We start from the raw sequence: 114,376 nt of genomic DNA, 5'->3' as shown, positions 1-114,376 counted from the left end.
CCTTAAAGTTCTCCGTAAACTGATTCACCGGCCTTACGGTATTCTGCTGGTGACGGGCCCGACCGGTTCCGGTAAGTCCACAACACTTTACGCCTCCCTTCAGGAAATCAACGATCGCAGCCGCAACATCCTGACCGTTGAGGACCCGATTGAATACAACTTGCCCGGCATTGGGCAGACCCAGGTTAATCCCAAAGTGGATATGACCTTTGCCCGCGGCCTGAGGGCGATTCTGCGTCAGGATCCGGATGTCGTCATGATTGGTGAAATCCGGGACCTCGAAACAGCCGAAATCGCGGTTCAGGCCAGTTTGACCGGTCACCTGGTACTCTCCACCCTGCATACCAATACGGCCGTTGGTGCCATTACCCGTCTGATGGACATGGGAATCGAGCCCTTCCTTATTTCCTCCAGTATGGTGGGCATTGTTGCCCAGCGGCTGGTCAGGGTTTTGTGTAAGGAGTGTCGTGAACCCTATACCCCGACGGAAGAGCATTGTGAATTCTTGCAGCAGGATTTCTCCAGCCCGCCAACCATATACCGTGCCCGCGGGTGTGAGCATTGCAATCACCTCGGTTACCGGGGCCGGATAGGTATTTATGAAGTGGTGGAAATAAACCAGGAGATCAGTGCACTGATTCATAAACGGGCAGGTGAGCTGGATCTGGAACGCGAAGCGCGGCTGCGCGGGCCCAGCATTCACGCTGACGGGGTACAGAAAATTCTGGACGGTGTGACCACCGTGGAAGAGGTTCTTCGCGTTACCTACCGGAGTCAGTAAATCATGGCGGCCTATGAGTACAAGGCGCTGGATGCCCGAGGCAAACAGAAGCACGGAGTGATGGAGGCAGATGCGCCTCGTGCTGTGCGTCAGCAGCTTCGTGAGAAAGGTTTGACTCCGCTGGCGGTAGAGCCCGCTGTAGAGCAACGGCCCCGTGCCAACCCTCTCAGTAGCCGCGGTTCTCTGGCAGCCGCCGATCTGGCGCTGGTGACCCGGCAACTGGCCACTTTGATTCAGTCCGGTATTCCGGTTGAGCAGGCGCTATCGGCTGCGGCACAGCAGAACGCCAAACCCCGCATTCGCAGTATGATGATCGCCATTCGCGCAAAGGTCATGGAAGGCTACAGCCTGGCAGACAGCCTTGGCGAGTTCCCGAAAGCCTTCCCGCGCCTTTACCGGTCAACGGTTTCGGCCGGTGAACACGCAGGGCACCTGGACCTGGTTCTGAATCGGCTCGCAGACTATACCGAGGGGCGCCAGGAGGCACGACAGAAGATTCAGCTCGCAGCCATTTATCCGATCGTCCTCAGTGTTGTTGCCATCGCAATTGTTGTGTTTCTCCTGACCTATGTGGTTCCGGACATTATTGAAGTATTCCTGAAGCAGGGGCAGGAATTGCCGGCACTGACCAGCGCCATGTTGGCGGTTTCGGATTTTCTGGCCAATTACGGTGTGTACCTCGCAATCCTGCTGTTTCTCGGGGTTGTGGCGTTTAGATATGCACTGACCAAGTCCGGGTTTCGCATGCGCTTTCACAAGCGGCTACTGCATCTGCCGCTGTTCTCCGGGATGGTTCGGGGTGTGAACACTGCGCGTTACGCCAGCACCCTCAGCATTCTGACAACCAGTGGTGTGCCACTGGTGGAAGCCATGCGCATCGCAGGGGAAGTGTTATCCAACGATTTTCTTCGCCGTGAACTCCGTGATGCGGCGCGGAAAGTCAGCGAGGGTGGCTCCCTGCACCGGTCGCTGGATCAGACCGGATATTTTCCGCCAATGATGTTGCATATGATCGCCAGCGGCGAAGCCAGTGGTGAACTCGACAGCATGCTGGAGCGCACGGCACGGATGCAGGAAAACACCCTGCAATCGAAGATAGCGGCGATTGTTGGGCTATTCGAGCCAATGATGCTCCTGGTCATGGGGGTCGTGGTATTGATTATTGTTATGGCCATCATGCTGCCCATACTGAATATGAGCAATCTGGTGGGCTAGGAGCAACGGATTTTCAGGGACCGGTTTATTAAACGTAAGGATGCCAAGCCAATGACGAGTGAGACGATGAGAATTCAACAAATCAACAAACGGAATACCAGCCGCGGTTTTACCCTGATTGAGATCATGGTGGTTATGGTAATCCTCGGCCTTCTGGTGGCTATTGTTGCCCCGAACATCATGGGGCGAAGTGATCAGGCCAAGGTGACGATTGCCGAAACCCAGCTCAAGAACATCCAGAGTGCCCTTGATCTCTATCGTCTGGATAACAGCCACTACCCGTCGACCCAGCAGGGCCTTGAGGCGCTGGTTTCAAAGCCCAGCGGCAGCCCGGAACCAAAAAACTGGAACCCGGACGGCTACCTCAAGAGCGTTCCTGAGGACCCCTGGTCGGCTGAGTTCCAGTATATAAGCCCCGGTACCGAGGGTCCTTATGACCTTTATTCCTATGGTTCCGATGGTCAGGAAGGTGGTGACGGCGACGCATCTGATATCAGCGTCTGGAACTCCGAGGGCTAGGCCATTTTGCGACTCAGGACCCAGCAGGCCGGTTTTACACTGATTGAAATAATGGTCGTTCTGATCATTGTTGGACTGCTGGCAGCGCTTGCCGTGTTCAGCATGGGTGGCAGCTCCCAGCAGCGGGAGCTGGAGAATGAGGTTCGCGAGCTCTATCTTTTGATGCAGACAGCTTCGGAGCAGTCTGTTCTCAATAATCTTGAGATGGGCTTGCAGTTCAACGATGACGGCTACCAGTTCGTGGCGTTTCAGGATTCGACCGGCGACTGGAAGGCGTCGGGCGAGCGGATGTTCCGGCTCAGGACCTTTCCTGACTGGCTTGTGGTGACCAGGTTTATCGAGAGTGACGCGCCCAGACTGGCCTCGGCTGAAGACAAGCTGTTGCCGGATGTGGTGTTTTTCTCAAGCGGTGAAACCACACCCTTCGAAATCGAATTCACGGCAGGTAAGGGCAGCGACTACGTGCATGTGATCGCCTCCGATGGCGTGTCTCCTCTTGAGTGGCGCCATCCTGGCGACGAGGACGGGCCGTGAAGGTTCAAAAGGGGTTTACTCTGATCGAGGTGCTTGTCGCCTTGCTGGTTTTTGGTCTCATCGCCACTGCCGCAGCACAGGTCGGCAGCCAGTATATTTCCAGCTACGAGAGAATCCGGGACAAAACCCTGGCTGGCTGGCTCGCAGATAACCGAATTAACGAGATCCGACTCGAGGAAACGCTGCCCGGAATCTCAGAAAGCTCCCGAGACACTGATTATGGCCCCTTTCGCTGGAAGGTTACGACAACGGTGACCGCTACCGCCGAACCAACCATGCGGCGGATCGAGGTAACCGTGGGCAAATATCGTGGTGACCAATCCAGGCCGGTGCCGGTGCACACATTGTCCGCGTTTGTAGGGGAAAACTGATGGCTGTTTCCTCTCACCTGACCGTGCCTGGACAGAGAGGCTTTACCCTCATGGAAGTATTAATCGCGGTTACCATCACCGCGGTTATAGGGCTCGGGGTCTGGCAGGTGATCAACGGCGTGGTGAATTCCAGGGACCGGGTCAACGAGGTGGCTGAGGAGTTTGATGGCGTTCAGCGCACTATGTTGCTGCTGGAGCGTGACATCATCCAGATCGTCAATCGTCCGGCCAGAGATGTCTACGGTGACTACCAGCCTGCCTTGACCAGTCGCCAGGGTGATTTTGCGTTGTTGCTTACCCGCCAGGGCTGGCGAAATCCACTTGGAATTCGGCGGAGTGGGCTTCAGCGGGTTGGCTGGGAGTATACGGGCAGCGAGTTGCATCGGCGGTACTGGCCCGTGGTTGATCAGGGGCAAGAAGATAACAGCGAGGATGTGTTGCTATTGGAGGGTGTTACGGCTTTTGATGTCCGTTTCCTCAACGACCAGCGGAGCTGGCAACCTGAGTGGCCAACGGATGAAATGATGGCAGCCCTCAGTCCGGGAGATCGACCGGACCTGCGATTACCCCTGGGCATGGAAATCAGTATCGAGCATGAAACCTTCGGGGAGCTCGTGCGAACCTTTGCCCTGCCGGATTTTGACCCTGATGAGGCCCAGAGTGTGGTGAACCAGAGCAACGAGGCCAATGCTCAGGCAGAGGAAGAGGGACAGGAGCAGCCATCACAGGGAGGTAATCAGCCATGAGTGGCCGGTGTTGCCAACACGGGGGGCATCGCGAGCGGGGCGTTGCGCTGATTATGGTCTTGCTGGCCATGGCTCTGGTGGTGATGCTGGCTGCGGGTATGACACAACAGCAAAGCATTCGTGTGTTCAAGGCCGGCCACTATCTTGCCCAGCAACAGGGGGGTAGCATTGCCCTGGGAGCGGAGGCGTTTGCCCGTCAGATTCTGGTCAGGGATTATGAGGAAGATAAAGAAGACAACCAGATGGTCGATAGTCTTGACGAGTTCTGGGCCGCGAACGCCGCGATTCTGCCGCTGGATGATAATGGGGTTGCGGAGGTTCAGGTGGATGGCCTGGGCGGGCGCATCAACCTGAACGATCTGGTGTCAGGAAGTGGCCAGGTGGATACCCTGACCAAAGAGCGGCTGACCCGTCTCCTGGCAGCGCTGAGCATTACGACGATCACTGTGGATTCTCTGATCGACTGGATCGACTCTGATGACCAGACGGTCAGTGCCTATGGTGCAGAGGACGGACAGTACCTGATGGCGGATCCGGGATACCGTGCCGGCAACCAGCCATTTGTAAGCGTTACCGAGTTGCGTCTCATTGAAGGCATGACCGAAGAAGCGTACGAGGTTCTCAGTCAGCACGTAGCAGCGCTTCCGGTAAGTGGTCTTGGAATCAACGTCAACACCGCGACAGGTCCGGTTATCCAGTCCCTGAGTAGTGAGCTGACGGAAGCTCAGGCAGCATCTATTATTGAGAAACGGGATGAAGAACCATTCGACAATCTGCAGGACTTTCTGGCGCTGCCCGAATTCGCCGGCCTGGGCCTGAAATCCGCAGGACTTGGCCTGCAAACCCGTTTTTTTGAAGTTGCTTCAAGGATTACCTACGATAATCGGGTCGTAAATATGGTCAGCACCGTTTTCCGTAACCCGGAAGGTGAGGTCCGGACGGTTCAGAGGGATACCGGACAGAAAAACAGAATCACCAAAGAGCCCTATACAATTTCAGAAGGATAACCATGTCTTATCGCCTTTACGTGAGGCCCGTTCCTCCCTTTTCGGATCCTGACCAGAATCCCGAGGCGCAGCTGTTCAACTGGGTACTTCACGATGCCAGTGGGGATGCCCAGGCTCGCGGTATCGGTGACCCTCGTAATGCGATTGAGCAGACACTGGGGCAAAACGCCCTTGATAATGTGTTGCTGATTGGTCTGATCCCCGGCGATGAGGCGCTGTTCTGTGTTGCAGATATACCGGCAAAGCAAAGCCGGTTTATCAATCAGGCATTGCCGTATGCGGTCGAAGAGCAGATCGCCCAGGATATCGACACCGTCCATCTCGCTCTGGGTCGGCACACCGACGAAGGTTATCCTGTTGCCGCCATTGATGAGGCGAGGATGGGGCAATGGGTTGCCCTGCTCAGTGGCTGGGACCATGTCAGGCTTGAATCTATCTACCCGGATGCGGCGCTCTTGCCGATAACCGAGGGCGGCTGGGCTATTTGCCTGGCCGGCGAGATAGCCTTGATGGTGAGTGATCGTGGTGAATGGCTGAGCATGCAATCTGCCAACCTGGGCATGTTCGCCCATACACTGGCCGTTCCCCCGTCTGAAGATGTGGTCGCCGAGGTACCGGTTACGCTGTACGCGACCGCAGAAGAGTTCGAGGTACAGCAAGCCGCGATCGGCGAGCTGATGTCGCCCGGGCGTCTTACGGTACGTCGTGAGACGCTGGAACTGATGCCACTGGAGCTGCTGGCGTACGCCCATCACCACCACCTGTGCCAGCCCATCAATCTTTGCCAGGGGCGCTTCTCGAACCGGTCCAATAAAGCAAATCCGCTTAAGCCCTGGAAACCCCTGATCGCGGTCGCTGCGGTATGGTTTGCCATTCAGGTGGCGCTGGAAGTAGGCATGGGTTTTTATTATCAGCAACAGGCGGATGAACTGGAACAGCAGGCCATGGCCATATACCGCGAGGCATTCCCGGAGGACCGGAAGACTGACGCCGGCAAGGTCCGCAGGGTTATTGAAGGGCAGTTGAGGGTAGCAGGCTCCCAGGGGCCTGAGGTGGACTTCATTACTCTCATGAAGTACACCGGCCAGGAGTATTCCCGGTTACCCGGGGCCCGATCCGTAAACTTCAGTTCTGTGAACTACAGCCGAACCCGCGGAGAGCTCGTGGTGGACGTTCGTGCAGACAGCTATGACCGGCTGAGCGCCCTGCGAAACGGCCTGGCGAGGCAGGGGCTTGAGGCGCAGATTGGGTCGGTGGTGAATGAATCAAGTGGCGCCCGCGGTCGCCTGACTGTATCCGGGGGTTGATGGAATGTTGGCTAAACTGAAAGATCAGACCGCTGTGGGTAAGCTGATTGCCCAATACGATCAGCTTCCGAAGCGGGACCAGCAGGCGCTCATGGTGCTCGCGGTGGCGGTATTGCTGGGGGTTCTTTATTTCGCAGTGTGGCAACCCGCTGCAACGTTTAATGATCAGGCGGTCAGTTCCAGGGAAAATGCAGCCGAACTGCTGGCCTGGATGAAGTCCAATGAGGCATCCATCAAGCGCCTTGGAGCGGGTGGTGGGTCGTCCGGCGCTGCCTCGGCGGACACGCCCGCAAATGGCCGTGCACTGATGGCTCTGGTTACCAGTTCGGCCCGTGATTCCGGCTTGTCTCTCCAGCGTTTCGAACCGAGCGGAGAGGATGCCATCCGGGTGTGGATTGAAGGGGCGCCCTTTGCCGATGTGGCCGCCTGGCTGGAAAGCCTGAATGGTGACCACGGTGTGATTATCGATCAGGCGGCCATGGATAAGGCCAATGAACCGGGACGGGTTTCCGTACGTTTAACACTGACCATCTGATACTGAAGCACAGTCGCCGGGGCTGTCTCCCCGGACTGAAGCAGGAGAGGAAAGAGATGAGTAACGGCAGCGAAAACAATAACAAATCTGAGCCGGTCATTGTTCGCCTGGATACAGGTGCGGCTAACGAGGCCAGGTCTATTCTCTACCATGCCTACCGGGATGAACCAACGTTCCAGTATCTGTTTGATCACCGGCGTGCGGGTTATGATCAGCGGGTCAGGGCGACGATCCGGGAATTGATTGACCTGTATTTCGCACTGGAACAGGATGCTGTCGGCGTGATGGTAGACGACACGCTGGTTGCAGTAGCCTTTATTGGCGATCCCGAACTACGCATGAACCTGGCGGATCAGTTGAGCTGGCGCATCCGGATGGTGTTGACCACCGGCTTCGCATCAACACGCCGGTATCTGGATTACCATGAGAAAATCCGGAATATGTTGCCTCAGCCCCTCGCGCATCAACTCCCTCTGATGGGGGTTAATCCGAAATATCAGAACCGCGGTTATGGTCGCCTGTTACTCAAAGCTGTTGAGAAGCTGTGCCTGGAAAATCCGCGGGGAAGCGGACTGGTGCTGGACACCGGCAATAATCGTTATCTGCCGTTCTATGAATCTGAGGGTTTCCGCAGTTTGGGCACGATCCGTCTGGGTGATTTTGAGGACCACGTGCTGTTCAGGGAAGTCTATCCCGAGGAGCAGGCGGTCGCACCGGGCCAAATCTGAATTTCGAGTAAACAACAGGAGACACTGTGTCTGACAACCATGATTTTGATCTCATTGTAATTGGTGCCGGTTCCGGGGGAGTCCGACTGGCAAGGATGTCTGCGCAGCGTGGGGCCAAGGTTGCGGTGGTTGAGTCCCGTTATCTGGGAGGAACATGTGTCAACGTGGGATGTGTGCCCAAGAAATTGTTTGTGTACGGGGCTCACGTCCACGATGAGCTGGAAGATGCAGCAGGTTATGGCTGGAACGTTCCTCTGGAAAACGTAACGTTTGACTGGCCGACTCTGGTTGCGAACAAGAATGCCGAGATCGAACGTCTGAACGGGATCTACGGACGGTTGCTCGAAAATGCCGGCGTGACTGTCATCGAGGGGACGGCCTCCCTCAGTGATGGTAATACCGTTGTCGTTGGCGACCAGTCCTACACCGCCCGCCACATTACGGTGGCGACGGGCAGCTGGCCGGTGGTTCCCGATATCCCCGGCAAGGAAGGCATCCTCACTTCCAATGAGATGTTTTACCTGCCGCAATTGCCGAAACAGGCGGTTGTCTGGGGTGGCGGCTATATAGCGGTAGAGTTCGCAGGGATTCTTGCCGGGCTTGGGGTGGAAACCACGTTGCTGTATCGAGGGGACCTGTTCCTTCGTGGCTTTGATGGGGATGTCCGTGAGTTCACCGAGCAGGAGATGCGCAAAAAAGGCGTAAAACTTCGCTTTGGTGTCACAATCGAATCCGTCGAAACAGAGGGCGCCCATTACCGGGTAAACCTCAATAACGGAGAGGCCCTGGAAACCGGACTGGTTATGGCGGCCACAGGCCGGCGAGCCCTGGTGGATGGCCTGGGCCTGACCAATCTGGGCATTCAGCTGAGTGCATCAGGCCATGTGGTTGTAGATGATCACTTCCAGACAGCTGTCCCTTCTATCACAGCGTTGGGGGATGTGATTGGCACACCCCAGCTGACCCCGGTTGCGCTGGCCCAGGGTATGGTGCTATCGCGCAGGCTGTTCGGTGACGGGCAGGGCGATATGGACTATTCGGCGATTCCCACGGCGGTATTCTGCCAGCCCAACATCGGTACGGTTGGGCTGACGGAAGAGGAAGCCCGCGAGGCCGGGCATCGTTTACGGATTTTCCGTTCCGAATTCCGCCCGATGAAGTTCATCCTCAGTGGCAGGGATGAACGCAGTCTCATGAAACTGGTTGTCGATGACGAAACAGACAAGGTGCTGGGTGCACATATGGTGGGGCCGGATGCCGGTGAGATCACGCAGGGTCTGGCAGTTGCCATCAAGGCGGGAGCGACCAAGGCACAGTTTGACGCCACTCTGGGTATTCATCCCACCTCGGCAGAAGAGTTCGTTACCATGCGCGAGCCGGTGGCCTGAGATCGAAAAGGGCCCATGGAAGGGCCTGCTCCTGTTCGCCTCAAAGCATAATCCACTTGCCTAAAACGGCCCTGAGGTTTTCCTTTCTTACCGGTTTCGCGAGGTAATCATTCATACCGCTGTCGCGGCAGTTTTCCTCTGTGCCGGCCAAAACGTCCGCTGTTAGCGCAATGATAGGCGTGCCTGTCTGTCCGTTGCCACGCTCCCACTCACGTATGTGCCGAGTGGTTTCATATCCATCCATCACCGGCATCTGACAGTCCATCAGAATCACGTCGTATCCGGTATGGTTGGTTTTTACCAGGTCCAGGGCTTCTTTTCCGTTATTGGCGGCGTCTGTCTGGAAGCCAAGACGGGTGAGCATGGCCCTGGCTACGCGCTGATTTACCGGGTTGTCTTCTACGATCAGGGCATGGCCAGACAGGTCCGGCTCTTCACGCTGCGGTGGATTGACGTCCGGTTCGGCCTGGGTATTGGGCGTGGCCAGTTCAAAAGGCAGCTCAAAACGGAATGATGACCCCTTGCCCAGATCCGTTTCCACCTGAATGTGCCCCCCCATCAGCTCAACCAGCCGCTGAACCAGAGACAGTCCGAGTCCTGTGCCACCATGAAGACGGGTATCGCCACCGTCCAGTTGCTCGAAGGAATTGAAAATATCCCCAAGACGTTCGACCGGAATACCTGAGCCGGAATCGCTGACCGAGCAATTGAGAAGGATGCAGTTATCCTCAAGACCAAAACACCCCGCCTGGATGTTGATAAACCCGTCCCCGGTGAATTTGATGGCATTATCCAACAGTCCGGCAAGAATTTGACGTAGTCGGGCGGGATCACCAACGACCAGAGACTTGTCTGCCCACTCACCATAAAAATTGAGCGTCAGGACCAGCCCCTGTTGTTCCGAAAGATGGCGATAGGTGGCGGTGCAGTTGGAAATGAGGTTCTTTAAATCAAACTCCTGGCTCTCCAGTTTCAGCGTGCCGCTGTCCATGCGAGAGAAGTCCAGAATATCGCTGATGACTGTCAGAAGATCTTCCGTCGACTGTTTTGCAGTAACCAGGTAGTCACGTTGCCGGGGAGTGAGAGGTTCTTCCTGGATCAACTCAATCATACCAAGAACCCCGTTCAGAGGAGTCCGAAGTTCGTGGCTCATGGTCGCGAGAAACTCGGATTTGGCATGGCTTGCCATTTCCGCTTTTTCCCGGGCGCTCTCGGACGCCGCGAGTGTCTGGTTTCTCGAGGTTTTAAGATCAGTCAGGTGAGCCGCAAGATCATTCAGCTGTTTTTCGATCTCAACCACTTCCCGGGAGTTTCGGTGGTTATTGAGCGGTTCTTCCGTGTAATCCTTTTTGATCAGTTTTGTTACCCGGTCACCGAGCGCCCTGATTGGAGAGAGTATGGTGTTAAGGTAGTGACTAACCAGAATAATGGTGAACAGCAGGAGCGCAATACCAACGGCAAGGGAGGTCCACAGAATATCCTGGCGACGGCTGGCAAAGAGCTTGGTGCTCACCCCGACCTGAACGGTACCTACCCGGAGAGCACCGGAATCAAACCCATAGTCCGGCTCAAACCACTCAACCTCCCGGCCTGAGTCCAGATCCAGGGGTTGCTGAAGTATTTCTGCCTCATAAATATTGTAGTGCGTTGCTTGAGGCGGGTTCTCCACAGGATTTTCAGAAACAAAGCCAATCTGATCGCCCATCACATCCGATACCCGGATCCACTCGGCCTTGCTGCGTTTGATTGACCGCTCCAGGATTTGCTCAAGTACTGCTCTATTGCCGGAGACCACCGCATATTCGAGCGCGGGGGCCAGGCTATCCGCAAGCATCTGACTGCTTTGTGAGAGGTCGCGACGGGCATCCTCAAGCCGGGCGGATGTGAAGAACAACATCAACACGACAAACATCAGGACAGCGGGCAGGGCGCCCAGCAATAACAGTTTGCGAGACAACGGAGTCTGGGTGGCGTTCGGTTCAGTCAACGTCTACCCCCGATTTCTTACCTAGCGCATGGTCCACCTCGTCACTGATGTTCTTTCCTTCAGGTAGAGGGATATTCATGGATCTGGCTACTTGCCGATTGATTTTGACCCGATAGATATCGGGGTAGGCAGGCGGCGGCAATTGACCGCTGGCAAAGTACTCTTTGAGAAACCGGGATGCCTGGCTGACCATCACGGAGAACGGCGCATAACTTGAGGCCAGGGAACCTGCCCTCACATAAGCCTGGCTTGGACCGATGACGAATCTGTTATGCCGATAAGCCGTCAACAGGATGTGCTTGATTGTTCGGGGGTTATAGATTGTATCGTCCGGCGCCGCGAGCACGAAGTCTCCATATCTCAGCGCCCGGACCAGGGTTGGAATCAGGTCGTTACTGTTATCAACCACAAAGACCCTGGCTGTCATTCCGTATGCTGGAAGAGCGTCAAGCAGCGGCTCATATAGTTCCACAGATTCTGTCGTAGCGAGAAGAGCAACCTTTGTAGCATTGGGAAGAATGGACTTTCCCGTCAGCGCCTGACGCAGCAGGGGTACGTTATAAAATACCCCCGAAATCTGACCGGGTGCTCGAGCGGCAAAGCCGTCAATCAAATCTTTTTCAACGAACATAGCCAGTATAGGCACGGAACGATTGGCTTGTCGTACCCGGGAAAACGCAGAGGGGCCAATACTGACAATGGGGGTATCTGTGATCATCGCTTCCCGATCTTCAGGGAGCATGACCAGGTTGAAATCATTCCCTAACCGGTCTTGAAGCAGCGATGACATATGCTGGTCCAGGGCGGTGTTTCCTGAACCTGCAATATAAATCGACTTACTGGAGGTTTCCTGGCAGTACGAGGTTGTGGGGAAAAACAAGGAAAAAACTAGAAACACCATCCGAAACATAAGGTTCCGGACGATATTTATAATCTTCCTGAAGATCCTGGTGCTCTTGATGCGTGTCATACCGTCCCGGGTCACATGCAATCCCTGCGCGAAAATCAGAAGCGAATACCGGCCTCAACAAAAAACTGGTTGTTGCTGTTAATAATATTGTCAGGGCTTATCCAGGGCTCCTGATCAATGTAATGCTTGATATTAAACGCCAGAACATAACTGTAGTCAGACCTGTCCACGCGTCGGGCAAGGCGGAAGTCGGCGCGCTTGAACCGGGTGTCCCTGACCTCATGCGTAAGATAGAAAGAGACCGAAGAAGTGAGGTCAAGTGGAAGGTCCTGAATCCACGCGAAGCTGCCGGAATGCCTAGCAGACAGTCGCCCAAGCAGTTCAACGGCACGTTCCTCGGTTTCCGGGGGCAGTGCGCCCGGTTCACCGGTATACCGACCTTCCTGATCCAGATAGGCGTATGTTGCGCGCAGCTTTGTGCCGGAGAACTCCAGTGAGGTCTCAAGTTCGACACCCTCCTGATCCAGGGCAACATTGTTGTCGATGTACCACTCCTCCTCGTTGATCACACCACTGATCATATCCCGAAGATAGTCGTTAAAATAGCGGACCTCCACACTCATAAGGGCATTATCCAGGTGGAACTGCCCAAAATAGCTGATCTCACGCGAGGTGATCCACTCTTCCTCGAGTTCCTCGCCGAATGTAGAGGTTTGTTGATCAACGAGGTCCTCAACAATAAAGCGAGAGCCTTCGAGCGCACTGAACGGAGCCTGGATGTTGGCTGGGCGGTATGACCAGTCCGGATTCTGCTCGAAGGCGTCTGGCGTGCGCACCGCGCGTGAAAAAACAAACCGGATGGCGTGGTTGTCAGTGATGATGAAGTTGGAGGCAACCCGTGGTGAAAAGTAGGTCTCTCTGGTCGTTGTTGTTCTCTCCCAGTTACCGCCTGCGTTTAATGTCAGCCAGTTTAGCGGGGAGTATTCTGCGTTGGCGAATAAACGAGTCTGGTAGTTGTTGCCGGAACCGTTGAAAAAGGTTTCGGATCGATAGGTGTCTTCGCGATAGCCGATACCTGAAACGAACTGAAGCTCCGGATTCAGAACAAGGGTGTCCTGCAGCTCGAATTCGAGTCGTGATTCTTCAGCGTCTTCATTGAGATCGGCCACGAAGGGACCCTGATCGGTCGGAAAGGCAGGCGCGGACGGAGGCAGGAGTGTTACGAACGCATCTGCCGGAATTGAGACCGACCAGCTCTGCCTGCGCTTCTGATTTTGGTAACTGACCTGAAGATAGTAAAAGTGCTGGTCTGAAGTTTCTCCATTGAAGCGCGCCTGCAGATAGTAATCATTCAACTCGATATCGGGGTTGGTGACGGCGCCAAGCTTGCCGGACTTGAATTTATCCTCCTCATTGACACCATCGAGGACACCCGCTCTCAGGTCCAGTGAGTGCTGGTTGTCGATTACCAGGATGCTGTCAAAGTTGAAATTGTTAACATCATAGCCATCGTGGAACGGCAGTATTTCGTTGCCTTCTATCTGAGCATCGAACCCGTTTGATTTTCGCTTTTCGTAGGAAAGTCGCCAGCTGGTATCGGGACTTGTATCGCCGACGGATGTAAAGGTTCGCAGGTGACCGCGTGAACCCACCGAGCTGTATAACTCGGCTCCGGCCGTATCCTGGGGCGAACGGGTTATGATGTTGATGCTTCCGAGAAAGGCGTTGATGCCATAAGCGGCCGAGTTCGGGCCGCGGCTCACCTCAATACGTTCAATGTTTTCCAGTGCGACGGGCATGGCGATCCAGTCCACGTCCGAGAGGCTGACGCGGTAGGCGGTGCGTCCATCGACCTGCACTTGTAAGCGGCGTTGCTCATACTGGGAGGTGCCATGATAAGTCGTAACCGTATTGTTGCTGCCTCGTTTACCAACAACCATGCCGGGGACCAGCCGGAACACCTCCGCCAGGTTCATGACGCCGAGATCGCGAATCAATTCCCCCGTAATAATCGTTGTAGTGCCCGGAACTTTCAGTTTTGACTGCCGGAGTCGCGTTGTCGTCAGGACCTCGGGTAGCAATGACGGTTCACCGTTGAAGGCAAGGAACTCTGGTGCCAATGTAGGGTCGGACGATTGGGCAAAGACGGGAGCGTGAGCGGCGCAGATTATCGCAAGGGTCAAACCGAGGCTTTTGGTCAGCGGTTCGGGAGATCTGGTTGAGTTATTTTTTATCGAAACTTTCATGGGTGACGTTCTATAATCTGCCGGGCTAAAGAATTGGAACTGTATTTTTTTGGTCTGTGTCTATCGTAGGGGACGACAGACTGTTTGTCTCTCGAAAATGTAATGAAAATCAAGGCTGGGAGTTACAGCTTTATGAATTGCTGGGAAATCCTCGGAATTGAACCCACAGGTGACCATGGGCAGATACAACAGGCCTATGAGCGACAAATGAAGTTCGCTTCAGGTGATGAGGCGCACCGTCTCGATCAGGCGTTCAGGGAAGCAACTGGCCAGGCCCCGGTCGCTCCGGAAGCACAACCGGAGACTGAAGCAACGAATACGGCCTCCGGGCCTTCTGATGAAACGAATCGGGAGATAGCTGATCGGCCACTGGATGGCAATGAAGGTCAGGTTGTCCGCGAAGTGGTTATCCAGATCAAAGCGTTGCTAAACGATCCTGGTCGAAGCAAGGATGCCGGTATCTGGAAGGCCATCCTTTGTGAGCCGCCGGCAGATCAGACGCCGCTGCGCGCTGAGATTGCACGACAACTGGAACCACAGATCCGTCCGATGGCGGAGAATGGCAGCTTTCCGGAATCAGTAACCCAGTTCCTGGGGAGCTGGTTTGACTGGTCGAGTCTGCAGCGTGCCCCGGAGGAAGCGGATCAGAGGGACTACCCGGAGGCTGATGGGCCAGAGGCTGAGGAGGACCAGCCACCGCAAATGGTCAACTTCTGGCCGGCGGTGGTTGGCTGGATCGTAGGGCTAGCTATTCTCGCTGCCCTGTTTGGACGGATGGGTGGCGGTTGAGGCCGCACTCCGGGCGGCCTCTTCGTCAATCAACACACGGTATTTCCGCGCCAGAAAGGCGCCGACAATGACCTGAATCTGGTTGTAGCACATAATCGGCAGAACAATCATGCCGAAACCCGGGTGCCCGGAAAACAGGACTTTTGCCATAGGCAGTCCCGATGCGAGGCTCTTCTTGGAACCGCAGAATACGACGGCGGCCTCGTCTTCCAGACTGAAGCCGAACCGCCGCACGAGAAAGCGCGCCATCACCATAAACAGAAGCAGCAGACCCAGACAGAGGAGGATCGCAAAAACGATGGCGTGGATTGGCAGATTCTGCCAGAGGCCGCTCTCCACCGAGTGGGAAAAGGCGGAATAGACAATCAACCAGATAACGCACTGATCGTAGCGGGCCATCATGCTCTCGTTGCGCGCGAGATAACCGCCCAGCACGGGGCGCATGGCATGTCCCGCGGCAAAGGGCAGCAACAGCTGAACAGTAATGTCCTTCAACGCCTCTGACACTGAAAACTCCCCGGCACCGGACGTACTGACCAATAACAGCAACAGGAACGGTGTCAGCATCATGCCGAACACGTTGGAAGCCGCAGCGCTGCAAATGGCAGCGGGCACGTTGCCCCTTGCCATGGCCGTGTAAGCAATGGACGAGGAGACGGCGGAAGGGAGTACGCCAAGGTATAGAAAGCCGAGCCCCAAATCCGCAGGCATCCACGAAGGTGCAAAGCTGCTCAGGCTGTTAATGGGCAACACCGCCAGGGGAAAGAAAACGAAGGTGAGGGAAGTGATCAATATGTGCAGCCGCCAATGCGTGGCCCCCGCAATGATCTGTTCGCGGGACAACGCTGCACCGTGAAAGAAGAAGAGCAGGGCGACCGCGACGGTACCTGCGGTCGCCAGAACGTCGGCTGCAGTGCCTGTGACCGGCAGGATTGAAGCCAGTACGACGGCGCCGAGCAAAAGCAGGGTGAAGGTATCAATCTTCGATTTCATGATTCAGGAATCTTTCCTTTTCAATACCTGAAGACTCGGTTTTAGCAGCGTCCTGGCCAGTTGTTCGGCCTTGGCCGGATCGCGGCGGCGGATCGCCGCAAGCAATAATTCATGCTCTTCCTGGGATGGCTCCGGCAAGTCGGCGTCGGTTTCGGTGCGTTCGATTGTCTGGCTGATAGCATGGGAGAAATAGTCGTACAGCTCTGCCAGTGCCGAGTTGTGGGACGCTATCACCAGGGCGTGATGAAAGGTCTCGTCATGCCGGATACGGTCGGGAAGGTCATCGCCTGCGCGTGCCCGCGCGTCTAGTGCGTCGGTCATGGCGCGAAGATCCTGATCCGTCCTCCTGGACGCCGCCAGAGTGGCCGCTTCCGTTTCAAGCATAATGCGCACTTCCAGCTGATCCGCCAGCCGGGTGCGGGAAATACGCCGCAGTGTTTCCCCGGCATCCCGCGTTGCGCGCACATACGTACCATCACCCTGACGTGTTTCAAGCATGCCCACGTGCGCCAGAACCCGAACTGCTTCCCGAACGGTATTCCTGCTTACCCCCAACGCATCCGACAGATCGGACTCAACAGGCAGCCTGTCGCCAACCGCCCACTGATGATGTTCGATGGCATGTCGGAGGCTCTCGATGGCTGTTTCGACCAGGGAACCCTTGCGAATACGTTTAAGCATATGTCTATGATCCTGTTAACCCATCAACCAATCATCCTATGAATCCCCTCAGCATTCAAGCAGGTTCGCTGAATGCGGATCATCTGACCTCCGGTCAGGCCTTATTGGCAGGGTAGGTAAACTGGTAATCGGCGGTATCTACCCGCCGCGTCGCGAATCGGTAGGTAAATGTAAACCCTGGCCAGATGGCGGTATTCTTGCCATTCGCGTCGAGGTACCAGGAGCTGCAGCCAGACTCCCAGACACTGCCTTTGAGCCCGCTTTGGATCTTGGCGGCAAAACGATCCTGTCTGTCCTTTCGGACATCCATGGCTGAGCCGGGGTATTTCCTGAGTGCGCTGAGTGCATCGAGTACGTAGCGAAATTGTGACTCAAGCATATAAACAATGGAGTTGTGCCCGAGGTTGGTGTTAGGGCCGTAGAGAATGAACAGGTTGGGGAAGCCGCTGACGGTAATTCCCTTGAATGCGGATGCTCCATCCTTCCATGCCTCATTCAGTTGAGTTCCGGAGCGACCCCGAATTGTCATGGGTGAGAGGAGTTCCGACGCCCTGAACCCGGTACCGAAGATAATTGCGTCTACCGGGAAATGATTTCCGTCCCGGGTAACCACGCCGTCTTTATCGATGTGATCAATCGGGTCAGTGACCAGATTGACGTGCGGCTGATTAATCGTTGTATACCAGTCGTTGGAAATCAGAATTCGTTTACAGCCTATCTGATAGTCCGGAATGCTGTGTTTGAGTTTTTCCGGGTCTCTTACCTGCCTCTGCGCCTCTTTTCTCACCTTGCTGGCAATGGCCTCCAGAAGCCCGTTGAACTTGATCAAGGCCACGGCACGACTCTCGTTTCTCCAGTAAATGTAGTAGCGGTATAACCGGTCCCAGGCAGGGATATATTTGAAAAGAAACTGTTCCCAGGCTTTGAAGTTACGGTCAGGTTTGGGAAGAACCCAGGCGGCGGAGCGCTGGAACAGAGACAGGGATTTAACCTGTCTGGCAATTTCGGGAACAAACTGGATGGCACTGGCACCGGTACCAATCACGGCCACCTGTTTGTTCGTCAGGTCGTACTCGTGATCCCAGCGGGCTGAGTGGAACATCCTGCCCGCAAAGCTTTCCATGCCTTTGATTTTCGGCCAGGCAGGCTGATTAAGCTGCCCCGTCGCTGTTATCAGGATGTTGGCGGTCAGTGTTTCACCGTGCTCGAGAGTGACGGTCCATCGATTCAGCACCTCATCAAACGCGGCATCCTGCACTTCGGCGTTGAATCGTATGTGATCCGCAAGACCATATTTGCGAACGCAATGCTCCAGGTAATCGAGAATTTCCCGCTGGTGTCCGAATTTACAAGACCAGTCGTGTTTGGGCTCAAAGGAGTAGGAGTATAAATGAGACTGAACATCGCAGGCGGCACCCGGGTAGGTGTTGTCCCGCCAGGTTCCACCGATGCGGTCGGCTTTTTCCAGCAGCGTAAAATCGTGGAAGCCGGCTTTTTTTAGTTGAATCGCCATGCCGAGACCGCCAAAACCGGTCCCGACAATCACAATGGATGGAAAATAAGGTTTGTTATTCTGAGTCATGAGCATTGTCCGGCGTTTTATTATTTTAATGGTGATAAGACGAGTATACGGGGCCTTGGCCACTCCTTGGATGACTTTTTACGACAGGTCGGTTGGTCAGAACGACCAATTCGAAGACCGGGTCAGCAATTCTTCCGATGGTTGCGACAGAAGACTTGTCAGCAGCGGCGGTTCGAACTGGCGGCGAATGCTGACAGCGTAGAACTCTTCAAACACGCCGGGTAGGGCACCATAGTCAAAAAGGCTCCCAGCCTGAAGTTCGTCCCGGACAACCACCGGCGGTAATACCGCAAAATGCCGGGTATCCCTGGCCAGCAGGCGCATCATGGCCATGTCATCCACTTCGGCAACAATCCGCGGGCTGAGCTTGTGGTAGTCGCATAACTGATCGAATGCGTGACGGATATTGTTTTCCTGCCCTGGCACGATCAGGCTTCGTTCGGTCAGTAATTCAGGAAAGGTTTTTGCGTCCGTGGCACCTGGCGGTCCGATTACACTCACTGACTGCCGGGCAATTCTCCGGGATCGCCACGGGTTTTCTTCATCACCGTGAACGGGCTGGTTCGATAGCACAAGGTCGAGTCTGTTGGCTGAGAGTCGTCTCAACAGGTCCTCAAGGGTTCCGCTTTGAATGCTCAATTCCAGATCTTCGCGTCCCAGTAGCGGCTTAAGGAACCCTTCCTGAAAGTTTCTCGACAGCGTTGCGACGGCACCGACCTTGAGGCTTTCACGATTGGTTTGGGTTCCGGAACTGAACAACGCTGTCAGCTCCTCGCCCTGTCTGAAAATATCTTCCGCATAACCAAAGGCAACTCGCCCCGCTTCGGAAAGCCTGAGCCGGCGACCTTCCCGAACAAATAATTCATATCCAAGACTGTCTTCCAGTTTTCGTATCTGCCCGGACAAGGCCGATTGGGAAACATGAAGAGACTCTGCGGCTCGGGTGAGATGACCGGTTTTGGCCACGTTCCAGAAATAGAACAGGTGATGGTAATTCAGCTTCATTGGTTTACGTTCCCAAAAAGTGAACAGTACGATCCTTATAAACTATTTTTTATATTAATGCATTACCGGCAAAGTAGTAACAACTTTGAAGGGGGCATATATGAACGATATTGCGACGGCTTTTTCCGTGCCAGCTTTGCTGGTCTGGCTGCTTTTGCCGGTTTCACTTCTCCTGCTGGCGGCGTTCAGTGGCTGGACGACCAATCCACAAAAAACAGACCATTGCTGGCGGACTGCAAGCCGGCTGCTGGCATTCTCGATGTTGGCGACGGGAGCGATTGGTCTGCTTCTCATTCTGGATGCCTGGGTAGTGGATACAGGCTTGCCGGAGCTTGGGCACCGCTTTGGCCTGCAGCCGGACGGGCTGGCTGTCTGGATGGCGTTAATGGTTGCCTTTGTTGGCTGGGTCATTCTCCGGTACGCGGAGCACTATCTGCGGGGCGATCCGGTGCGGGACCGCTTTCTACCCTGGTTTTTGACGACGTTAGCCAGTGTTCTGTTTCTGATTTTTACCAACAATCTTCTGGTGCTTGCAGGCGCATGGATCGGTGTCAGCCTTGCCCTGCATCATCTGCTTACCCTCTATAACGACAGGCCTGAAGCGCGCCTTGCGGCGTTCCAGAAATTTATCGTCAGTCGCGTGGGGGATGTCTGTGTTATTGCCGGTGTATGGCTTCTGTATCTTCACTACGGAACCTTCGACCTACCGGTCATGCTTGTTTCGGCCGGCGACGCGCTGCAAAGCTCTCCGGCTCTTGAGTGGGCTTCCGTCTTTCTCGCTGTGGCGGCTGTCCTCAAGTGCGCTCAGATGCCATTCCACGGCTGGCTGCTTCGTGTCATGGAGGCGCCAACGCCCGTCTCGGCCTTGCTTCATGCAGGTGTGATCAATCTGGGAGGCTTCCTGTGGCTTCGGCTGTTCCCGGTGTTTGATGGCTTTACAGTCGGGCACCTGATTCTCCTGACGGTGGGTGGAATCACCGCGGTTGTCGGGGTGTTGACGATGATGAGTCAGGCTTCTGTGAAGCATGCGCTCGCCTGGTCTACCTCAGCGCAGATGGGATTTATGCTGTTCGAAATTGGCATGGGCGCATACACCCTGGCGTTTCTGCACCTGCTTGCGCATTCGCTCTACAAGGCGCACTCCTTTCTTGCTTCGGGGCGCACAGTTTCCGCATCCAGAGTGGCACCGTTTGAAGAGGCAGAGCTCAGGGTTCGCCTGACGTGGAGCATGGCGGCCGCAGGCACGGCGTCATTCATTCTCTGGCTTACCCCGGGTCTCGTTGAAAGCAATCCGGTGTTGGGCGCGATGCTGGTTATGGCCGTCCTCGGCGCCGTACTCGGCCTTCCGGCAGCCACTCACTCGCTGCGCAAACTGGCCCTGAGCTGCCTGGCAGTCTCTCTGGTGCCCCTGTATGGAATCGTCCACTGGATGCTGGGGCCTGTCATTATCCAGCAGCCTGGCTTTGAGTTGCCTCTCGCTGGCGTAATGATCGGGCTGATGGTGGTGGGTTCCCTGGGGCTCCTGTCCCTGATGATGCTGATGAAACCACAGAGTCCGATGGTGAAAACACTGCGCTTTCATGTCAGCAACGGGTTTTATCTGATGTTGCCTTTTGACCACATTACGGTACGCCTCTCGGACTACCTGGATTCGTTCAAGCAGGGTCGCGGAACCGAAGAAAAAGAAGCATCAATACTGGGAGAAAAGTCATGAATCAAGCCCTCGTATCCCGCTCCGGAAAGCCGGCTTTAAAGGTGGATCAAACAGAGGCACTGGCGCGCGCAACATCCATTATCCCGCCGTCATGGCCGCTGGATCGCTGGATTGCCGTGAATCCCTGGTGGGGTCTGCGGCATCTGCCAGCGGAACGTGCCGTCGGTATCCCGGGCGCCAAAGCAAGCACGTCGATGCTAATGCCTTCAGTGTTTTACCGTGACGCATGGGTCGGTGGCCGAATTCGGGAAGAGGATGTCCGTGACGCAATGAGCGAATCCGGTATCAGGACGGAGCTGAAAACTCTGCTTGCGATGCTGGATAGAGAATCTGTCAGCACCAAGGCGGGGGCGCCTTCGATTCTTGATCTGGTCTTCGGCACTGGCAAACAGGTTCCGACAGACGCTGTGCGGCAGCAGGTTGCCCGCGCGTGCGGACTTTTCTTTGACTCACGCCAATCGCGGTGGCTGGTGGGAATCAGCCCGGATAGCCTGTTTGAAAGCTGGCTGGAACAGACCGGGAATGATCTATTGCTGGACCGGAGAACCGGACTGTTTGGGGCCAGGTCGTTGGTTCAAAGCTTACCGAAAGACGCGCCCGAAGCGACCGATTGGGCAATAAGTGTGTTGAACCTCTCGGGAGAGGATCTTGAAGCCCTGGCCCAGCGCCTGCTCTTCAAGCTGGTTGGCTGGAGTTCCTGGTGCAAAGGCATTGATTGGCGAGCAGAGCTCGAGGGCACTGAGTCAGGACTGTGTGATCAACTGCTCGCAATTTTGCTGGTGTGGGAAGCACTCGGAGTAACGCTGGCATCCCCGGAGCAGCGACACCAATGGCAGACGGCCTGGGTGAAACATCGGGGAAAATTGCCGCAATCCGGCGAGGAGCTCATGTGGGTATGGCATCGGGCTTATGAGCTGGGCTATCAACGCACGTTGATTCAAACGCTGACCGATGGCAGCGACAAATCCGGTGCAACGTCGGCGGATACTGCCAGTACCGAGTTTCAGGCAGCGTTTTGTATCGATGTTCGGTCCGAGCTGATGCGTCGTCATCTTGAATCGGTATGCCCAACCGCACAGACCCTCGGATTTGCCGGTTTTTTCGGGATGCCAGTGACTCATCAGAGCCTGGGGCCGGAGGGCGATATGCCAAGGCTCCCGGGGCTGCTTGCCCCCGCTTACCGGTTGGCAGATTCCACCGGTGACCGGGAGAAAGACCTGGCCCAGAGCCGCGCCTCTGATCAGCGCGAGATGGCCCGTCAGACTGTCCGCAAGGCAAAGTACAGTAGCTTGTCGAGTTTCACTCTGGTTGAAACAACCGGGATTGCCTGGGCGTGGAAACTGGTGCGCGACAGTCTGAATCTGAACAGCGGGACGATGACCCCAGCGGGTTCATTAAACAGCGGGCTATTTCATCGTCATGGGGGCGATCCCGTATCTGATACTGAAAAGGTCGATCTGGCGGAACAACTGCTTCGCGGCATGTCGCTCACCTCCGGGTTTGCCGGTTTGCTGGCGTTCGTTGGCCATGGCAGCCATACCGACAATAACCCCCATCAGGCAGGCCTCGCCTGCGGGGCGTGTGGCGGTCAGAACGGCGGTATAAATGCCGGTCTCGCAGCCAGGCTGATCAATGATACCGCTGTGCGTTCAGGGTTGGCGGCGCGCGGGATAAGGATTCCAGATTTCACACTTGCGATTGCCGCGGAACATTGCACGGTGACCGACCAGGTGACCGTTCTGGACAGGGAACACATTCCAGACAGCTATCTGTCGAAACTCGCCAAACTTGAAAGCGGCTTTGCTGAGGCGGCCAAACGAACACGTCGTGAACGGGCGGTAACGCTGGGCCTCAATGGACTGGACGATGACAGCCTCTCACAGCAAATGGATAAACGAACAGTCAACTGGTCGGAAGTGCGGCCTGAGTGGGGGCTGGCCAACAACGGCGCAATTGTCTTTGCAAAACGACACCGTACGAGAGGGCTGAACCTGGCTGGACGCACATTCCTCCACGACTACGATGAATCTCTGGACCCCAAGGCCAAGGTGCTTGAGAGTTTGATGACCGCCCCGATGGTTGTCGCCAGCTGGATCAATCTGCAGTACCTGGGTTCGGTAGCGGCCCCGGATACCTTCGGCGCGGGCAACAAGTTGCTTCATTCGGTTGTGGGTGGAAATGTTGGTGTAATCGAAGGCAACGATCCGGATCTGCGGATTGGTCTTTCACACCAGTCAGTCCACGACGGTCAGAACTGGCGCCACGAGCCAGTGAGGCTTAGCGTCTTCATCGACGCCTCGCGTCAGAGTATTGAGAAGGTTATCGCCGGGCAGCCTGACGTGGCAAGACTGGTTGAAAACCGGTGGTTGTGGTTGTTCCGGTTTGCCGGGGAGGGGGTGGAGCAGTATAAAAACGGCAATTGGCAAACATGGTAAAAAAACCGGGCAGTTTCGCTGCCCGGTTTTCTATTATTCCTGCTCCGCGTTCAGAAGTTCCGGCTTTTTCAGAGCTTTCTGGAACAGGTCTTTCTCCTCGGCAATCGCCATGGCACAGAGTTCCGCCTGCTCGTCACTCAGTCCTTCCACCTTGCGGGTCAGAAATACCTGAATTTCTTCCGCCAGCTCCAGGATCTTGTCTCTTGCGTCCGCGTCTGCCTTTGAAGTGAAGAGCATCGTATCAGGATGTTTAAGTGCCATTTCCAGGCCGTCCCTATCAGAAAAATAGACTGCTTGTACCGCCATGGTCGTTCCTCGCAGTGAATGTGCGTAATACTGTATAAAAAGACAGTGTACAGAATGGGGCGTGCCCGACACAACACTTGTTGGTCAAAGGCATACGGATCATTCACTTCCAAGGGCAGCCTTTTCCATGTCCAGGTAAACGCGGTACGCATTTGCCTTGTTTGATGCCTCAAAAGCTGGCAAAGATTCGTAACGGGACCAGTCGGTTTGCTGATAGGCATCCTCAAAAGGCACCCAGTTTTCCACGGCATCCTTCATCTGGCTGCGCACGAAAGACAGGTAATTATAGGTGAAGTCCAGTGCTTCCATTGCGTTCGGGGACGCAGGTCCGTGGCCGGGTAGCAAAATCTTTGGCTCCAGCTTCCTGACCTTTTCGATAGCCTTCATCCAGTTTTCGGTATCAACCTGGTCACTGTTCAGAAACGGAACCCTGCCGTTCTGGATGATATCGCCTGAAAACAGCACTCCGGCGGGTTCCACCATCATCATACTGTCGTCGGGCGAGTGCGCAGGGCCTGCATGGTAAATACTGAATCGGTATGAACCGGATTCCAGGAACATTTCATCCGCAAGCGTGACGTCTGGCGGAATTACCCGTGTTTTCTCATTAACCCAGGGGGTCAGAGCCTGCTGTCGTTGGGCCAGGCGCTGTTCCGCATCAGGACTGGTGATGTAACCGCTGGAGCTGTCCTGGGCGATAATTTTGGCTTTCGTCAGGTTCTTGAAAGCCTGAAGGCCATATATGTGGTCGGCATGGTAGTGGCTGACCACCACGTGCGTTATGGGCTGATCAGTCAGCTTCCGTATTTCCCGGATCATAGCGTCGCCCAGACTCGGCGTGCCCAGGGCATCAAAGACAACCACACCCTCTCCGGTTATTACGAATCCGGCATTCGCGGTAAAGCCTTGATTGGTTTCGCCCGGCACCCCCGATTGTCCCTGGAAAAAGTAAATACCTTCCCCGTTTATCGTCTCAGCACCAAAAGGGATTGAGATATCCGGGTAGGGCGAACCGGATTCGGCCAGAACTGTCCCGGGGAGAAGTATCAGTCCCGCCGCCAGAACGATCAGAGTAGCATCAGTTTTTCCTTTGTGTTGGCTCATTTTTCTTCCCTCGGACCGTTTTTGATTGATTTTTAACTATCTGTATTGGTTATGATTTTCTCTGTTCCGACAACTTTCAACCGGAAAACCCGGTATCGCCTCCGGAGGACAAAGCACAAAAAAAAGTGCTTGTAACCGTCGCCTTTGCCCGCTATAAATAAGTTATATCCTTATAACTCCAACAACAAGTGTGCCCTTCAGTTTGCGAACTGAACGCTGGCCGAATGCTCGCAAAGGGCACCAAAGGAGGATAACAATATGTTCGGCAAACTCCGCCGGCTTAATCAGGACATTTCCAGAATCGCTCTGGAAGAATCAAACAGCTTACCCTCGAACGAACGCCGGCGTTTCCTGAGAAACGGCCTGTTCACTGCTGGTGGCGCCATGGTCGGAGGAGCCCTCGCGGGTATGTCTCCAAGACTTGGTGCCGCAGAAACCCAGTATCCACCTGAAATTCCGTCATGGACCCGTTCGCTTGGGCCTGGTGTTGTCACCGACCCCTATGGTGTTCCGTCGCCATTCGAGAAAGAGGTGATCAGACGGAATGTACCCTGGCTTACGGCTGAAAAGACATCTTCCATCAGTTTCTCGCCGATTCAGCATCTGAAAGGCATTATCACACCGAATGGCCTGTTCTTTGAGCGCCACCATGCTGGCCGACCGGAAGTGGATCCCCAGCAGCATCGTCTGATGATCCACGGTCTTGTCGAGCGCCCAATCATCCTTTCCATGGAAGACCTGCAGCGGTTTCCCAGTGTCTCGCAGATCAACTTTATTGAATGCCCCGCAAACGGAGGGATGGAATGGCGCGGTGCGCAGTTGAATTCCCTTCAGTTCCTGCATGGCATGGTGAGCTGTGCGGAGTGGACTGGCGTCCGGCTTTCAACCCTGTTGCAGGAAGTAGGCATGAAGCCGGAAGGCAAATGGCTGTTGGCTGAGGGATCCGACGGTGCTGCTATGACCCGCAGTATCCCGATGGAAAAGGCCCTGGACGATGTCATCGTTGCCTTTGCCCAAAATGGCGAGGCACTACGGCGGGAACAGGGCTATCCGATACGACTTGTCGTTCCTGGCTGGGAAGGCAATACCCATGTGAAGTGGTTGCGTCGTCTGGAAGTCGGTGACAAACCATGGATGCAACGGGAAGAAACCTCAAAGTACACCGACCTGATGTCGGACGGCACGGCGCATGGATTCACCTGGGTCATGGAGGCCAAGTCGGTCATTACTTCGCCTTGCCCGGAAATGCCTATGCGCGGCAGTGGTATTTACCAGATCGAAGGCATTGCCTGGAGTGGGCGAGGCAAGGTGAAGGCAGTGGACGTTTCCGTGGATGGCGGACGCAACTGGACACAGGCGCGACTGCGGGAACCGGTGATGTCGAAGTCGCTAACGCGATTCTCACTCGAGTGGAGCTGGGACGGCAATCCTGCGCTGCTGCAGTCCCGCGTCATTGATGAGACCGGTTATGTGCAGCCCACACTCGCTCAGCTTAAAGAGGTTCGCGGCACAAATTCGATATACCACAAGAATGCGATCCAGACGTGGCAGGTGAAGCCAGATGGGAGTGTGAACAATGTTCAGCTTTGATAAATCTTCGCGAATCCTGGCCAGTCTCGGGTCCGGGGTGCTGTTAGTCACTCTGACAGCGGTTTGCCATGCCGAACCAGCCGGGCATTACGGCTATGGCGAGCCTGCGACTGAGGATCAGATTGCCGGGTGGGATATTGATGTTCGTCCCGATGGGAAAGGACTACCGAAAGGCAGTGGCACCGTGGACGAAGGCATGAACGTCTTCGAAACATACTGTTCATCCTGTCATGGAGCTTTCGGTGAAGGTATGGGGCGGTTCCCCAAGCTTGCTGGCGGTGATGGGAGCCTCGCTGAGGATCGCCCGGAAAAGACCGTGGGCAGTTTTTGGCCCTACGCCAGTACCCTTTGGGATTACATTCACAGAGCCATGCCATTTTTTGCGCCGCAGTCTCTGACCGATGACCAGGTGTATGCCCTGACAGCCTATGTTCTCAACCTGAACTACATCGTCGACGGAGATTTTGTCGCCAACAGCGATACGCTGCCAAAAGTGAAAATGCCCAACGAAGATGGGTTTATCTGGGAAGACCCGCGACCTGAAATCCGTAACGAACGCTGTATGAAGAATTGCAGGGGTGAGGTGGAAATAAAGGATTCGGCAGTGGGCAAGAATCTGACACCAAGCACGACCGGCCCGCTCGACAAGGGGCTTACAGAGTAATAACTGAAGAGGCGGGGCCACTTGAAACGTGCCGAGGAGGATTGAGTGATGCGTAAAGGGTTAATTTCCGTGTGTTTAACCACGCTCGCACTGAGCGCCACACCGTCGGTCTTTGCAGGGCCGACACAGGCTGAGATTGATCGGGGCAAGGAGCTGGCGTTCAGTCGCAAAGACGGAAACTGTCTGGCCTGCCACAAGATGGATGACGGTAAGCTGACTGGCACTATCGGACCGGCCCTGGCGGATATGGAAACGCGCTTTCCGGACCGGGAAATGCTGTTCCAACGAATTTGGGACGAAACTAAGTTCAATCCGGTGACGGTGATGCCTCCGTTCGGGCGTCACACGATCCTGAGTAAAGAAGAGATCAACCGGATTATCGATTATCTGTATACGCTGTAATAGCGGAGGAGGAGTTGCCGTGATTGACGAAAGGCGAAGAGGCTTTTTGAAAGGAGTGCTGGGCGTAGGTGTTGCCGGCTTTGCATTGGGTTCCGGAATTGTACCGCTTCGGGTTGAGGCCGCGACGGCCCCGGACGCAGGCGACTGGCCTAAAAAAGCGTTCAACACGCCGGGTGTCGACGAAACGATTTCTGAGCTCTATGGAATGGACGCAGAACAATCTGACAAGATTTCTGTGGATCTGCCAACCATTGCTCAAAACGGCGCAGTGGTGCCGGTAACGGTCGAAACCACACTGCCAAATGTGACGAGTATTGCATTGCTGGTTGCGCAGAACCCGAACGCTCTGGCGGCATCGTTCAAGATCCCTGAGGGGGCGCTACCGTTTGTATCTAACCGGCTGAAAATGGCCGAGACCACAGACGTCATAGCGGTGGTTATTTCCGATGGCAAGGCCTACAGGGCCACCAAGAATGTGAAAGTGACCGTCGGCGGCTGCGGTGGTTGATCGCTAGAGGGACAGGAGAGAAAGAATGGCTTCCAGTATCAGAGTACGTGCAGTAGAAAACGGTGGCGTAACGTCACTCAAGGCCCTGGTCCGGCATCCAATGGATTCGGGGTTCGTCAAGGACTCCGCCGGAAATGTGATTCCCGCTCACTTCATTCAGGTGTTGACTATTAACCATAACGGTAAAGACGTGTTTGTTGCCCATTGGGGACCTGCCGTTTCAAAGGATCCGTTTCTTGAGTGCCGGTTCGAGGGTGCCAAGAAAGGAGACAAGCTCACGATCAGCTGGGTGGATAACAAAGGCGAGAGTGATTCAACCACAGCGACGATCGGCTAAAGGTTGCTGGCGGACAAGGCCCCGGGGTTTTGCACCGCCGCAGAGGAGGATTGGACATGCTTAAAGCGAAAGTCATCCTGGTCGCCTTGGGAGCGGCAATGGTCTTGCCACAGGCACTGGCAGCAAGTTCGCCGGAAGAAGACCGGAAAGCAGCGGTTGAGTACTTCAAGCAGAGATTCCCCGACGTTCCGTTCAAGGAATTCGTCAACGGTCAGTACGCACTGGATGAAGACCGACGGTCCCAGTGGGAATCGTTACAGGATTTTCCGCCCTATGAGTTCGCGGTAGCGGAAGGCCAGGAGATGTTTGAGACACCCTTTGCCAATGGCAAGACCTATGCAAGCTGTTTCGAGAATGGCGGCATAGGGATACGTCAGAACTACCCTTACTTCGATATGGAGAAGAAGGAAGTTATAACGCTCGAGCTGGCCATCAACCGTTGTCGGGAGGCAAATGGTGAGAAGCCCCTGAGATACAAGAAAGGGGATATTGCCTCAATCTCGGCGTACATGGCTTCGACCTCTGAGGGCAAGGCGTTCGATATCAAGGTTCCGGATGAACCGGCGGCGATGGCGGCTTATAAGGATGGTAAGGAATTCTATTACAGTCGCAGAGGCCAGCTGAACTTTTCCTGCGCCAGCTGCCACGTACAAAACCCGGGCAACTGGATTCGTGCAGACCTGCTTTCACCGGCGCTGGGGCAGCCCTCCAACTTCCCTGTTCATCGTTCGAAGTGGGGCGAGCTGGGCACTTTGCACCGCCGATTCGCCGGGTGTAATAACAACGTTCGTGCTGAGCCCTTACCACCTCAGAGTCTGGAGTACCGGAACCTTGAGTACTTCCTGACCTACATGAGCAACGGCCTGCCAGTGGTTGGTCCGGCCACACGCCCATAATCGGGAACGGAGTTGGGAGAATTGAAATGAATAAATCATTACTGACACTCAGTGCGTTCCTGGCCTTTGGTATATCCCTTTCGGTCCAGGCAGGGCCCAAAGAGGATTTTCAAGCGATTTACTCGGAGGCTGAGAGCATCCATGAGGATGCTGGAAACTTCCAGTGGACGACGACATCAGACCGGCTCAAAGCCGCCAAGTCCGCGGCCGAGAACGGTGATTACGACAAAGCGAAAACCATGGCCAGCGAGGCCGTGGAGCTGGCGAAGGAGTCCGTTGCCCAGCGAAAGGATCAGGGAGAAGCCTGGCGTAACGTCGCGCTAGGCGGCTAGAGCTCCCCCGCAAAACAGCTAGACCCTGTGTCCTGGGCTCCGCCCAGGTCGCAGGGATTGCTCGTCGATTCCAACAAAGACAAAGACAAAGAGAGGAAAAGACAGTGTCGATTTCCCGCCGAGATTTTCTGTTAGCCATGCAAGCAGCCGCCATTGCCGGCCTTGCCCCGAAACTTGCTCTGGCGAAAGGGGGAGAGGGACTGTACGACATACCGAAGTATGGCAATGTGCGGCTGCTGCATCTGACAGATATTCACGCCCAGCTATCACCGGTGTACTTTCGTGAGCCTAATGTGAATCTCGGGGTCGGCCCCAGCAGGGGCAAGGCGCCCCACCTTGTGGGTTCGCATTTCCTTGAGCACTTCGGGATCCCTGCAAATTCCTCACGGTCCCATGCTTTTACCTACCTGAATTACCAGGAAGCTGCACAGGAATATGGCCGCCTGGGCGGCTTTGCCCACCTGAAAACGCTTATCGACCAGTTGCGCGAGCAAGCGGGGCCGGGCAATTCCTTGCTGCTCGATGGCGGGGATCTGTGGCAGGGATCAGGAACCGCCTACTGGACCCAGGGCGAGGATATGGTAGAAGCCAGCAATCGTCTTGGCATCGACATTTTGACGGGGCATTGGGAGTTCACTTACCCGGAAGAACAAATCCGGAAAAACATAAACGGTTTCAAGGGCGAGTTTCTGGCCCAGAACATCTTTTTGTCGGACGAAGCCATGTTTATGGGTGCCGAGTCTTTTGACGAAGCGAGTGGTCGGGTTTTTAAACCTTATTCGATCCGTGAGCTTGGTGGAAAGCGTGTTGCAGTCATTGGCCAGGCCTTTCCGTACACGCCGATCGCCAATCCGTCCTATTTCATTCCTGACTGGCGCTTTGGTATTCGGGAAAACGAGATGCAGGCGCTGGTTAACGAAATCCGGGAAACCGAAAAGGTTAATGCCGTCGTCGTTATTTCCCATAACGGCATGGATGTAGACCTGAAAATGGCTAGCCGGGTAAGCGGTATCGATGCAATTCTCGGTGGCCATACGCACGACGCAGTACCGCAGCCGACTGTCGTCAAGAACTCCGGTGGTAAGACCCTGGTCAGTAACGCCGGCACCAATGGCAAGTATGTGGCTGTGCTGGATCTGGATATCGGAGACAGCGGAGTGCGGGGATATGAATACAAACTGTTGCCGGTTTTCTCGGATCTGATCAAGCCGGACGCAGCGATGAGCAGCTTTATCCAGGAGGTACGAGCGCCCTATATGGACAAGCTCGGTGAGAAGCTCGCTATCGCAGACGAGTTGCTTTACCGCCGGGGCAACTTCAACGGAACTATGGACCAGGTGATCTGTGACGCCCAGAGAAAGGTTCTGGATGCGCAGATTTCCCTGTCACCGGGATTCCGTTGGGGCACCACTGTTCTGCCTGGGGACGCAATCACAATGGACGATGTGATGAACGCAACTGCGATTACCTATCCTGAAACCTATGTGCGTGAAATGTCGGGCGCCGACCTGAAGCTGATCATGGAAGACGTGGCGGATAACCTGTTCAACAAGGATCCTTACTACCAGCAGGGTGGTGATATGGTGCGGGTCGGTGGCCTCGACTACACCTGTGATCCGACAGGCAGTATGAATGGCCGGATTTCCGATATGCGCCTGGATAACGGAGAGCTCATTCAAGCCGACAAGATGTATAAAGTGGCCGGCTGGGCAACCGTAAACTCGAAGGCGCCTGGTCGACCGATCTGGGATGTGGTCGCTGATTATCTGAGATCGGAGAAAACCGTCAAGATTACCAAGTTTAATACGCCGCGCCTTAAAAACGTGGAGGGTAATCCGGGACTGGAAGATTATCCATCATGAGAAGCATTCGAGGTTTACCACGGATTGGTTTGATATTACTGGTTTTTATGACTCTACTATCAGCCGGGATGAACCTCCATGCCGATGAGCCTTTGAACCCGGATAAACCTTTCGCCGAAAAGTTTCTGCTTCTCCAGTTGAGCGATAGCGATCCGGATAAGCAGTCAATCGTCCTGAGCGTGGCTGGCAACCTTCTGGAGCATTACGATCTGGACCTGATTGATATCGAGATCACAGTATTCGGGCCGGGCGTTCGACTGCTTTATGCCGACAACGAGCACCGGGAACAGATCAGCAGCCTGATGGCCCAGGGGGTTAGGTTTTCGGTGTGCATGAATACGATAGACACCATCGAGAGGACGACTGGTGAAAGACCTGAGCTCCATCCGCAAAGTCTGCCTGTGCAGGTAGGTGTTGCCCATATTCTTGAGAGAGTTGAACAAGGATACGTTTTGGTCCGCCCCTGATATACGGGGCCCGGTAAAGGAAACAAACAATGCGCTCGACACTATCAACATTGATGCTTACAGCAGCTATGGCCGCAACGGGACTGACCAATGCTGCCGAGACAGACCAGCCGGTGATGGTTGAACTCAAGCGTTTGTCCATGGACACCGCTCTGACCATCGCCAAAACCGCTATTGATACATGCCGGCAGCAGGGCGTCCAGGTTTCTGTCACCGTGGTTGATCGCGGAGGCCACCCACAAGTGGTACTGCGTGATGTTTTGGCCATGGATCTTTCGCTGGAAGTCAGCTACCGAAAGGCTTACACAGCCATGACGTTCGCAAGTAACACATCGGCGCTTGAAGACCGTTTCACCGGACCATTTTCCGTTGGCAAGGTTGAGAAGGTTCTTTTGTCTGCAGGTGGTGTCCCCATACAGGCGAGCGGTGAGACGATTGGAGGTGTCGGTGTGAGTGGAGCACCCTCCGGCGAGACTGATGAAAACTGTGCCCAGGCAGGTGTGGATGCCGTTGAAATGGATCTCGAAATGGCGTCATTTTAGCAGGCGAAATTCGAAATAAAAAATAGCGAAAACAATATAGTGCGCGAATCTCTTAAAGCTATTTGTCTTTTGATATGGTTGCCCGGGGTAGCGTTTGGTCAGTACCCGGACGCGGTGCAGATCCTGATTGACGAAGGGCTGAAGGTTGAGGCGAGCTTCAGTGCCCCGGGTGGCGTAGAGGGCTACGTTGGCCGTCGGAACGGTCATCCGGTTTCGCTTTACCTGATGCCGGATGGTGAACATGTCGTTATCGGCAAAATGGTGGACGGCTTTGGGCAGGACCTGAGCGCAGATCATATTCGCGCCTGGTTGCCGAAAACGGATCTGACGGCGGCCTGGGCGAAACTGGAAAGCGCAACATGGATTCCAGAAGGACCCGAGGATGCGAAACGCATCGTCTACGTTTTCACCGATCCCAATTGCGGCTATTGCATTGTGTTCAGAGAAAAGGCTCAGGCTTTTCTGAATCGCGGTATCCAGCTGAGACACATCATGGTTGGCATCATTCAGCCGTCCAGCCTGGCCAAGGCAGCAAGTGTGATCGCCTCAGACGATCCGGTGGCTCAGCTTGATTTTCACGACAGCCAGTTTCCTAAAGACTGGCTTGAGACGGCGGAAAACATTCCAGAACCACTCCGAGTCAAAATCCGGAATAACAACCAGCTGATGGAGGCGCTTGCAGTATCAGCGACACCTTCGGTTCTGTACCGAGATGAACGTGGAGAGATTCGAAAGATCGTTGGTCTTCCGGACGATCTGGCGCTATCGCAGGCGGTTTTCCGGTCACCAGAGTAATTGGGCGATGTATGGATGAGGTACGGACAATGTCATTACGCAATTTCTTTTCAGGGCTGATGCTTTTCGTCCCGATTCTGGTGTTTGCCGCAGAGTCAGGGGTGCCGGACCAGCTTGAGCTGATCAAGGTATCAGACCGGGTGTACTCCGCAATTGGCGAGACAGCACCGGGTACATACGAAAATAACGGCCACAACAATAATCTGAGTTTCATCATTACCGACAAGGGCGTGGTAGTGATGAATGGAGGCGATAACTACCTTCTCGCCAAGGCCTTTCATAATTCGATTCAAAGCGTAACGGATAAACAGGTCAAGTTCGTGGTCAATGAAAACGGCCAGGGGCACGCCATGCTCGGAAACAGTTACTGGCGGGATCAGGGCGTACCGATCATTGCTCATGAGTCAGCGATAGAAGAGTTCCGGGAGCATGGTGATCTCAAACTGGCATCCATGGAAAGCCGGAACAGGGAAAAGGCAGAAGGCACCTACGTGGCGGTTCCGGACATTGGATTTTCCGACCAATATGACCTGGATATGGGGAATGTGAAAATCGAGCTGCGTTATTTTGGTCCGGGCCATTCACCAGGAGACATCGCGCTCTGGATACCTCAGGACAAACTTCTGATCACCGGTGATCTGGGGTTTCACCAGCGATTGTTGGCGGTTTTTGATGATACGGACACCGGTGCCTGGATCGAGTCCTTCGACAAGATGAGTGAGCTGAATACCGGGATCGTTATACCTGGGCATGGCGAGCCGACCACGCTGGATGTCGTCGCCCGGGAAACCAGAGGGTACCTGGTGTTTTTAAGAAGTGCGGTTATCGAGATTCTTGAGAGTGGCGGCGGTCTGGATGAGGCATACAACATAGACCAGTCGGAGTGGGCCTATCTGGACACGTTTGAGGAGTTGGCTGGTAAAAACGCAGGGCGAGTCTACCAGCGACTTGAGTTCGATTACTTCTGAGCGCTCAGTAGCGGAGCAGGGCGGATCCCCAGGTAAAGCCGCCGCCGAAGGCTTCCAGCATGATCACCTCGTTGCGCTTGATGCGGCCGTCGCGAACGGCGGCATCCAGTGCCAGGGGAATTGAAGCTGCCGACGTATTGCCGTGCTCCTGGACGGTAACCACCACCTGATCCATGGACATGTTCAGCTTCTTGGCGGTGGCGGAAATGATCCGCAGGTTGGCCTGGTGGGGTACCAGCCAGTCAATATCAGACTTTTCCATCTGATTGGCCGCCAGGGTCTCATCCACGATCTTGCCCAACGTGTTCACAGCGACCTTGAAGACTTCATTGCCTTTCATTTCCACAAAGGCTCGCCCGGCTTTGACCTGGTCGTAGCCATCAGCGATACCACACGGGACTTGAAGAAGTTCTTCGTACTGACCGTCGGCATGGATATGGGTCGAAAGGATGCCGGTTTCGTTATCGGCTTCCAGGATCACGGCGCCAGCGCCATCACCGAAGAGCACACAGGTGCCGCGGTCTTCCCAGTTGATGATACGAGAGAACACCTCAGCGCCTATCACCAGCGCCTTTTTGCTGGTTCCGGTTTTGATGAACTTCTCCGCGGTGGCGAGGGCATAAACAAAGCCACTGCAAACCGCCTGAATATCAAAAGCAGGACAGCCATGAATGCCGAGCCGCGCCTGGAGAATGCAGGCGGAACTGGGAAAGATTTTGTCCGGGGTGGAAGTAGCAAAAACGATCAGGTCGATGTCCCTGGCATCAATACCTGCGGCCTCTATTGCATTGCGGGCGGCGTGTTCTGCAAGGTCGACTGTAGTCTGACCTTCAACTGCAATATGTCGCTGCTCGATACCCGTGCGTTCACGAATCCACTGGTCAGTGGTGTCGACCATCTTTTCCAGGTCTTTGTTGGTAACGATATTGTCAGGCAGGTAAGAACCGGTGCCGGTAATTCGTGCAAACGTCATTCGTGAAAGTCCCGAGGCGTAACTGTTTATCGTCCCTCCATGCTATACCTATGAACCGTCGTGCGTTATTAGCGATTTGTCAAAGACCCACCGAAACTGGCACGCTCGACTATCATGAAGTAGACAGTGATCCGACTTTGTAACCAAGAGGAGAGAACCACGATGGGAATATCCAACCACGAACTTCACAATGAATTTCCGCAGTACAAGGATCTGATAGACGAGCTGAAACAAAACGATCTGAAATTCAATGAGAAGTTCAAACGATACGCAGAGTTGGATCAGGAAATAGAAGGACTTGAAAAAAGAGACGCCCCCGTCGGAGACGACAAACTCCACCGGATGAAACAGCAACGGGCTCAGCTGAAAGATGATCTTTATCAAGCGCTGATAAAAAACGCTGAAGCTTCCTGAAAATGGCGCAACAAAAAGTTTCCGGAAAACGCTGAAAAGCGCGCCAGATAGGGGTTTCCAAGTATTCAGGAAAGGCTGCCAGGTCATTAGAATAGGTGGCTAATCAAACTTGATCCCGGTTAACGATAACCGGAACAGTTAAACCCTGAATCTGGAGACGCAAAATGAAAAGAGCAGCATCGCTTTACAAAGGTTGGCGAATGAAGCGCAACTTCGTTCACCTCGTTACTACTATGGATAGCCGTTTGCTAAACGACGTCGGGTTTTCACCGGAAGTTGTTGCAAAAAGGTTGAATACCCCGTTTTGGGAGTTCTGATAGACCCCTCGGGGCACAGGGCGGAGTAGTCAATTGATCAAGTGGACTCCGCCCCGGTTTCTGCCGCTCCAATCCGCGTCAGAGCCGAGATGGCCGTCATCGAAATGAAATATGCGTTTGTTCTTAAAGGCTTTTATCCCTAAAAAGTCTAAAAGAATTGATTTGGATCTGTATCCCCCACATCCAGATCGGCCTATAGTGTTGCAACCTCCAGAACCAGAACGGTTCAACCTGAAAAGGAGAGCGCGACCATGATCCAGGAATTCCTTCAAAGCACCTTTCCACTCGACTCCTCCCTTACCCTTAAGCGATCTGACGTAAGCCACAATGGTGCCGGCCACCATCACAGCGAAGGCTATGAGCTGGTCTCCCAAACGGGCGAAACGGTCGGGTTTGTGAAAGCGTGGGAAGATAATCCCAGTTTCCGCGGCTATGTTCACTTTGATTCCGATGGCAACGTCGTAGACTGGAAAGTGTTTACTGCCTCAAACAACGTTAAACGCCATTCCTGAAAAAACGCCCTTTGCGGCGTTAACTGGCCGGGGATTTATCAGTACCCCGGTAATGCCTCACTGTCATTGTGACAGGGGGTCTCACGATGTCTCGGACAGTCATCGATTGATGACTATGTTCAGTTCGGCTTCAAAGCCATCCAGTTGGCCCTGAGCGGGTGAGTGAAGGGCGAGTTGGACCCCGGCGCCTTCGACGATGGCTTCCACTATTGCGAGCCCCAGCCCTGATCCAAGTGCGTCTGTTTTGGAGCGAACAAACCGGTTCCGTAACAGGGCCAGCTCATCCGGGGCAATAATGTCACCGCGATTGGCGACACTCAGGGTTCCGTCGGCGGAGAGGCGTACCCTGACCGGTGCCCCTGTGTCGCCATGTTTGAGTGCATTCTCAACAAGGTTTCTGACCAGAATTGCAAACGCATCCTGATTCAGTAGTGAGTTAACCTGAGTATCCGGAACCTGTATGTCGATCCGCCCTGGCTCCAATCGTTCGTAGTCACCGATGATGGTTTGAAGGATTGGCACGAGATCCTGAGCTTTCTCTGACAGAACACCACCGCCTTCGGCCTTCGCCAGTTCCAACAACTTCTGGGATAGCCGTGCCAGGTCGCGAAGAGAATCTTCGATCTCACAGGCTTTCTGGAGAGAGGTTTCCTCCGACAACTCCGTTTTCAGCCGTTGGACTTTCGCCAGCGCCGTCGCGAGGGGAGTTCTCAGCTCATGGGCGCTGTTCGCGGTAAAGCTCCGCTCCGATTCAAGAGCGCGTCGAAGTCGTTCAAGCAACCGGTTGATTGAGGCTGCAATGGGCTCGAACTCCGTGGGGAGCTGCTCTACGGAAACAGATGACAGATCCCCGGACCCTCGAGACTCCAGGGATTCCCGAAAAACCACAACCCGGCGAAGTGAGAACCTGACAGCCCACCACACGCCAATCAGGCTGACCGGAATCAGGAACAAGAGCGGTAAGAGCAGGGCGAGGCCAGCTTCAAACGCTGCCTCCCGACGGTGTGCCAGAGGTTCGGCAACCTCGATAAAAAGAGTATCACTGACTGCAGATGCACCGTAGATCCGATGGGTAGCGGTATCAAAGAACCCCTTTTTGGGGCGGGCACCGAATACCGAAATGTCCGTATCGTGGGACTGGAGCAGGATCTGTCCCGAAGCGTCCCGGACCAGGTAGGTGAGGTACTCCTCATGGTCTTCCATAGCCGGCGCTCTTTTTTGACCAGCGCCGGATTCCCGGCTGAGGATATCAGTAACCGCAAGGGGGAGAATGCGCTGAGCGGTTTCTTCCAGCGCGCTGTCGAATACCTCGTTCATCTCATGCTGGGCGACCAGGCCCGAGGCTGTGACTCCCATCAACCAAAGCAAGGTGACGCCGACGGTGAGCCCGATGCTGAGCGTCTTTTGCAGGCTGCGCCTAGCTTTCATAGGTTTTCAACCGGTAGCCCATTCCACGAACGGTCACAATCAGGTCCTTTCCCAGTTTTTTGCGAAGCCGGCTGATATAGACCTCAATGGTATTGCTTTCAATCTCGGCACCGAACTCGTAGAGCCTGTCTTCAAGTTGCGAGCGGGAAAGCAGCATCCCGGGGTGCTGGATGAAGGCCTCCAAAAGCGCCCACTCCCGGGCGGTTAACTCTACGGAGTGGCCGTTGCGGAGCACTTTATGATCACCGAGGTTAACGTTCAGATCGCCGACACAGACAACCGGGTTCGGATTGCCACGATACCGTCTCGCCACCGCTGCTATGCGGGCGGACAACTCCGTCAGGTCAAAAGGCTTGACCAGATAGTCATCCGCACCCGCGTTCAGACCGTCGATGCGGTCCGAGACCTGGTCACGCGCGGTAAGAATGATCACGGGCGTGGCGTTACCGGCCTGTCTCAGTTTCCTCAGGAAGTCGATGCCATGGCCATCTGGCAGCATCAGATCCAGAAGCACCAGGTCGTAGGTTGTGGTTCTGACACTGGTTTCGGCAAACCCAAGACTCTGTACCCAGTCCACGGCGTGTCCATCTTCACTGATTTGCTCCTGAACTGCCTCTCCCAGTCCGGTGGCGTCTTCCACCAATAACACCCGCATGTCTCGTCCTTAAACCGGTGATTTGGCAACGATACTACAGCTCGATCCTGACAGCAGCCTGAAATCCTTTCCACCGGCATTGCGCCCAATTAACGAAGATATTTCAGTTCGTTCAGCCTGTTGTCAGGAACGCCGGATACATTGGGTACAACGAAAATAAGGAGGACGAACATGAAGACCACATCTATTGCACTGGCCCTCTCAATGTTGCTTTTGAGTGGGGCGACGCTTGCCGATGATGACTGCGATGACCCGGTTTCAGGCTGGCAGCCACGAGAGAACCTGCGGCAGCAACTCGAAGCCCAGGGCTGGACCGTTTACCGGATAAAGGTTGACGACGGCTGTTATGAAGCGAAGGGACGGGATAACGAAGGCAACCGAGTAGAGGCCAGTTTCGCTCCCTCATCTCTGGAACTCAGGGAGATGGAGCATGAGGACGACGAATACGATGAGGACGATGAATACGACGACCGTAACGGACGGAAGGACGGCAATTACCGGAATAAGGACAAGGTGTCTGGCGAAAGGCCCTTGCCGGGCAACGGCATTGTGAAGAGTCGTCCTGATGTGACCGTTCAGTAAACCGCTGGCCCGCTATGACGGGCCGTAAAGGAGATAAGAGTATGAGAAAACTGTCTTTTATTTTTGGACTTGTGTTGGTGCTGGCCATTCCGGCCTACGCGCAAGCAAGGGAAGTAACGTTCACCACCCAGTTGAATAACTACCGTGGCGATGGCGCGTACATGGCGATCTACCTCACCGATTCGAACGGCGTGTATCAGGGCACACTCTGGATTGCCGGGACAAAAAGCAAGTACTACAAGCATCTGCGGGACTGGGCCAGAGGTAGCGGCATGAACCGGTCCGAATATGACGGGTTGACCGGTGCAAGCGTCACCAGTGGCCGAACCCTGAAAATGACCATGGATCTGGACGATTCGTTGTTTGATAGCGGGTATCAGGTCCGCGTCGACACCGCGGTGGAAGATATGCGAGACAACCGCGCTGATGTGGTTGTTCCCCTGACCACCGAGGGAGCAGGTAAACCCGTCAACGGACGGGGCTATGTGCACTCGTTCACTTACGATCTCTGAACCATAGGCAAGAGGAACCAGCATGTTGCGCAAGCTTCACTCGATTCCGGGCCTGTTCGCAGCCTTGTTTCTGACAGTCCTTGCCATTACAGGTGCGATCTTATCGGTATCACCCGCGCTGGAGCGTTCCAGTGCGGTCATTCCGGCTTCGGGTGAGGTCAGTGTGGCGCAGGTTGTTGAACGCGTGACGGCGCATTATCCGGGCACCGAGCAGATCAAACGGTCGCCCTCAGGCGCGGTCATCGTCTATTACACGCTTGAAGGAAACCCCGGGGCGGACCTGGTGAACCCGATAACAGGCGAGGGTATAGGGCCCTATCAGCCATCGCCTTTCTTTCGTTGGGTTAAAGACCTTCACCGCGCCTTTCTCCAGGATGATGGCGGTCGGCTGTTGGCTGGCGCGATGGCTTTCATGATGGTCCTGATGTGTGTTTCGGGGGCGTTCATGTTGTCCCGTCGCGTTGGTGGGTGGCGTTTTCTCTTGAAGCCGTTCAAGGGTGCCGGTGATCACAGGATCCATTCGGAGTTGGCACGGTTTGCGGCCATCGGATTGTTGTTATCCGCCCTGACCGGCAGTTACATGTCAGCGGCACGATTCGGCTTATTGCCTGATGCGGCCGGCAACGAGCCATCGTTTCCTGCAGAGGTTTCAGGTGGCGAACCGGCACCCATCGGATCACTTGAGGCGCTTAAAAATACAGACCTCAATAACCTCCGCGAACTCGTGTTTCCTTATCCGAACGACCCCCGGGATGTGTTTTCCCTGACCACCCGCCAGGGCTCAGGATTCATTGATCAATCGACCGGCCAATTTCTGAAATATCAGGCGACGCCAGCTAAAAGCCGGATGGTTGAGTGGATTGTCCGACTCCATACCGGGGAGGGCTTATGGTGGCTTGGCCTGATAGTGGGGGCCGCTGCATTGACGGTTCCGGTGCTCTCGGTCACCGGCGCCCGAATCTGGTGGTTGCGTCGTCGTGCGTCAGGAAATCTCCAGGATAATGCCGATAACGACACCGCAGATACCGTGATCCTGGTGGGTTCCGAGAACAATACGACCTGGGGGTTTGCGAGGGTGCTCCACGAGCAACTCACTGGGGCGGGGCGCCGGGTTGTTTCTGTCGACATGAATCGGTTCGCCGAAGAATACCCCCTGGCGTCGATACTTTTCGTGCTGACATCCACCTATGGTGATGGCGGTGCACCGGCTTCAGCGAACGGGTTTATGGAGAGGCTCAGGCGTTTCCGGGAGACACGTGGCCTGAAGTACGCGGTGCTCGGGTTTGGTGACCGGCAGTTTCCCCGGTTTTGTCAGTTTGCCGTGGATGTGGACGAAGCCCTCGGCTATCACGGGCTCGAAAGGTTAGAGGAAGTTACCCTGATTGATCGGCAATCGGCTGAGCAGTTCAGTGAATGGGGAGATCGCATTGCCGATCTGACGGGAGTGCCGCTTACTCTCAACTATCATCCAGAACCTGTCAGCCGGTTTGACCTGGAGCTGGTAGACCGAGCCGATTTTGGTCTGGACATTGGGGCACCCACCAGTATTCTTCGTTTCGGACCTGCCACTAAGAAGCGGAGCGCCCTGGGCTTGTTCGGGAAAAGAGTCTGCCGATTGCCTGATTTCGAAGCCGGTGATCTGGTCGGCGTTTTTCCACCCGGCGATAAGCCAGCCAGGTATTATTCATTGGCCTCTTCCAGCGATGACGGCTTGCTTGAAATCTGTGTTCGCAAGCAGCCCGGAGGGTTGTGTTCCGGATTTCTTCATGATCTGGGGCCTGGCGAGCGTATTCAGGGATTCATTCAACACAATCCGGATTTCCGACCGGCGTCGGGAAACCAACCGATCATTCTGATTGGTGCGGGCGCCGGTATCGGACCACTCGCAGGGTTTATCAGGAAAAATAACTCTCGTCACCCAATGTACCTGTACTGGGGCGGCCGGAATCCCCAATCGGATTTCCTCTACAAGCCGGAGCTTGGCCGTTACCTTGAAGACCAGCGCCTTACACGTTTAAACACCGCCTTTTCCAGAACCCGGGAGAGCGCCTACGTTCAGGATAAAATCATTGAGGATGCGCCGGACGTGCGCCAGATGATTGAAATGGGGGCACAGATACTCGTCTGTGGTGGGCGTGATATGGCTTTGGGCGTAAAACAGGTGATCAATGAAATCCTGAAGCCACTGGAAATGGATGTGGAGAACCTGAAGCGGGAAGGCCGGTATCTGGAGGACGTTTATTGAATGCCGAAATCAGACGAAGGATACATAATTCAGGAGGAAGCACTTTCGGTTCTGGGGTTACGGGGATAGTAGCGTTCCGGCAAGCGCTCGATATGAGGGAAAAACCGGGTGTCTTTGTAGGGCATTTTCATAAAGCCGGAAACGCCGAGCCCGGTGATCTGTTCAACCGCTGACAGGATCTCGTCCAAAAGCCGGCTGAATTCATGTTCCCGGTCCGGGTCAAGCAGCCGGTAGTGGCTGTGAATCTTGAGATGGCGGGGCAGGGCTTCGAAGATGATCATGCCGGTGTGGTGGATGTCGTTCAGTGCCTCGAGCGATCCGATGATGGTTTCGGGCAGGACGAGAAACTCTTCCGGGTCGGGCCCATCCTCGAAGTACGAATGCACGCGAGTCTCGTCCTCCACTTCCGGTGCAGCGCTCACCTCGTAATGCAACCTCATCCCGGGCGTTACCAGAAATGGCTGGTCGGGTTCCGCCCGGTCAATGTGAAGGGTGTTGCGGGCATTGAACAGGCAACTCTTGAAGATGCCCTTGCGATAGATGGCCTGAGCCAGATACACCATGTTGTTGACTGCCTGTTCGAAGGCCGACTTCAGATCCGGATCGTGCAGGTTCAACGAGGTGTCGATATAAATACCGTCGGTTTCCCATCGCACTGCGAGGCCGCCCTCGACAGGGTACCGGCCAAGCCGGCTGACAGCGGCCAGAAACGCTTTCTCGGTTTCGCCCATACCCTGCATGAAATTCTTGTAGTAGCGATCCAGTTGCACGTCATTGACATCGTTGAGGGTCTCCGGCGCGCCTTCCTCGCGCAGAAACGATTTGCGTGAACTGTATACAACCGTGTCGATTTCCTGTTCTGAGGCTCGCACCCACACCGGTACCTGCACTGCGACGGGCTGCTCCGGCAAATCAATCATCACGGTGCGTGCCATGCGTGGCATTTCCTTCAGGTAGTAATCGCCCGCTTTGCGTCGGGTTTCAGGATCCGCCGCCAGCATGCCGTCCAGCATGCGCGCAAATTCCATCGGCAGCCCCAGTGATGTGGCGGGGATAGCCCGGTGACCGAACCGGCACGACTGGGCTGAAGCCAGTGCATATAGCGTTCCTGCTGCACCCTGTTCGTCAAAACGCGGCGATGATAGCCCGCCGTTAAGTTGCTCTGTTCCGATGAAGTAAACATCGCCCAGCCTGGCATTGGTTTGCTGGAGGTTGTCGGACATGAGCTCCATAACGTTCGCGGTAATGAACTGCTGGTTGGCATCCAGCTGAGCAAACACCGACGAGCCCCAGTCGATCAGAGCAATGTTTTCGGTGGTGGCGTCAAAGACCAGGTTTGATGGTTTGATGTCGCCATGGACGATAGGCCGCCCGGCACGGCCATTTTCACGGCGCAGGCTGCGTAGTATATCCGCAAGCTGGTCGGCGATTCTCATGATGAGCCGGGGTTTCAGGCGCCCCTCACGCAGAGAGACTTCCTCCAGGTTAAGGCCGGCAGCACGTTCCATGACCAGAATTGGCTGGTTGTTGGCACGCTGATAGGAAATCAGCTGGGGTACCCTTGGGTGCCGGACCTGCTCAAGTATGTAAGCCTCATCCTCCAGTCGGTCCTGCAGGTGTTGGGGCAGATTGATGCGGGTGAATTTGAAGACGTGCTCCGGGCCACTTTTGGCCTGGCCTGGCAGTCGGCCTGCGAACACAAAACCGTAGGCACCCTTGCCGATCAGCTCAATGTCCCGATAACCCAGTTGGCGGAGCTGGGCGGCGCAGAGCGCCACCCAGTCCTTGAGCTTCTTGGCATCGTCATGGCTGAGCAGATAGATCGACTGCTCTTCGGGAATGTAGAACTGCTGCAGTTCCGTCTTCTGTGCCATGATATCCCGTCAGCCCAGATGCAATAGCATCGATTGGGGCGATTCCAGATAGCCTTTCCACCGATTGCAGAAACGGGCAATGGTACCGCCATCGATAACTCGATGGTCTCCGGCCCAACTCACAGTCAGGATGGCTCGCTCCACGACCTGGCCGTTGGCGTCGAAGCGTGGCAGTTTCTGGGTCCGGCCCAGAGCCACAATCGCCACTTCCGGAGCGTTGATAATGGGTGAGGCATAGGTGCCACCCAGCGCGCCGATATTGGAGATGGTGATGGTACCGCCCTTGAGGTCCTCCTGGCTTACCCGGCCTGATCGGGCCGCCTCGGTCAGGCGGGCCACTTCATCAGCAACGCCCAGCAAGGTCAGGCTCTCAACGCTTTTGACGTTCGGAACCATCAGACCGGCTTTACTGTCCACGGCCATGCCGATATTGCACCGGGGCAGGTAGTGAATCTCCGATACGTCGTCGTTAATCCGACTGTTGAGTACCGGGAACTCCTGGACCGCGAGAGCCATCGCCTTCATAAAGAAGGGCATCAGTGTCAGCCGCGAGCCGCTGGCCTCTGCCTCAGGTTTGAGTTGCTCCCGCAGGCTCAGCAGGTCGGTGACATCAATATCCTCGCTGTAGATAAAGTGAGGGATAGTGGTTGCCGACGTAACCATGCTGCGGGCCATCGCCGCTTTCATGCCTCTGATCGGCTCCACCCGAACTTCCTGTTCACTGGCCGGCTTCCTGCTTTCACGGTTCATGGTTGCTGGCTGTGATTCGCTGGAGGACTCCTGGCTCCGGGCAGGGGCCGCGGGCTTGTCGAGGTGAGCCAGCACATCGGCTTTCAGTACGCGTCCGTCCTTGCCGGAACCGGCGATTTCACCCAGGTTCAGGTCGTTTTCCCTGACCAGTCGACGGACAGCCGGACTGGCGGGAATACGTTGCCGGTTCCCGGCCGCAACGGGTTTTTCCGCTGCCGGTGAGGGTTCCGGTGCCGGCTTTGATTCGGCTTTTGTCTCATGCGGCTCATCACGGTCGCGGGGAATAAAGGCGAATAGCGGTGAATGCACCCGGGCCATAGCCTGTTGCTCATGGTAAAGCTTGGTGATGCGGCCGGCTTTAGGGGCTGTGATTTCAACCACGGCCTTGTCGGTCATGACATCGACCACAGGCTGGTCTTCCTCGATCTCGTCACCTTCGGCCACACGCCATTCCATCACTTCACACTCAACGATGCCTTCGCCAATATCCGGCAGGATAAAGTCTTCGGTGGTCTCGTCGCCGGCCCCCGGGCTTTTTCCCGACTGCGCATTTACTTCCGGTGCCTTGTCGGCAGAGGGTGACGTTTCACTAGCATCCGGAGTTTGCTGTCCTATGTCCGTGCCTGTGTCCGCGCTCTCATCAACCAGTTCAAAAAGTGGGGCGTGGACCTTCGCGATGTCACCTTCCTTATGGTAAAGGCGAGTCACCCGGCCCTTGTACGGTGCCGGAATCTCGACCAGAGCCTTGTCAGTCATCACCTCGGCCACCGGCTGGTCTTCTTCGATCACGTCGCCTTCACTGACCAGCCATTTGACCAGTTCACATTCCACGATACCTTCGCCGATATCGGGCAGTATAAAATCACTCATAGTTGCTCTCCTGTCCTGATATCAGCCTAGAATTCAACGCTCGCCCTGATGGCCTCGTAGACCTTCAGGTGATTGGGCAGGTGCTCTTTTTCCAGCACCAGCGGGAAGGGAGTATCCATCCCGGTAACCCGTGCGATCGGAGACTCCAGATACAGGAAACAACGCTCCTGTATGGTCGCGGCGATTTCACCGGCGAAACCGCCGGTCAGGGGAGCTTCGTGGGTAACCACCAGGCGCCCGGTCTTGAACACCGAATTGGCGACGGTTTCCACATCCCAGGGCAGAATCGTTCTCAGGTCGATGACTTCGCAGGAAATGCCATCCTTCTCCGCAGCCTCAACGGCCTTTTCGATAACTTCCATCTGAGCGCCCCAGCCCAGTAGCGTTACGTCGGTGCCCTCCTTGAGCACTTCGGCTTCGCCCAGCGGCAGACGGTAGTCTTCATCCGGCACCTCGCCAACGGAAGCTCTATAAAGTCGTTTCGGCTCAAAAAACAGGGTCGGGTTGGAATCATGGATGGCACCCAGTAACAGTCCTTTGGCCTGGTGCGGGTTGCGCGGCACCACAATCTTGAGACCCGGCGTGTGGGCAAAGTAGGCTTCCGGTGACTGGGAGTGATAAAGGCCACCGGCAATGCCGCCGCCGTATGGCGCGCGAATGGTCAGCCCACCGACGTTGAACAGGTTGCCGGAACGGTAACGGAACTTTGCGGATTCGTTGACGATCTGGTCGAAGGCCGGAAAGATGTAGTCGGCGAACTGAATCTCGGCCACTGGCACCGAGCCCTGCGCGGCGAGGCCGTTAGCAAAGCCGATGATGCCCTGTTCCACCAGCGGTGTGTTGAAGCAGCGAGCCTTGCCGTACTTCTGTTGCAGGTTGCTGGTGGCACGGAAAACGCCGCCGAAAACGCCGACATCCTCACCGAAACACAGCACTCGCTCGTCTTCTGCCATGGCGGTGTCGAGGGCATTATTGATCGCCTGGAGCATATTCATCTTGGTCATCTCATGCTCCTCCCTTGGCGTGTTCGGCACTCTTTGGGTACTCATCCGGGTAGCGGCGGATATGTGCTTTCAGTTTGTCGAACTGCTCAGCCAGGGCGGGCGGGACTTCGTCGTAGACATCGCTCACCAAGGTTTCAAGCGGGGGCGGCGGCCGTTTCTGGGCCCGCTTCATGGTTTCGAGCACTTCGCGGCGCATGTTTTCCTGGAGCTGCTTTTCGTCGTCCTCGCTCCACCATTTCTTGCTTTCCAGCCAGAGGCGCATGCGCAGGATGGGATCTTTCTCGCGCCATACGGCTTCTTCATCCTTGCTGCGATAGCCGGACGGGTCGTCGGATGAAGAATGAGCAGCCAGGCGATAGCTCATGGCCTCAATCAGCACCGGGCGGTTGTGTTCCACGGCCAGCTTTCGCGCTTCCTGTGTAGCCTGATACATCGCAAGAATGTCGTTACCATCCACCCGGATGACGTCCATCTTGTAGCCGTAGGCACGGGGTGCCACACCATCGGCAGCAAACTGTTCGGCGGCTGGTGTGGAAATGGCATAGCCGTTATTGCGGCACAGGAAGATAACCGGCACGCGATGAACCGCGGCCATATTCAGCGCAGCATGAAAGTCGCCTTCCGAGGCGGCGCCTTCACCAAAATAGGTAATGGTGCAGAGACCTTCGCCCCGGAGTTTCTGACCATAAGCGTAGCCGGCGGCCTGGGGTATCTGCGTTGCCAGCGGGGAGGAGATGGTCATGTAGTTCAGCTTGCTGGAACCATAGTGAACCGGCATCTGGCGGCCCTTGCCATAGTCCATCTCGTTGCCGAACAACTGGTTCATGAATTCGTCGATGGTAAAGCCGCGATAGGCGAGGGCACCTTGCTCCCGATACTGCGCCATGATCATGTCGCCATCATCCAGTGCGGCGGCACTGCCGATCACGGCGGCTTCCTCGCCGGTGCACTGCATGTAGAAGCTCAAGCGGCCCTGCCGCTGAGCGGCAAGCATGCGCTCGTCGAGGATTCGGGTGGTGACCATGGCCCGGTAAATCCGAAGGGCCTTGTCTTTATCGAGATCAGGAGCCTTGGCGCTCTTGTAGAGCTTGCCGTCCTGTTTCAGAAGCTTGAACGTGGGAATCCGAAATTCCGCACCGTCGGTAAACACTGGGGAATACACAACTTTGGACTTTGTTGTTGTCATAATCCTCTTCCTGGGGTAATGGCCTGAGGAACAAACACTCCTTGTGGGAGTGTAGTTAATGTCATTGTAGACAGCCTGGAAGAATCTGGTGTGATTCGTGCCAAGCGACATTTACCTTAACGTAAACTGCAGTTCTCGGGTAGACCTGACGGCCTTTTTTAAACTCTGCGACGGGTCATTTTCCGCAGAAAGTGCTTAATCCGGCGTTCTGTAGACTGTGTATGAGTTGTGCCTTTTTCTGATTGGGAAGTGGCAATGGCTGGCAGGATAGGGGCGGTATGCAGGGGCAATGGGCTATTTCACGAAGCTATCGGGTGGCCACGCAACGAACTTCAACCTACTTTCGGCTGCGTTTAAGCGAGTCTGCTTGAACATTACAACCGACTAGCCTGGCTTCCCATGGGGAAACCAGGCGTTCTTTGTCGAACCTCTAAACGTAGAAGTCCAGATCTTCCTGGGCTTTCAGCAGGTCCCGCATCTTGATGGGGTCGTCACCAAAGAAGAAAATCAGGCCCCAATGGGTTCCGAAGGCTGACCGGTCAGGAACCGTCTCTTCTGTCGGCGCGACCAATTCGTGAGACTCGAAGTAGGGATGCTCAATCGTTTCCTTGGGCATTTCCAGCTTGCTGACCACACGACGTCTTGGGTACACACCGAAGCAACCGGCGTAGCCCTTCGCGTCGACGACTTCCTTCGGGAAGAATGCATCCACTTCCTCTTTGGTGCTCTTGGGGTCAAACACCAGCATTGACGCCTGGTACGCGCTGAATCCATAGGCTCGCTCGATAAGCTCGAAAGCCTTGAACCCCGGCGGACGATACGCAATTTCGCCAAAGTACATTTCGCCGTCAGAAGTGACGAAGTACTCGGGATGGATCAAACCGAACTTGATGTCGAAGGTTTTGATCAACAGCTCGATCTGCTTGGTTATCGCGTTGCGCCAGCTCTCAAGTTGCTCGGTAGCAGGGACAAACACCGAATAGCCCAATGTCACGTATTCGGAAATATTGAGGAACTTGATTTTGCCATCGTGGATCCAGGCCTCAACGGCAAACTCCCAGCCACTCAGGTGACTTTCCATCAACAGGGGATATTCTTCGTCCGGAATATGGTCGATTTCTTCTATCGTGCGAATCATTCGATGGCCGAGGCAACCGGCTTTGTCGAATGCCTTGACGTGAATCGGGTCGTCCGGGTCACCATCAAGTTTGAGCAACGTCTGGTTGACGCGCTTCATGAAGCGGACGATGTCGTCTTTCTCGTGCGCTTCCTCGAAAATCCCGACGCGAATACCACCCAGCTGTGCACGGCGCTTCATCAGAGCCTTGTCACGAAACAGGATAGATTGGCCGTACATACGAGGGCTGTCGAGGAGGACGGAGTTTATGGCACCGGACCACTCGACGGTTTCCTCAAATAACGGGATGGCGACATCGACACCTTCCGCCTTTAGCTTTTCAGCAATCTCCATGGAGCGATCATTGAGACGGATAAAATCCCATGGGATGAACGGTATCTTGTTTGCGGTACAGAAATCCGCTGCCCAATCCGGAGCAACCACGATATAGCGCCGGTCAAACTTTTGCGCAGCCTTGATCGCATTGATGCTCCAGCCAAGCAGGGCGATGTAGCCCTTGTTTGGATCCTTGGGGGTCTCGGTTCCTTTAACCGAGTCCATCTCCGGATCCTTCCAGGCTGCGACCTCTTTGGGCATTTCTTTCTCTGATGCCATCGACACTTTATGTTCTCCTTACTGGTTAATTCAGCACTGCACCCACGATGGAGCAAACTGATTGGGCGGAGCCGTCAGACAGCCTCGTTAACATGGCTTGGGTCGACCAAGCGCCAGGCGCGAAACCAGGACTCGTGGAAGCTCCCATCGGGCCAGTGCATCCCGATTGTCACCACCAATATAGTCGCTCTTGGTGAAATTAGAAACGTGGGACTGGAACACAGCAACTCTCCGCATAATAGACTTCGTTGCGCAATCCAGGTTAGCGAACAGGAGACACTGGTTTTAGTAGCAAAACGGCACCGAATGAACTGGCATTTGGGTAAGGCAGGGCCCGGCAAAAGGGAAGACTTGAATCAGAGATGCAACTGATGCGCTCACTGCACGTCAGGCTCTTCACCAACATGCATAAATTCACGAAAAGCGGAAGCGGCCGTGTTTTGCTCGACATTGGTGGCCCAGGCTAGCCCCACATCCATTGTCGGTATGCTGTCGGCCAGGGAGGTGACCTCAACGCGGCGCCCATCCAGCGACCATGGCCGATAGATCATGTCAGACAGGATCGTGACCCCCATGCCGCTGGCAACCATTGAGCGCACGGCTTCAACTGAACTCGTTCTGAAGATTGTATGTGGTCGATAGTTCGTGCGATTCCAGTAGCGCTGCGCTGTGTTACTGGCTTCGTCGACCGTCAGCATGATGTAGGGCTGGGCAGCAACATCGGCCAGGGAGATTGATTGCAGTTCGAGAAGGGGGTGGTCCGCCGACAACCACAGCCTGCGACGTGATTGCAGCAGCGTTTCGTAGGATATTCCCTCCTGATCGACAATATTTGAGGTCAGCATCACTGCGAGATCGAACACCCCCGAAGCAAGCCCGTCTTCTATCGCAGTTCGCGAAGATTCGGTCAACTGAAGGTCAACCCCGGGAAAGACGCGAAGGAATCGCTCGATATAAGTTGGAATATAGTAGCCAGCAACCGTGTAGGTCATTGCCAAACGAAGAGTGCCCTTTACGTCATGGCGTAAGCGGCGCGGCGACCTGACTGCCTCCTCCACCGAACCAATTATTCGCCGGGCGTGGTCGAAAAAGATGTTGCCCTCGTAGGTTAGTGCCACACCACCAGCATGTCTTGACAGCAGCGGTGTTCCGACAATTTCCTCGATCTGTTTTATAGCCGTCGTCACTGCAGATTGGGAAACATTAAGCTCCAGAGCCGCGCGTGAAATCTGCCCCACATTCGCGACAGCGATGAAATAACGGATCTGACGGATCGTTGGTACATTCATAATTTTTATAATAACTATTGATTAAACAGAGTGAAAAAATAATATCGGATCGCACTGAGGTCACTAGGTACCTCGTCTTTGCAGCCGCCTTGCCTTTCCATTTTTCTTTAATTTCAGCTACATCAAATTATCCCGATCCCGTTCAAGCCTTCGCGGCATGTCGAAGTTAACCGCCACAGGACCATATTCACTGTATCAGTTTAAAAGATATTAGGCAGATGAAAATCGTATTATACAATTTTACTACCTCATCCTATGCTTAATTTAATGCCTTTCCAAAAGGACTGGCGTTGGGTCAGCACAGATCCTTTCACATCAGGAGAACCAAAAAATGAAAAGAATTCTCAGTGCGTCGACTGCGACCGTGGCAATGGCATTTGCAATATCGAGCAGCGCAATGGCAGAGGAATGGTACCCCTATCCTGTCGAAGTCTGGACCCCGCCTTTTAATATGGAGAGCCCGCGCAGCAAGGCGGATTACGTTCCAGTCGACCAAGCTGCACAAAAATGGAATCTCTGCGTTTCTTTCCCGCACATGAAGGATGCCTACTGGCTAGGCGTCAACTACGGCATCACCGAAGAAGCCAAACGGGTCGGTGTGGCAGCCACTGTGACTGATGCGGGTGGCTACACCAACCTGAACACTCAGATCTCCCAGATCGAGGACTGCGTTTCAGCAGGTGCTGATGCCGTTATCATCGGCGCCATCGCCTATGACGGGCTTAACAACCTGGTCGCTGAGATCAGTGAGAAAGGTGTCCCGGTCATCGACGTCATCAACGGAATGTCGTCTGACAAGCTCTCGGCCAAGTCGCTGGTTTCCTTTGGCGAAATGGGTGCCAAGGCCGGTGAATTCCTGGCCGATCTGCATCCTGCCGGTGGTGAGTCCGCGAAAGTGGCCTGGTTCCCGGGACCTGCCGGTGCCGGCTGGGTCGAAGCGGGGAATACCGGCTTTCTGGGCGCGGTAGAGGGTTCCGCTATTGAGATGATAGAAACGAAATACGGTGACACCGGTAAGGAAGCCCAGGCTAGGCTCGTTGAGGATACCCTCCAGACCTATCCGGACCTTGACTACATTGTCGGCACTGCGGTCACAGCAGAAGCAGCCATTCCAATCCTGCGTTCACGCGGTCTGACGGATAAAGTCAAGGTGGTCTCTTATTATTATGCTCCAGGTGTTGATCGGGGTATCGCGCGTGGCCAGATCCTTGCTGCACCAACAGACTCCACCGTCGTCCAGGGCCGCATCGCTGTCGACCAGGCCGTGCGGATACTGGAAGGCAAAGATTATCTCAAGCATGTTGGCCCGAAGCTCTATGTGGTAACGCAGGACAACTACGACGAGTTCGACCCGGCTTCGACCCTGGCACCAGACGGCTTCCGCCCCGTGTTTTCGGTAAAATAAGTCATGTTGAATTCAATCAACAACCAGCAGGTTTGTGAGGAGGGGGGAGCAAACCTGCTCCCGCTCCTCCAGACCCAGGCTATTACCAAGGACTATCCCGGCGTCCGGGCGCTCGATGGCGTGGATTTCGAGCTGCTTCCCGGTGAAGTGCATGTGCTGTTCGGTGAGAACGGTGCAGGGAAGTCAACCCTGATTTCCATTCTGGCTGGTGCCAACCAGCCGAGCACCGGCCAAATAACCTACAAAGGTAAGCCGGTGACACTGGCTTCGGTTCACGACGCTCGCTCCCTGGGAATTTCGGCGGTTTTCCAGGAATTCTCATTGATCTCTCAAATGACAGTAGAGGAGAACCTGTTTCTTGGTGCCGAGCCCAGACGCGCCGGATTACTCGACCGGGCTCGTATCAGCCGGGAGGCAAAGGAGACGCTTGATGAGCTTGGCTTCGCGCTGAGACCCGACCAGCTTGTCGATAACCTCACCCGTGCAGAGCAACAGATGGTCGAGATCGCCAAGGCATTTCGTTCCGAACTTCAGGTTTTGATTCTCGATGAACCTACGGCCTCACTCACCACGCATGAGACTGACCAGTTGTTCGAATTGATTGGTGGCTTAAAGGAACGGGGTGTTGGAGTCATCTACATTACTCACCGGATGGCTGAAATTCGTCGTATTGGCGACCGTATCACTGTTCTTCGCGACGGCCGCTACATCGATACTGTCAATGCGACGGAAGCGACGGAGGATGATCTGGTGCAGCTCATGACCGGTCGTGTGGTTGGTGCCATCTTTCCGGAGCTGAACCTGAATGCGCCGGGCGAGGTGGTACTTGACGCCAGGAATGTCACGACACACGACGGCACAGTGGTCGATGCATCCATGACCGTGCGGGCCGGTGAGGTGGTTGGCATGGCCGGTCTGGTTGGATCGGGAAAATCGGAACTGATGCAGGCCTGTTTCGGTGCAATGGCAATCCGCACCGGGACTGTCACGTTGAAGGGCCAGGATATTGCCGGCCACACACCAAAACGCAATATACGGGATGGTTTCCTCTATTTGCCTGCAGACAGGCACAACGAGGGCCTGATGATGACGCGATCGGTGCGCGAGAATGTTGCGCTCGCTTCACTCGACATCGAGCCATTCTCAAAGGGTATTTTTATCAATCGTGGTGGCGAAAAAAAGGCAGTTGAAGCTCTCACCACAAGGCTCAATCTGTCGCCGCCGCAAATTGAACGTACGGTCGAACACTTTTCCGGTGGCAACCAGCAAAAGGTGATGCTTGCCCGTGCCTTGACCCGCAAGTACGACCTGATCGTTTTCGACGAACCAACAGTGGGCGTCGATGTTGGCACACGCGCTTCAATTTATGAGTTCATTATTGAACTCGCACGCAGCGGTGTGGCCATCATCCTTATTTCGTCCGACCTGCCTGAAATACTTCACCTTACTACCCGCGCCTACGTTTTTTACCACGGACGGACTCAGGCCGAACTGCAGGCCGATGAACTCACAGAGGAGAAGGTGCTTGCCCATTTCTTCGAAAAGGAGGCCTGCTAATGGCTGAGCAATCTGATACTGCGCCGAGCGCGCCGGCCATCGGCGGCCTTGGGAACTTAACCAAACGTCTGTTCGTCAAGCTCGGCATTCTGCCGTTTCTACTGTTCATCGCCATGGTTGTGTTCACACTGTTGTCGGACAACTTCCTTACGCTGCAAAACCTGATGAACGTGCTTCGCCAATCGGTCTACCTCATGATTGTTGCACTTGGCCAGATGATGGCCCTGCTCACCGGGGGCTTTGACCTGTCGGTTGGCACGGCCCTGGCACTGAGCTCAGTGGTCGGGGCGTTGGTGATGGCCACCATCTTCTCGATGGCTCCCGACATGGTCTGGTTGGCCATCGCCGTTGGCTGTTTGGCCGGCATTCTGGCAGGCGTCATGATTGGTGTCGTCAACGGTGCGGGCGTCGCCTTCTTCAACGTGTCGCCTTTCATGGTGTCGCTCGGCATGGCATCGGTCGGTTTCGGTGTCGCGCTATACCTGACCGGTGGCGTGCCTGTTTACGGGATGCCTCGCGCCTTCAGCGACACCTTTGGCTATGGTTCCCTGCTCGGTATACCCGCGCCAGTCTTTGTGGCTGTATTGCTGGCGATTGCACTCTATGTGTTCCTCTACCGTACGCCTCAGGGCCGGTATTTCTATGCGGTCGGCGGCAATCTGAAGGCTGCATCACTGTCCGGCATCAACACTAAAGCCACGCTGTTCTTCACCTATGTGCTGAGCGCTTTCTTCGCAGCCGTCGCCGGTATGCTTTTGACGGCGCGTATTGACACCGGCGAAGCCAACATTGGTGCTTCGATGCCGTTGGAATCAATTGCCGCCTGCGTCATCGCTGGAGTCAGTCTTCGAGGTGGTGTGGGGCGCCTTGAGAGCGTCGTACTCGGTGCACTGTTCATCGGACTGATTCAGAACGGCATGAACCTCGCGCAAATCGAATCCTACTTACAAACTGTAGTGCTTGGCACTTTGCTGATACTCGCGGTCATCGCTGACCAGATCAGGCTTCGCTACGTTGCCTCCCTCAAGAATTAAGGAGAACAAACGATGCATGCAGATATTAATTGTGACATGGGTGAAAGCTTCGGCCTTTACAAAATGGGTGATGATGAAGGCATGATGCCGTACATCACTCAGGCAAACATAGCCTGCGGTTTCCATGGCTCCGACCCTAACCACATGCGCAGCACCGTAGAGCTGGCCCGCAAGAATAACGTAAAAATTGGTGCACATTTCTCGCTCCCCGATCTGGCCGGATTCGGCCGGCGGGAAATGAAGATTGGCCGTGAGGAAATGGCCAATATCATCCTCTATCAGATCGGAGCACTGAAGGGCTTTCTCGATGCCGGCGGTGTCGCGCTGTCCCACCTCAAACCACACGGCGCACTCTATGGCATGGCAGCGCGCATGGAGCACATCGCCCATGCCGTTGCCGATGCCGCCGAAGTCTATGGTGTGCCCGTGCTTGGACTAGCTGGCACCCAGCACGAAATGGTTTACAAAGAACGCGGTATCCCCTTCTCGGCAGAGTTCTTTGCCGATCTGGAATACGATGACAACGGAAGTCTGATCATCACCCGGTCGCATGGTGAGGTTGATCCAGGATACGCGGCATCGCGCGTTATCGACGCAATGCGCAATGGCAAAGTGGACAGCGTCAATGGAAAGCCACTGCCTGTTCGCGCCGACACCATCTGTGTCCATTCCGACACACCCAATGCCATTGACATCGCGAAGGCGGTCAATGCGGCAGTCAACCAGCTTTAAACGGCCTGAGATAGCGCCAGAACAACAATCAGGAGGCATAACCGATGTCCAAGCATGAAGTGAAATCACCCATCCCAGGAACCTTCTACCGTAAACCGGCGCCGGACCAGCCAGCCTACTTCGAAGTTGGCGATACCGTCAGCAAAGGCGAAACCATTGGTCTTGTCGAGGTTATGAAGACCTTTCATGAAGTGAAAGCGGATGCCAACGGAACGATTGCCGGCTTTCCGGTCAGTGACGGTGAACCCGTTATGGCCGGGCAGGTGATTGCGGAATTGAGCTGAGGTAATCATGAAAAACTCAGGCATTCAAAAACTGCTGATTGCCAACCGCGGTGAAATAGCAGTTCGAATCATCCGTGCCGCGCGCGATCTCGGCATCGCTTCTGTGGTCGTGTACAGCGACGCTGACGCCGAAAGTCGAGCCGTGCAGATGGCGGATGAAACGGTCAACATTGGGCCACCGCAAGCGGCAAAATCCTATCTCTCTATCGATGCGATCCTGAAAGCGGCGAAGGAAACCGGTGCCGACGCTATCCATCCTGGTTATGGCTTTCTCGCCGAAAATCCGGATTTTGCAGATGCCGTAGCCGCCGCAGGCCTCCATTTCGTAGGTCCGGACGGTAATACTATTCGCCTGATGGGCGATAAGGCGGCTGCGCGGAGCGAGTCGAACAAGGCGAATGTACCAACGGTGCCAGGCAGTGACGGCGTCATAGAGGACATGGACGCTGCGGCGAAAATAGCAGAGGACATTGGATTCCCGGTAATGATCAAGGCGGCCGCCGGAGGGGGCGGTCGCGGCATCCGTGTTGCTCATGACGCGGATGAGTTCCGGAAGCTTGCCCCCCAGGCTTCTTCTGAGGCCGCGGCAACGTTCGGTGACGGAGGCGTCTATATAGAGAAAGTCATTGAGCGTGCCCGGCACATCGAGGTCCAGATACTGGGTGATGGCGAAAACGTCGTGCATTTCTTTGAGCGCGAGTGCTCTTTGCAGCGCCGCCGGCAGAAGGTATGGGAAGAAGCTCCGTCGGTCGCCTTGAATGATCAGGTTCGCGATAAACTTTACCGCTCGGCCGTCGCGCTGGCAAAGGCCGTCCACTATAAGGGCGCCGGCACCATCGAGTACCTCTACGACGACGAGACAGAAAACTTCTATTTCATTGAGATGAACACCCGCATCCAGGTCGAACATCCTGTGACCGAAATGATCTGTGGTTTTGACTTGGTCGCCGAGATGATTTTGATCGCTGGCGGTACAAAGATGCGTGTTACACAGGAGACAATACGCAGAGCAGGGCACGCCATCGAAGTTCGGTTAAACGCAGAGGATCCGGCTAATAATTTCATGCCGTTTCCCGGCATCGTCGAAAACTTGCTCACCCCGGACGGGCCGGGAGTGCGTTTCGATCACATGCTCTATCCGGGCTATGCCGTTCCGCCTTTCTACGATTCGCTGCTGGGCAAACTGATTGTCTGGGCCGAAGACCGCGACTGTGCACTGCTACGCCTCAAACGCGCCCTCGGCGAGCTACATATCGAGGGCCTGCCCACCACTGCGCCGCTGTTCCAGGCTTTGCTCGAAAGTGAAGAGCTGCAGCAAAATGCTGTCCATACCCGTTGGCTGGAGCCGTGGCTGGAAAACAACCTTGATCTCATCAAACAAAAAGGGGCTCAAACTCATGAGTAGTCGATACACATTTGGCGGCGATGAGCATGTTTTCGTAGAAGTCGACGAAGAAATGTCGCTTGAGGCATTCTTTGTCTCACTGTCCATGACCAACGCTGTGCGCAAGGCCAACATCAAGGGCGTTACCGAAATCTGCCCGGCCAACGCCTCGTTCCAGATCAAGTTTGATCCGGATGTGATTCACCCCGACGACATGATGAAGGAATTGAAGCGACTGGAAGCCGAGGCAGAGCAGGGCGACAATGTCCTGGAAACGCGCATTATCGAAGTTCCCGTCTATTATCAGGATCCCTGGACGCACGATACGCTGATGCGGTTTCGCGAACGCCATCAGGACCCTAGCGGGACCGACATCGAATACGCAGCATCAATCAATGGCTATGACAGCGTAGAGAAATTCATTGAGGCGCATTCCGGAGCACCCTGGTTCGTCTCAATGGTCGGTTTTGTATCCGGTCTGCCGTTTCTTTATCAGATGGTCGACCGGTCGCGTCAGATCCAGGTACCAAAATACCTTAGCCCGCGCACCGACACACCACGGCAGACAGTTGGCTATGGGGGCAGTTTCTCCTGCATCTATTCCGTTCGCGGCGCCGGCGGCTACCAGATGTTCGGCATTACCCCGATGCCGATCTTCGACCCTGAGCAGAATGTTCCCTATCTCAAAGACTTCATGGTCTTCTTCAAGCCGGGGGACATCGTCAGGTTTAAGCCAATCAACCGGGAAGAGTATGACGCGGCGATTGCCCAAGTGCAGGCGGGTGAATTCATGCCCCGCATGCGAAACGTTCGCTTTTCGCTAAGCGAATTCAATGCCGATATGGACGGTACCAACGCCAAGTTGATGGAGGCCCTGTATGACCATTAATGTTATCTCAGCCGGTATTGCCACCACGATCCAGGACCTGGGACGGCCGGGCTATTATCATCTTGGTATTCCCATGGGTGGGGCGATGGATCGTCTAGCGCTCAAAACCGCCAACCTGCTTGTTGGCAACGATGAGGGAGCAGCCGGGCTCGAATCCGTATTCGTCGGGCCGGAACTTGAATTCACCCAGGATGTGACCGTCGCCGTCTGCGGCGCAGAATTGCCACCGAAAGTGGATGGCGAGGCTCGTGACACCTGGACCGCCTTTACGGTGAAAGCCGGCCAGGTGCTGTCCTTCGATTTTCTGAAATCCGGCGCGCGAATCTACATTGCCATTTCCGGCGGCATCACCACCCCCATGCACCTTGGCAGTCGCTCGACCTATGCCATTGGCGCGCTCGGCGGTGTTAACGGCCGCCCTGTCCAGCCCGGCGATTCGCTGCCGCTCGGCAAAAGCAGCAAAACGGTCAAAGACGGATTATCGGTACCCAAAGCGCTACGCCGTGGCCCGTCCAGCCCGGCCGAGATACGTGTGCTGCCCGGGCTTTACTGGCATCGAATTACTGAACAGGCCCAGAAGAATTTTTTTGAGGATACCTGGAAAGTCGCCAACGAAGCCGACCGCATGGGTTATCGATTTCAGGGCGGGCGCAAACTTGAGTTTGTGGAACGTGAACAGCCGTTCAGTGCCGGCGCCGACCCGTCCAACATCACCGACGCCTGTTATCCCTACGGATCAATACAGGTACCCAGCGGATCCGAGCCGATCGTACTGCACCGTGATGCAGTGTCGGGTGGGGGGTATTTCATGTTAGGTGCCGTTATTTCGGCCGACATGGACTTGATCGGCCAGTTGCAGCCGAATACGCCCGTTCGGTTCGTGAAAGTGGATATGGAAGCGGCCCTTGCCGCGCGCAAGGAGCAGGCGACCATCATGGATGAGATTCGCGAAGTATTGAGCTAAGGGCGACTTTGTTTGCTGTTTGCGGTGCTTTAAAGAGCACCGCAAACAGTCCAGCTTTAGAGGCAGCCAGAGCGGGTCGCATCAAAGCCTGATGGGGCCGGATACACCATGGACGCAATTACGGTTAAACACTTCTAAAAAGCGGTATTTTAGCGTCGTCTGCCGATTTGGAATTTACGACTTGCACACCCGAACAAATATGTGCAATTGTGAACTATATACGTAGACACACGTATCAATGGAGAGTGTTGGCGCGCCCCTTCTTCAGCTGATGTTTTGTTGAGACCAAAGCGCCAGTGTGGGTAATACCATTTCCTGCGCTAGAAGTCCTACAAAACGGATGGCAACTGAAAGGGATAGCAATCATGAAAAACATATATATCGGCGCCATTGGCGCTTTTGCAATCTGTCTAGCGTTTACTGCCCAGGCAGAGACCATGAAGTACGACAGCACTATGTATTGGGTACAAACTTCGCCGGGAGTAGCTGTGGAGATGCCGAGCGGGGCAAAAGGTAGAACGGTCATGAGAGCCCATGCAACCGTGGTTCGGGCAGACGGCGACGTATCCAGCCAATGGTGCACTGGACACCAGGGCGTCGATGCTTCAGGACAAGCCGGAGGCGCCGGCTATTGCACGGGTATCTTGGACAACGGCGACATGGTATACAGTTCCTATTTGCTTGGTGGAGAAGAGGAGCCAGCAACCTGGACAGTAATGGGCGGTACAGGTGCATATGAAGGCGCTACCGGCAGTGGAACGTCGACCGTTACGTCCCGTCGCAGCGATGGGCGCGCCTGGACCAGCCGATCTGAGGGAAGCATCACGATGAAGTAATCGTCTTGGGAGGGGCGGGGGCTTTCGAGCGCCCGCTCACTGATGGGTCGCGGACAAACCTTGTTAGCGTGGCACGTCTTGATTTTTCCAGCTCCTGTTATGACCTGTTTCGTAACTATTTCTCCCGCCTTTCAAAACGTCCTGGATTTCAGAAAGCATTAATCAAACCCAAGCATGAGGAGCCCCTATGCTAAAGCGACTGCACCGGGAAACCCCCACTATTGTCGCGACCCTCGACGATCTCGCAACGTTGGCAGACTATTCGCTCATCGACACTCTCAACGGCGACCCTGAGGGAAATGCAAACGGAGCCGACCACGCGCCACGACAAGTCTTCTCGGGCCATTATGTTCCGGTCAACCCCACGCCCATCGAAAACCCCGAATACGTCGCGCACGGAAAAAACCTGTTTCGCGAACTGGGCTTCGCCGACCATATGGCACGGTCGGACGACTTCGTCCGCATGTTTTCCGGCGACTTATCGCATGTTCCGGACTCGATGCGCAAAGCTGGGTGGGCATGTGGCTACGCACTTTCTATCTACGGCACCGAATTCATTCAGCAATGCCCGTTCCAGACCGGCAACGCCTACGGCGACGGTCGCGCGATATCAGTGCTTGAGGCTGTCATCAACGGTCAGCGCTGGGAAATGCAGCTAAAAGGGGCAGGGCGTACACCGTATTGCCGCGGTGCGGACGGCCGGGCGGTTCTGCGGTCCAGTGTCAGGGAGTTCCTGGCCCAGGAGCACATGCACGCGCTTGGTGTGCCAACGTCACGGTCTTTGAGTCTGTACGTGTCGAAAACCGAGAAAGTCAGGCGTCCCTGGTATTCGGAGGGCTCACACTCAATAAATCCAGACGTGCTTATATCCGAGCCAGTTGCCATCTCTACACGGGTTGCACCGTCGTTCATTCGGGTAGGGCAGCTCGAGCTCTTCAGTCGTCGTGCCCGCAAGAACGAGCACCCGCAGGCGATGGAGGAGCTCGAGAAGATAGTCTTGCACCTGATCGATCGTGAGTACGATGGCGTTATCGACCAGACACTGACCACCGCCGAAAAAGTGGTGTTGCTTGCGCGTGAGTTCCGCAGCCGACTGACGTCGCTTGTGGCGAACTGGATCCGTGTCGGCTACTGCCAGGGTAACTTCAACAGCGACAACTGTGCGGCCGGCGGCTTCACGCTCGACTATGGGCCCTTTGGGTTCTGCGATTTGTTTGATCCGCAGTACCAACCATGGACGGGTGGCGGACGTCACTTTTCGTTCCTTAACCAACCAATGGCGGCAGAACGCAATTTCCACTCGTTTTGTTCGGCGTTGCGGCCACTGTTGACGGCGCATCAGGACTGTCTGCGCCAGCTCGACGAAATTGAAAGTGAGTTTCCGAAGGTGATGCAAGAGCAAATGGAGAAGATGTGGGCGGCCAAACTTGGACTTGACGCTTTTGACGCAGGCCTATTCAGCGAGCTGGCAACGCTGATGATGCAAACGCCTGTTGATTACATCCTGTTTTTCCGGGAACTCTCGTTGTTGCCGGACGACATTGGGCCGCTCAAAAAAAGCTTCTACAAGGGCCGGACGTATGCTGCAGACCCAGAAGGGATAGACAGGCGCTGGTCAGCGTGGCTCACAAAATGGCAATCGCTCACTCAAGCTCGCTCTCGTGAAGAGCTTTCCAGTCAGATGAAGCTCGTCAACCCGAAGTACAGTTTGAGGGAATGGTTCGTTGTGCCTGCCTATCAGCAAGCGGCGGCGGGGAACTACGCTTTGCTGCGGGAACTGCAGGAAGTCATGACGCAGCCATACGCCGAGCAATCGAAGGACGTGGAGAACAAATACTACAGACTGAAACCGCCAGAGCTCTTCGAGGTTGGTGGATCGTCACACTATAGCTGCTCATCGTGACCGGCACCCTCAACGACCACGCAAAGTACTCCGCACCGACCCGTTTGGGGAGGCTTCAACCTCCCCTTTGATCAATTTCCCAGTACATCGGTTTCGTTTTTCTTTGCTTTTTTATCCCTTTTCTTTTCTTTTGCGGTTAAAAGCGGCTTCTTTTTGGTGTCTTTTTTTCTGTCCTGGCTTTTGCTCATACTATCTATTGACCTCTGATCGCAGATGCATCGGCACAAATGCGCTGTGTGATGCCAATGCTTACACAATCCAGTATGAACCCAATTCGGAGTAACCGATAGGCTTATGAGTTCTTAGTATCGGATGCTGAATTTCTGTCGCTTTAGGTTTATCTTACCTCATGTAAGAACTCCGATTTACACTAGTTGGCCTTGCAACGATGCAGTGCGCCAAATAACAAACATCACTGAGCTAAAAACGGCTAAGCAAGGTTTTTAATGCCCAATGCCAGACCAGATCACTCGAGTTACTGCATTGCTCTTCAGCCTATTTGTGATTCCTCTCTCAGGCATGTTGCGGATGAATTGTTGTACCGCGCAACAGGCGAAGCCTCCGATGCAGTTATTGACGACCCGGTAACCGCTACCGCGCGGGTATGCAATACTGCTTTTTATGAAATAGGCGTTAAAGCTCTCAGCGGTAACCGGCGCATGTTCTTTAATGCACCGAGAGACTGGCTTATCAAGCCCGAACTGATGCCGCACGAGTCTGAGCGAATTGTGCTAGAGGTTCTTGAAAGTGTTCAGGGTGATGCTGAGGTGGTCAGCGCACTGAGAGAGCTTAAAAGCCGCGGTTACACAATAGCCCTGGATGACTTTGTTCTGACCCCCCAGACCAGGCCGCTTCTTGAATTCGCGGACATCATAAAAATTGATGTTCTTGAGACTGACGTCCGTTCAGCTGACATTGATCACTACCTGTCGCGTGACATAACGTTGCTTGCAGAGAAGGTCGAGGATTGGGAAACCTATGAATACTGCCGGGAGAGAGGATTCACGCTCTTCCAAGGATATTTTTACGCGCGACCCACAGCGCGAAAGTCGACGGCATTCCGGGGAGGCCATAATCTCAGGGCGCAGCTACCGCTCATCAACGCGCTCAAGAATCCGCAGGTTACCTTCCATGAAGTTGAACAGCTTCTGAAACAGAACCCCGACCTGTGCGTGCGCCTTCTGCGTATGGCAAACTCGGCGCAATTCCGACGAGCAGTCCCAATAACGAGCATAAAACATACGTTGAACCTTCTTGGCCTGAACAGGCTGCACACCCTTATCATTACGTTGATGCTCGCAAATGATGAGCCTACCAGTCTTGTACAGCTGCCTGAAGTTCTGACCTGCGCGGCAATGTGCGAGAAACTCGCGAGTCACGACTTCAAAGCAGACCCAGATGCGGCATTCATGGCAGGACTGCTATCAAAAGCAGGTCCAATGCTGGGAATGAGCCTCGAAGAGTTCTGTGAAGAACCATTACTGAGCGTTGAAATCCGGGATGCGCTCATCGACCATGCGGGAGAGCTGGGAAAGATCCTGAGGCTCGTCCATATGTTCGAGCATGCCAAACTTCGGAAAGCGAGCCCCAAAAGCATTGCCAAACTGAACACTTATTTCCTCGAGTGCCGGCAGTGGGCTAATCATGTGCTGGCTGGCTTTGAGGAGTAAAGTGCAAGGCGCGACGAGACCTAGGCTCCGGTATTGCCCCGCAACAGACCCAGTCGATCGTGAAACGGGCTGTCGCCCATCAAATCAAGACTGCGGGCAATGCGCTGGCGATCCGCGTGTCGGGGCAGATGTTCCAGTGCCTCAAAAACCCGCTCGACCTGCTGGTTGCTGATCTGTCCGGTTAACGGATGCCCGAGGCCCATCATGAACTTGGCGCGCTGGAGGTCTGCAAAATGTCTGGGGTCATCCTGCATTGAGCGGAATATGGCATCCGTCGACTGCTGCGCCGCCGCAACCTCGTCCCAGTCCTCTCGGTCGGCCGCGCCCAGAATATGCAGGTACTGGTACACCGCCAGCGACATCAGCCCCGATGTGATCCCGGCCCGTTGCCGACCCTCAGCATCAAAACGAGGGCCATCCCGCAAAGCGCGGCTCAGGTGAGGGTCCCAACCCTGAACAATCTTCAGGCGACTGAGCGCCGGGTGCTCCAGAAATCGTGCGGTGCTCGTCTCGTAGTCGGTCTCGGTCACTTTCACGGCAACGATGTGATCACCGCCATCGCAACCGAGCAGTTGCGCCGCCGATTCGGCTCTTAACGGCAGGCCACTGACATCGGGAATGGAATACAAGCCAATGGCCAACTCCCGATCTGCAGCCGCGGCAATGATCGGCGCCAAGCTTTCGGTCACCGCCTCGTCGCTGGCCTGCGCGGGCAGATCGGTTCCCGGGCGCACAAACGCCACCGGGTACTGAAGCTCGGCCAGCACGTCCAAAAGCCGCTGGTTGTCCTCGATACCGTCTTCCGGCCTCAGCAGACCCATAAGCAGCATGTCACGGGTGTTCGCCCTTGCGGCGCAACGAAACCACGCTGCCAGCTCATCCACGGTGCGCAGGTGCCCCTGCCCGGTGGATGACGCAATGAGCGCAGCGGGCGCCCCGGTTTCATCCAGGCGTTCGAGAAACTTTCGGGTCCGGGTTTCATCCAGCTGCCGCCGTGGCAGGTCGCCACGGGTGGGATCAAAGCAGGCCACGGTCGCCTGTGGGTAACAACCGATGGGATCGCGAATGAGTTCGGCGCTACTCAGTGGCATGGGAACCTCCGTTTTCCACCTTTTCCGGTTTGGTGTGCTAATAGTGAAGGATAGCTCAAACAACTGAAAACAAGAGGCAATGATGGATAATCTGGAACAGGCGCTTGAGGAACTCGGTCTCCCGGCTCATGACAACAATCAGCTGCCATCATCGGGGTTGCGGTTCCCCGATGATGGCCACTACCGTATCGAAATCTCCGGGGTCGAGCGGGTCTCCGCCCTGGAGGCGATGATCAAGGAGGCGGAACGCCAAAAAGTACCGGTGCATCGCATCATCGCTACCGTCGGTGGGGCAACCTATCTCACCCAGCCGGAATTGCGGGATTTCGCACAACTGGCCCGGGAACAGAAGATCGAAGTGGTGATGACTCCCGGCCCGCGCCGCAGCTGGGACGCCGGCCGTCAGATGTCCACCCCGGAAGGCCTGGTTTCGGGCATGCGGCTGCGTGGCATGGATTCCGTCCGGCACTGGCTGAAAGACATCGAACGGTGCATGAATGCAGGGTTTCGCGGTTTTCTGGTAACAGACGAAGGCGTACTTTGGCTGGTCAACCAGTTACGCCAGAAGGGAGTCATTCCGAAGGATGTCATCTTCAAGCTCTCTGTCTTTGCCGGCCAAGCCAACCCGGCAGGCGCCCATGTGGCCCAGCAACTGGGGGCGGATACTTTCAATCCGCTCGCGGACCTGAGCCTGCCGATGCTGTCGGCCATCCGCAGCAGCATCCAGATCCCGATGGATATCTACCTTTGCCTGGTCCAGTCCATGGGTGGTTTTGTGCGCTTCTACGAGGCTGCCGAGATCGCCCGAATCGCGGCTCCCTGCTATTTCAAGATCGAGCCCGGTCCCTCGGAGGAAGCCATGTACTCGCCCTGGAACCCGGACAGCTACCACAACGAAATGATGCGCGACCGGGTGCGCAATGCCGCCGTGGCACTGGAGCTCATCGGCCGGGAGAACCCGGAACTCAAATGCTCGCCAACCGGTGGTGCGGACCTGGCGATACCCGTTTAGCCGGACGGGGCTCTAGCACCAACCACGCAGGTGCATCGCCTCTTCAATGCGCTTGAGTCCGTTGATCCACGCGCCCAGCCGGACTGATTTCAGCTGGTGCGCAGCCGCCGTGTTCATGGCTTCCCGGTAGCCCCGCGCTAACCGTTCCTGTCGGAGGCCGTTGATGGTCTCGATATCCCAGTAATTATCCGAGAGGCCCTGACTGCGCTCCATCTGGCACAGGTGCACGCTGCCGGCATTGGCCAGCACATCCGGCACAATGATCACACCCCTTTCCAGCAGCATCGCATCGGCTTTCAGCGTGGTTGGCGCATTCGCCGCCTCTACCACCATCCGGGCCTGGATCCGGTCAGCGTTGTCCATGGTAATTACGCCCTGAACCGAAGCAGGCACCAGCACATCGCAATCACATTCCAGAATGGATTCACTGGTTATCGGCTCGCTGCCGGCATAGTCCGAGACTTTTCCGGTCGATTTCTTGTGCGCCAACAGGGCCGGAATATCGATACCATCCTTGGAATAAACGCCGCCACGGCTATCGCAAACTGCCACAACATCACAGCCGGCTTCGTAGAACATGGTCGCCGCCACCGAGCCGACCTGGCCGAACCCCTGGATGGCAACGCGGGCATTTTCGATGTCAAAGTCGGCCTGCCTCGCCGCTTCCCGGAACACATCGAAAACACCGCTCCCGGTGGCCTCATAGCCCCCCAGCGAGCCGCCGAGGATGGGCGGTTTGTCATTGACCGCAGCCGGTTCATGGTAGCCGGTGATCGACTCGTATTCGTCCAGCATCCAGCTCATGGTTTGCAGATCCGTGCCGATATCGGCGCCGGGGACATCGTAGGCTTGCCCTCTCGGACGCAGGAAGCGGATATAGGCGCGGCAAAGTGACTCGAACTCCCGGTTACTCAGTTCACGCGGGTCGGCCACGATACCCCCCTTGCCGCCACCGGCGGGGATGCGTCCCGCGGCATGCTTGATCGACATGATCATCGCGAGGGATTTCACCTCATCCAGGTCGAGATCGGGGGAAATCCGCGTCCCGTCCCGGCTCGGCCCGAGGGCATCGTTGTAGCGGACACGATGGGCATCAAACACCCGGAAACTGCCGTCGTCCATTTTCATCGGGATGCGAAACGTCACCACACGCCCCGGTGCGGCAAGAAACTCAATGACATTGGGATCAATCTTGCCGAGACGGCCCGCGTCACGAAGAATCTGCCCGCTTTCATCCAAAAAATCATAATCCATGACATTCCTCACACAGGTTGAGTCGAACACTGCTCCTTGCCCGGCATCAGGCCAGACAAGAAATCTTCCCGACTCTCAACATAGCAGTCGCTGCGGATCAAGTGCCATTTATCGCCGGGGTTTGTAATGGGTGGGGCAATTACTAAACAGGTTAAGCCAGCCCGCATTAGTTCCGCCAAATCCGCCCCAGTTTCGTTCCGGTTCTCAGTCACGGCAGTGTCCCTTCAGGTTGCTATGCCGTATTTCGAAAATAGCGATCCCTGCCGGAGCAGGAATGCGATCCTAGTCTTTCCAAAAAACTTTGCTGGCTTCCCGGGCCGTGGGATCTCTTTGGAAACCAGATTTCCCCGCCTGATTTGAATCACACCCGTATCTGAACCTTCCCGTCCCGAACCCGTACCTCAAGCACTCGCATCGCCCGAGTCGCGGGAGCGGCGATGGGCCTTCCGTCGCGAACGTCAAATGCTCCCTGATGCAGCGGGCATTCAATAACATGATCGTCGAAATACCCGTCGCACAGATCAGCGCCACCATGAGTGCAAATTGCGAGCGAGGCATAGATCCCGGTTGGCGTGTCATAGACGGCGATGATCCGCCGTCCCACCTCAACCCGCGTGACCCAGTCCTTTTCCAGCTCTTCCACCGCGATCACGTCGCGCCAGGGCTTGTCGCTCATGCCTTCGCCTCGTGGATCTGGCGCAGGATTTCGATATGCGCACCGAGATAGCCGCGCGGCTCGACATGGATATGGTCGCGCAGCTTTTCGTGCAGACGTGGCAGGGCGTGGTATGGAACCAAGGGCACATAGTGATGTTCCGCGTGATAGTTCATATTCCAGCACAGGAACCGCCATGGCGCTGAAACCAGGTTGCTGCGGGTGTTCTCGCTCATCTGCGCCACCGTTGGACGACCCACATGTTCTGTCATGCGGATAAAACGCATCACTGGTTCGGCCAGGAACAACGGAATGATCCAGTACCAGATCAGCCCCCACCAGCCGGTGACAGCCATGCCGGCAAAGATCAGCGCGTATATTCCCAGCATCATCCGCGCGTCCCGGTATACCGAGGCATGCTCTTCCTTAGGGATGAAGCGCCTTTCGACGTCCGAAAGCCGCCCCATGGCGTGGCGCGCAATCTCGGTGAACTTGGCTTTCCAGTAGGGGATGGAGGATAGATAGAGCATGTATTCGCCCAGGGTTTTTGGCATCGGGATCAGCTCTGGGTCCTGGCCGGCCAGCTGCGTATAGGTGTGGTGGTCGCAATGCTCATACCGAAAAAAGCGGTGCGGCAGGATAATGATCAGCCCACAGATCTGCCCAACGATGTTGTTGAGCTTGCGGGTCCGGAACACGGTGTAATGGACACACTCATGTTGAAGCGAGAAATGATGTACCAGAACGATTCCATGCAAAAAAATGGCAGGCCAGACGAGCCAACTGTTCCAGGCAAGTGTGATCAGCGTCGTGGTTCCGGCCAGCAACAGCGCCCAGAGCACCAAATGGAGCAGGGCGGGCCCGTCCGATCGTTGCATCAAGGCCTTCAACTCGGCGCGGGTTAGTTTGCTCTCTTCAAGCGCCTGGGTCAGGGGTGTGACGATCCCATGTGTCATAGTTGATCATCGAAGTATTCTGCTTGATAAAGTGAAATCAATTCGACATGAGCCAGCCACCGGAACGCAGAAGCTGATTTCTCTGCTCGGAGTTTAACAGGTCGCGAATGTCCTGTTGGGCTTCAACCTGTAATTCCGTTATTTCCTTGATGACGTCGAAAACCTTTTGCTGTTGATCATTAATATCACCCGCATCGAGCTCATCTTCGGCGTAAAGCTCCTGTAACTTGAGCGATTCCTCGTACCTTTCGACCTTCAGCTCTCGAAGCTCTGATCGCAGCTCTTTTCGGATCCCGGCAATCTCTTGAAGCTGTTCATCGTTCAGATCAAGCTCCATCATCGGCCTTTGCGGCATACCCTCATAACCGTTCATACCATGATGCATCCCGCCTTGACCGCCCATGCCATGATGACTGGAGTGTCCGCTTGCACCATGGTGTCCTTTGTAACCGTTTCCGTGAGGGTGGTGGTGCTGCATTCCAGCCGCTTTGCCTCCATCGGGTTGGCTAGCGTCACTGTCTGATGCAGACGGTGCCGAGCCCTCGTGTGCGTGCGCCGTAAAAGCGGTTGCAGAGAGACCCAGGCAGAAAGCCAAAGATAGCCAGATGCGCGAATTCGCCTGCAGTTTCATTGTTTGTCCTCGCTATGTTGTGGGGGATAGAAGGTCACATTGCATATCCTGAGTCTAGTTCATACGTTCTTATTTCAGGAATGGCTGAGGCGCTACACGCTGTCGGACTTTTCCCATTCCACGGTAGGGACACTTCCGCGGAGTTACCGCGCTGGCGCTGCCCTGGCACCTCTGCTGGTGGGTGCGATCATGAATCTGGTGGGTATTCAGGGAATGCCGTTCTACATGGCGGTTGTTCTGGGTTTGCTGGCTGCCTATGCCATCTATCAGGTGCGCCATGTATCCCTGCTCACCACCGGGGAGCACGCGCATTTTGAGCCGATGGCGCAGACGTCTCACGAGATTGTTGAAATGATTGAGCGATAGCTGGCTCAATGCCTGTGCTGCTAAGCTTTAAGAGAACCCTCGACGATCTAGACAATTACGTCCGTCGAGCCCGCAACACGCAAGCAGCATTATCGCCACAGTGGCCGACCGCACTAAATAAGCCGCAAGAGAGCAATCGAACTCTCTCGGACGAGTGACTAGAGGCTGTCTTTGACGGTGTCCAGAATCTCCGTCGCCAGGGCTTCATCATCCACGGCACGCGCCAGAACCATCGCTCCCACCATGGCGGAAAGCGCCGTAATGGATTGTTCCCTCCGCGTTTTGCCGCGTTTGCGGGGCACAATGGGTTCCAGATCGCTAAGAAAGTGCTCCAGTCCGCTGGTCAGCACCGATTGCAACGGTTCGCCGCGTCGGGGTCCTTCCACTGCCAGGGTGGTAAAGGCGCAGCCAGCTTCCGGATGCCGACGATGCAGCGGCGAGAGATAACTTTGCTTTATGGCCTCCCAGGGATTATCCGTACTTTTAAGGGCCCGCTGCCGGTTGTCCTCATTCTCCTGCAATGCCTGGGTTGTAGCCTGTGTGACCAGATCTTCCTTGGATTTGAATTGACCATAGAACCCGCCGTGGGTTAAGCCGGCCGCTTTCATCAGGTCGGCAACACCGACGCCATCAACACCGCGCTGACGAAACAGTTGCGCGGCGGTTTCCAGAACCGCCTGTCGATTTTTTTCCGCCTGCTCTCGACTCACTCTCATGACTTGGACCCAATCGCGATTAAACTCGTTGACACGCATTTTAAATGATGGGCATAATTTAAACAAATAGATGATGACTATCATCTATTAGGTCGAACGTTCACAGCGGGCGACTTCATTGATCCCCGTCATGCGAAGGAGAAGACCATGAGCAACACCCTGCAAGCCCTGATTCTAGTGGTTGGCGCCGCTGTCATGAGTGCGGCCTGTAGTTCGGTAGCCAATACGAACCCTGTAAGCCCATCAATCGCAGCCTCCGAGACGCAATATGCCACTATCGGGGATCGAAAAATTGCCTATCGAACGATGGGTAAAGGATCGCCCATTGTTTTGATCAACCGTTTCAGGGGCACCCTCGACACCTGGGACCCTCTGTTCCTGGAACTGCTGGCGCAGTCGCACACGGTGATTACGCTGGATTACCCGGGTATTGGCTATTCCGAAGGTACGTTGCCCACAGATGCTAAAGAAGTGGCCGCAGAAGTTGCGAAACTGGCAGAGCATCTGCAACTGGAAAAATACGATGTATTGGGTTGGTCCTATGGGGGGCTGATCGCCCAGTACGTTGCCTTTCTATATCCGGAGCGGGTCGGCAAAGCGGTTCTGATTGGCACCAATCCGCCCGGTAAGAATGCGGTGCCTTTCGAGCCGATTTTTGTGCAGACGGCCTTCAAACCTGAGTACAACCTGAACGACTACACATTGCTGTTCTTTGAACCTGACTCGGTGACAAGCAAACGGGCCGCTAAATCGTCCATGGAACGAACATGGCCTGACGTGGACCAGACAAAGGTGCCCAAGGCACAGGAACTGTTACAACGCTATGTGGCCGGATTGAAGGGTATGGTCGTTGACGAGCTGGATTTCCGAAGCAAGTTCGCTTCAACGGACGTCCCTATGCTCGCCATATCGGGCGACCATGACATCTCGTTTTCTGTGGATAACTGGTACCCGATCATTGGGAACGCGCCAACGCTGCAATTGATCTCCATGCCGGATGCTGGCCATGCCCCCCATTTTCAGTACCCGGAACTTTCGGTCAGCTATATCAGCGCTTTTCTTAAATAAATCGGACGCCATGTTCTTCGGCAACGACCGGCTGGATTTTGTGCGCGAAGAACTGGCGCGAGAGGAGGGGACAGCATGAATGACGACAAACCCCTCGCCCTGATCACCGGAGTCGGACCGGGCACCGGCACCGACTCCAGGCTTACCGAATCAGCACTTTAACCAGGTTCAGAAGTTATAACCCAGACCCACGGTATAGGCCCAGATGCCATCATCCTGGAAGGCATCGGTGGCATCACTGGAGTCGCTGAACAGGAACTGATACTCGGCGCGGGCCAGGAAATAGGTCTTGGTCTGCACGTAGTACTTTAATCCTCCTTCCAGGCCGGCAAACGCGCTGTCCTTGACCCCGTCGCCATAAATACCGCCAAGGCTAGCACCGACAAATGGCCGTGGGCGGTCGTTGAGGAATTGATAATCGAGGTATCCACGGGTTGAGCCGTTCCAGAAATCGTCCGTGACACCTTCGCCCTCGATATCGGCGAAATTCACACTCTGGCGGACACCGGCCACGACATTGTCTTTCAGATACCAGCCCAGATCACCGCTCACGCCGAAGCTACCGCTGTTGAACTTCTGGTCGTTACTGCCGGTTCCGGAGAGGGAGAATTCACGGTCGCCTTCGCTCGGTCCAAACTCAGCGGATTGTGCGGATACTGCCAGAGGCAGGGCACCTAGAAGACAGAAAGTGATCGCCGCATCTTGATTCTGATCATGACAAGCTCCTTGCTCACATTGTTCAGATTGCATTTCCATAATGCGCCAATGAGGATCTGACGCGGACCGTGGCGCAGCGAATCGCGGTAAATAATGTTACGTCCATTCGGTGCGAGCCCACCTTCCCAGAATCAGGGCTGGACCACCTATCTGTCTGTTCGTAAGCACACACAAGCATCGAAAGAACTTCACGGGCCCCACCATCGGGTCATCATTGGTTTCACGGTCAGCCCGTGAATGATGATGGAAAGCACGACCACCACCAAGGTGATGTGAATAAGCTCCACGGCCAGCTCTTCCGGCAGGCCAAAGACAACGGCGAACATCAGATAGTAAAGAGAACCAATTCCCCGTACCCCGAACCAGCCCACCAGCATCTGCAGCCGCCAAGATGCACCCGAGCCAAGCAAACCAAGAAATACGCTGACCGGGCGAACAACCACAAACAGGAATAACCCGAGGCCAACGGCCCGGAGGCTCCAGGAATCGGTAAACAACATGCCACCCAGCAACACCACCAATACCAGTTCGGACAAGCGTTCAAGGGGCTCTTTGAAGATCAAAGAGCCTTTCGATACCTGGCTAGGGGGCTGCAGAGCGGCTTCGCTGGGCTTATCGTAAGATTCTGCAGCGGCATCAGGGTGCTGGTCCAAGTTTTCGGTTTTGGCCAGCGTCATTTCGGATTGCCGCAGCGAAATGGCAGTAACAAACACACCCAGAAATCCCCAGGCATCAATCAGCAGGCACACGCCATAGGTCAGACCGATCAGGCCCAGGCCCAGGAAATCATCCAGCAACGGGCCCTGTTCTTCGGATGAGCGCTGCCCCCGCACAAGCTGGGCCAACAGCTGCCCGGTCACAAGCCCGACGACAATGGCCGAGGTCGTTGACCATACAACGTCCTTGAGAACCCAGCCTCCAAGCAATTCGTCACTGGCCGGGGCACCGAGCAACAACAGCCCCAGCATGACGAACGGAAAGGCGCTGCCATCGTTCATGCCAGCTTCACTGGTAAGGGTAAACCGCAGGGGATCGGTATCGCCCATGTGCCGGACCTGAACATCCGTTGCCAGCACCGGGTCGGTGGGCGCCAGTATGCCCCCCAACAGAATCGCTGCTCCCAGGGGCAGGCCAAGCAGGTAATAACCGAAGGCTGCCGTCAGCGCGACGCTGATCGTCATGGAGATAAATGCCAGGCGCAACGGCACGCGCCATGCTTTCCATCTGAAGGGCACGGGCATTTTGGTACCAGCAATAAACAACGACACCAACACCGCAAGCTCGGCAAGTACTTCCAGCAAATGCGCCTGTTGCAGCGGGTTAAAATGAAACACACCGAGAATCGACGGGCCCAGAAGTACGCCGACGCTCAAATAAACCATGGACGGGGTCAGATTCAGACGCTGAAGCACCGGTGAGCGAACCCCCATCAGGATCAGCAGGGTTCCGATCACGACAAACCAGATGGCGTTGGTCAACGTTGTTTCCTCAAATTCATAAACATTTCTAAAGCCTTTTCCTGGCGTTCAATTTATCCAAAAAGCAGAACGGCCTCTGTGCGTTAACCCACCTGCACAAGCCTGTGTTTGTTAACGCACAGACAGCGGCCCCGCTTCAACTGACGATGATGCGACGGCGGCGAACGGTTTGTTTTGACGCGTGCCGCCGTTCGATGAACCCGTTATCTGGCCGAAGGGCCGAAGGAGCTAAAAATGAACAAGGACACCATTGAAGGCAACTAGAAAGAACTCAAAGGTAAAGTGAAAGAGCAGTGGGGCAAGCTGCACGACGTCGTCATTTCCCGAAGTAGTATAGCTAGTGAGCACGCGTGCCTGGCCGGTTTTGCTCATCGAGGAAGCTCCTGGTAAACCACTCGACTGATGATTGATATCGATCGGTTCAAAGCCTATGACGAAGCTCTGGAACACTCGCAAAGAGGCATTTGTCTGCAACGGGTGGCCGAGTTGATCTGCGGCAGTCTGAGATTAAGTGATACTCATCCAATAAGGCTGAGTGGTGACCAATTTCTGATCCTGATAGTGGTCGAACCAGCGTCAATGAATTCCAACGTACCAATCTGGGTCTTGAGGCTGTCGGGAGTGGAGATTGACCCCAACTCAGCCCGGGGAAACTTGGCTGAGTTGGGAAGGGCAGCGAAGGCCCTAAAAGTTGTTGTTGCAAGACTACATTTTCTTTACCAGCTCAATATCGCCGGGTCTCCAGGTTTGGTTGATCCATGGCTCCATGGGTCCGTACATTCGCAAAATTGCAAACCAGCTTTTTCCCGGAACCGTTTGCAGCCAATTGCCTTCATTTCCCTCAGGTGCCTGCGGCGCGAAATAGAGGTCGTAGGATCCATCTGAATTCTGCTTGATACCCTCGCTCTGACTGCCAACCGTCGGGAACAGCTGGCCTGTCTGCAGCTGGGTACGCGTCTGGGTATCATAGAGTGTGACTGCCCAGAAGTTGTTTACCGGCACATTGGGCGGCAAATGCAGCCGGTAGGTCTTGTCTCCATAGAACGGGTTATCATCACTGTCCAGCATGGCAAGCGCGTAGTCGGAGCCCATCCCAGCCCGGGTCGCCGCCATCGCCGGCGTTACGCCGCCCGCGTTGTAGTAGAACAGAACCCGCGCATCTAGATTCATCACGCCGTCTGCCTGAAAAGACGTATTCTTGTTGGCATATGCCATGACCCAGTTGCTGTCCGTTCCTGGGTAGATGTACACGCCATCAATCCGCGGATCGTAGGTAATGGATCGCCCTGCGGCGTTACCCAGTGTGGCTGCTTCGCTGAGAAGTCCTTTCATTCGGTCGTCGGGATTGAACGGCTTGCCTTTGACGATACCGATGGCGGCCATGTTACCGCGTACCTCGGGCCCGACTGCGTCGATCGGCTCTGCCTGGACGATGGTGTGCAATATTTCAAAGTACTCCAGGGTACTTGGATAGATGGTGCTGAACGATTTTCCGGACATATTGACGAACTGGGTGGGTTCCGGATTGCTCTTATCCTTTAAGGGATAGATGCGTAGCCCCGCCTTGAAGTTGTCAGCTGCGGCCTTGAGGCCATCCTTGATCGAACCACGAAGGAACAGGAAATTCTTGTTGGTTGACGGTTTGAGCAGGTAGTAGCCGTCCGGTATCTCGCCTTCATAGCCCGGAGGCAACACAAGGTACTTGCCACCCTTGCCTTTGTCGGGCCCGGTAGCACCGATATCTCCGACAAAACGCTGCCAGGCATCATTGAGAAAGCCAAGCATGCCGGGTGGCACTTCAATGACGGTCGGCCCATCGTTCGCCAGGTCTGTGGGCGCGTAGGCATACATGGTCGATGTATTTGACGTGATGACCGGCGTGCGCGAGTCCATCAACTGTTCCCAGAGGGCGATTTTGTTGGGAGCGTCCGCCCCTTGCTGTGCCATCCCGAGCAGAACTGCGTAGATCGACACAGCACCGATGTTATCCAGATAGACACCAAGAGCCCGCGCGCGGTCCAGATAATCGTATACCTGGTCATTGGTGCCTCCGATCGGCACGCCATCGAAAAACTCCAGTTCACCGGCAACCGTTTGCACCTTGTCCGGTATCGACGCTGCCTCGGTTTTCGCAGCCTCCCTCGCACTGTCTGCCTGTGCAGGGCCAGTGGTGAGTGCCAGTGAAGTGGCTAATGCCATCGTAGTCAATTTAATTTTCATTGCTCTTCCTCATTCCCTTGTAAGCATCAGCCGCCCAACGGGCGGCTACCCCCTTGGTTTGTTACGCGCTCATTTCACCCGGACGACCTTGGGCATGTTGTACGTGCCATTCGTCAGCGGGGCATAGGGCCCGTAGTACCGCGATGTGAACCTGAACCCTTCCTTCGGTGCCGGCAGCCAGTTCTTGGCCTGGTCTGGATCCGTCGGTTTCGCGTTCTGCACATAGATCACCAGCTTGCCGTCCTTGACCACCAAATCGCCTGCGTCCAGCATGAAGCTGTTCACCGTATAGCGGTTGATCTCGTTTGCGACGAAATAACCGTTGGCGTCATAGATCGGAATTGACCAGAACTGGGTCACTGGCGGCAAATCGTTCATGTCGAAGGTCATCGTATACTTGTTGGCACCAGACAGCGGCTTGCCATCGGCGTCGGTGAAGAGGAACGCGCCGCCGTGCGAAATGTTCTTGTCCGGTGCCGCCCAGGCCGCATCGGCAATCACGGCCCGGTCCATCCACTTGGTCTCGAATCCGCCGTCATTGCGCACGATACCCCAGCCGTTCATGTTAATGAGGTTCGACTTCAACGTTTTTCGGACATTTTCGAAACCCGCCTTGAACCCGGCCTCCAGCGCGGCTTGCTGATCGGCTGTCATCTTCTCCCAGTCGAATGTCAGGCCTTTGCCGATACCGATCGACCTGAGTTGCGCAAGCATCTGCGACTCAAGCAGCGAATCCTCCAGCACCGGCATGGTCGCATCGTTAAGGATAACGTTGAGCAAGGTAAAGAATTGCTCGGCCGTCTGTTTGTCGACCTGACCTACCGAATAATCCGGCAGTCCGGCGGGAACAACAAAATCGCCGGGAACGATATCCCGATCTGCCTGGGCGATCCCCTTATTGCCATTGGACAGCCAATCGGCCAGGGGCGTAACCGTGACCTGGTCCTGATAGGCATTGATCGTTGCTATCTCCGAATCTGATCCGGTCTTGACCGCCATGCGGACCACACCGTAAGCGGTTTTCGACGGCCATTGCATAATGTCCGTGGTCGGGAAATCCGCCGGAACATTGCCCTCAAATCCCGGCGGAACCAGGATGTACTTCCGCGCCTTGGTGCCGTTGAAGGGCGAGCCGACGATGATTCGGAAAATGCCGTATGGGTCCATAATCTGGACGCTGAAATAGCGGTCGGTGATTTCGGGCACTTCGATCACAACGGGACCGTCGCGCAGGTCCAGAAAGCCCGAGCCATAGAGCGTTGTCGCATTCGGCGTCACGACGGGAAAATCCGGGGTGATCTGCTTGCGCACCCAGAAGAACCGGTTCAGCCCCGAATAGATGTCATTCGTCTCGGCGTCGTTCTGGGTATAAATCCAACGCTGGCCATAAAAGATAGCCTGCTGGAGTCCGTAAAGGTATGCCCGCTCGGCGACTGCTTCGGGTTTCTGCTCGGCCTCCGGCGCGGCCTGTGCGCAAACCACGAAACCGGTTAAGGCAATGAACACCAGTAGCCTGGAGGCAAGTTTGCCCATCCAGTTAGCTGTCGCTCGCGAGCGATACATCAAATATTTGGTGAGTGTCGCCGGAACGGTGGCGCCAAAAAGACTCTCCCTGCGTTTCATAGCCTTCTATCCTTTTTTTTGGGCGAAATGTCAGTCGTCAGATTTTCGGGTAAGTAGCTGATTCGGGTCTTTCAAGGTTTTTAAAGCCTCTTCGTTAGCATCCCCCGGTGCATATCTACAGCGCTATCAATAATGCGCAAGGCGTAAGAGCGTTAAAGTAATATCCGGTGCTGTGAAACGTGCCGGACTTCTGAAGCAGTATTTCTGGCAAAGCGGTACCGATTGGCATACGCTTAGGATTGCTTATCTAGAAATCGCAGGGAAAGAACCATGGATGGAACGCCCGCTGATCCTGGAAATCAATACCAGCCTGGAGCCCGGTTTCATGACCTGGATGATTTGAACCATGCAATCAGCGGTTCCAACCTCGAATTTGTCCAACTGAAATCCGGCAATATCGACATCGCGCTTGATCAGGTTTCATTGGGCGATCTCTCGATCGACCTCGGCAAGGTCAACGTGCCTCTTCGTGTGATGGGCGATCTGGACACCAGATGTTTTAGCATTGGCGTTTTCCCAGATGGCGCTCACGCCACCTGGAACGGCAATCCAGTCGATGCGTCGGAATTGTTGCTGTTCCCTCCCGGCAAGGAGCTCAACGGCTATCTATCGGCAAGCTATGGATGGACTTCTCTGGTCATCCCCCCCGAGTGGATCAATGCCATCGAAGAAACTACGTCGAGTACAAACCTGATTCAGGCCCGCTCCTGTATGACGATAAATATCAATCCCGAAAAATTGGCGAACCTGCGACAAGCCATAGCAAATATTGTTCGACCCGCTGACATTCCGCTGGATACTCTGGCGGCCGACTGGCTGGTGACCGATGTTCGCAATGCGCTCGGCGCCGCCCTGAGCTCGATTGACGCAACTCGAACGAAAGTGATGGCTCAAGTCAGCGGGCATTTTATTGTGGCGAAGCGAGCCGAATCCTATATGCGAGAGAGGATCGTTGAACCCATCAGCGTCGACGACCTGTGCGTGGCCATGAACGTCAGCCGTCGATACCTGGAATACGCTTTCGCCACTGCCTACGGGACCAGCCCTTCCCGCTATTTACGTTTGTTGCGCCTGCACCAGGTGCGTAGGCATCTAAAGGCGTCAGGCGGACAAACGACCGTCACCAACGAGGCGTTCAGAATGGGGTTCAACCACATGAGTCTGTTTACGACCCAGTACAAAAATGCCTTCGGCGAGTGCCCAAGCGCTACGCTTGCGCGGGCGATCACCTAGCCCCTGCCTCTTTTCCCCGCCCCAATCGCTTTGCCGCCGATCCTGATTCGTGCGGATTCACGATAGCGAACCGATTTCCTTCCGCCCTAGAATCAACGCTCACGCAATCCAGCGTCGAACGGTGTTGTGAACTATCATGACCATGCCGAATAAGAGATCGACCTATCACAGCAGACTAGATGAAGCGCTTGCCTACATCGCACGACACATGAAAGAAAGAATCCAGCTCGGTAATCTTTCTGAAGCGTCTGGTGTAAGTAAGCGAACGCTCGGTTATCTTTTTCTGCACACCTACGGCATCACACCAATGGCCTTCTTGAAACAGGAGCGACTGAAGAAAGCCAGGATGCTACTTCAGCATGCTGACCCTTCCAGGACCACAGTTACGAGTATCGCCCAAGAGTGCGGTTTCGCACACATGGGGCAGTTTTCACTCGACTACAAGCGGCAGTTCAGTGAATCACCTTCCGACACCTTGCTCCAGAGCCGGACAGGTGAGCGGAGCCCGGATCGTTCATAATCGACTGACGACGCGCCCGTTCCGATAACGCTATGCGTTTTCTTGATAGCGACCGGACAGCTATAGGGGAATAGTGAGGCTATGAACCTGGAGGAGGGATCACATGCGCGTCATTTCGTTTTTTATATTTCTGATTATCACGAGCACGGCGATCGCTGAAGAAGACCCGAGATTTAGCATCAGCATCGGGGCTTTTTTTACAGATCGCGACAGCCAAACGAGAGTGGACGGAGAATCTGGCCGAGGAACGGACGTAGACCTGGAGGACGACCTTGGACTCGAGAAGTCGGATACGGTTTTTCGGGTGGACGCTTACTGGAGATTCGCCGAAAAGCATCGATTCGACTTCAGTGCGTTCGATCTGTCCCGCTCTTCATCGAAACAGATTGAGAGGGAAATCATCTGGGAGGATACGACCTACCCTATCAGCAGCACTGTAGAGACAGAGTTCGACCTGGCCATCTATAAGCTGGGATACACCTGGATGTTTCTGAAACGCGATCGCAGCTTTCTTGGCGCCACTGTTGGCCTGTACATAGCAGACATGAGCGCGACTCTGTCTGCCTCTGGCGGCGGCAGTGTCGAATCGAGTGACCTGACAGCACCATTGCCAGTCATCGGTCTTCGCGGCGAACACCGCTTTGCTGACCGATGGGCTATCCGCGGCAGTGGGGAAATTTTTGCCGTTGACTACGGAGACTATGAAGGATCTCTGTACGACGTCTTCGTCGGTCTTGATTTCAGCGTGACCAAGGCCATTGCGGTTGGCGTCGGCATCAATTCCGTAAAGCTTGACGTTGGGGTATCAAAAAATAGCTTTCAGGGCGACGTGGACTGGCAATACGAGGGGGCATTGGCCTATCTCAAATTTGATTTTTAAGTGCTAATCAAACCAACAACACTGTAATAGAGAAAGGACTTATACCCCCTTTAACGAGTTTCCACGGGAGTAATTCCTCATGCACGGACGCAGACAGTACTCGATTCTCGTCATATGCTCGATCGTCTGGTCGCTGGACCGCCTACGATGAGTTTTGGGTAGAAGCTGATGCACGAGATCCGGGAAGTGGCAGTGACAACGCTGTACTTTGCTGTCTGGATTGGCGTGCTGCTTGTGTACAACTGCCTTTATGTCGTGAAAAGACACCTTGGGGCAGGGGAGATCGCCAGGCTTTTCTTATTGCCCCTTACGGAAGAACCCCGTGGTACTGGCAACTAGATTCATGACAACACCAACTGATTCCAGCGACTTGACCACCGGGCCCGAGAGCAATACCGGGGGCCGCTGGCTGTACCCGCTCCTGTTGGCTTTTCAAACCAGTGGTGTAGTCGTCATGTACTGGGAAAGACTGCCGGTGTTACGGCAACTCATACAAGACGGCCTTGTTTTTGCGACCCCCGAAACGCCCCTATGGTCGCTCGTGGCCGTAGCGCTGATTCAAGTGGGATATTGGATAGGCTATCGGCTGCGTCCGGCGCAGCCCAGTTACGTAAATCCGCTGCTCGGGCATTTTGTGTTGTTTGTGGCGCGACTTGTGTTTTTACTCGGATCTGCGGCGTTCTCGCTCTTGTTCATCGTAAACACGCCACCGGACTCCATACCAGTGTTTCGGTACTTGCTTTTGCTCGCAATGTTGTTCTCGTTATTTTGTTACACACTGGAACTGGAGCGATTGGGCAAGACCTTACTGGCATGAATAAGACAGTCAGCGATTAGCTGACCCGCGATCCTGTTGCGATGGCGCCTCCGCTCCCGGTATCCGGGTGCTGACCTGAAAAAAAGCTATATGTTGCGCAGAACTGATAGCGGTACAATCACAACTGGTCAAAGATCAAGCATACAAGAGCCGAAACCCCGGATAAACAAATGAAACTCAATCCGATTTTTATTGTGTTCGTTGCCAGTATCGCTACATCAACCTTTATCGGCTGCGCCAGTAAATCGAAAGACTCGAATCCGGATGAGCTGGAAAAGCAGCGCGCGGAAACTCGTGCCGATTTCCAGAATTTGATTACGGACGAAATCGATGACTCGGCGAGGGCTGAAAAGTTTGCGGCTTTATCAGCTGAAAGGGAACAGTTAATCAGCCAACACGCAACTGCAGTGCAGCACTACTCGAAAAGACTGAAGACTTTGAGCCGGGATTATTCAACCGAACGCGAAAACCTGGAAAACCTCATTCAAGAGTACAACGCGGAACGCCGCGCCGCTCAAGCCGAGTTCCTGGCTTTGATGGGCAAGATGAAGGCAACTGTTACGGCAAAAGAGTGGGAAAAGCTGGCGAAGTTTGAGTTGAAGGAACTTAACCCAAGAACCATGAGTTATCAGGCGGGAGGCCAGTAAGATGCTGGTGGCAATAATAGTTGCTTTTTTTCTGGGTGGTCCCAACGCATCCGGCGCGATCCTGACCCAAGACATGCTCAAGAGCTTCGAAAGGCTCGCACAGCAGGAAATCACCGATACGGCCAGGGCCGAAGCGGTCATGCAGGAGGTGGCGGCACTCCGGGATGAATTGAAGAAATTCGACAAAACGTTTGCTAAATCCGGCAAGGTTTTGACCGAATTATATAAAGATCACGACGCTGGTCCTGCCAGCCTGCAGGTGCAACTTGACCTGCTGAACGACGAGTGGGAAACAGCTCAATCTCTTGCACTCGACCACCGATTCGCCATCCGCGATCAGATGACAAAAGATGAGTGGGTCGCTGCGGTTGCGCAAACGACCGAATAAAAGGGGAGAGCAGAATCGACGCACCCACGGGTTAAGTATATTGCGTTAAAGGGATCACTTACTGTTAACCGAAAACAAGGAAAGCACAATGTACCGTTTGTTGCTCATCAAGGTTTTGGCTTTATCTGTAGTATCGTTGCCCGTTTTGGCGCAGAACGCCTCGCAGGAGCAGTCGACCATTGAAAGTCGGGCTGGCAGCGCAACCCGAACCACCACCGTCTCGGCTTCGGCAGTCGTTAAAGGTATCGAAAAAGAAACTCGAACCCTGATGCTTGAACTTCCTGGCGGCGACATGATTGAAGTCGCTGCAGATCAGCGCGTTCGCAATTTCGATCAGATCAGTTTGAACGATGAGATTGTTGTTGAGTACACGCAATCGCTGTCGCTGACCTTACAAAAAGTCCGGTCAGACGACGCGGACGTCTCAATCGGTGCCGCTGCGGCACGGGCCGAGCCCGGTATGAAGCCTGGTGGCGGGGTAGGGCAAATCGTTCAAGCCTTCGCCGATGTTGTGGCTGTTTCTCCTGGTAAAAGCACGATTACTCTTAAAGGCCCGCAGGGGCGAATATTCGAGCTGCTCGTGAATAATCCTGACCACTTCAAGGTAGTCAATGCCGGGGATCAGGTGTTGGTCACTTACACCGAGGCGGTGGCAGTTTCAGTTGAACCTGCAAAGTAGCCGGGCTCATGAGACTACCTTGGCGTTCCTGTCAAAACGAGAGACTAAAAACATGGGAAAACACATGAACAGAGGCATTTGTTTGTGGCTTGTCGCGTTGCTTGTTGGCTGCTCCTCAGCATCCACAAAAATTGATCGAATTGAAGAAATAAAAGTAGATAAAGCTTACCGAACGGTTCTGGTCTTTGCGGTCTCAAGCAAGAATCAGATTCGCAATTCAGTTGAGACTTCTCTAGTGGACCAGCTCAACAAGGACGGGTTTGACGCCGAGGCATTCGATTCATCCGCAGACAGCTTCCCCTGGAACGACCCCGACGCAATCCAGTCGCTGGTATCCAGCTCTGCAAAAGCCGGAAATTTTGACGGTGTACTGGTTACTGCACTGGTTAAAAAAGAACGGGACGTCAATTACGTTCCGGAGCAAATCGTTTACATGCCGGTTGTCGTTCCGATAGGGCCACTTGCGTCCAGAACCTATGTGGAAACAACGAGAATGCCCAGCTACTTCCAGGATTCTGTCAAATACACCCTTAAATCCACTTTGTTTGATACCGATACCAGTCAACCCGTATGGCAGGTGTTTTCGAGCACCCTGGACCCAGAATCTCTCGATTCGGCAGTACAGGACTATGGTCGTATCATTGTAAATGCGTTGCGCGACAGCCTGAAAAAGGCCGATAGATAAAAGTGAAAGGTTATCCTGCGTGGCCAAAATCATGCGCACCCACAAGTCAATCTTGATCCTGCAATCCTTTACCGAATGAGCGCCCCCATGACAAACCGCACTCCCCAACCGTTTATTGCAATGATTCTGGGCCTGGCCCTTACAGGCTGCTCCGCTCCCCAGAAGCTTACCCTGGGCGTGGACGATCCCTGCGCTTCTCTGAAGGTCATTATTGCGGACTATCCGTCGGGATTTGCCCAGTACCGCGGAAGCGCCACCAACTTCAACGCCATGACAGTTTTTTCGGCAAAGGAGCAGATCATCAAGGGCCACTGTGAGGTATGGTCCTGGGCAAACAACGATTCGGCCTATGTCTGCTCGGCCAATACGCCAAATGATGAGGTGGCCACCGCACGTTACAACGCAGCGGTCAGCTCTATATCCCAATGTATTGGAAACACCTGGGAATCGGCCGAAAGGGATCGCGTCCGGGACGGCGAAAAAGCCGGTGTAGCAACCCATTTCAAATCACCAGATCCAGCCGATCCGGATGTGTCGGTTCACAGAGTGGCAACTCGGGGGAGCTCTTCGGTCTACGTCTACGTGGGTAAGTCGGGCGACTTCTGAACCAGATGCCCAAACCCGTCATCGGGCTGGTGCAGGGCGCGGTCTTTGGCGGGGCTGCGGGGCTTGCGGCCTGCTGCGACATTGTAATTGCTAGAGGGCCACCCAAAGTACTAAAACTCCGTAACAGTATATCTCAGCATCTTGTGTGGAATTTATTCAGTACTTTCTTTGATTGTCCAAATCATTCCGGTAGTCAATCGGGGCTACGTCGAATTAAGTGCTTTCGGTGGAAGTTAAGTACTTTGCGTGGACGTTAGACGACCACTCAAACTGCTTAATCCGCAGATGCGATAAAACAGCTAGTTAGCAATGCCCTTCAACACAAAGTGCTTAAAAAAGGCGGCTCAACTTTCAGCGTAGAGACACTCAGCAGCCTTCCACACAAAGTACTTAAAATGGCGTATGGGCTCACGTTGCTGGTATTGATCCATAGGCTTGAGCATTCCGATTCGTCTTGGGATCAGCATTCGAAACGCTATGAATCTCGATCCCAATAGGGTGGATCTCCGAAGAAGCCGTCGATAAAGTCGATGAACGCGCGTACTTTGCTGGCCACCAACTGACGGTGGGCGTACACCGCGTAGAGGGCCATAGGCTCTGGCTCGTGGTCACTCAAAACGACTTTCAGTCTGCCTTCATGAATCGCTGGGCCGGTCAGGAAGGTGGGCTGAAGCGCAATGCCGGCCCCGGACAGTGCAGCAGACACCAGCACGTCGCCGTTGTTGCTCATCATTACACGCCTGGCGCTGGTGGTGCCGGTAAACCATTTCTGCAACGCCGGGATCGCGTTTGAATCCAGATAGCTGTAGTGCAGATAGTGATGGTGCTGAAGGTCTTCCGGGCGCTGGGGTTCGCCGTGTTGTTCCAGGTAAGCCGGCGATGCGCAGAATGCCAGCCGAACGGGCGCAATCCGTTTGGCAATCAGCGACGAGCTTCTCAGGCGGCCGACTCGCAGGGCAATGTCAAACCCCTCCTCGATAATGTCCACCTTCCGGTCGTTTACCTGCAGGTCCACTTCGACGGCTGGATGTGCATGCCGGAACGCGCTAAGCAGGGGCTCCATGTGACGGATCGCAAAGGACACCGGTGCGCTAATCCGCAACAGTCCGGAGGCCTCGGGCCGAAGATCCCCAATCTGATTTTCCAGGTTGTCGATGTCAGCCAGTACCTGGCGGGCACTCTCGAAATAGCGGGTACCGGCTTCTGTCAGATTGATCCGGCGGGTGGTGCGATTCATTAACCGGACGCCGAGGTGCTGCTCCAGCTGGGAAACATTTTTGCTAACCAATTGGGGGGAGGTGTCCAGGCGCTCTGCGGCTCGGGTGAAGGACCCATCCTGAACCACGTGAATAAAAGCGCGCATTGCGTTGATTCGGTCCACCGTCTCTCCCGTCTTCTTCGGTTTTTATCAACCAATAATTGATAATTAAACAACGTTATCCATCTTAGTTGCATCATTGAGTGATAGTAAAGTGGGTTCATCGGCCGGGCACCGGGCTTCGGCAAAATCCACCGATTAACGATTCGAGGTGAATATCATGAACCCAAACGTTGCAACCGCTCTGTTTTCATCAAATGGGGGCATTGCCGCCCTGGTTCTCCGGGTGCCAGTCGGCCTGATTCTGGCGGCCCACGGCGCGCAAAAGCTGTTCGGCTGGTTTGGTGGTTATGGACTGGACGGCACGGCACAGTGGCTGGCCAGCATCGGACTCGAACCCGGCCATCTCATGGCGCTACTGGCAGGCAGCGCCGAGTTTTTTGGGGGCCTTGCGCTGGCGTTGGGGTTTCTGACCCGCCCGGCTGCGTTCGTGAACGCCATCGCGATGCTGGTCGCTATCTTTGCAGTGCACATCGGCAACGGCCTGTTCATGGCCAATAATGGATACGAGTACGCCCTTACGTTGTTTGTGGTGAGTGTTGCGTTCGTTGTCCAGGGCGGTGGGCGCTATTCTGTGGATGACGAGCTGCTTTATTTCATCAGTGGTGGCGCAGCGGGCAACAGCGTGTTGCCGCCGGATGCCATCTGGATCAGGTAAGGTGTGACAATGACCGAAATCAGAACCAGCACCGTGGATGCCCTGTTTCTTTCCCATGGCGGTGGACCCCTGCCGCTGCTGGGCGACCTGGCGCATCGGGAAATGGTGGAGCAGCTCACCGACATGGCGGGCAGGCTCGCAAAGCCGTCCGCCATTCTGGTGATCAGTGCGCACTGGGAAGCGCCTGTGCCCAGGGTAACGGCTCATCCAAGCCCGTCGCTGATCTACGACTATTCCGGTTTTCCCTCAGAAGCCTACCAGATTGACTATGCCTGTCCCGGTGAGCCTGCGCTCGCCGGTCAGGTGGTTCAGGCCCTGGAGCAGGCGGGGATTCCGGCGCAAATGGACGATCAGCGTGGGTTTGATCATGGGCTTTTCGTGCCATTAAAACTGATGTATCCGGATGCCGATATTCCCTGTGTGCAGCTCTCGCTGAAAAGCAGTCTGGATGCGGCGGAACACATTGCAATCGGCCGGGCGCTGCAGGCGCTGGATTATGCCAATCTGCTGGTGATCGGCTCCGGGTTCTCCTTTCACAACATGCCAGAGTTTTTCAGGGCGGGTTCTTCGGAAGCGGATGCCCGCAATCAGGCTTTTCAGGACTGGCTTTACCAGACCTGCACCGACCCACAGCTGCCGGAAGCCGAGCGCGCTGATCGCATGGCCCACTGGGAACAGGCCCAGAATGCGAGATTCTGTCATCCGCGGGAGGAGCATCTTCTGCCGCTGCACGTGTGTTACGGGCTAGCGGGAAAAGCGAGTGACACTTATCTGTCCGCCCACATACTGGGAAAGGCGTCGGGCCTGTTTTACTGGCCATCGAATCGAACCACGGATCTGCGTGGCTGAAAATTAGGAATGCAGAACATCGCTGAACACGGAAGGACTTTGTATGACGCAAACCATCAGAACCATCGTTAACGCCAGACTCCAGGGAGTCGAGCAGCTTCAAAGTATCGCGATTTCAGACGGTCGGTTTACCAGGATTTCAACCCAGGCCGGGCGCGTCGAGCCGGGCGCTGACGAACTCGATGGATCGTGCAATCTGGTTGTGCCGCCTTTTGTGGAGCCGCACATTCATCTGGACGCCGCCATGACCGCCGGAGAACCTCGGTGGAACCAGAGCGGAACCCTGTTTGAAGGGATCGAATGCTGGTCCGAGCGCAAGGCAAGTCTTACCCGAGACGATGTCATCAGCCGGGCTGAGCAAACATTGAAGCTGTTTGCCGACAACGGTATCCAGTATGTTCGCACCCATGTGGACGTGACCGACCCCAAGCTGACCGGGCTGAAGGCTATGCTGGAAGTGCGCGAGCGTGTTGCGGGTACCGTAGACCTCCAGATTGTGGCTTTCCCACAGGAAGGGCTCTGGTCTTTTCCACAGGGCAGGGAACTGATGGAGGAGGCGGTGCGCCTTGGGGCGGATGTTGTTGGTGGCATCCCCCATTTTGAATTCACGCGCGATTATGGGGTTGAGTCGGTCCGCTGGCTGGTTGAACTAGCGCACAAGCATGACCGGCTGGTGGACGTGCATTGCGACGAGATTGACGACCCGGAATCCCGGTTTCTTGAGGTTTTGGCCGCTGAAGCCCTGAGGCTGGATTATGGCTCCCGTGTTACGGCGAGCCACACCTGCGCCATGGGTTCCTACAACGATCATTACTGCAGTCGGTTATTCAGGTTGCTCAAGAAATCCGGCCTGCGGTTCCTGTCCATGCCAACGGAAAGCCTGCACTTGCAGGGCCGATTCGACGGTTACCCCAAGCGCCGTGGTTTGACTCGAGTTCCGGAGTTGCTGGACGCGGGTCTCAAGGTAGCGTTTGGTCAGGACTCTATCCGCGATCCCTGGTATCCCCTCGGCAATGGCAACCTGCTCCGGACACTGGATGTGGGGCTGCATGCCTGCCACATGCTGGGTATGGGCTGGATTGAAAAGTCTCTGGAGCTCATTACCGATAACGGTGCGGCTGCGCTGGATCTTGAAGAATACGGCATTAAAGAGGGACTACCTGCCCGATGCGTTGTTTTGCAGGGCCAGTCTCCCTATGAGGTTTTGCTCGGGCAGTTACCCGTATTGGCCTCGATTCGGGATGGTCGGGTATCGGTTAATCGGCCGGCCGACTCGAACAACTAGCGGGTAGTGCGGTCTTTCGGGAACAACCAGAACGCAAACCACCTCGTCATCCGCGGCATTAGAACATAAGTCATTAACAGCATGACCACCACAGTGACCAACATTGTGCGTAAAAGAATGGGCACCTGCGCCAGCGACTCTCCAAATAGGACAAATACGAGAGTGACTGCCGGATAAAGGGCGATTTAGCACTTTGGACGACCACACAAAGTGCTAAATCCGTGAAACCTATAATCAGAGGTTTACGCTCGAAGTCCACACATATTCTGTGGTCGTCCATAAAATAGACGACCACAGAAAGCACTAAACTTCCGCCACCGTATATCAGTGACTTACCCTCCAAAATCCACACAAAGTGCTAAACAGACTTAAAGCAGATTCGAGAATAGGGCGCTCATTCCGGTTTCCACACAAAGTGCTAAATTCGGCGTCCGACCCGGAGTTCGGAATAGTCTCACTGGAACGGAAAGATTCGAGGCAAGCAACAAACTTTGTTAGCAGGGGACACAATTAAACAAAAGCGAACATTGATGCCTCTCACCCATAAGCGGACATTTTCGAGGCGTATTTCACACTGCGAATAATGACCGCTGCCTGATAAAAGCGGACCTTTTTGACGACGACGAGATGGTCTAGTGAAGGGAGTCTGGACCGGGTAAGTCCAATGATAGGCCAGGAATGTCTAGTGGACCGGCGTAAGTCCAGACTCTAATTACGCATGCACCGATTTTAGGGGATGGTTACACGGCGACCTGCAGCCAATGGCAGTCTTTCCCAGGCAGTGCTAATCATCAGCAAACTCCGACACCATGAAATCAAAGACTCGCCTGATTCGAGGGTTGGTTCTCAATTCATTGTGGGTAACTATCCATAGGTCTATGGTGATCAGAGGAAGATTCGAGATAACGACACGTTCTACCAGCGGCTCGTTATCTCCAATTTCTTCTACTGTGGCGGTAATGGCCATACCTTGTTTAACCAATTCCCACTGAACAATATGGCTATTTGAAATAACTGGGAAATTCTGTCTGGTCAGACTAAAGCCCTGCGAATTGAGCAAAGTCATCAGGCGGCCTGGTTTCTCAGTATCGATGAAGTTCGCCTTGTTCAACTCGGCGATCGACGGAGGATATCCCAGTTGCTGCAGATAACTTTTGGCTGCGTAGAGATGACCTCGAACACTGCACAGTCTTTTTGCAATCAACTCCGGCTGTGTAGGACGAACACTCCGGATCGCAATATCGGCCTCTCTTCGATTGAGGTCGCGTTGTTCGTTAGTTGAATATATTTCGATTTCAATGCCAGGCTCCAGCTCCCGTAACGCCTTGATCATGGGTGGCAGCATAAACGTGGAAAGGAGCTCGGAAGCGGTGATGCTAACGTCGCCCTCGATTACATCTGATTTACCCGAAGCCGATAAAGAAAACTGGTTAGCGGCATCACCCATCAGCCGCACATGTTCTAACAATTTGATGCCATTGGGCGTTAGCTCAAGGCCTCGACCTCGCCTGGTAAATAAATCGAATCCAATTTCACTCTCCAGCGCCGCCACCTGTCGCCCCAAGGTAGGTTGCGTCATTCCCATTGACCGGGCTGCCGCAGCCAGGGAGCCTTCTTCCGCCGTTACCAAAAAAGCCCGGGCACGATTCCAGTCGAATGTTATCGATTTCCAATCCATACAAATATGCATACCTGAAGTCCAGCCTTCATTGTATTGCTTTTATTTATGTATTGGTAGGATTGTCGTCCAGAAATCACATCCACAGGATAAATAGAGATGAAATTACCTGCCCTTGTACTACTGGTAGCAACACTAACAATCAGCGGATGTGCAAGCCTGATTCAAACTGCCTCTATATCCGAAGCCTATAAGCACTATGATCTTCAAGAATACGAACGTACGTTGGCGCTGATCTCCCAGGCAGAAAACGCAGACGAGATGTCGGCCGAAACAAAAGCCGAATTGACTTACTTAAAAGCTAAGACTTACGAGAGGCTAGGTAAGAGCGAGATAGCTTACACCCATTACGAATATCTGGCCCGGGAGCACAGCAGTTCGCAATACGGCTACCTGGCTGTCAAGCAACTGGATGCTCGCTAATCAACGTCAGTCATCCAATCTTTAGTTAACTTTTACCTGAGATCTTACAATTGAAAGACATCATTGTTTGGGCAATACATACCCCCACGGGAACGCTCGCCCTGGTGACAGCTGTCGTTGCCATGTTCGCCAGGAAAGGCAGTGCACGTCATAGGAAAGCAGGTTCCTGGTTTACTGTATCCATGATGGTCATGCTCGTATCGGGTATTGCAGCCGCGTACCTCAAAGAGACCATCATTGACATGATGTTGGGTGCGTTCGTGATGTATACCGTGTTTACTGCCTGGCTCGCCGTTCACCATAAAAAGAATGAAACTGGTCTTCTCGAAGTAATTGCTTTGATATGGGTGGTCGGCTTCGCCATTACTGCATTTTCTATCAGTATAAGTTGGCGCGGGTTAGAGGCGCCCCTTGCCTATCTGATCTGGGGTGGATTGGCGATTCTATGCGCATTCGGGGACATCCGTAACCTATACCTGTCAGGGCTTTCTGGCACACAACGCATTATTCGGCATGTCTGGCGCATTGGCTTTTCACTGGTATGGGCGGCTTTAGCATTCACCGACAAAATCGTGAAAATGCTGGGTGCTAATCTTAAGACCATGCAGGAAGAACAGCTGTTACTCATCGTTGCAATACCAACCATGGCCATACTTATCACCATCTTATATTGGATAGCCAAAATCCTGTTTTTCTCTCACAAGAGATTCGCTGGTTACGGTTAGCTAAACTTTTACGTCCACTCTGCGTCGTTCTGAGGAACTGACGCTGATAATTTGGGCGTCTGTTGGACGGCCTTGTCAGACCGTCGGTGCGCTCCGCATTTTATGTCTTTGAATACTGTTTATTCGTACAGTATTAATGTTACTTTCTTACATAGGAAATATCTCCTAACTAAAGGTGCGACATGATTAAAGGAAGCTGCTGCTGCGGAATCGTTCGATTTGAATTGGCAGAAAAGCCAAGCATGATGGGTATGTGTCATTGCAGCCGTTGCCGAAAGGTTGGAGCAAGCTCTTTGGCGTTTGTAAATTCTGACAAGTTTCAGATTACGACTGGCCGCGAAAAAATCGTTACCTACAAAGCTGAGCCACCGTATAAATATAATCGGTGTTTTTGTTCTGTCTGCGGGACTGCTCTTGGAGAGGTCCTTTCGGAACTGGAGTCTTTTCCAATAAATGCAAACTGCATAGATAGTGAAATTGAAATCGAAAATGCATTTCACGAGTTTGTTTCTGAGAAACCAAGTTGGTTCAAAATTGGCGACAACGCTAAACAATTCAATGAACACCCACACGAGTAATAGGTAAATTGTATAAAAAGGTGGCGGTGTCGCACTTACGCTCGGTCACCGTCCAGACGACCACCCGAGCTTATTTAAACTTGGGGTGTGAACCAGCGAGGCATAACAAAACGCACCGCTGGGCGCAGAGCCAGGCGTTAGCCAAGGAGAATAATCGTGGGTACTTGGGGCCCAGCAATATTTTCTGATGATACAGCAAGCGACATCAGAGGGGACTATAAAGATTTCCTGGGGGATGGTCTTTCACCTTCAGATGCTACTGATAGGATTCTACTTGAGTGGAAGGATTCTATTGATGATTCTGATGAACAGTCAGTTGTTTGGCTGGCGCTTGCAGTCATTCAATGGAAGTTGGGTCGCCTGGAAGAAAGAATAAAAGAGAAGGCAATTGAGGTTATCAATTCAGGTTGCGATCTGGATCGCTGGGATGGGAAAGACAAAGAAAAGCGAAAAATAGTTTTAGAGAAGGTTAAAGTCCAACTTGAATCTCCACAGCCAGTCGCAAAAAAGGTTCCAAAGAGGTTCAGGGATCATTGTGAGTGGGAAGTTGGCGAGATTATTTCCTATACAACGTTATCTCAAGAAAAGATATTGTTCCGGGTCATTGGATATCATGAAGATAAAGGTGGTAAGGGGCCAGTATGTGAACTTTTAAATTGGAAGGGTAAGGTAATTCCGGGAAAATTTAAACTACGATTTTTAGGGATTAAGAAGAAGGAGTATCCGCAGGGCAATTACACTCTTTCACAATTTCTAATTGGTAGAACTTCCGAAAAAGAACTTCCAAAATGTAGGGTTAGACAAGTTGGGATGCACCTTAAGCCCTCGCAGAAAGTTGGAGGGTTTACCGTATTTTTATGGAAGCATTTGGATAAAGAATTAGAGGAATTTTTTGGAATTAATTAAAGAGGCTAACAAAAAGTTCAAAGGCGACACCAAAACCGCGCTTTAGTTTAGCGTAACGTGTCACAACTATTTACAAGGCAGAGAGTAATGGCGCAAGCATTAATAATTATAGGAGCCTCAATATTTGGGATTCTCGGAGCAACTCATTTGCTATATACCTTTTTCACCGATAAGTTTAATGCGTACGACTCGTCAGTAACAGAGGCCATGAAAGGAGCATCACCAATTCTTACAAAAGAAACATCGATTTGGAATGCATGGGTTGGTTTTAATGCAAGTCATAGTTTTGGGGCAATTCTTGTAGCTTGTTTTTATATACCTCTTTCTGTATCTGATTTTAATGTAATTCAACAATCTGTTTGGTTCTCATATTTACCTGTTATTATTGGCCTGTCATATTTGATTTTAGCTAAAAGATATTGGTTCAAAATACCGCTAATTGGTGTTTCAATTTCAACTGTATGTTTCGTATTGGCAGCAGCATTAATCAACACATAACACAGTGCTCCAATTGACGGTGGACTTGAGCGTTATGTGATTAGAAATAATTTTGAGCAGAGGTTTAGTCGTGGCAAATGAAACTGATGACAAACGAGTAGTATTTGATTTTGAAATTGATTTTTCGAATGGCGGGGGAATCCAGGGACAGGGATTCAGACTCGATATCGAAGGTGACGACATCGACGATCAGGCATTAGGTTATCACATCGTGGAAGATATGCGTTTACTGATGGTAGGTGAGGTACGAATACTGAATAAAAAAATCATCTTAGAAAAACATAAACGACCTTAATCATGAGATTTTTATACCAAAAGAATATTAGTGATAAGTCAAAAAAACATATAAATCACATAACAAACGCATGCAGCCTGACTTCGGAAAGCTGATGCGGGCGTTATACCCATCAGAGTATATACCCTTGAATCAACTCATAATCGGTAATAAAAACTATTCGTCATGGTCTTTAAGACCTTGGTTACTGTTAAGAGAGCTCGACATTCCTTTTTCTGAGGTAAAGATCCCTCTCTACGCAGAAGGAAGCAAAGAGGAGTTGCTGCAATACTCACCATCTGGGAAGGTGCCTGCCTTCTGTCACGAGAGTGTTACGGTTTGGGACTCTCTCGCAATATGCGAGTTTGTGGTTGATCTCTATCCAGAAAAAAATTACTGGCCATTGCAGCTTAAGGACAAAGCTTACGCCCGTAGCATAAGCAATGAGATGCATTCGGGGTTTTTTGCCATCAGAAACTCGCTACCCATGAATTGCCGAAAAAAAATGGTATTCAAAAACATTTCGGAGTCTCTTAAGTCCGATATAGACCGAGTATGTGAAATATGGCGCATCTGCCGTGAAAAGCATCCAGAGAGTGGCCCATTCCTATTCGGTGATTTCAGTATTGCCGATGCTATGTATGCGCCAATTGTTCTTCGCTTCAATAGTTACGGTATTCCGGTCGGGGATACGGAAAATGATTATATGAATACAATATTATCTCTGAGCTCACTAAAAGAATGGGTGGCTGAGGGCATTGCTGAGAAAGAATTTCTGGCCGATTGTGAGCTTGAAGCATAACCGGTGCAGGCACGGCGACGCCCTTTACATTGCGCCTTCGGCTCCATTCCAAGGGCGCGCGTGCTGCAGGTGTTAGCCATATCTAAAGGAAGACATTTATGCCATACGTCAATATTAAGATTACAAAGGAAGGGGCAACCGCTGAGCAGAAGGGAGAGCTTATTTCCGGGGTTACTGAATTACTTGAGAAGGTGTTGAACAAAAACCCGGCCACCACGGTGGTAGTGATTGACGAGGTGGAAACCGATAACTGGGGAATTGCTGGCGAGCAGGTTACTCATCGCAGGAGGAAGGGAATTTAATGGCGACACTTGGCATTCATCATCTTGGCCTTGCCGTTTCCGATCTTGAAGCGACAACTGATTTCTTTGTTGATTGTTTAGGCTGGTCTCTTGTTCGGGAAGTCCCGGAATATCCGGCCAAATTCGTTTCCAACGGCGAGGCATTTTTTACGTTATGGCAAACAATGTCAGATAATTCTCCCTTCGACAGAAAGCATCAGGTCGGTCTCCATCATGTCGCGATCAAAGTCGAAAGCGAACAAGACCTTGAGAATGTTTTTGAAAACGTCTCCAATCATCCTGGGGTAACAGTGGAGTTTGTCCCGGAGCAACTACGTCAAGGACCTGCGAAGCATTTCATGGTTTATGAGCCAAGCGGCATTCGTATGGAATTTATATGGGTGCCTTGATCGCTAACACACGGATGCACGGCGGCTGAGTCTCCGACGCTTCGCGGCTCCAAGCCAGCGCGTGAGCCGGGCGTTAGAACCTGAGGTAGCAGTATCAAAACCTGTCCCTATTGCTCTGAGACCCTGCCGTTCTTCAATCTGATTCGTCAGAGGCTTACTCCATCGGAGAATAAGGCAATTGAATGTCCTCACTGCAAATCAACCATTTCGGTGCAGGGTGGAGCCAGTATGTGGGTTTCTTTTGGTGTTGCGCCTATCCCTGGCTATCTGTTGGGGAAGCTATTCGGCGGATTTAGCGTCGAGGTAGTGCTGGTCTCTGTAGTTCTCGGGCTTGTGGTTTTTATTATTTCATCCTATTTCACGGCCCCGATTCGTCATGGGTAGTAATGTTCTAACAAGTCGCGCCACTCGGACGGCCTTGTCAGGCCGTCGCTTATGCAGGCGCTATCACCAAAACCGAATGTTCGCTTTGCGACCACACTGAACTTCAATTGAACTGAAAACTACGTTTGGTGGGGCAGTGCAGCTATGGGGCCGGCGCTATCAACAAGACTCATGACAAGTGGGCTGAAATCAGGTAAGCAAACCAGTGGGATTTCTGGGTAGTTGCGACGTCCTTGATCTGAAGAAGCGCGATCTCCTGGACTCGCAGTCCAAGCTTGAAGCTGATCTGAACCAGCGCCGTGTTCTTTTCCGGGTAGGGATTGCTTCTGGATAACACCTAAGAGATGGGCGAACTGTTCGGGCGTAAGCACGCGTGCCTGGCCGGTTTTGCTCATCGGATAAGCTCCTGGTAAGCCGCTCGGATGCGAGGAGAGGGTGAAAATAAAAACCGTAATAATTTGATTTTAAGAGATTTCTGAAGTTTAGTAGAGAACTATTATGCTCAGGACACCCAAGCAGACCCAATCATCCCAACCGGACCATTGGTTGCGCCTTGTAACGTCCATTTCTTCCAGAGCTGGCGAGTACGGTTTTCAGTAACCAGGAGCGGATCGTCTCAACCGGATTATCGATAACACCGTTCCACGTTTACTCTCATGTCACAGAGCGGTTCCGAGGCTGCCATAACAAAAACCCGTGCTCCGATTCGCATGATACTTCTCGAGAGGTATAGGGGATGTTTTTTCCGGCATCGGCCAATACCTTTCGAACCCAGGGCATTATCTAGAATTACGGAGTTCGGTCAGAGCTGACGCCATTCCACAATCAAAATTAACCGCCAAAACCCAAGGCACTGATTGCCCGAAAGGCGCTATTCGAGAAAAAACCGAAAAGTGTTCAGAATCATGAATATAGAAAGGTGGGCGACGAATTTAGTACTTCCTGTGAAAATTTAGTACTTTCTGTGGCTATTCTTTAGCACTTTCTGTGGTCGTCCAAAAATCCGCAATAATGTTATTTAAAAGCATACCGTACTGCGCATAATGTATATTATGTTAAATACGATATTGCGCCAGGTTCAGAGTCCGTACTTTCCTCTCCATTTTACGCAATGTTGCGCATCCCTCTCTTCGTATAGACGGATGGCTGTCGACAAATCGAGCGTCGATCCGTTTTCCCGATCCTCACCCAGCTCTGTCAGTCGCATGGTGTACCAGGCCGTTACTCCACCCGGTGGCGGAGATTTGAATCTGGGAAACTCGACGTCGCCGCCATCATCGGTCAACCAGACGTTGGCAAGCCCCGGGTTAATAACCAAGGCTCAAGCTAAACCCACCAAATCGGCGCTGCCGCTTTCTACAGCATCTATTGCTTGCTCACGCTTTTTGAAGCCTCCGGTCACCATGAGCGGAATATCCGTTACCTTCTTTGCGCGTTGAGCAAAGTCCAGGAAATAAGGCCCTGCACTTCACCGATGAACGATATCGCGACACCGCCTTCAGCCCATCGTTCATAAAGTCGGATCTGTGCGTCGGTAGGATCACCCTCCCCGTTTCCCAGCGAATCAGACATTGCTGACTTGGCAAGTCTATTCTTCAGAATGGCTCCGCACGGGAGCCTTAGCGGGCGTCTGAGGACATCCACAGGATTTGAGATTTCCATCATAACCACCCTCTGAGCCGCGAATCGCTCATGCCTCACTTATCATCAGCTGGCCATCACTTGAGTGCGTTTTCTACAGCGCCCAGAAAACCTGTCATGTCCACAACCTGCTCCGAATCCGGGTCAACAGTCTTGCCCTTGAGGTCCGCAGTGACAATCCCGCTGTCGACGGTATCGGTCAGCGCTGCCTTGAGGTTAGAGGCGTATTCGACCAGGGGCGGGTTGTCATCGCGCTCGCCCAGGGTTTCCAGGGCGTTGGCGAGGGCGAAGATAAGGGCGGATGGGTTAAAATGGGCTTCCCGGCCGTCGCTCTCCAGGTATTTCAGGTAGAGGTCGTGGGCAGTGCCGTGGGGCGCCTCGAAGAGCATGGTGCCGTCCTTGCTCTCTATGATGGAGCTGGCCGTTGCGAGGCTGCCACCAAGGGCAGCGGAGATGTCCGAGAAGATGTCGCCGTCCAGGTTCTGGGAGGGATAGAGCGCGTTTCTCGGAGGATCGGTAATCATCTTCTTGAGCTGGCTGGAGGGCCGCATAATCATGAAGGATGGCGGTGGCGTGTGCTCCCGCGCCAGGTCCCGGCGTACTTCAGTGATAACGTTGCTGAAAACTTCGTCGTATTCCATGTACTCGCGTTTGAGGCCAAAGTAGACCTCCTTGTCCTTGCGGGAGGCGTCGCGGAACACCTGGGCCACCCAGTCCTTGATGGCTTCACGGTCATTGGACATAAGCAGCATCGGGTCGCCTTTCCCGACGCGGCGGGCGTGCTTCTCTTCGCCGTCTACGATTACCTTGAGAATGCCGTCTTCCTGCGCCGACATGTTGAAGCTGCCGTACTGATCGCCACCACCGGCGCTCATGCGGGAAATGGAGACATGGGCAGCGCGGCTGGGAATCCCGAACTTCCGGAGCTGGTTTACCAGTTTGAACAGCTTACGCCCCGTGGTGTTGTCAGGCACGCCCCAGAGCGCTCGGTCTGGCGGGTTGGAGACGATGCGCGCGGCCTGGGCGTCGATGAGCTCGTAGTGGTAACCAAGCCCCAGGTCCTCGATCTGCTTGCGGTAATCGCTGTGGTAGATGTCCTCGATTATCGTTCGCATGGCACCATCGTATCCGGGGATAACGGTGTCTTTCAGGCCCAGATAGACGTCACGTTTCTCGTCAATGGCACGCTGGAAGAAGCGGTGAGCCCAGGCTTTGACGCTCTCTACATCATTGGTGGCCAGCAGCCAGGGGTCTCCCTTGCGGACCTCGCGTCGGTGCAATTCCACCGGGTCGCCGCTGCTGCCCACAAACATCAGCTTTACCACACCGGTGGCCGACGAAAGCTGGTTGAAGCTTTCTTTGATCCCGCCGAATTCCATGGTGTCCACTTCAATGTCGCGACCGATCCAGTCGGGCCGTCTGATCTTGAGGTTGCGGAACTGGATGTCCTCACGGGTGATGTTGCCGCTGATGCCCTTGCGGATGGCGCCGTTCGGAGATTTGGTGGCCAGCGGGTGCAGGTTGTCGGAGTCCACATCGGGGTGTTTGCGAAGCAGTTCCTCCAGTTGTTGGCGGTTGACGGTCATGCCTGCGTTTTTTACCCCCACGCCATGGCGCTGGAGGGAGTCGATGGCATCAATCACCGCCTGGCCATTGGTCAGCAGGCGATGTTCCGCGGACAGGTCGATTTCCTCGAGTTGGATATCGAGACGCGCAGTCACGAATTTCTCGAGAATGTGGTCAAAAGCAACCTGGGCCATTTCGTCGCCGTGGAGGATGACCAGAGGCGAAGTTACATTGATTTTGCTATTCATAGGTTTCTCCCGGCGATATTGGCTGTGTAGTTCGATCTCATTGCGCCTTGGGCTGGATTATCCCCAACTGTTTATTGACGGCATCGCGAATCTCCCGGTAACGATCAGGATCATCGGCTAATGTATCCAGGCCATCTTCTGGAAAAATCTCTTTTTTCTTTTCCCTGGCCCCTTCTTTAGCACAAACAGATGGCAACAGTTCCTCCAGGCAGCGCAACATGACTTCAGGCGAAACCGATGCCCCGGGCGACGCCCCCAGTAACGTTCCGTATGTTTTGTCTTTGGACACCAGAATTTCCGTGCCCATTTGCAGGTCCCCGTCCTTAATGATCTGGACTCGCTGACCGGCTTCAACCGGTTTCCAGTCGAATTTTTTGCTCATGCCCGGAGCAAAGCTGTCCAGCTCCTCAAACATGCTCTTTTCGCCCTTGAAGGTCTCCGAAACCAGGTATTTGACCAGGGGGAAATGCTCCAGGGCGACGTTCAGCAAGCCAGGGATATCATGCAGGCGCATTGAGCCAAGATAATCAAAAAATCCACGTCCTTTCTCAAGAACCGGCTTGAATGATGCGAAAGGACCAAACAACAAGTAGTGCTTACCATCCGCTATCCGCAAATCCAGGTGTGGCACGGACATGGGAGGTGCGCCAACCTTGGCTTTACCATAAGTTTTGGCCCGGTAATGATCGGCCTGCTCCGCGCTGATCGGCGCCTGTAAAAACCGACCGCCCACGGGAAAGCCGGTGTAACGGCCACGGAATGGCAAGTGGCTCTTTTTCAGGATTGGGAAGGCTCCCCCACCTGCGCCTACAAAAAGCACATCTGCCCTATACTGAACCGATTCCCCTTGCCTGTCAGTTTCTATAAGCCAGCTTCCGGCTGGGCTACGATGCACACGCTTAACATGGGTGCCGTATTGAATTTTAACGCCAAGGTCATTCACGGCATAGGCCGCCATTTGCTCTGTCAGGGCACCAAAATTGACGTCCGTGCCCGTCTCAATGACGGTAGCCGCCATTTTTTCATGGCGAGGGCGTTCCTCCATGGTGTAGGGAATCCAGCTTTTTATTTCGTCGAAATCTTCTGAGTAACGCATGTGCTCAAAGAAATGATGAGCGGACATTTCCTTGAATCGCAATTTGAGTTCTTCGATTGAAGATTCGGAAACAATGGTGCAGTGCTTGGTTTGATTAATAAACGTTTGCGGGTCTTTGATAGCACCCTTCCCGACCAGATAAGCCCAGAACTGCTTGGCAATATTGAACTGGGCGTGGATCTTCAGGGCCTTTTCAACCGAAATGACCTCTTCATCCACCGGGGTATAGTTCAGTTCACAGTTCGCTTCGTGTCCTGTACCCGCATTGTTAAACGCCCATGAGTTACCCGCCCCGGGACCATCAAGTCTCTCTAGAATGGTGACATCCAACTCGGGCGCCAACTCTTTCGCCAAAGTGGCAAAAGTGGTTCCCATAATTCCCGCGCCGATGATAATTACGTTCATAAAGTCTACTCGCCAGTGTCAATTTTTGGAAAATGGTCAATAACTTAAAAGAGTTAATCAGGGGCTTTGTTAGGAGCATTCGAGGATGCCTTCATCCAGTGCGCAGAGACATGCATCAGAGGCGTAAATCTGGTCACAGCCTGCATGTGCCTTTCGTTTACTTCCCAGGGTACCTTCTCCTTTGCAAACATATGGTGAGTCAGGCATTGCCTTGAGCTATAACACGTTTTTTCAGCTCGGATCAAAATGACTCGCTCATGAAGGTACGGAGCCTTAAAGAGTTTCAGATTACCCGAGGCCTTTGAGGCATTACTTCCCCGCAGAGAATTGCGAACCTGGCTCTGCACAACGGTGGTCTCTACGAAAACTAACTGAATCAGAAACAGATAGCGACTAATCGGGCAAATTCGCCCCAAAAGCCTGCGATAAGCATTATCGGCAATCCCTGAGTGCTATCAGCATTGCCATAGTGGCGATGCTGCGGGCGCCAGCTTATGGATTAGTCACGGTTTTTGGTCTAGTTTTTAAAGTGAGGTAGGAAAATTGGTCTAGACCAATTGCAGTCATCTCGTCTGAATCAATTTGGATGATCAGAGAGGGATCAGATATGAAACACAAAGTCATATCAGCCACACTGGCAAGCTGCCTGTGCATGGGGTCTTTTACCGCATTGGCCGATTCACATGGCATGACCACCATGCAATTGGCTGAGGAAAAGAAGTGCATGGGTTGCCACACCACGAGTGAAGAGTTACCGAGAGTCCCCTCCTTCCCGAGCATTGCCCAGCGATACACCATGGAAGAGTATGACCGGTTGGTTCAGGTTGTCCTCACAGGCGGTGAAGATCATTGGGGATCTGCAAAGATGCCAGAGATGGACGCTCGCGCTGAAGTCAGTCAGGAGGAAGCCGAAAAGCTTGTAACCTGGATCTTCGATATGAAGGAGTAAACGATGTACGCCAGCAGGGCGGTGTTATTTTGAAATACACCGGCCTGCTGGGCTCGGATAGATTCTATACCTGGCTTTCTTCCAACTATCCCCTGCTCCCGTAACCGTCTTTCCTGTTTGCATTACCCCACCATGCTCACTATCATACTGTTCATCCATACAGCATCTGGCTTGAGGGCGGCATTTGGGCGTTTCATTCATACATATCCGGCGCCAATACGATTTCAGAAGCATTGAAATTGGTCGCTGGGTGACAGAGTCTGAGCGGGGTCGGGCTGCGGTTCGATTTTATGAGGCTCTGGTCACTCTGATGCAAACCCTGAAAGTGCCAGAGGAAGTCATTTCCCTTAAAAGCACCCTTGGCCTTCAGTACGGCATTGGCGGCCAGCCCGGTGTTTGCGCCCATTATATTCCTGCTACCCGGCAACTGGCACTTGCCAAGAACGCGGGGGCTGGCAGCCTGGCGCATGAATGGTTTCATGCCTTTGATCACTACATCGCCAGCAAGGTTTTTGTTCAGCCCGCCAGAGGCTCCTTCGCCAGTTCGTTGTGGCTTTCGAGTCACCAGTTCAGGCACCACTCACTTACTGCCCTGCTGTTTCGCTGCTTTGAGGCAATCCTGCTTAATGAAGACGGTACTCGCCCGAGTGAGTTGTTTGTCGCGTCTCGATCTGCAGACCGCCTGCAGCAAAAGCTTTACTGGGCAAATCCTGAAGAAATGTGTGCCCGGGCATTCGAGGCCTTTATTGAAGACAAAGCTCCCAGAAACAGTTTCCTGGTAAAGGGCACCCGGGACTCAGAAGAAGCCCGCATGGGGCTTTACCCCACAGGCGCGGAGCGCGATCGGGTGTGCTCTGCCTTTGAAGACTATTTCAACAGTCTTGGGCGCGCGCTCAAGAGAACGGCTGATCGCGCCGGGAGACAAATCAATTAGGGTATTTGAGTTAACGGGCCTGCCTGGCAAGCTCTTCAAGTGTGCTGTATTGGCACTCACGCTGAGCCAGGAAGCTGTCAGACGAGTCGATAAGGATATCGTCGTCACGCATGAAGCGCCGCCCGAGTAGCACCGGGTAGGAAAAGTTACCTCGATCGGTCAGTGAAAACTGGGTCTCATGGATGGTCCCGGCAATGCAGAATTCCATTTTCACCACATGGCGCCGCTGTGACGGCGCGCCCTTTCTTTTTATGAGAACGGTTCGGTATATCGGGCGCTCGAATTCGAGAATAACGGCGTCATGGTCAACCTCCCCTTCACTGGGCTGGTCCTCGTGGTCTCCGAGGGGGACCTGAAAGCTAACCCACTCCTGCCCGTTCTTGTTGAACTCCTGCACATTAACCGCGTGCAGTGATGAGGTTTTTGCGCCTGTATCAAGCCGTGCTTTGAGTCGAAGGCCAGTGTCTTTCATAACCACCCACTCAACGAAGCCGAGAGTCTCTGGAACACGGGCCTCGGTGTCTGACTCCGCCGAAAACGCGCCACCAGCCTGAAACCCAAGACTCAGCACAAGTGCCAAAACACCTAAAAACCTCATTAAATATCTCCTGCAAACCTCTGTAATTCAGGGAAAAATTCCAGAAATCTAGCCTCAAGCTCGGAATCATTGACCCGAATTTCTTCGATGATCCCCTCAAACTGGTTTGGAAAACGGATGCGACCGGCGACGCGATCGAGTGCAAAACCGATGTTCTCGAGGTCTTCGTAGGCTCCAAACCAGTCATGCCCGACCATACGTCGTGTCACTTTCACCATATGGGCCGGCATAAGGTGCTCCAGATCCTGAAGCTCCCCATAAATGTCGTGCACAAAGGTATCACGGTCACACTGACTTAATCGTTGCCAGTGTCTTAACAGATAGTGATCGTAGAGAATGTCGAGGGCTACACCTGAAAAACGGCGTCTTTCCCTGGAGAAAAGTCTTTTGCTGGCAAGAACTTCTGGATGCCTGTCGGTAAAGCCATCGACGGCCAGGTGGTGCCGGACCCCATGCTGTACCTGGGCCGGGAGCGCTGAAACATCAACGCCCCGGGTGAAATCTCCAAGAATACTGCCCACGCGAGCCTCCGGAGAGTCCGGTGCGAGAAATGCGTGGGCAAGATGATTCAAACGAACTCCTGATAATCCGCAATCAGAAATTGAACTGAACGCCGACCCCTAAGCCATCAACGGTGACGTCTCGATCATCATAGTATCGCATGTATTCCAGGTTGCCGGAGACGTTGGGAGCGAATTCCATGTTCAGGCCGATACCATACGATACGTCGGTCTCATCTTCGGTGACGGTCGCCGTGGGAAAGTCTGCTTCAACTTCTACCCGTGTAAACCCGAGAATCGCATACGGAGTCATTGGCGACTCGTTAGCCAGGTTAAACGTGGCATAACCCCCGAAAAAATTGTCCAGTGAGTAATCGGCGAAACCGATCCGGTCATCATCAACACCGAAGCCGCCGCGTGCTTCAATCCCGAGGAATGGCGTCGCCATCACGCCTACCTTTGCGGACAACGTGCCCACATCAGCATCCTGAGACCCTGCATCCAGATTCATGAAGGTATAGTTCAAACCGGTATAAAGGCCGCCCACTCCGGACTTGTACATGTCCTGAGCGCCGGCAGAACCTGCTGCAACCAGGCCGGTGGTAAATACGACAATTAATGAACGAATGTGTTTCATGTTTTTCTCCCTATCCGATGAAATCGGCGTTCAATATGAAAGTTGCATCAACTGAACGGTATTTACCATAAGAAAGATCCGCATTTACCTGTTATTTACAGTGATGTAATCCTCCGTTAATTGGCGCCGCAGACGTCCATTTCCTTGCGGAAGGCGGCACCCACAGGTATTCTGACGCCGTCTCTTGGTTCAGCTGGCTTGAGCATCCTTTGAGAAACCTCTATCCCGTTATATTCATTCTCAGTGTCATGTTTGTGCTGCTCAGCATTTTTATGACGCTCCCGGTCATCTTTTTGGCTGGTTCTGTAGCGCCGAATGCCATGGCGTTTGCGGAATCGGCCGGAATTGCCTGTTTCATCGGCGTGGTTGGAATTATCGCCACCTACCGGCAATCCAGTGATCTAAAGCCGCGGTACATGTTTGTTCTGACCGTCTCCGGTTGGTTCATCATAGCCATCTTCGCCGCTCTTCCCTTTTATCTCAGTGATAACAACATCTCCGCTGCAGATGCTTTTTTTGAAGGTTCGTCCGGTATCACTACGACTGGCGCGACGGTATTCGACGGCTTGGATACCATGGATCGCGACCTGCTTCTATGGCGTTCGATCCTTCAATGGATAGGCGGGATCGGGATCATCGGCATGTTTGTTGCCGTTCTGCCGTTCCTGCGCGTGGGTGGAATGCGCCTTTTCGCAACGGAATCATCCGAGTGGACGGATAAGGCTTTACCTCGCATGAAGACCCTTAGCCGCGGCCTTCTTTTCGTCTATATGGTTATCTCCATTACCGCGGTCGTTACCTACTGGCTGTCGGGAATGACCATCTTTGATGCGTTTAACCATGGCCTGACAAGCATTGCCACCGGTGGCTTTTCAACCTCTGACCTGTCCATGGGCAAGTTCAACGACCTGATCCTCATGGAAGCGACACTGTTCATGATCATCGGGAGTTTGCCGTTTTTCCTGTTCGTTCGTGAGTTACACGGCCAGCACGGGGTACTATTCCGGGATCAGCAAGTGAGGCTGTTCCTGGCTATATTATTTGTGGTTCCGGCGCTGCTCACGCTCTACCGCTGGTTTGTTTCGCCAGTTCCCTTCGACCCCCTCCACAATTACACGGCCACCCTGTTTAACGTCACCTCAGTGGTGACTACCACGGGCTATGCTTCGGAGGATTATTCCGCTTGGGGACCGCTGGCCTTCGTATTGTTCTTCTTTTTAATGTTCGTTGGTGGCTGCTCCGGCTCAACCGCAGGCGGGATGAAGATCTTCCGTTTTCAGCTGTCCCTGATCATTCTGAAAGAGCAATTGATGCGTTTGCTGCATCCACGCGCTGTTTTAACCCGGAACTACAACGGCCGGGCTGTGAGCGACGAAATTATTTCTTCCATGATTGCCTATACCTTCATCTTTTTGCTGTGTTTGTTGCTCATGACCATCGCACTCGCGGCGATGCAGCTGGATTTCGTGACCTCCCTTTCCGGAGCACTGACAGCACTTACCAACGTCGGGCCCGGTCTTGGCGATATTATCGGGCCGGCGGGTAATTTTGGCACCCTGCCTGATGGCGCCAAGTGGCTCCTTGCCGTCGGAATGCTGATGGGGCGCCTTGAGATACTGAGTGTCGTGGTTGTGCTGTCACCAGGATTCTGGCGCAGCTGACGGCTCATTTCAGCCAGAGCACCGAGGCGTTTTCAAGCGGAAGGTTCAGGCGCTCATCCCTTACTCGCAAGCGTGGTGTGAAGTGCCCATGGGGCCGCGCGGCGACCGTACACTCATACATAAATCCGTGCCCTGAGCCCTCGAGCTGATGCTTCATTGTCATTTCCCGGACCTCACGGGGTCCGTATTCAGAAGCGTCGGCTACCAGTTCGACGGTGATTCGGCGTTCTGACAGGCCATCCAGGTAAGCATCGACGGTATAGGTTTGCATGCCATCGGATTCATTCACTTCAAACGAACTGAAACGCAGGCGTGACCACTGCGTCGCAAGCTCCTGGTACTCACCCGCCATTGCTGCAGCCGTATCGGGGGTTCTCAGATTGCCGTTTTTGACCATCGGCAGGTAGAAGCTTTCCACATATTCCCGGATCATCCGATTGGCCGAGTAACGTGCCGTCAGGCCATTCATACTGGCCCGGATCCGTTTGATCCAGCCCTCAGGGCGACCATCCCCATTGACCTCGTAAAAGGCCGGAACAACCTCGTTCTCAAGCAGGTTGTAAAGTTCCATTGCATCCGAATGATCATGTTCATTTGAACGACTTAACGCTTCAAAGTTGGCGTCCGGCCTTATCGCCCAACCGACATCCTCAGACCAGGCTTCCGCCCACCAGCCGTCGTATTGGGACAGGTTCAAGCCGCCATTTACCAATACCTTCATGCCGCTGGTTCCGCAGGCTTCCCAGGGATGACGGGGGCAATTAAGCCAAACATCCACGCCCTGGATCAGTTGGGCAGCAACCCCCAGATCGTAATCCTCGATGAAGACAACTTTTCCCTCTGCATCAGGAAGATAAGAAAACTCCTTCCAGTGCTTTATCAACTCTTTACCCCGGTGATCCTGAGGATGGGCTTTGCCAGCAAGGACGATTTGTAATGGTTTATCCCGGTTATTTAGCAGAGCCAGTAAACGGGTTTGATCTTTCAAAAGGAGGTCCGGACGCTTGTAGTCGGTAAAACGGCGGGCAAAACCGAGCGTCAGGGTTTCGTTATCGAGTAGCAGTCCACAGGCCGCCGAAGGATTGTTTCCTCGCGCATGCTCGCAGTGCTGGCTTGAAAGACGTTGCCGGAGATACCTTACAAGTCGGCTGCGTTGGCTACGGCGCATGGACCAGAGATCCGTATCCGGAATGTCGGCCATCGGCGTCATGATCTCCATAGGGCGACGCCAGCGATCCTGACCACAAGCTTTGGTCCAGACCTCGTCTGCCTCGGGAGAATCCCAGCTCGGCGTATGAACACCGTTGGTTACATATTCCGCGGGTATATCTGCTGCAGGCCAGCGCGGAAAATAGGGCTGGAGCAATGCCTTGGTAACCTGCTGATGAATGTGACTTACCCCGTTTATCCGCCCGCAGAGGTTAAGCGCCAGTTGGGCCATATTGAGAGAGGCGTCATCGCTCGCCCTGAGCGAGTGCCCTCCGCTGCTGCTTCCCAGGCTCATAAGCTGATCCATCGTGAACCCGTTACCGTTCATCCAGGGGTCGAGGTAAAGCCTGATCAGGGAGGGAGAAAAATGGTCGAATCCGGCAGCAACAGATGTGTGGGTTGTAAACAGGTTGGTCGCCCGGGTCGCCATTCGAGCCGTTTCGAAGTCGGTGCCGTGATCGCTTTGCCAGCTTAAGGCACGTTCCAGGAACGCAAGCGCGCTGTGGCCTTCATTGATGTGGCATACCGCGGGCTCTATGCCCAGTTTGCGAAGCAGTCGCCATCCACCGATACCGAGCACAATCTCCTGCTGCAGGCGCTTTTCCGGGTTGCTGCTGTATAGCTCACTGGTAATCCCGCGGTCGCCGGGTTCGTTTCTGGGATCATTACTGTCCAGGAGCAGCAACTCGCATCGTCCGACCTGCGCGCGCCATGCCCGCAACCTCACACTGCGTCCGGCGAAGGGAATCACTACCCTCACCCATTGTTTGTCCTGGTCCGTGAGCGGGGCGACAGGCAACATGGTCGGGTCGTTGTAAGGGTAAAACTCCAGTTGCTGACCTTCGGCGTTAATGTTCTGGCGGAAATAGCCTTGCTGATACAGCAATCCCACGGCCACGACAGGAACTCCCAGGTCGCTGGCCGCTTTCAGGTAATCTCCTGCGAGTACCCCAAGGCCACCGGAATAAAGGGGCAGTGATTCGGTCAGCCCGTACTCCATGCAGAAAAAGGCGACGGTTTTGTCGAGTTCGCCTTTGCAGTCGTCGGAATACCAGGTCTGGGCATGGGTAAACCGGTGATAGTCTTCAAGCTGCCGCTCATAGAGAACCTTGAAAGTGTCGTTCTCGGCCAGGGAATCTAGCCATTCGCCCGATACACTGTTGAGAACCAGCCAGGCATTTCGAGTGGCGTCCCAGATCTCTGCGTCGATCGCCCGCCAAAGGTCATCACTGCCATGTTGCCAGCTCCACCGAAGATCGAGCGCGAGGGTAAAGAGGCCCGAAAGGGCCTCGGGGATGTGCCTGGGTGTATAAGCAGCAAGGGGCACTGGCGTAGTCCCGAAACGAGAAATGGAGGTTTAGCGAGAGGCTATGACCCTCCCTGACCTGAAAAATGCCCCTGTATTACTTCGCCGGGATCATAATTTCCAATGAGATGGTGTTGCTGGAGCCACCGGATGAGGGAAGAAATAGTGAACGGATCGTTCTCGACACCGTCAAAATCGACGCCCAAACCGTTGTCGGATTTCCTGACCACATGCGCCTTGAGCCTCCGGAACTGCTTCCCCTGCCGGTCAGGGAACCGGAATTCAACTTCCAGTGTTTGATTAAGCTGGACATCGGTATAGTCGGTGGCGACAAAAAGGCCGCGTTTGGATGCATCCCGGATCTGACCAGTCGCAACTGGCATGCCCCGCCTGTATACCAACAACCCAAGCTTTCCTGATACGCGCTTGCTGAGCCTGTGTTCCATGGCCCCTCCCTATGACTCGATGGATAACGCTTTTTGTTTGACCAGTACTGCGTAGTTTATATCCAACTCTGTCCGATCACTTTTTGATACTGATCAAATATCGATCAGTAGTCATGTTAATCTTCCGTATAATTCAGCAAGATTGCGTATTCGGTCACTAAGGTCCGCCGGGCACGCAGCCCAGTTCAGCTGCCAGATCCAGTTATTTTCGGTCGTTCCCGGGGTGTTGAACCTCGCTGCACTATCAAGCCCCATAAAATCCTGCATGGGAACAACGGCCAGCGAAGAAACAGACCGGAAAGCGGCTTCAATGACCGGCCAGGGCATCTCCTCGCCACTGGTCTCCAGATAGCTGTTCACGTGTTGACGGGTATGGCTGTCCAGGCTTCGATACCACCCGAGGGTGGTGTCATTGTCATGGGTGCCGGTATAAACCAGATCCCGTTCCTGATGATTATGGAGAAGATGCGGGTTATCCGGGCTCCCATCAAACCCGAACTGAAGTACGGTCATACCTGGCAACCGGAAATCCCGCCTTAGTTGCTCCACTTCCTCACCGATGATTCCGAGATTTTCAGCAACCAGAGGTAAATCTGGAAACTTGCGGAAACAGGCCTCCAGAAAGTGTGCCCCCGGCCCTGGCACCCAGTATCCATCTTTCGGCATGGGCCTGTCCGCGGGAATTTCCCAATAGGCCTGAAGCCCCCGAAAGTGGTCAATGCGGGTTAATGCAAACAAATGGCGCTGGCTGTCCAGCCTTTGCAGCCACCACTGGTAGCCATCCTCGGCCATGGCGTCCCAGTCATAGAGCGGGTTGCCCCAGTGCTGACCTTCCGAAGAAAAATAATCCGGGGGCACCCCGGCTACTACGGTGGGGTTGCCCTGGGCATCCAGTTTGAACAGCTCCCGATTCGCCCAGACGTCCGCACTGTCATGAGCGACAAATATGGGAATATCGCCAAACATCAGTATGCCACGTGCGTGAGCATACTCTCGCAACGCCTGCCATTGGTGATGAAACACGAACTGTTCGAAACGAATTCTCTTGATGACCGTAGCTGACTGATCTGCGAACGCTTTCAGGGCTTCCGGATGACGGTCACGAAGCTCGGTTGGCCATTGCAGCCAGCTAATCCCGGGCTGTGACTCCCGAACGGCGGAAAACAAAGAGAAATCATCCAGCCAGTACGCGTTAGACTCCCGAAAACGCTCATAGCTGTCATGATCGAGGCCTTCCGGGACGCTGACTGACTGATCGAAAAATCGCTGTGCGGCCAGCTCCAGAAGGTTTTTGCGACCGCCATTCTCATCCGCCCTCGCCAGATCGCCGGTATGCAGGAGCCCTGGAGGGATCAGCTCCGCAAGGTCAATGAAATCGGGGTTACCGGCGTGGGCAGAAAGCGACTGGTAAGGAGACATGTCTGCGTGTGTCGGCCCGATAGGAAGTGTCTGCCATACACCTATACCGGCGTCCGCCAGAAAGTCGGCGAATTTACGCGCGCTTCTTCCCAGAATACCCCAGTCACCGGGGAGGCAAGTCGGATGAAGCAATACTCCGATTCGGCGTTTGGTGAACAGGGCATCCCTGGCCCCGCTATACGTCATGCCTGAGCATCCTGGTCATGCCCTGGCCGCATGGCACCACCGTGCGTCGGCTCTCCGCTGCCCTGGCTCAACCGATGGAATACAGAGGCTGGCGGGGGGAATCCGATGAGATCATAGAGATTCACCAGGTGCCGACGGTAGAGATGCTCAAAGTCACTGACGATCTGTTCGGGATTATAGTCCCCGAACCACCAGAACCAGTCCGACCCCTCACAGATAGCTAACTGACGCCGGGCGGCCTGCTTCTGATCGGCATTAAGGTTGCCATTGTCCATCATCCGGTCGTAATGCAACTTTGCTTCGCACAGAAGATCCCACGCCCGGTTCTTGTCTGGGTCACCTATCCAGGTGGAAAACGTGCCATAAATCCAGCTGCCGGCAACAAGGTGAGGCAGTTGAACCGGTTGACAGACCGGCTCGGCGATCAGTTCGCGGTATGTGGTCAGTCTCAGGTGTGGATGATCTTCCAGCATGCCATAGAGTTCATCCAGAAAATGAAAGCCGTTCTCGGGGTAATACTCCCAGGCGTTCTCACCATCCAGAATGATGGAGATCACGGGTTTGGATCCCCGCTTGCCATGAGCGGCAATGTTCTCCATGTGATGAACAAGGTCCCCCACTGCGTCTGATGCATGCCAGCTTGCATAGGTAAACCCGATCAGATCGGACAGCCCGTCGTCCCGAAAAAAAACGGTAATCGGGGAATCACCAAAATTGAACGGCCGATGGGTGTCGGAATCTGGAGCAGAACTGTCAAGTTCCCGGGCCCGGTTGATACTGTTGTGAATCACCGAGTCGCCGCTGGCTGTCCAGCGGAAACCATGCTGGTCCAGAAATCCGAGGGTTTCCTGGCTGAGCCCACCCTCGGATGCCCAGCAACCTGTTGGTTCGAGGCCAAAAAATCGCTGGAATACGATCTTCGCCTGCTGGAGCTGCCAACTGACCCGGAGTTCGCCCCCGGGATAATGATCGTGTTGAGGCAGTGTAATATCCGGCATGGCCTCACGCGCTGACGCCAGATCAATCAGCAATGGCAGCATGCTGTGGGTATAGGGGCTGACTGAAAGCTCGACCTGGCCTTTCTCGGCGAGATGGCGATACCTCGGACCGATGCTGGCGAGGACCTCGGAAATGACATTCAGAAGTGCGTTCCGATCATCCTGTGAAAACCCGTAGCCTTTTTCCTGAAGGCTTCGAACGCAATGGTTCTCCTGCCGGATGGTTTCGCCCATCCATCCCAGGTGATACCACACCAGCAAATCCGCCAGGAACATGGGGGACACATAACGCTGCATTTCCGGCTTTTCTTTATAGAAATCCGCCAGTTCGGCAAGCCTTTGATAGGCCGGGAACCGGCGGATGATCCGATCCCGGTTGGCGCGCAGGCATTTTTCCACCAGATCCTGAAAGAGCGGCGTTCCGGCCTCGGGCAGAGTCTCTGCGACGAGCGCTGCCAGTAATGGATCTCCGATCTGTCCCGCGCCGTGGCGCCAGCGTTCAATCTGAATGAGGTAGGTTTCGATCTGCTCGAGGAGTATTGGCGCAAAATTTACGACCGTTCGGGCGTTCGGGTGGGCCTCAAGGTGGGCCGCCATGTCGCTGTAGTCCTTGATGGCATGGAGATAAACCCAGGGAAACAGAAACTGGCCATTGCTGAGGTCCTGGTAACCAGGCTGGTGCATATGCCAGCACAGGACCACGGGTGTTCTGGAGTCAGAGGCCATGAGGATAATCCTGCCCGAGCATCTCGGGGGTTATAAGAACCACGCCTTTGGGGGAAACATGAAAGCGCTTTCGGTCTTCCGCTTCATCAAAGCCGATGCGGGAGCCGTCGGGAATACGACATCCCCGGTCGATGAGTGCTTTTCGAATGCGACAGTGCCGGCCGATTTCCACGTCCGGGAAAATAACGGAATCCTCGACATCACTGAATGAATGGATTCGCACCTGGGAAAAGAGCAGCGAATGCCGGACCAGAGCTCCGGACACAATACAGCCGCCCGCCACCATCGAGTCCACCGCAGTGCCCCGACGATTCTCATCGTCAAAGATGAATTTGGCAGGGGGTAGCTGTTCCTGGTAGGTCCAGATTGGCCATTGCGAGTCGTACATGTTGAGTTCGGGACTGATGCCAATGAGCTCCAGGTTCGCCTGCCACAGAGCATCCACAGTACCGACATCACGCCAGTAGGCGACTTTATTCTGCACGGGATCACGGAACGGGAACGCCATAACCCGGAGCCTGCCTATTACCGAGGGGATGATGTCCTTGCCGAAATCGTGGGACGAAGCCCCGACCATTTCATGATCACGGGTTAACTCTTCGAACAACACCTGAGTACTGAAAACGTAGATGCCCATCGATGCCAGTGCCGTCCCGGACGACCCCGGCATGGCCTTCGGCCTGGCGGGCTTTTCGACAAACTCGGTGATCTGGAGATCGTCATCAACCGACATCACGCCAAACTCCGATGCCTGCTCAAGGGGCACCTCGATGCAGCCCACGGTAATATCGGCGCCATTTTCCACATGGGCAGCGAGCATGGTGCCGTAATCCATCTTGTAGATATGGTCGCCAGCGAGGATAAGCACATACTCGGGCATGTGACTGCGAATGATATCGAGATTCTGGAGTACCGCATCCGCGGTGCCCTCGTACCACGACGTTTCAATGCGTTGCTGAGCCGGCAGAAGCTCTACGAATTCGTCCAGCTCACCTCGCAGAAACCCCCAGCCGCGTTGAATATGCCGTATCAGGGAATGGGATTTGTACTGGGTAATTACGCCAACCTGACCAATACCCGAGTTGATGCAGTTGGAGAGCGGAAAATCGATGATACGGAACTTGCCGCCGAAGGGAACGGCAGGTTTGGCTCGCCATTTGGTGAGGTCGTGAAGGCGGGATCCGCGCCCTCCGGCAAGAACCAGTGCCAGGGTTTGTCGTGTGAGACGACTGACGTAACGCTTGGTCGTTTGCATAGTAGCTTCCCTGAAAACCCAAAGGTCTTCTGCTCCGGTGTCAGCGCTCAGACACCGGAGTTCGACTTGTTTTTGACTAACGCAATAATATTAGAACAGTATCATGGAATTATGGCGTAAAATTGTTGTGAGTCATTTTTTGACCAACGCACATGGCGTCCAATGAAACTCCCCTTTTCAGGAATGAGTGTGGTCTATGGAAAGCCCTACCCTGAGCGACTTTGATCTGCATCTGTTTAACGAAGGCCGCCACTGGCACATCTACAATGTGCTTGGTGCCCACATTTGTAAAAACAAAGGAACCGAAGGGGTACGTTTTGCAGTCTGGGCGCCAAGTGCCAAAGCGGTGAGCGTGACAGGTGACTTCAACGACTGGAGCACTTCCAGCCATCCCATGACGCTCCATGAAGGCACCGGTGTCTGGTCTCTTTTCATTCCGGATGTCGTCGTCGGGGCGTTGTACAAATTCTCAATTACCACCAGCACGGGCCGGCAACTTCTTAAAACCGACCCCTACGGCCAGGGGTTTGAGCTCCGACCCGCCACCGCCGCCGTGGTGACGGAAAGGGGCTGTTTCGGATGGGGCGACGGTGACTGGCTCTCTAGCCGGGGACACTGGAACTGGCAGGAAGCGCCTGTTTCGGTCTATGAAGTGCACGCCGCATCGTGGCGACACCATGGCTCCGGCCGCTGGCTGACGTACAGGGAGCTGGCAGATCAGCTGGTGCCTTATGTACTTGAAATGGGTTTCACCCACATTGAATTGTTGCCGGTGACAGAACACCCGCTGGATGAATCCTGGGGCTACCAGACCACCGGTTACTATGCCCCCACCAGCCGTTTTGGCACTCCGGACGATTTACGGTATCTGGTGGATCAGTGCCACCGACACAACATTGGTGTGATTCTGGATTGGGTGCCGGGCCATTTCCCGACCGATAATCATGCCCTCGCCCGGTTCGATGGCACCGCACTGTACGAGCATGAAGATCCCCGAAAAGGCGAACACAAGGACTGGGGCACACTGATCTATAACTACGGCCGTCACGAGGTTCGTAATTTTCTGATCGGAAGCGCGCTGTTCTGGCTGGACGCCTTCCACATAGATGGCTTGCGGGTAGACGCAGTCGCATCAATGCTTTACCTCAACTACTCCCGGGAAGAAGGCGAATGGCTGCCAAATATTCATGGCGGACATGAAAACCTCGAAGCGATCGAGTTTTTACGGGAATTGAACCGGGTTTGTCAGCAGCGCTTCCCGGGAACCCTGGTCATCGCTGAAGAATCCACGTCCTGGCCTGCGGTCACCCGGCCCCAGGAAATTGGCGGGCTCGGGTTCAACCTGAAATGGAACATGGGCTGGATGCACGACACCCTGGACTACCTGGAACAGGACCCGGTATACCGGCAATATCATCATGACAAGCTCACCTTCGGCCTGCTTTATGCCTTCTCGGAAAATTTCATGCTTCCCCTCTCCCATGATGAAGTTGTTCACGGCAAGGGCAGCCTGATCAACAAAATGCCCGGAGATGAGTGGCAACGGCGGGCTACACTGCGGTTACTCTTCACGTACATGTTTACCTATCCCGGTGCCAAGCTCCTGTTCATGGGCGGCGAATTCGGCCAGAGCCGGGAGTGGAGTGAGTCGAGGGAATTGGACTGGGGGTTGCTCGCGCAACCTGAGCATCAGGGGCTGAAAAAGCTGGTGCAGGATCTCAATGTTCTTTACCGCCATGAAGTCTCGCTTCACGGCAAGGACTTCACGCCCGGGAGCTTCGAATGGATCGACTGCCATGATTCGCCGCAGTCGGTCATCAGTTACCTGCGTACCGCCAACGGTGAATTGACTCTTGTTGTGGTCAATTTCACCCCGATCCCCCGTTACCACTACCGCATCGGAGTGCCGCAGGCGGGCGCCTGGCGAGAAGTCATCAATTCAGACTCCGAATACTATGGCGGAAGTAACGTGGGAAAC

Annotated in this window: 110 protein-coding genes and 2 pseudogenes (2 of these 112 only partly in view); 72 read left to right on the top strand and 40 right to left on the bottom strand. The window is 54.4% G+C overall.

Features of this window, described 5'->3' with window-relative positions:
* The 11 genes from gspE to gorA all read left to right on the top strand — a co-directional run.
* A protein-coding gene (gene gspE, locus KFJ24_RS06615; protein ID WP_250830272.1) for a type II secretion system ATPase GspE crosses the window boundary here: on the top strand, window positions 1-781 show its 3' portion. It extends 728 nt beyond the left edge of the window; the window shows 781 of its 1,509 coding nt (coding positions 729-1,509); the start codon falls outside the window, past its left edge; its stop codon occupies window positions 779-781.
* A 3-nt stretch (window positions 782-784) separates the two neighbouring features.
* Entirely contained in the window at window positions 785-1,996 is a 1,212-nt protein-coding gene (gspF, locus tag KFJ24_RS06610; protein WP_250830271.1) for a type II secretion system inner membrane protein GspF, read from the top strand.
* A gap of 66 nt (window positions 1,997-2,062) precedes the next feature.
* The gene (gene gspG, locus KFJ24_RS06605) at window positions 2,063-2,515 is read left to right on the top strand and encodes a type II secretion system major pseudopilin GspG (protein ID WP_250830270.1); all 453 of its coding nucleotides are present in this window, start codon (window positions 2,063-2,065) and stop codon (window positions 2,513-2,515) included.
* Window positions 2,516-2,521: 6 nt separating this feature from the next.
* Window positions 2,522-3,049, top strand: coding sequence for a type II secretion system minor pseudopilin GspH (gene gspH / locus KFJ24_RS06600; RefSeq protein WP_284709161.1), 528 nt, complete (start codon window positions 2,522-2,524; stop codon window positions 3,047-3,049).
* A complete protein-coding gene (gene gspI / locus KFJ24_RS06595) occupies window positions 3,046-3,420 on the top strand; it encodes a type II secretion system minor pseudopilin GspI (RefSeq protein WP_250830269.1) in 375 nt (124 codons plus the stop codon). Before gspH ends, gspI begins: the two co-directional genes overlap by 4 nt.
* Complete coding sequence (gene gspJ, locus KFJ24_RS06590) at window positions 3,420-4,166, top strand: type II secretion system minor pseudopilin GspJ (RefSeq protein WP_250830268.1); 747 nt, start codon at window positions 3,420-3,422, stop codon at window positions 4,164-4,166. Before gspI ends, gspJ begins: the two co-directional genes overlap by 1 nt.
* On the top strand, window positions 4,163-5,173 hold the full coding sequence (gene gspK / locus KFJ24_RS06585; protein WP_250830267.1) for a type II secretion system minor pseudopilin GspK: 1,011 nt from the start codon (window positions 4,163-4,165) through the stop codon (window positions 5,171-5,173). Before gspJ ends, gspK begins: the two co-directional genes overlap by 4 nt.
* A gap of 2 nt (window positions 5,174-5,175) precedes the next feature.
* Window positions 5,176-6,480 (top strand): type II secretion system protein GspL, encoded by a 1,305-nt coding sequence (gene gspL, locus KFJ24_RS06580; RefSeq protein WP_250830266.1) that lies wholly within the window; start codon window positions 5,176-5,178, stop codon window positions 6,478-6,480.
* 4 nt (window positions 6,481-6,484) lie between these two features.
* Window positions 6,485-7,015 carry a type II secretion system protein GspM gene (gene gspM / locus KFJ24_RS06575; protein WP_250830265.1) on the top strand — a complete coding sequence of 177 codons (531 nt, stop codon included), beginning with the start codon at window positions 6,485-6,487 and terminating at the stop codon, window positions 7,013-7,015.
* 56 nt (window positions 7,016-7,071) lie between these two features.
* A complete protein-coding gene (locus KFJ24_RS06570; protein ID WP_250830264.1) occupies window positions 7,072-7,743 on the top strand; it encodes a GNAT family N-acetyltransferase in 672 nt (223 codons plus the stop codon).
* Between the two features lie 26 nt (window positions 7,744-7,769).
* On the top strand, window positions 7,770-9,131 hold the full coding sequence (gorA, locus tag KFJ24_RS06565; RefSeq protein ID WP_250830263.1) for a glutathione-disulfide reductase: 1,362 nt from the start codon (window positions 7,770-7,772) through the stop codon (window positions 9,129-9,131).
* 40 nt (window positions 9,132-9,171) lie between these two features.
* Here gorA and KFJ24_RS06560 read toward each other — a convergent pair whose 3' ends face one another.
* From KFJ24_RS06560 to KFJ24_RS06550, 3 genes are read right to left on the bottom strand one after another with little or no spacing between them, the layout of a single operon-like run.
* Window positions 9,172-11,118, bottom strand: coding sequence for an ATP-binding protein (locus tag KFJ24_RS06560; protein ID WP_250830262.1), 1,947 nt, complete (start codon window positions 11,116-11,118; stop codon window positions 9,172-9,174).
* Window positions 11,111-12,088, bottom strand: coding sequence for an ABC transporter substrate-binding protein (locus KFJ24_RS06555; protein ID WP_250830261.1), 978 nt, complete (start codon window positions 12,086-12,088; stop codon window positions 11,111-11,113). Before KFJ24_RS06555 ends, KFJ24_RS06560 begins: the two co-directional genes overlap by 8 nt.
* Window positions 12,089-12,123: 35 nt before the next feature.
* Window positions 12,124-14,109 (bottom strand): TonB-dependent receptor plug domain-containing protein, encoded by a 1,986-nt coding sequence (locus KFJ24_RS06550; protein WP_250830260.1) that lies wholly within the window; start codon window positions 14,107-14,109, stop codon window positions 12,124-12,126.
* Between the two features lie 297 nt (window positions 14,110-14,406).
* On the opposite strand from KFJ24_RS06550, the gene KFJ24_RS06545 reads away from it, so the two are divergent.
* Entirely contained in the window at window positions 14,407-15,063 is a 657-nt protein-coding gene (locus KFJ24_RS06545; protein ID WP_434968033.1) for a J domain-containing protein, read from the top strand.
* Here the strand turns inward: KFJ24_RS06545 and KFJ24_RS06540 are convergent.
* From KFJ24_RS06540 to KFJ24_RS06525, 4 genes are all read right to left on the bottom strand, one after another.
* Window positions 15,019-16,056 carry a bile acid:sodium symporter family protein gene (locus tag KFJ24_RS06540; RefSeq protein WP_250830258.1) on the bottom strand — a complete coding sequence of 346 codons (1,038 nt, stop codon included), beginning with the start codon at window positions 16,054-16,056 and terminating at the stop codon, window positions 15,019-15,021. The two genes, KFJ24_RS06545 and KFJ24_RS06540, sit on opposite strands and share 45 nt — an antisense overlap.
* A gap of 3 nt (window positions 16,057-16,059) precedes the next feature.
* Window positions 16,060-16,737, bottom strand: a complete 678-nt coding sequence (locus KFJ24_RS06535; RefSeq protein ID WP_250830257.1) for a FadR/GntR family transcriptional regulator — start codon at window positions 16,735-16,737, stop codon at window positions 16,060-16,062.
* A gap of 94 nt (window positions 16,738-16,831) precedes the next feature.
* Window positions 16,832-18,319 (bottom strand): flavin-containing monooxygenase, encoded by a 1,488-nt coding sequence (locus KFJ24_RS06530; protein WP_434968000.1) that lies wholly within the window; start codon window positions 18,317-18,319, stop codon window positions 16,832-16,834.
* A gap of 96 nt (window positions 18,320-18,415) precedes the next feature.
* The gene (locus KFJ24_RS06525; protein WP_250830255.1) at window positions 18,416-19,324 is read right to left on the bottom strand and encodes a LysR family transcriptional regulator; all 909 of its coding nucleotides are present in this window, start codon (window positions 19,322-19,324) and stop codon (window positions 18,416-18,418) included.
* Between the two features lie 100 nt (window positions 19,325-19,424).
* Between KFJ24_RS06525 and KFJ24_RS06520 the strand changes: the two genes are divergently transcribed.
* Together KFJ24_RS06520 and KFJ24_RS06515 are read left to right on the top strand one after the other, a co-directional pair.
* Complete coding sequence (locus tag KFJ24_RS06520) at window positions 19,425-21,038, top strand: NADH-quinone oxidoreductase subunit L (RefSeq protein WP_250830254.1); 1,614 nt, start codon at window positions 19,425-19,427, stop codon at window positions 21,036-21,038.
* On the top strand, window positions 21,035-23,473 hold the full coding sequence (locus KFJ24_RS06515) for a YbcC family protein (protein WP_250830253.1): 2,439 nt from the start codon (window positions 21,035-21,037) through the stop codon (window positions 23,471-23,473). Before KFJ24_RS06520 ends, KFJ24_RS06515 begins: the two co-directional genes overlap by 4 nt.
* A gap of 33 nt (window positions 23,474-23,506) precedes the next feature.
* Here the strand turns inward: KFJ24_RS06515 and KFJ24_RS06510 are convergent, their stop codons facing one another.
* Window positions 23,507-23,779, bottom strand: coding sequence for a YebG family protein (locus KFJ24_RS06510; RefSeq protein ID WP_250830252.1), 273 nt, complete (start codon window positions 23,777-23,779; stop codon window positions 23,507-23,509).
* Between the two features lie 99 nt (window positions 23,780-23,878).
* Complete coding sequence (locus KFJ24_RS06505; RefSeq protein WP_250830251.1) at window positions 23,879-24,883, bottom strand: MBL fold metallo-hydrolase; 1,005 nt, start codon at window positions 24,881-24,883, stop codon at window positions 23,879-23,881.
* A 258-nt stretch (window positions 24,884-25,141) separates the two neighbouring features.
* Here KFJ24_RS06505 and soxC point away from each other — a divergent pair, with 258 nt between their 5' ends.
* The 12 genes from soxC (at window position 25,142) to KFJ24_RS06445 (ending at window position 34,246) form a co-directional block, all read left to right on the top strand.
* A complete protein-coding gene (gene soxC, locus KFJ24_RS06500) occupies window positions 25,142-26,473 on the top strand; it encodes a sulfite dehydrogenase (RefSeq protein ID WP_250830250.1) in 1,332 nt (443 codons plus the stop codon).
* Window positions 26,460-27,137 carry a c-type cytochrome gene (locus KFJ24_RS06495; RefSeq protein WP_250830249.1) on the top strand — a complete coding sequence of 226 codons (678 nt, stop codon included), beginning with the start codon at window positions 26,460-26,462 and terminating at the stop codon, window positions 27,135-27,137. The genes soxC and KFJ24_RS06495 overlap by 14 nt, the downstream gene beginning before the upstream one ends.
* Before the next feature lie 48 nt (window positions 27,138-27,185).
* The gene (soxX, locus tag KFJ24_RS06490) at window positions 27,186-27,539 is read left to right on the top strand and encodes a sulfur oxidation c-type cytochrome SoxX (RefSeq protein WP_250830248.1); all 354 of its coding nucleotides are present in this window, start codon (window positions 27,186-27,188) and stop codon (window positions 27,537-27,539) included.
* A 19-nt stretch (window positions 27,540-27,558) separates the two neighbouring features.
* Window positions 27,559-28,047: a thiosulfate oxidation carrier protein SoxY gene (gene soxY, locus KFJ24_RS06485; RefSeq protein WP_250830247.1), complete on the top strand. Its 489-nt coding sequence runs from the start codon at window positions 27,559-27,561 to the stop codon at window positions 28,045-28,047.
* A 25-nt stretch (window positions 28,048-28,072) separates the two neighbouring features.
* Window positions 28,073-28,384, top strand: coding sequence for a thiosulfate oxidation carrier complex protein SoxZ (gene soxZ, locus KFJ24_RS06480; RefSeq protein ID WP_250830246.1), 312 nt, complete (start codon window positions 28,073-28,075; stop codon window positions 28,382-28,384).
* A 56-nt stretch (window positions 28,385-28,440) separates the two neighbouring features.
* Entirely contained in the window at window positions 28,441-29,280 is an 840-nt protein-coding gene (soxA, locus tag KFJ24_RS06475) for a sulfur oxidation c-type cytochrome SoxA (RefSeq protein ID WP_250830245.1), read from the top strand.
* A gap of 26 nt (window positions 29,281-29,306) precedes the next feature.
* On the top strand, window positions 29,307-29,612 hold the full coding sequence (locus KFJ24_RS06470; RefSeq protein ID WP_250830244.1) for a hypothetical protein: 306 nt from the start codon (window positions 29,307-29,309) through the stop codon (window positions 29,610-29,612).
* Window positions 29,613-29,716: 104 nt separating this feature from the next.
* On the top strand, window positions 29,717-31,474 hold the full coding sequence (gene soxB, locus KFJ24_RS06465; RefSeq protein ID WP_250830243.1) for a thiosulfohydrolase SoxB: 1,758 nt from the start codon (window positions 29,717-29,719) through the stop codon (window positions 31,472-31,474).
* A gap of 47 nt (window positions 31,475-31,521) precedes the next feature.
* On the top strand, window positions 31,522-31,941 hold the full coding sequence (locus KFJ24_RS06460; protein WP_250830242.1) for a DsrE family protein: 420 nt from the start codon (window positions 31,522-31,524) through the stop codon (window positions 31,939-31,941).
* Window positions 31,942-31,970: 29 nt separating this feature from the next.
* Entirely contained in the window at window positions 31,971-32,483 is a 513-nt protein-coding gene (locus KFJ24_RS06455) for a GlcG/HbpS family heme-binding protein (protein WP_250830241.1), read from the top strand.
* A gap of 39 nt (window positions 32,484-32,522) precedes the next feature.
* On the top strand, window positions 32,523-33,278 hold the full coding sequence (dsbG, locus tag KFJ24_RS06450; protein ID WP_250830240.1) for a thiol:disulfide interchange protein DsbG: 756 nt from the start codon (window positions 32,523-32,525) through the stop codon (window positions 33,276-33,278).
* Window positions 33,279-33,307: 29 nt separating this feature from the next.
* On the top strand, window positions 33,308-34,246 hold the full coding sequence (locus tag KFJ24_RS06445) for an MBL fold metallo-hydrolase (RefSeq protein WP_250830239.1): 939 nt from the start codon (window positions 33,308-33,310) through the stop codon (window positions 34,244-34,246).
* A 4-nt stretch (window positions 34,247-34,250) separates the two neighbouring features.
* On the opposite strand, the gene KFJ24_RS06440 is transcribed toward KFJ24_RS06445, so the two are convergent.
* Window positions 34,251-35,219, bottom strand: a complete 969-nt coding sequence (locus KFJ24_RS06440; RefSeq protein WP_250830238.1) for a beta-ketoacyl-ACP synthase III — start codon at window positions 35,217-35,219, stop codon at window positions 34,251-34,253.
* 162 nt (window positions 35,220-35,381) lie between these two features.
* On the opposite strand from KFJ24_RS06440, the gene KFJ24_RS06435 reads away from it, so the two are divergent.
* Window positions 35,382-35,633 (top strand): YdcH family protein, encoded by a 252-nt coding sequence (locus KFJ24_RS06435; RefSeq protein ID WP_250830237.1) that lies wholly within the window; start codon window positions 35,382-35,384, stop codon window positions 35,631-35,633.
* 568 nt (window positions 35,634-36,201) lie between these two features.
* Entirely contained in the window at window positions 36,202-36,462 is a 261-nt protein-coding gene (locus KFJ24_RS06430) for a hypothetical protein (RefSeq protein WP_250830236.1), read from the top strand.
* 99 nt (window positions 36,463-36,561) lie between these two features.
* Here KFJ24_RS06430 and KFJ24_RS06425 read toward each other — a convergent pair whose 3' ends face one another.
* Window positions 36,562-37,890: a sensor histidine kinase gene (locus KFJ24_RS06425; RefSeq protein WP_250830235.1), complete on the bottom strand. Its 1,329-nt coding sequence runs from the start codon at window positions 37,888-37,890 to the stop codon at window positions 36,562-36,564.
* Window positions 37,880-38,545, bottom strand: coding sequence for a response regulator (locus KFJ24_RS06420; RefSeq protein ID WP_250830234.1), 666 nt, complete (start codon window positions 38,543-38,545; stop codon window positions 37,880-37,882). Before KFJ24_RS06420 ends, KFJ24_RS06425 begins: the two co-directional genes overlap by 11 nt.
* Window positions 38,546-38,716: 171 nt before the next feature.
* Between KFJ24_RS06420 and KFJ24_RS06415 the strand changes: the two genes are divergently transcribed.
* Genes KFJ24_RS06415 through KFJ24_RS06405 form a run of 3 tightly spaced genes read left to right on the top strand, consistent with a single transcriptional unit; the run spans window position 38,717 to window position 41,884 of the window.
* Window positions 38,717-39,127, top strand: a complete 411-nt coding sequence (locus tag KFJ24_RS06415) for a PepSY domain-containing protein (protein WP_250830233.1) — start codon at window positions 38,717-38,719, stop codon at window positions 39,125-39,127.
* A gap of 41 nt (window positions 39,128-39,168) precedes the next feature.
* A complete protein-coding gene (locus KFJ24_RS06410) occupies window positions 39,169-39,639 on the top strand; it encodes a DUF2271 domain-containing protein (RefSeq protein WP_250830232.1) in 471 nt (156 codons plus the stop codon).
* A gap of 22 nt (window positions 39,640-39,661) precedes the next feature.
* Window positions 39,662-41,884, top strand: coding sequence for a PepSY domain-containing protein (locus KFJ24_RS06405; protein WP_250830231.1), 2,223 nt, complete (start codon window positions 39,662-39,664; stop codon window positions 41,882-41,884).
* Window positions 41,885-41,913: 29 nt separating this feature from the next.
* Here KFJ24_RS06405 and KFJ24_RS06400 read toward each other — a convergent pair whose 3' ends face one another.
* The 6 genes from KFJ24_RS06400 to KFJ24_RS06375 form a co-directional block, all read right to left on the bottom strand.
* Window positions 41,914-43,758, bottom strand: a complete 1,845-nt coding sequence (locus KFJ24_RS06400) for a protein kinase domain-containing protein (RefSeq protein WP_250830230.1) — start codon at window positions 43,756-43,758, stop codon at window positions 41,914-41,916.
* Between the two features lie 9 nt (window positions 43,759-43,767).
* A complete protein-coding gene (locus tag KFJ24_RS06395) occupies window positions 43,768-45,378 on the bottom strand; it encodes a dihydrolipoyllysine-residue acetyltransferase (RefSeq protein ID WP_250830229.1) in 1,611 nt (536 codons plus the stop codon).
* Window positions 45,379-45,404: 26 nt separating this feature from the next.
* Window positions 45,405-46,382 (bottom strand): alpha-ketoacid dehydrogenase subunit beta, encoded by a 978-nt coding sequence (locus KFJ24_RS06390; RefSeq protein WP_250830228.1) that lies wholly within the window; start codon window positions 46,380-46,382, stop codon window positions 45,405-45,407.
* 1 nt (window position 46,383) lies between these two features.
* Window positions 46,384-47,568 (bottom strand): thiamine pyrophosphate-dependent dehydrogenase E1 component subunit alpha, encoded by a 1,185-nt coding sequence (locus tag KFJ24_RS06385; protein ID WP_250830227.1) that lies wholly within the window; start codon window positions 47,566-47,568, stop codon window positions 46,384-46,386.
* Window positions 47,569-47,998: 430 nt separating this feature from the next.
* Window positions 47,999-49,306: an ATP-grasp domain-containing protein gene (locus tag KFJ24_RS06380; RefSeq protein WP_350455569.1), complete on the bottom strand. Its 1,308-nt coding sequence runs from the start codon at window positions 49,304-49,306 to the stop codon at window positions 47,999-48,001.
* A 371-nt stretch (window positions 49,307-49,677) separates the two neighbouring features.
* Window positions 49,678-50,589 carry a LysR family transcriptional regulator gene (locus tag KFJ24_RS06375; RefSeq protein WP_250830226.1) on the bottom strand — a complete coding sequence of 304 codons (912 nt, stop codon included), beginning with the start codon at window positions 50,587-50,589 and terminating at the stop codon, window positions 49,678-49,680.
* Window positions 50,590-50,920: 331 nt separating this feature from the next.
* On the opposite strand from KFJ24_RS06375, the gene torT reads away from it, so the two are divergent.
* From torT to KFJ24_RS06320, 11 genes are all read left to right on the top strand, one after another.
* A complete protein-coding gene (torT, locus tag KFJ24_RS06370) occupies window positions 50,921-51,994 on the top strand; it encodes a TMAO reductase system periplasmic protein TorT (RefSeq protein ID WP_250830225.1) in 1,074 nt (357 codons plus the stop codon).
* A gap of 3 nt (window positions 51,995-51,997) precedes the next feature.
* Window positions 51,998-53,551 (top strand): sugar ABC transporter ATP-binding protein, encoded by a 1,554-nt coding sequence (locus tag KFJ24_RS06365; RefSeq protein ID WP_250830224.1) that lies wholly within the window; start codon window positions 51,998-52,000, stop codon window positions 53,549-53,551.
* Window positions 53,551-54,585 (top strand): ABC transporter permease, encoded by a 1,035-nt coding sequence (locus tag KFJ24_RS06360; protein ID WP_250830223.1) that lies wholly within the window; start codon window positions 53,551-53,553, stop codon window positions 54,583-54,585. Before KFJ24_RS06365 ends, KFJ24_RS06360 begins: the two co-directional genes overlap by 1 nt.
* 12 nt (window positions 54,586-54,597) lie before the next feature.
* The gene (locus KFJ24_RS06355) at window positions 54,598-55,317 is read left to right on the top strand and encodes a LamB/YcsF family protein (protein ID WP_250830222.1); all 720 of its coding nucleotides are present in this window, start codon (window positions 54,598-54,600) and stop codon (window positions 55,315-55,317) included.
* Between the two features lie 44 nt (window positions 55,318-55,361).
* Window positions 55,362-55,601 (top strand): acetyl-CoA carboxylase, encoded by a 240-nt coding sequence (locus tag KFJ24_RS06350; protein WP_250830221.1) that lies wholly within the window; start codon window positions 55,362-55,364, stop codon window positions 55,599-55,601.
* A 7-nt stretch (window positions 55,602-55,608) separates the two neighbouring features.
* Window positions 55,609-57,006: an acetyl-CoA carboxylase biotin carboxylase subunit gene (locus tag KFJ24_RS06345; RefSeq protein ID WP_250830220.1), complete on the top strand. Its 1,398-nt coding sequence runs from the start codon at window positions 55,609-55,611 to the stop codon at window positions 57,004-57,006.
* A complete protein-coding gene (locus tag KFJ24_RS06340) occupies window positions 56,999-57,874 on the top strand; it encodes a 5-oxoprolinase subunit B family protein (RefSeq protein ID WP_250830219.1) in 876 nt (291 codons plus the stop codon). The genes KFJ24_RS06345 and KFJ24_RS06340 overlap by 8 nt, the downstream gene beginning before the upstream one ends.
* Window positions 57,864-58,838 carry a biotin-dependent carboxyltransferase family protein gene (locus tag KFJ24_RS06335; RefSeq protein WP_250830218.1) on the top strand — a complete coding sequence of 325 codons (975 nt, stop codon included), beginning with the start codon at window positions 57,864-57,866 and terminating at the stop codon, window positions 58,836-58,838. The genes KFJ24_RS06340 and KFJ24_RS06335 overlap by 11 nt, the downstream gene beginning before the upstream one ends.
* A 365-nt stretch (window positions 58,839-59,203) precedes the next feature.
* Window positions 59,204-59,674, top strand: a complete 471-nt coding sequence (locus KFJ24_RS06330; protein ID WP_250830217.1) for a hypothetical protein — start codon at window positions 59,204-59,206, stop codon at window positions 59,672-59,674.
* 187 nt (window positions 59,675-59,861) lie between these two features.
* Window positions 59,862-61,577: a protein adenylyltransferase SelO gene (locus tag KFJ24_RS06325; RefSeq protein WP_250830216.1), complete on the top strand. Its 1,716-nt coding sequence runs from the start codon at window positions 59,862-59,864 to the stop codon at window positions 61,575-61,577.
* A gap of 659 nt (window positions 61,578-62,236) precedes the next feature.
* Window positions 62,237-63,247, top strand: coding sequence for an EAL and HDOD domain-containing protein (locus tag KFJ24_RS06320; RefSeq protein ID WP_250830215.1), 1,011 nt, complete (start codon window positions 62,237-62,239; stop codon window positions 63,245-63,247).
* Between the two features lie 20 nt (window positions 63,248-63,267).
* Here KFJ24_RS06320 and KFJ24_RS06315 read toward each other — a convergent pair whose 3' ends face one another.
* Window positions 63,268-64,338 carry a hypothetical protein gene (locus tag KFJ24_RS06315; protein ID WP_250830214.1) on the bottom strand — a complete coding sequence of 357 codons (1,071 nt, stop codon included), beginning with the start codon at window positions 64,336-64,338 and terminating at the stop codon, window positions 63,268-63,270.
* 82 nt (window positions 64,339-64,420) lie between these two features.
* On the opposite strand from KFJ24_RS06315, the gene KFJ24_RS06310 reads away from it, so the two are divergent.
* On the top strand, window positions 64,421-65,350 hold the full coding sequence (locus tag KFJ24_RS06310) for a hypothetical protein (RefSeq protein ID WP_250830213.1): 930 nt from the start codon (window positions 64,421-64,423) through the stop codon (window positions 65,348-65,350).
* 12 nt (window positions 65,351-65,362) lie between these two features.
* Here the strand turns inward: KFJ24_RS06310 and KFJ24_RS06305 are convergent, their stop codons facing one another.
* The 4 genes from KFJ24_RS06305 to KFJ24_RS06290 form a co-directional block, all read right to left on the bottom strand.
* Complete coding sequence (locus tag KFJ24_RS06305; RefSeq protein WP_250830212.1) at window positions 65,363-66,604, bottom strand: Glu/Leu/Phe/Val family dehydrogenase; 1,242 nt, start codon at window positions 66,602-66,604, stop codon at window positions 65,363-65,365.
* A 361-nt stretch (window positions 66,605-66,965) separates the two neighbouring features.
* Window positions 66,966-67,280, bottom strand: coding sequence for a non-heme iron oxygenase ferredoxin subunit (locus KFJ24_RS06300; RefSeq protein WP_250830211.1), 315 nt, complete (start codon window positions 67,278-67,280; stop codon window positions 66,966-66,968).
* Window positions 67,277-68,215 (bottom strand): fatty acid desaturase family protein, encoded by a 939-nt coding sequence (locus tag KFJ24_RS06295; protein ID WP_250830210.1) that lies wholly within the window; start codon window positions 68,213-68,215, stop codon window positions 67,277-67,279. The genes KFJ24_RS06300 and KFJ24_RS06295 overlap by 4 nt, the downstream gene beginning before the upstream one ends.
* 37 nt (window positions 68,216-68,252) lie before the next feature.
* A complete protein-coding gene (locus KFJ24_RS06290) occupies window positions 68,253-68,846 on the bottom strand; it encodes a Spy/CpxP family protein refolding chaperone (RefSeq protein ID WP_250830209.1) in 594 nt (197 codons plus the stop codon).
* A gap of 39 nt (window positions 68,847-68,885) precedes the next feature.
* Here KFJ24_RS06290 and KFJ24_RS06285 point away from each other — a divergent pair, with 39 nt between their 5' ends.
* On the top strand, window positions 68,886-69,212 hold the full coding sequence (locus KFJ24_RS06285; RefSeq protein WP_250830208.1) for a hypothetical protein: 327 nt from the start codon (window positions 68,886-68,888) through the stop codon (window positions 69,210-69,212).
* A 158-nt stretch (window positions 69,213-69,370) separates the two neighbouring features.
* Here the strand turns inward: KFJ24_RS06285 and KFJ24_RS06280 are convergent, their stop codons facing one another.
* Window positions 69,371-69,928, bottom strand: a complete 558-nt coding sequence (locus KFJ24_RS06280) for a TetR/AcrR family transcriptional regulator (RefSeq protein ID WP_250830207.1) — start codon at window positions 69,926-69,928, stop codon at window positions 69,371-69,373.
* Window positions 69,929-70,075: 147 nt separating this feature from the next.
* Between KFJ24_RS06280 and KFJ24_RS06275 the strand changes: the two genes are divergently transcribed.
* Window positions 70,076-70,996 (top strand): alpha/beta fold hydrolase, encoded by a 921-nt coding sequence (locus KFJ24_RS06275; protein ID WP_250830206.1) that lies wholly within the window; start codon window positions 70,076-70,078, stop codon window positions 70,994-70,996.
* A gap of 168 nt (window positions 70,997-71,164) precedes the next feature.
* Here KFJ24_RS06275 and KFJ24_RS06270 read toward each other — a convergent pair whose 3' ends face one another.
* Both KFJ24_RS06270 and KFJ24_RS06265 read right to left on the bottom strand, forming a co-directional pair.
* A complete protein-coding gene (locus tag KFJ24_RS06270; RefSeq protein ID WP_250830205.1) occupies window positions 71,165-71,746 on the bottom strand; it encodes a porin family protein in 582 nt (193 codons plus the stop codon).
* A gap of 155 nt (window positions 71,747-71,901) precedes the next feature.
* Entirely contained in the window at window positions 71,902-73,191 is a 1,290-nt protein-coding gene (locus KFJ24_RS06265; protein WP_250830204.1) for a cation:proton antiporter, read from the bottom strand.
* 402 nt (window positions 73,192-73,593) lie between these two features.
* Here KFJ24_RS06265 and KFJ24_RS18230 point away from each other — a divergent pair.
* Window positions 73,594-73,743: pseudogene (locus KFJ24_RS18230) on the top strand (diguanylate cyclase domain-containing protein); the annotation flags it as partial.
* Window positions 73,744-73,896: 153 nt separating this feature from the next.
* Here KFJ24_RS18230 and KFJ24_RS06260 read toward each other — a convergent pair.
* Window positions 73,897-75,411 carry a DUF1254 domain-containing protein gene (locus KFJ24_RS06260; RefSeq protein ID WP_250830203.1) on the bottom strand — a complete coding sequence of 505 codons (1,515 nt, stop codon included), beginning with the start codon at window positions 75,409-75,411 and terminating at the stop codon, window positions 73,897-73,899.
* 69 nt (window positions 75,412-75,480) lie between these two features.
* Entirely contained in the window at window positions 75,481-77,034 is a 1,554-nt protein-coding gene (locus KFJ24_RS06255) for a DUF1254 domain-containing protein (RefSeq protein ID WP_250830202.1), read from the bottom strand.
* A 270-nt stretch (window positions 77,035-77,304) separates the two neighbouring features.
* Between KFJ24_RS06255 and KFJ24_RS06250 the strand changes: the two genes are divergently transcribed.
* The 10 genes and pseudogenes from KFJ24_RS06250 to KFJ24_RS06205 form a co-directional block, all read left to right on the top strand.
* A complete protein-coding gene (locus tag KFJ24_RS06250) occupies window positions 77,305-78,267 on the top strand; it encodes an AraC family transcriptional regulator (RefSeq protein WP_250830201.1) in 963 nt (320 codons plus the stop codon).
* 136 nt (window positions 78,268-78,403) lie between these two features.
* Window positions 78,404-78,787 (top strand): helix-turn-helix domain-containing protein, encoded by a 384-nt coding sequence (locus KFJ24_RS06245; protein WP_250830200.1) that lies wholly within the window; start codon window positions 78,404-78,406, stop codon window positions 78,785-78,787.
* Window positions 78,788-78,890: 103 nt separating this feature from the next.
* Complete coding sequence (locus KFJ24_RS06240; protein ID WP_250830199.1) at window positions 78,891-79,667, top strand: hypothetical protein; 777 nt, start codon at window positions 78,891-78,893, stop codon at window positions 79,665-79,667.
* A 343-nt stretch (window positions 79,668-80,010) separates the two neighbouring features.
* Window positions 80,011-80,484: a hypothetical protein gene (locus KFJ24_RS06235; protein ID WP_250830198.1), complete on the top strand. Its 474-nt coding sequence runs from the start codon at window positions 80,011-80,013 to the stop codon at window positions 80,482-80,484.
* 170 nt (window positions 80,485-80,654) lie between these two features.
* Window positions 80,655-81,131 (top strand): hypothetical protein, encoded by a 477-nt coding sequence (locus KFJ24_RS06230; protein WP_250830197.1) that lies wholly within the window; start codon window positions 80,655-80,657, stop codon window positions 81,129-81,131.
* Window position 81,132: 1 nt separating this feature from the next.
* Window positions 81,133-81,519 carry a hypothetical protein gene (locus tag KFJ24_RS06225; protein WP_250830196.1) on the top strand — a complete coding sequence of 129 codons (387 nt, stop codon included), beginning with the start codon at window positions 81,133-81,135 and terminating at the stop codon, window positions 81,517-81,519.
* Window positions 81,520-81,607: 88 nt separating this feature from the next.
* A complete protein-coding gene (locus tag KFJ24_RS06220) occupies window positions 81,608-82,198 on the top strand; it encodes a hypothetical protein (RefSeq protein ID WP_250830195.1) in 591 nt (196 codons plus the stop codon).
* A gap of 19 nt (window positions 82,199-82,217) precedes the next feature.
* A complete protein-coding gene (locus KFJ24_RS06215) occupies window positions 82,218-82,883 on the top strand; it encodes a hypothetical protein (protein WP_250830194.1) in 666 nt (221 codons plus the stop codon).
* 87 nt (window positions 82,884-82,970) lie between these two features.
* Window positions 82,971-83,489 (top strand): hypothetical protein, encoded by a 519-nt coding sequence (locus KFJ24_RS06210; RefSeq protein WP_250830193.1) that lies wholly within the window; start codon window positions 82,971-82,973, stop codon window positions 83,487-83,489.
* Window positions 83,483-83,581 (top strand): annotated as a pseudogene (locus tag KFJ24_RS06205) (enoyl-CoA hydratase-related protein); the annotation flags it as partial. The gene KFJ24_RS06210 and the pseudogene KFJ24_RS06205, both read left to right, overlap by 7 nt.
* A 383-nt stretch (window positions 83,582-83,964) precedes the next feature.
* Here the strand turns inward: KFJ24_RS06205 and KFJ24_RS06200 are convergent.
* A complete protein-coding gene (locus KFJ24_RS06200; RefSeq protein WP_250830192.1) occupies window positions 83,965-84,870 on the bottom strand; it encodes a LysR family transcriptional regulator in 906 nt (301 codons plus the stop codon).
* Window positions 84,871-85,027: 157 nt separating this feature from the next.
* On the opposite strand from KFJ24_RS06200, the gene KFJ24_RS06195 reads away from it, so the two are divergent.
* From KFJ24_RS06195 to codA, 3 genes are read left to right on the top strand one after another with little or no spacing between them, the layout of a single operon-like run.
* Entirely contained in the window at window positions 85,028-85,525 is a 498-nt protein-coding gene (locus KFJ24_RS06195) for a DoxX family protein (protein WP_250830191.1), read from the top strand.
* 9 nt (window positions 85,526-85,534) lie between these two features.
* Window positions 85,535-86,374 (top strand): DODA-type extradiol aromatic ring-opening family dioxygenase, encoded by an 840-nt coding sequence (locus KFJ24_RS06190; RefSeq protein WP_250830190.1) that lies wholly within the window; start codon window positions 85,535-85,537, stop codon window positions 86,372-86,374.
* Window positions 86,375-86,417: 43 nt separating this feature from the next.
* Window positions 86,418-87,659: a cytosine deaminase gene (gene codA / locus KFJ24_RS06185; protein ID WP_250830189.1), complete on the top strand. Its 1,242-nt coding sequence runs from the start codon at window positions 86,418-86,420 to the stop codon at window positions 87,657-87,659.
* A 784-nt stretch (window positions 87,660-88,443) separates the two neighbouring features.
* Here the strand turns inward: codA and KFJ24_RS06180 are convergent.
* On the bottom strand, window positions 88,444-89,337 hold the full coding sequence (locus KFJ24_RS06180) for a LysR family transcriptional regulator (RefSeq protein WP_250830188.1): 894 nt from the start codon (window positions 89,335-89,337) through the stop codon (window positions 88,444-88,446).
* Between the two features lie 99 nt (window positions 89,338-89,436).
* Here KFJ24_RS06180 and KFJ24_RS06175 point away from each other — a divergent pair, with 99 nt between their 5' ends.
* The 9 genes from KFJ24_RS06175 (at window position 89,437) to KFJ24_RS06135 (ending at window position 94,234) form a co-directional block, all read left to right on the top strand.
* A complete protein-coding gene (locus KFJ24_RS06175) occupies window positions 89,437-89,760 on the top strand; it encodes a hypothetical protein (protein WP_114611745.1) in 324 nt (107 codons plus the stop codon).
* Window positions 89,761-89,810: 50 nt separating this feature from the next.
* Complete coding sequence (locus KFJ24_RS06170; RefSeq protein ID WP_250830187.1) at window positions 89,811-90,485, top strand: hypothetical protein; 675 nt, start codon at window positions 89,811-89,813, stop codon at window positions 90,483-90,485.
* Between the two features lie 182 nt (window positions 90,486-90,667).
* Window positions 90,668-91,063, top strand: coding sequence for a GFA family protein (locus KFJ24_RS06165; protein WP_250830186.1), 396 nt, complete (start codon window positions 90,668-90,670; stop codon window positions 91,061-91,063).
* 156 nt (window positions 91,064-91,219) lie between these two features.
* Window positions 91,220-91,969, top strand: a complete 750-nt coding sequence (locus KFJ24_RS06160; RefSeq protein ID WP_250830185.1) for a hypothetical protein — start codon at window positions 91,220-91,222, stop codon at window positions 91,967-91,969.
* A gap of 87 nt (window positions 91,970-92,056) precedes the next feature.
* The gene (locus KFJ24_RS06155) at window positions 92,057-92,467 is read left to right on the top strand and encodes an LIC_13387 family protein (protein WP_250830184.1); all 411 of its coding nucleotides are present in this window, start codon (window positions 92,057-92,059) and stop codon (window positions 92,465-92,467) included.
* Between the two features lie 70 nt (window positions 92,468-92,537).
* Complete coding sequence (locus KFJ24_RS06150) at window positions 92,538-92,762, top strand: hypothetical protein (protein WP_250830183.1); 225 nt, start codon at window positions 92,538-92,540, stop codon at window positions 92,760-92,762.
* Window positions 92,763-92,889: 127 nt separating this feature from the next.
* Window positions 92,890-93,543 carry a glutathione S-transferase family protein gene (locus KFJ24_RS06145; protein WP_250830182.1) on the top strand — a complete coding sequence of 218 codons (654 nt, stop codon included), beginning with the start codon at window positions 92,890-92,892 and terminating at the stop codon, window positions 93,541-93,543.
* Window positions 93,544-93,641: 98 nt separating this feature from the next.
* On the top strand, window positions 93,642-93,845 hold the full coding sequence (locus tag KFJ24_RS06140) for a 2-hydroxymuconate tautomerase family protein (RefSeq protein WP_114611751.1): 204 nt from the start codon (window positions 93,642-93,644) through the stop codon (window positions 93,843-93,845).
* Window positions 93,845-94,234: a VOC family protein gene (locus KFJ24_RS06135; protein ID WP_250830181.1), complete on the top strand. Its 390-nt coding sequence runs from the start codon at window positions 93,845-93,847 to the stop codon at window positions 94,232-94,234. Before KFJ24_RS06140 ends, KFJ24_RS06135 begins: the two co-directional genes overlap by 1 nt.
* Before the next feature lie 2,102 nt (window positions 94,235-96,336).
* Here the strand turns inward: KFJ24_RS06135 and KFJ24_RS06130 are convergent.
* Both KFJ24_RS06130 and KFJ24_RS06125 read right to left on the bottom strand, forming a co-directional pair.
* The gene (locus KFJ24_RS06130) at window positions 96,337-98,073 is read right to left on the bottom strand and encodes an isocitrate/isopropylmalate family dehydrogenase (RefSeq protein ID WP_250830180.1); all 1,737 of its coding nucleotides are present in this window, start codon (window positions 98,071-98,073) and stop codon (window positions 96,337-96,339) included.
* Between the two features lie 37 nt (window positions 98,074-98,110).
* Window positions 98,111-99,574, bottom strand: a complete 1,464-nt coding sequence (locus tag KFJ24_RS06125; protein ID WP_250830179.1) for a malate:quinone oxidoreductase — start codon at window positions 99,572-99,574, stop codon at window positions 98,111-98,113.
* A gap of 607 nt (window positions 99,575-100,181) precedes the next feature.
* Here KFJ24_RS06125 and KFJ24_RS06120 point away from each other — a divergent pair.
* Together KFJ24_RS06120 and KFJ24_RS06115 are read left to right on the top strand one after the other, a co-directional pair.
* On the top strand, window positions 100,182-100,523 hold the full coding sequence (locus KFJ24_RS06120; protein ID WP_250830178.1) for a c-type cytochrome: 342 nt from the start codon (window positions 100,182-100,184) through the stop codon (window positions 100,521-100,523).
* Window positions 100,524-100,707: 184 nt separating this feature from the next.
* Window positions 100,708-101,457 carry a CLCA_X family protein gene (locus tag KFJ24_RS06115; RefSeq protein WP_350455568.1) on the top strand — a complete coding sequence of 250 codons (750 nt, stop codon included), beginning with the start codon at window positions 100,708-100,710 and terminating at the stop codon, window positions 101,455-101,457.
* A gap of 10 nt (window positions 101,458-101,467) precedes the next feature.
* Here the strand turns inward: KFJ24_RS06115 and KFJ24_RS06110 are convergent, their stop codons facing one another.
* From KFJ24_RS06110 to KFJ24_RS06100, 3 genes are read right to left on the bottom strand one after another with little or no spacing between them, the layout of a single operon-like run.
* Window positions 101,468-102,055, bottom strand: a complete 588-nt coding sequence (locus tag KFJ24_RS06110; RefSeq protein WP_250830176.1) for an ATP-dependent zinc protease family protein — start codon at window positions 102,053-102,055, stop codon at window positions 101,468-101,470.
* Entirely contained in the window at window positions 102,055-102,627 is a 573-nt protein-coding gene (locus KFJ24_RS06105) for an ACP phosphodiesterase (protein WP_250830175.1), read from the bottom strand. The genes KFJ24_RS06110 and KFJ24_RS06105 overlap by 1 nt, the downstream gene beginning before the upstream one ends.
* Window positions 102,628-102,649: 22 nt before the next feature.
* Complete coding sequence (locus tag KFJ24_RS06100) at window positions 102,650-103,192, bottom strand: porin family protein (RefSeq protein ID WP_250830174.1); 543 nt, start codon at window positions 103,190-103,192, stop codon at window positions 102,650-102,652.
* A gap of 248 nt (window positions 103,193-103,440) precedes the next feature.
* Between KFJ24_RS06100 and KFJ24_RS06095 the strand changes: the two genes are divergently transcribed.
* Window positions 103,441-104,853 (top strand): TrkH family potassium uptake protein, encoded by a 1,413-nt coding sequence (locus tag KFJ24_RS06095; protein ID WP_250832568.1) that lies wholly within the window; start codon window positions 103,441-103,443, stop codon window positions 104,851-104,853.
* 4 nt (window positions 104,854-104,857) lie between these two features.
* On the opposite strand, the gene glgP is transcribed toward KFJ24_RS06095, so the two are convergent.
* The 5 genes from glgP to glgC form a co-directional block, all read right to left on the bottom strand.
* Window positions 104,858-107,389, bottom strand: coding sequence for an alpha-glucan family phosphorylase (gene glgP, locus KFJ24_RS06090; protein WP_250830173.1), 2,532 nt, complete (start codon window positions 107,387-107,389; stop codon window positions 104,858-104,860).
* A 41-nt stretch (window positions 107,390-107,430) separates the two neighbouring features.
* Window positions 107,431-107,751 (bottom strand): PilZ domain-containing protein, encoded by a 321-nt coding sequence (locus KFJ24_RS06085; RefSeq protein ID WP_250832567.1) that lies wholly within the window; start codon window positions 107,749-107,751, stop codon window positions 107,431-107,433.
* A gap of 174 nt (window positions 107,752-107,925) precedes the next feature.
* A complete protein-coding gene (malQ, locus tag KFJ24_RS06080) occupies window positions 107,926-109,419 on the bottom strand; it encodes a 4-alpha-glucanotransferase (RefSeq protein ID WP_250830172.1) in 1,494 nt (497 codons plus the stop codon).
* Complete coding sequence (locus KFJ24_RS06075; RefSeq protein WP_250830171.1) at window positions 109,416-111,143, bottom strand: glycoside hydrolase family 57 protein; 1,728 nt, start codon at window positions 111,141-111,143, stop codon at window positions 109,416-109,418. Before KFJ24_RS06075 ends, malQ begins: the two co-directional genes overlap by 4 nt.
* Window positions 111,133-112,398, bottom strand: coding sequence for a glucose-1-phosphate adenylyltransferase (glgC, locus tag KFJ24_RS06070; protein WP_250830170.1), 1,266 nt, complete (start codon window positions 112,396-112,398; stop codon window positions 111,133-111,135). The genes KFJ24_RS06075 and glgC overlap by 11 nt, the downstream gene beginning before the upstream one ends.
* Before the next feature lie 196 nt (window positions 112,399-112,594).
* Between glgC and glgB the strand changes: the two genes are divergently transcribed.
* Window positions 112,595-114,376 carry the 5' portion of a 1,4-alpha-glucan branching protein GlgB gene (gene glgB / locus KFJ24_RS06065; protein WP_250830169.1) on the top strand. 105 nt of this gene lie beyond the right edge of the window, so the window shows 1,782 of its 1,887 coding nt (coding positions 1-1,782); the start codon lies at window positions 112,595-112,597; its stop codon lies beyond the right edge, outside the window.

Origin of the sequence: Marinobacter sediminum (assembly GCF_023657445.1) — a bacterium.
Lineage (GTDB): Bacteria > Pseudomonadota > Gammaproteobacteria > Pseudomonadales > Oleiphilaceae > Marinobacter > Marinobacter sediminum_A.
This window is presented reverse-complemented; position numbering and strand designations above follow the sequence as displayed.

Bases quoted from the DNA above. Each gene is read 5' to 3' on its own strand.
- KFJ24_RS06435 (WP_250830237.1), top strand. From the start codon at position 35,382: ATGGGAATATCCAACCACGAACTTCACAATGAATTTCCGCAGTACAAG.
- KFJ24_RS06210 (WP_250830193.1), top strand. From the start codon at position 82,971: ATGACAAACCGCACTCCCCAACCGTTTATTGCAATGATTCTGGGCCTG.
- KFJ24_RS06405 (WP_250830231.1), top strand. From the start codon at position 39,662: ATGTTGCGCAAGCTTCACTCGATTCCGGGCCTGTTCGCAGCCTTGTTT.
- KFJ24_RS06315 (WP_250830214.1), bottom strand. From the start codon at position 64,338: ATGCCACTGAGTAGCGCCGAACTCATTCGCGATCCCATCGGTTGTTAC.
- KFJ24_RS06360 (WP_250830223.1), top strand. From the start codon at position 53,551: ATGGCTGAGCAATCTGATACTGCGCCGAGCGCGCCGGCCATCGGCGGC.
- KFJ24_RS06240 (WP_250830199.1), top strand. From the start codon at position 78,891: ATGCGCGTCATTTCGTTTTTTATATTTCTGATTATCACGAGCACGGCG.
- KFJ24_RS06190 (WP_250830190.1), top strand. From the start codon at position 85,535: ATGACCGAAATCAGAACCAGCACCGTGGATGCCCTGTTTCTTTCCCAT.
- KFJ24_RS06270 (WP_250830205.1), bottom strand. From the start codon at position 71,746: ATGCAATCTGAACAATGTGAGCAAGGAGCTTGTCATGATCAGAATCAA.
- soxX (WP_250830248.1), top strand. From the start codon at position 27,186: ATGCGTAAAGGGTTAATTTCCGTGTGTTTAACCACGCTCGCACTGAGC.
- KFJ24_RS06455 (WP_250830241.1), top strand. From the start codon at position 31,971: ATGCGCTCGACACTATCAACATTGATGCTTACAGCAGCTATGGCCGCA.
- KFJ24_RS06355 (WP_250830222.1), top strand. From the start codon at position 54,598: ATGCATGCAGATATTAATTGTGACATGGGTGAAAGCTTCGGCCTTTAC.
- KFJ24_RS06125 (WP_250830179.1), bottom strand. From the start codon at position 99,574: ATGAACGTAATTATCATCGGCGCGGGAATTATGGGAACCACTTTTGCC.
- KFJ24_RS06505 (WP_250830251.1), bottom strand. From the start codon at position 24,883: ATGAGCCAACACAAAGGAAAAACTGATGCTACTCTGATCGTTCTGGCG.
- KFJ24_RS06100 (WP_250830174.1), bottom strand. From the start codon at position 103,192: ATGAAACACATTCGTTCATTAATTGTCGTATTTACCACCGGCCTGGTT.
- KFJ24_RS06295 (WP_250830210.1), bottom strand. From the start codon at position 68,215: ATGACACATGGGATCGTCACACCCCTGACCCAGGCGCTTGAAGAGAGC.
- KFJ24_RS06375 (WP_250830226.1), bottom strand. From the start codon at position 50,589: ATGAATGTACCAACGATCCGTCAGATCCGTTATTTCATCGCTGTCGCG.
- KFJ24_RS06225 (WP_250830196.1), top strand. From the start codon at position 81,133: ATGCTGGTGGCAATAATAGTTGCTTTTTTTCTGGGTGGTCCCAACGCA.
- KFJ24_RS06420 (WP_250830234.1), bottom strand. From the start codon at position 38,545: ATGCGGGTGTTATTGGTGGAAGACGCCACCGGACTGGGAGAGGCAGTT.
- KFJ24_RS06130 (WP_250830180.1), bottom strand. From the start codon at position 98,073: ATGAATAGCAAAATCAATGTAACTTCGCCTCTGGTCATCCTCCACGGC.
- KFJ24_RS06570 (WP_250830264.1), top strand. From the start codon at position 7,072: ATGAGTAACGGCAGCGAAAACAATAACAAATCTGAGCCGGTCATTGTT.
- KFJ24_RS06140 (WP_114611751.1), top strand. From the start codon at position 93,642: ATGCCATACGTCAATATTAAGATTACAAAGGAAGGGGCAACCGCTGAG.
- KFJ24_RS06390 (WP_250830228.1), bottom strand. From the start codon at position 46,382: ATGACCAAGATGAATATGCTCCAGGCGATCAATAATGCCCTCGACACC.
- KFJ24_RS06445 (WP_250830239.1), top strand. From the start codon at position 33,308: ATGTCATTACGCAATTTCTTTTCAGGGCTGATGCTTTTCGTCCCGATT.
- KFJ24_RS06365 (WP_250830224.1), top strand. From the start codon at position 51,998: ATGTTGAATTCAATCAACAACCAGCAGGTTTGTGAGGAGGGGGGAGCA.
- KFJ24_RS06075 (WP_250830171.1), bottom strand. From the start codon at position 111,143: ATGGCCTCTGACTCCAGAACACCCGTGGTCCTGTGCTGGCATATGCAC.
- KFJ24_RS06310 (WP_250830213.1), top strand. From the start codon at position 64,421: ATGGATAATCTGGAACAGGCGCTTGAGGAACTCGGTCTCCCGGCTCAT.
- KFJ24_RS06510 (WP_250830252.1), bottom strand. From the start codon at position 23,779: ATGGCGGTACAAGCAGTCTATTTTTCTGATAGGGACGGCCTGGAAATG.
- soxA (WP_250830245.1), top strand. From the start codon at position 28,441: ATGCTTAAAGCGAAAGTCATCCTGGTCGCCTTGGGAGCGGCAATGGTC.
- KFJ24_RS06280 (WP_250830207.1), bottom strand. From the start codon at position 69,928: ATGAGAGTGAGTCGAGAGCAGGCGGAAAAAAATCGACAGGCGGTTCTG.
- KFJ24_RS06195 (WP_250830191.1), top strand. From the start codon at position 85,028: ATGAACCCAAACGTTGCAACCGCTCTGTTTTCATCAAATGGGGGCATT.
- KFJ24_RS06385 (WP_250830227.1), bottom strand. From the start codon at position 47,568: ATGACAACAACAAAGTCCAAAGTTGTGTATTCCCCAGTGTTTACCGAC.
- KFJ24_RS06350 (WP_250830221.1), top strand. From the start codon at position 55,362: ATGTCCAAGCATGAAGTGAAATCACCCATCCCAGGAACCTTCTACCGT.
- KFJ24_RS06095 (WP_250832568.1), top strand. From the start codon at position 103,441: ATGTTTGTGCTGCTCAGCATTTTTATGACGCTCCCGGTCATCTTTTTG.
- KFJ24_RS06120 (WP_250830178.1), top strand. From the start codon at position 100,182: ATGAAACACAAAGTCATATCAGCCACACTGGCAAGCTGCCTGTGCATG.
- KFJ24_RS06440 (WP_250830238.1), bottom strand. From the start codon at position 35,219: ATGACGTTTGCACGAATTACCGGCACCGGTTCTTACCTGCCTGACAAT.
- KFJ24_RS06495 (WP_250830249.1), top strand. From the start codon at position 26,460: ATGTTCAGCTTTGATAAATCTTCGCGAATCCTGGCCAGTCTCGGGTCC.
- KFJ24_RS06275 (WP_250830206.1), top strand. From the start codon at position 70,076: ATGAGCAACACCCTGCAAGCCCTGATTCTAGTGGTTGGCGCCGCTGTC.
- soxZ (WP_250830246.1), top strand. From the start codon at position 28,073: ATGGCTTCCAGTATCAGAGTACGTGCAGTAGAAAACGGTGGCGTAACG.
- codA (WP_250830189.1), top strand. From the start codon at position 86,418: ATGACGCAAACCATCAGAACCATCGTTAACGCCAGACTCCAGGGAGTC.
- KFJ24_RS06155 (WP_250830184.1), top strand. From the start codon at position 92,057: ATGGCGCAAGCATTAATAATTATAGGAGCCTCAATATTTGGGATTCTC.
- KFJ24_RS06300 (WP_250830211.1), bottom strand. From the start codon at position 67,280: ATGAGCGACAAGCCCTGGCGCGACGTGATCGCGGTGGAAGAGCTGGAA.
- KFJ24_RS06530 (WP_434968000.1), bottom strand. From the start codon at position 18,319: ATGACTCAGAATAACAAACCTTATTTTCCATCCATTGTGATTGTCGGG.
- KFJ24_RS06525 (WP_250830255.1), bottom strand. From the start codon at position 19,324: ATGAAGCTGAATTACCATCACCTGTTCTATTTCTGGAACGTGGCCAAA.
- gspM (WP_250830265.1), top strand. From the start codon at position 6,485: ATGTTGGCTAAACTGAAAGATCAGACCGCTGTGGGTAAGCTGATTGCC.
- KFJ24_RS06460 (WP_250830242.1), top strand. From the start codon at position 31,522: ATGACTCTACTATCAGCCGGGATGAACCTCCATGCCGATGAGCCTTTG.
- KFJ24_RS06085 (WP_250832567.1), bottom strand. From the start codon at position 107,751: ATGCCAGTTGCGACTGGTCAGATCCGGGATGCATCCAAACGCGGCCTT.
- KFJ24_RS06410 (WP_250830232.1), top strand. From the start codon at position 39,169: ATGAGAAAACTGTCTTTTATTTTTGGACTTGTGTTGGTGCTGGCCATT.
- KFJ24_RS06340 (WP_250830219.1), top strand. From the start codon at position 56,999: ATGAGTAGTCGATACACATTTGGCGGCGATGAGCATGTTTTCGTAGAA.
- KFJ24_RS06245 (WP_250830200.1), top strand. From the start codon at position 78,404: ATGACCATGCCGAATAAGAGATCGACCTATCACAGCAGACTAGATGAA.
- KFJ24_RS06325 (WP_250830216.1), top strand. From the start codon at position 59,862: ATGCTAAAGCGACTGCACCGGGAAACCCCCACTATTGTCGCGACCCTC.
- KFJ24_RS06175 (WP_114611745.1), top strand. From the start codon at position 89,437: ATGAAATTACCTGCCCTTGTACTACTGGTAGCAACACTAACAATCAGC.
- KFJ24_RS06255 (WP_250830202.1), bottom strand. From the start codon at position 77,034: ATGAAACGCAGGGAGAGTCTTTTTGGCGCCACCGTTCCGGCGACACTC.
- gspL (WP_250830266.1), top strand. From the start codon at position 5,176: ATGTCTTATCGCCTTTACGTGAGGCCCGTTCCTCCCTTTTCGGATCCT.
- KFJ24_RS06260 (WP_250830203.1), bottom strand. From the start codon at position 75,411: ATGAAAATTAAATTGACTACGATGGCATTAGCCACTTCACTGGCACTC.
- KFJ24_RS06430 (WP_250830236.1), top strand. From the start codon at position 36,202: ATGATCCAGGAATTCCTTCAAAGCACCTTTCCACTCGACTCCTCCCTT.
- KFJ24_RS06250 (WP_250830201.1), top strand. From the start codon at position 77,305: ATGGATGGAACGCCCGCTGATCCTGGAAATCAATACCAGCCTGGAGCC.
- KFJ24_RS06335 (WP_250830218.1), top strand. From the start codon at position 57,864: ATGACCATTAATGTTATCTCAGCCGGTATTGCCACCACGATCCAGGAC.
- KFJ24_RS06165 (WP_250830186.1), top strand. From the start codon at position 90,668: ATGATTAAAGGAAGCTGCTGCTGCGGAATCGTTCGATTTGAATTGGCA.
- torT (WP_250830225.1), top strand. From the start codon at position 50,921: ATGAAAAGAATTCTCAGTGCGTCGACTGCGACCGTGGCAATGGCATTT.
- KFJ24_RS06540 (WP_250830258.1), bottom strand. From the start codon at position 16,056: ATGAAATCGAAGATTGATACCTTCACCCTGCTTTTGCTCGGCGCCGTC.
- KFJ24_RS06330 (WP_250830217.1), top strand. From the start codon at position 59,204: ATGAAAAACATATATATCGGCGCCATTGGCGCTTTTGCAATCTGTCTA.
- KFJ24_RS06220 (WP_250830195.1), top strand. From the start codon at position 81,608: ATGTACCGTTTGTTGCTCATCAAGGTTTTGGCTTTATCTGTAGTATCG.
- KFJ24_RS06555 (WP_250830261.1), bottom strand. From the start codon at position 12,088: ATGACACGCATCAAGAGCACCAGGATCTTCAGGAAGATTATAAATATC.
- KFJ24_RS06400 (WP_250830230.1), bottom strand. From the start codon at position 43,758: ATGGCACAGAAGACGGAACTGCAGCAGTTCTACATTCCCGAAGAGCAG.
- KFJ24_RS06520 (WP_250830254.1), top strand. From the start codon at position 19,425: ATGAACGATATTGCGACGGCTTTTTCCGTGCCAGCTTTGCTGGTCTGG.
- KFJ24_RS06290 (WP_250830209.1), bottom strand. From the start codon at position 68,846: ATGAAACTGCAGGCGAATTCGCGCATCTGGCTATCTTTGGCTTTCTGC.
- KFJ24_RS06235 (WP_250830198.1), top strand. From the start codon at position 80,011: ATGACAACACCAACTGATTCCAGCGACTTGACCACCGGGCCCGAGAGC.
- glgC (WP_250830170.1), bottom strand. From the start codon at position 112,398: ATGCAAACGACCAAGCGTTACGTCAGTCGTCTCACACGACAAACCCTG.
- gspJ (WP_250830268.1), top strand. From the start codon at position 3,420: ATGGCTGTTTCCTCTCACCTGACCGTGCCTGGACAGAGAGGCTTTACC.
- KFJ24_RS06395 (WP_250830229.1), bottom strand. From the start codon at position 45,378: ATGAGTGATTTTATACTGCCCGATATCGGCGAAGGTATCGTGGAATGT.
- malQ (WP_250830172.1), bottom strand. From the start codon at position 109,419: ATGACGTATAGCGGGGCCAGGGATGCCCTGTTCACCAAACGCCGAATC.
- KFJ24_RS06470 (WP_250830244.1), top strand. From the start codon at position 29,307: ATGAATAAATCATTACTGACACTCAGTGCGTTCCTGGCCTTTGGTATA.
- KFJ24_RS06535 (WP_250830257.1), bottom strand. From the start codon at position 16,737: ATGCTTAAACGTATTCGCAAGGGTTCCCTGGTCGAAACAGCCATCGAG.
- KFJ24_RS06545 (WP_434968033.1), top strand. From the start codon at position 14,407: ATGAATTGCTGGGAAATCCTCGGAATTGAACCCACAGGTGACCATGGG.
- KFJ24_RS06110 (WP_250830176.1), bottom strand. From the start codon at position 102,055: ATGAGGTTTTTAGGTGTTTTGGCACTTGTGCTGAGTCTTGGGTTTCAG.
- gspG (WP_250830270.1), top strand. From the start codon at position 2,063: ATGAGAATTCAACAAATCAACAAACGGAATACCAGCCGCGGTTTTACC.
- KFJ24_RS06415 (WP_250830233.1), top strand. From the start codon at position 38,717: ATGAAGACCACATCTATTGCACTGGCCCTCTCAATGTTGCTTTTGAGT.
- KFJ24_RS06135 (WP_250830181.1), top strand. From the start codon at position 93,845: ATGGCGACACTTGGCATTCATCATCTTGGCCTTGCCGTTTCCGATCTT.
- KFJ24_RS06345 (WP_250830220.1), top strand. From the start codon at position 55,609: ATGAAAAACTCAGGCATTCAAAAACTGCTGATTGCCAACCGCGGTGAA.
- KFJ24_RS06305 (WP_250830212.1), bottom strand. From the start codon at position 66,604: ATGGATTATGATTTTTTGGATGAAAGCGGGCAGATTCTTCGTGACGCG.
- KFJ24_RS06320 (WP_250830215.1), top strand. From the start codon at position 62,237: ATGTTCTTTAATGCACCGAGAGACTGGCTTATCAAGCCCGAACTGATG.
- KFJ24_RS06515 (WP_250830253.1), top strand. From the start codon at position 21,035: ATGAATCAAGCCCTCGTATCCCGCTCCGGAAAGCCGGCTTTAAAGGTG.
- gspF (WP_250830271.1), top strand. From the start codon at position 785: ATGGCGGCCTATGAGTACAAGGCGCTGGATGCCCGAGGCAAACAGAAG.
- KFJ24_RS06230 (WP_250830197.1), top strand. From the start codon at position 80,655: ATGAAACTCAATCCGATTTTTATTGTGTTCGTTGCCAGTATCGCTACA.
- KFJ24_RS06425 (WP_250830235.1), bottom strand. From the start codon at position 37,890: ATGAAAGCTAGGCGCAGCCTGCAAAAGACGCTCAGCATCGGGCTCACC.
- gspK (WP_250830267.1), top strand. From the start codon at position 4,163: ATGAGTGGCCGGTGTTGCCAACACGGGGGGCATCGCGAGCGGGGCGTT.
- soxC (WP_250830250.1), top strand. From the start codon at position 25,142: ATGTTCGGCAAACTCCGCCGGCTTAATCAGGACATTTCCAGAATCGCT.
- KFJ24_RS06180 (WP_250830188.1), bottom strand. From the start codon at position 89,337: ATGGATTGGAAATCGATAACATTCGACTGGAATCGTGCCCGGGCTTTT.